We start from the raw sequence: 113,687 nt of genomic DNA, 5'->3' as shown, positions 1-113,687 counted from the left end.
GCTGGTGTCACCCAGCCAGCGGACCTCGCCGCCCATCGGGGTCAGGTCGCCCGAGAGCACCCGGAGTGTCGTGGTCTTGCCCGCGCCGTTGGGGCCGAGCAGGGCGACCACCTCGCCCGGGCGGACCTCCAGGTCGAGATCGCGTACGACGGCTTGGGTGCCATATCCGGCGGACAGGGCGCGGGCTTCGATCAGGGGTGGTCCGGTGTCATGCACGGCCGTTCTCCTTCGGTCAGCCGGCCGACTTCGCCGTCAGCACCTTGCGGACGTCGACGAAGGTCGACCCCTCCTTGGCCCACTCGATCTTCCCGTCGCGGATGGTGAGTTCGGTGGCGGTCGTGTTGTGGATGCGGTCCAGCCCCTTGATGGGCAGGGCGGTCGACGTCTTCCAGGTCAGGGGCGGAGTGAGACCACCGGTGTCGATGCCCGAGGTGGTGTTCAGCTCCTGCACCAGGGCCTTGGACGAGATCGCCGGCAGTTTCCCGGCCGCCTCGGTGAGGACCTTGAAGGCCACCCAGGTCGTTTCGTTCGCGCCGTTGCTGGTGTCGATGTCCGTGCCCTTGGCGGCCTGGACGAAGTCCTTCCACACGGCGTCGGCGGTCGGCGGGTAGTAGCCGGTGATCGCGGCGCCCTCCAGCGGGCTGCCGCTGCCGCCCGTGGACTCGGCCAGCTCCGGGGTGAGGTTGCCGACGACACTGCCGAGCTTGGTCTTGGCGCCGGACTGGACGTACGACTTCACGAAAAGGTCCGAGTGCGTGCCCAGGATGACGCTCACGCAGTCGCTGCCCTTGGTCGCGGCGGCGACCTGCGGGGCGAGGTCGGTGGCGGTGACCGGCACCTTGAGGTCCTTGGGCGCCGCCCCGCCGGCGAAGGTCACGCCGAGGGTGAGGAACTGGGAGACGATGGCGGCGGCCGCGAGGTCGTACCGTACGCCGGAGATCTCCTTGCAGCCGTCCTCCACGAGCTGCTGCCCGTGCGCAGCGAACACCGCCGGGGTGCCGCCGTTGACCGGGAACGAGAGGGGGTTGGAGAACTCGGCCGCCGAGACGCCGGTTCCGCCGATGTAGGGGATGCCGGCCTTCTGGAGGATGGGCATGTAGCGGTCGCCGGCGAGGCTGTAGGAGCCGACCACCGCGACCACCTTCTCGGCGACCGCCTGCTGGGCGCACTTCTCCGCCTCATCGGGGTCGTTCTTCTCGTTGCAGGTGATGACCTTCAGCGGGCCGCCCTTGATGCCACCGTTGGCGTTGATCCACTTCTCGTAGGCCTGGGCGGTGAGCCGGACCCCGGGCTGGGCGCTGCCCTGGGTGTCCTCCGGGTTCCACACCATCACCTTGACCGGTGTGCCCTTCAGGGAGGAGGTCTCCGTCGAACTGCCGGCCGCCTCGCCCCCGCAACCGGCGGCAAGCAGGACTGCGGTCACCGCGAGACAGCTCGCTGCGGCACTTGTGCGTCGGCGTGAGTCGTTCATGGTCCCTCCGCGGGGCTCGCGCCCGAATGGGCGACGTCGAGATGCCGAACAGCATGGGGTGCGTTTTGAGGTTAGTGAAGTACTCTCGGCACAATTATTTAAATGAATGCACTGTCTCGCCTCGTCTCTGGGAGGTTCCCCGATGGACGACGTCCTGCGTTTCGCACTGCTCGGCCTGGGGCTCGGTGCGCTCTACGCGCTCACCGCGCACGGCATCGTGCTGGTCTACCGGGGCTCCGGGGTGCTGAACCTCGCGCACGGCGCGATCGGCATGGCGGGCGCCTACGTGCAGTGGGAACTCACCGTCGAGCACGGCGTCCCGTACTGGCCCGCAACCGGGTGCGGGGTCCTCGCCTCCGCGCTGCTGGGTGTCCTCACCCATCTGCTGGCGCTTCGCCCGCTGCGCCGGGCATCCACGCTGGCCCGGCTGGTCGCCACGCTGGCGGTGTTCATCGTGCTCACCGCGATTGCCGTGAAACGCTACGGCGACAGCCTCCAGTTGGTGCCGGGCAAGCTGCCCACCCGGCTGCTGACGATCGCCGGGGCGACGGTCTCCGAGGACCGTCTCTGGCTGCTCGGCATCGCGGTCCTCGTGACCGTGATCCTCCATCTCCTCTACAAGCGCACCCTGTTCGGCCTCGGCACGACCGCGGTCGCGGAGAACGAGGGCGCCGCCGCCTCGCTCGGCTGGTCCCCGGATCTGATCGCCACCGGCAACTGGGCCCTGGGCTCGGCGCTCGCGGGACTGACCGCCATCCTGATCGTGCCGGTCATCGGCCTGTCGGTCACCGGCCTGACCACCCTCCTGCTGAGCGCGCTGGCCGCCGCCCTGGTCGGCAGGTTCTCGTCGTTCCCCGTCACGCTGGCGGGCGGGCTGGTCATCGGGATCGTCCAGTCCGAACTCACCCGCTTCGGCTCCGACGTCACCGGCCTCGCCTCCTCCGTGCCCTTCCTCTTCATCGCCCTGGTACTGGTCGCACGCGGCCGCGCACTGCCGCTGCGCGGCACGTTCCTGGACCGACTGCCCGCCCTTGGCACCGGCAGGGTGCGCCCCGTGCCGCTGGCGCTGGCCGTCGCGGTCGGGCTGCTGCTGGTGAGCCTGTCGACACCACTGTGGGCCGACGCGATCACCAACACGCTGGTGCTGTCGATGATCATCCTGTCGATCGTCGTGGTGACCGGTTACGCGGGACAGGTCTCCCTCGCGGCCTACGCCCTCGCCGGAACGGGCGCCTTCATCGCGGGGCACACGGCGGCCGACTGGGGCTGGCCGTTCGAACTCGCCCTGTTGGCGGGCGTGTTGGGGACCATCCCGATCGGCCTGCTCTTCGCGCTCCCGGCGGTCCGCACCCGTGGCGTCAACCTCGCGATCATCACCCTCGGGCTCGGCACCACACTGGAGGCGATGGTCTTCCAGAACACCGACCTGTCGACGACCCCGGGCAGCGACGGCATCGCGGTGGGCGAGCAGACCCTCTTCGGGATCAGCATCTCCGGTATCGACCATCCGCAGCGCTACGCCGCCGTCGTACTCGTGCTGTTCGTCGCGGCCGCCCTCGTGGTCGCCAACGTGCGGCGCAGCCGCACCGGCCGCCGACTGATCGCCGTACGGGCGAACGAGCGGGCCGCCGCCGCCCTCGGAATCGACGTCCGCGCGGCCAAGCTCTACGCCTTCGGCCTGTCCTCGGCCGTCGCCGCGCTCGCCGGAGTGCTCACCGGCTTCCGCTCGACCTCGGTCGTCTTCTCCGACTTCGCCTCCTTCGACTCCATCACCGCGCTCGGGCTCGCGGTCATCGGCGGCGTCGGCTTCCTCGCCGGCCCGCTCTTCGGCGCGACCTTCGCCGCCGGCACGGTGGGCGCGCGCTTCGGGGACCTGGTGCTGCCCGGGCTGAGCGACTGGATGCCGCTGATCGGCGGGACCATCCTGGTGCTGACCCTGGTGGGCAACCAGGACGGCATCGCGAAGGACGTCGGCAGACAGACGGAGGGCATCCGACGCAGGCTGTTCCCCAAGCGCGCTCACCCCGCGAGCATCCGGACGGACATCGCACGGACAGCAGCGGAGGAAACAGCCGCGCCGAACGTACCCCGCGCCGCACCGCTCCCTCTCCACGTGCGGGATCTGACCGTGCGCTACGGCGGTGTCGTCGCCGTCGACGGGCTTTCGCTGGACGTCGAGCCGGGCCGGGTCGTGGGGCTCATCGGGCCCAACGGCGCCGGCAAGACCTCCGCCATCGACGCCGTCACCGGCTTCACCGCCGCGTCCGGCGGGGTGCGCCTGGGCGACCGAGAGGTGACGCGGCTGCCGGTGCACCGGCGGGCCGCGGCGGGACTGACCCGGTCCTTCCAGTCGCTGGAACTGTTCGAGGACATGACGGTCCTGGACAACCTGTACGCGGCCTGCGACCGGCCCGGCCGATGGGCGTGGCTCACGGACCTGATCCGCCCCGGCGGCCGCCCGCTGCCCTCCCATGTGCGCGTCGCTGTACAGGAGTTCGGCCTCCAGGACAGTCTGGACCGGCCGGTGGGCGACCTGTCGTACGGGGAGCGGCGGCTGCTGGCCATCGCCCGTGCGGTGGCGGCCTCGCCGTCCGTGCTGCTCCTCGACGAACCGGCCGCGGGGCTCTCGGACGACGAGACACAGGAGCTGGCCCACCTGGTACGGAGGCTCGCCGAGGACTGGGGCATGGGAGTCCTGCTCGTCGAGCACGACGTCGACATGGTCATGAGCGTCTGCGACCAGGTCGTCGTGCTGGACTTCGGGCGCCGGATCTGCGCCGGCACACCGGAGGAGGTGCGCCGCGATCCGGCGGTGCGGGCGGCCTACCTGGGCGACCTGGAGCCGGAGACGGTGTCCTGAAACGGCCCGGAGGCGCCTCCCGTGCGGGAAGCGCCTCCGGCCCTGCTCGTGGTCTCAGGCGTCGCGCAGATCCGCGACGTACGGCTGGTGGGACAACAGTCCGCCGTCCACGCGCAGGGTGTGCCCGGTGATGAAGGCCGACTCGTCGCAGGCGAGGAAGACGACCGCCGAGGCCACGTCCTCCGGCTCCCCCAGGCGCGGCGTGAGGTGATGGCGCAGCATCGCCTCCCGGATCGCCCCGTGCGCCGAGCCGGAGCTCGCCGGGGTGACGATGAACCCCGGCGCGATGGCGTTGCAGCGGATGCCCTGCTTGCCGTACTGCGTGGCGACGTACTGCGTGAGGTTGATGAGGGCTGCCTTGGAGGCGCCGTACGCCGGGTTGCGCAGGTCGCCCGCGAGGCCGGAGCCGGACGAGGTGTTGATGACCGAGCCGCCACCGCGGGCGATCATGTGCGGGACGGCGGCCTGGATGGCGACCATGGTGCCGCGGAGGTTGATCCGCATCGTGTCGTCCCAGACCGCCGGGTCGGCCTCCACGACGGCGAGGTCCTGGCGGGCGGCCAGATGTGTGGCCGCCGCGTTGTTGTGCAGGATGTCGAGGCCGCCGTATGTGTCGACGGCGGCGGCCACCATCGCGCGTACGCTCGCCACGTCACCGAGGTCGACCGGGACCGCCGTCGCGGAGCCTCCGGCAGCGCGAATCTCCTCCGTCACCGTCTTGGCACCGTCGAGATTCAGATCGGCGACCACCGTGTGCGCGCCCTCGGCCGCCACGCGGCGTGCGGTTGCCGCGCCGATGCCGGAGGCGGCGCCGGTCACGACGGCAATCTTGTCGACGAGTCGTCCCATGGGCGAACTTCCTTTCCTAGTCGGTGAGTTCGCTGCCCACGACCGACACGAAGGAGACGCATTCGCCCGGTCCGCCGCCGAGGTTGTGGGTCAGGGCGAGTGAACGCCCCTGGGCCACGGACTTCACCGTCCGCTCGGGCGGTGCCTCGCCGCGCAGCTGCAGCCACGCCTCGAACATCATGCGCAGGCCGGAGGCCCCGATGGGGTGGCCGAAGGCCTTCAGCCCGCCGTCCGGGTTGACCGGCAGCGCGCCGTCCAGGTCGAAGGCCCCGTCGGCGACGTCCTTCCACGCCTGGCCCCGGTCGGCGAAACCGAGGTCCTCCATCAGCACCAGCTCCGTGGGGGTGAAGCAGTCGTGCACCTCGGCCAGGGCGAGTTCGACGCGCGGGTCGGTGATGCCGGCCTGCCGGTAGGCCTCCTGGGCGGAGGCGACGACCTCGGGGAAGGTGGTGAAGTCGTACTCCGGGTCGAGGAGCCCGTCCGCGGGTCCGGCGACGAAGGACAGCGCCTTCACGAAGATCGGCTTGTCGGTGTACTTGTAGGCGTCCTCGACGCGTACGACGATCGCGGCGGCCGAGCCGTCGGAGACCCCCGAGCAGTCGAACACGCCGAGCATGCCCGCGATGATCGGGGCGGACCGGATGCGCTCCAGCGGGACCTCCTTGCGGAACTGGGCGCGGGGGTTGCGGGCTCCGTTGACGTGGTTCTTCCAGGCGATGCGGGTGATGACGTCCTTCATCTCGTCGTCCGCCAGTCCGTACTTGGCCGCGTACGCGGGGGCGAGGAGGGAGAAGTTCGCCGGGGCGGTGATCTCCCCGCGGCTGTCGTCGCCTGCGCCCGGGATGGCGGTGCCGGACAGCCCGGACATGCCCGAGTCCTTGAGCTTCTCCACGCCGACGGCCATCGCCACGTCGTACGCCCCGGAGGCGACGGCGTAGCAGGCGTTGCGCAGGGCCTCGGAGCCGGTCGCGCACATGTTCTCGACGCGGGTGACCGGCTTTCCCGGCAGGTGGAGCGCCCGGCTGAGGGTGAGTCCGGACACGCCGGAGGCCTGGGTGCCGAACCAGTACGCGTCGATGTCGTCGAGGGTGATGCCGGCCGAGGTGACGGCCTCGCCGACGGCGTCGATCAGCAGGTCGTCGGTCGAGCGGGTCCAGTGCTCGCCGAAGGGCGTGCAGCCCATGCCGACGATCGCGACCCGGTCCCGGATTCCGTGCGAGCTCATCCGTGTGTCTCCTCGCTCTCGCCGCCGGTGCGCACCGGCCGGGCCTTCCAGAAGTAGTTGTGGACGCCGGCGGCGGTGACCGTGCGCCGGAACGTCATCTCGACCCGGGCGCCGATGACGGCGTCCGCCTCGGTCGCGTCGGTCAGCTGGCACCGGAACCGGCCGCCGCCGTCGTAGTCGACGACCACGACGAGCATCGGCGGACTGGGCGTGTGGGCCAGCCGGTCGACGGTGAACGTGGCGACCGTGCCGCGCACGTGCTGCATCGGTTCGTCGGTCATGGCGTCGACGCTGTGGCAGGAGGCGCACACCCGGTCCGGCGGCAGATGCCGGGTGCCGCACTTCTCGCAGCGAGCGGCGACGAAGCCGTACTTCCAGGCGGTGCGGCGGTGGGCGGGCGGGGCGTAGGGCGGCTCGGGGTCCGGGCGTCGGGGTGGCTCGCGGTCGAGGAGGCCGCGCCAGGACAGGTATGTGGCGTACGGCATCGGGGCGCTGCCGGCGGCGATCTGGTCGGCGACCGGGCGGGTGCTGCGGTGGGCCGGTAGCGCGTCGGTAGTGCGCAGCAGGAGGACTCCGGCGCCGTCGCCGAGCACCACGAGGGCGATGGTCTCGCCGGGTGCGGCACGGTCGAGGACGTCGGCGAGGAGCAGGCCGGGCTGGGCGGTGCCGGCGTTGCCGATCGCCGCGGTGAGGTCCGGGGTCACCGCTTCGGGACGGGTGCCCGCCGCCCGACGGACGGCGGCGCACGCGCGCGCGTGCAGGCCGGAGACGATGAGGTGGTCGATGGCGCCGCGATCGAGCCCGGCCTGGTCGAGGGCGGCGGTGAGCGCCTTGTCGGCGAGGGAGACGTAGATCTCCTCGGCGAAGCGTTCCTCCCAGACCCGGGAGGCGGGCGCGCCCGGCAGTCGCCAGCGGTCCAGGATCTCGTCGCTGACCGTGTCGTGGGCGAGCAGCTCGGCCAGGACGGGCGCGCCGTTGCGGTGGCCGCCGAAGACGAACGCCGCCGCGCCGTCCCCACCCGCGACCTCGTCGCTGCCGCCGGGCAGCCCGGTGCGCAGGTCCGACAGTACGGTCAGGGTCGGCACGGCGGAGCGGGCTGCGGTGACCAGGGCGCCGAGTCCGGAGCGTACGGAGCCCGCCATGTCGACGGCGAGGACGTGCTCGTCGAGGCGGAGCGCGGCGTGGACGGCGGTCGCGTTGGTCTTGTCGAGGTAGGCGGGTGCGGCGGTGGCGAGGAAGAGCTGGCCGACGCGGGGGCGCAGGCAGTCGCGGGCCAGCGCGGTGCGGGCCGCCTCGACGGCCATGGACGTGGTGTCCTCGTCATAGGCCGCGACCGCGCGGGTGCCGCGTCCGGCCGGTGTGCCCAGCGTGGCCGCGACATCGGCGCGGGCGAGGCGGTGGTACGGCACGTGGACGCCGTACGCGATCAGTCCGGGCATCAGCGTCCTCCAGGAGTGTCGTTGCCGGTCCGTTCGAAGACGGCTGCCAGGCCCTGTCCGCCGCCCAGGCACATGGTCTCCAGGCCGTAGCGGGCCTGGCGGCGGTCGAGTTCGTGCAGCAGGGTGGCGAGGATGCGGCCGCCGGTGGCGCCGACGGGGTGGCCCAGTGAGATGCCGGAGCCGTTGACGTTGAACCGCTCGAAGTCGGTCTCGGTCAGGCCCCATGCACGGGTGCAGGCCAGCACCTGGGCGGCGAAGGCCTCGTTGAGTTCGATCAGGTCGATGTCGGCGAGCTTCAGCCCCGCGCGCTCCAGGGCCTTGGCCGTGGCGGGTACGGGCCCGATGCCCATCGTCTGCGGCGGCACGCCCACGACGGCCCAGGAGAGCAGACGGCCCAGCGGGCGCAGTCCGAGTTCGGCGGCGCGTTCGGGGTGGGTGACGACGCAGAGCGAGGCGCCGTCGTTCTGCCCGCTGGCGTTGCCGGCCGTGACGGTGGCCTGCGGGTCCTGGCGTCCGAGCACCGGACGCAGCTTCGCGAGCTTGTCCAACGAGGAGTCGGGGCGCGGGTGTTCGTCGGTGTCGACGATGGTGTCGCCTTTGCGGGACCGTACGGTGACGGGCACGATCTCGTCGGCGAACCGGCCCTCCCCTTGGGCCGCGACGGCCTTCTCGTGCGAGCGCAGGGCGAGTCGGTCCTGCTCCTCGCGGGGGATGGCGTACTCGCGGCGCAGGTTCTCGGCGGTCTCCAGCATGCCCCCGGGTACCGGGTGGTTGACGCCGCCGGAGGTGACACGGCCGCGTGCCAGCCGGTCGTGCAGTGTGGTACCGGCGCCTCGTACGCCCCAGCGGACGCCGGTGGTGTAGAACTCGGCCTGGCTCATGGACTCGACGCCACCGGCCAGGACGAGGTCGCTCGCTCCGGTCTGCACCTGCATCGCCGCGGTGATGATGGCCTGGAGGCCGGAGCCGCAGCGGCGGTCGATCTGGAGTCCGGGTACCTCGACCGGGAGGCCGGCGTCCAGGGCGGCGACGCGGCCGATGGCGGGTGCCTCGCCGTTGGGGTAGCACTGGCCGAGCAGGACGTCGTCGACGGCGGCGGGCGGTATGCCGGTGCGTTCCAGCACGGCGCGGACGACCGTGGCGGCGAGTTCGGCTGCGGTGACGTCGCGGAAGACTCCGCCGTAGCCCCCGACGGGGGTACGCACGGGTTCGCAGATCACCGCGTCACGCAACAGGGCGGGCATCCGTGGTGCCTTTCGTGAGAAGGAGGGGAAGGGGGGTCACATGTACCGGCCGCCGGTCACCTCGACCACGGCTCCGGAGATGTAGCTCGCCATGTCGGAGGCGAGGAAGAGGACGACCTGGGCGACCTCGGCGGGTTCGCCCGCGCGGCCCAGGGGGATCTCGGCGAGCTTCGCGTCCCAGGCGGCCGGGGGCATCGCTTCGGTCATGGCGGTGCGGATCAGGCCGGGCTGTACGGCGTTGACGCGGACGCCCGCCTTGGCGAGTTCCTTGGCGGAGGCCTTGGTGAGGCCGACGAGTCCGGCCTTGGCGGCGCTGTAGTTCGTCTGGCCGAAGTTGCCGACCTTGCCGGCGATGGAGGAGATGTTGACGATGCTGCCGCCCTGTCCGTGCGCCCGCATCGCCTCGGCGGCGTACCGGGTGCCGTTCCAGGCGCCGGTCAGGTGGACGTCGACGACGGCACGGAAGTCGGCGAGGTGCATCTTGCGCAGGGTCGCGTCCCGGGTGATCCCGGCGTTGTTGACCATGACGCCGACCGGGCCGAAGGTGTCGGTGCAGTGGGCCACGAGGGCGGCGACCTCGTCCTCGTCGGTGACGTCGCAGCGCAGCGAGGTGGCGGCCACGCCGTTCTTGGCGAGGCGTTCGGCGGCCTCGGCCGCGGCATCCTCGTTGATGTCGCCGAGGACGACACGTGCGCCCGCGGCGCCGAGGACACCGGCGATCTCGAAGCCGATGCCCTGTGCGCCACCGGTGATCACCGCGTTCCGGCCGTCCAGCAGTCCCATGTCAGCCCGCCCCTGGCTCGACGCTATTCCTCTTAAATAGATAACCTATTATGCTGAAACAATCAATACAGCGATCGGTTGTGCGGGATCAGCTGTGCGGGCAGGCGCCGGACGAGGAGCGAACACAGGTGGACATCAGCTATCCCCCACAGACCGAGGCGTTCCGCGGCGAGGTCAGGGCGTTCCTCGCCGAGGCTCTGCCACCGGGCTGGAAGGGCATCGGGGCCCTGGACGAGGACGCGGCCTGGGCCTTCGCCCGCGACTGGCGCGGCCGGCTCGTCGAGCGCGGATACCTCTCCCTCACCTGGCCCGAGCAGTACGGCGGCCGCGGCCTGTCCAAGCTCCACCAGGTGGTCCTGATGGAGGAACTCGCCCTGGCCGGAGTGCCGTTCGGGCTGCCGCAGGACACCTTCGGCGTGAAGATGCTGGCGAACACGCTGCTGCGCTGGGGCACGGAGGAGCAGAAGAGGCGCTTCCTTCCCCGCATCCTCAGCGGCGAGGACACCTGGTGCCAGGGGTACTCGGAGCCGGACGCCGGTTCCGACCTGGCCTCCCTGAAGACCCGCGCGGTGCCGGAGGGTGAGGAGTGGGTGATCGACGGCCAGAAGGTGTGGACCTCCGGCGCCCATCACAGCGACTGGATCTTCGTCCTGGCCCGCACGAACCGGGACGCGTCCAAGCACCGCGGCATCTCCTTCCTCCTGGTCCCCCTCGACCAACCCGGCGTCGAGGTACGCCCGTTCCGCATGATGAGCGGACAGCTGCACTTCAACGAGGTGTTCTTCAGCGGCGCCCGCACCCGCGCCGATCTCGTCGTCGGCGGCGTCGACAAGGGCTGGACGGTCGCGCAGAGCCTGCTGGGCGTCGAGCGCGGGGAAGAGGCGGCGACCAACCCGATCCTGTTCCGGGCCGAGGTGGAACGACTCGTGGAACTGGCCCGGCTGTACGGCAAGGACCAGGACCCGGCCGTCCGGCAGCGGATCGCCTGGTGCTGGTCCAAGGTCGAGATCATGCGCTGTCTCGGCTACCGGATTCTCACCGGGTGGCTCAAGGGCGCCGAGCCCGGTCCCGAGTCGTCGATCGCCAAGCTGTACTGGAGCGAGTACCACACCCAGGTCACCGATCTGGCGATGGACATCATGGGCCTGCACGGCCAGGTGCCGGTCGGCCGGCCCCCCTTGCGCACCTATCGCACCGACGACCCCGGCGCCGCGAACTCCTCGGCGTCCTGGTCGACGACGTATCTGATCGCCCGCTCGGGCACGATCTACGCGGGCACCTCGCAGGTGCAGCGGAACATCCTCGCGGAGAAGGTGCTGGGGCTGCCGCGCGAACCGAGGATCACGGCCCCGTAGGCCGCTCGAAGGTGCTGAGCTCCGGGACCGGCCGCGGACCGGTACCCGGGCGCCAGCCCGCGTCGAGTTTGCGCAGGCCCGCACCGTCCGGCGCCCAGATGTGGCAGCTGTTCAGCACCGCGGCGGAGGTGCGCGGGTCGTCGCCCAGATCGCCCGCCGCCCGCTGGCGCGCGTTGACGGACATGGCCGCCTGCACCACCGCCGGGCCGAGCGCACGGGTCAGCTCGTACAGATGGGAGCAGCCCGAGACACCCCGGAACCGCTCCTGGATCGCCCGGTTGTACCCGGCGGCGACGCTCAGTCCGACCAGATCCCCGAAAGCCGGTGCGATCAACGGGCACTCGGCGTGCGGGAAGCCGCGCATCTCCGCGTCGGCGGCCACGACGACCATGTCGGCGAGGCGCACCCGCACCGCCAGCACCATCCGGTGGACGACCCCGCCCGGCGGCTCCTCCCACGGACGCTCGTCGCACAGCTCCGCCTCGACGTGGATCTCGGCGCCGTCCTCCTCGTAGGCGGTGACGGTGATCGCACGGCGGTGCAGCGCAAGCGGTGAGCGCGTCATGACGCCGCCCCCGACACCGTCTCGCCCAGCCCCGCGAACTCCGGCTCCCGGCGCTCGATGAAGCTGAGCACGCCCTCGCGGTAGTCCGGGGCGCGTTTGGCCACGGCCAAGAGCGCGGCCGCGCTGTCGCGGCTCTCCGTGAAGGACCTCGCCTGGTCGTCGGCGAGCTGCCGTTTGATGAGGGACATCGCGTACGGGCTGGCCGAGCGGGCCAGTTCGGTCGCGTAGGCGAGGGCCGCCGGGAGGAGTTCGTCCGGCTCGACAAGGCGGTTGACCAGCCCCATCGCGTGGGCCTCCGTCCCGGTGAGCCGGCGTGAGGACAGCAGCAGGTCGGCGGCGTTGCCGTGGCCGACCAGCCGGGGCAGGATCCAGGACACGCCGTCCTCGGCCACCAGTCCGCGTGCGCTGAAGGCCGCGGCGAACTTGGCGTGCGGCACGGCGAACCGGACGTCGCACATCAGGGCCTGGTTGAAGCCGATGCCCGCACAGGCGCCGTTGACGGCCGCCACGACGGGCTTGGCGGAGATCATGGGGCGGGTGCGCGGGGGCAGCCGGTCGGTGGGCCACGGGCGGGCGCCGGACGACGCCCCGTCCAGCACGCTCATGTCCATGCCGGGGCAGAAACTGCGCCCGGCGCCGGTGAGCACCATGGCCCGGACCCGTGGGTCCGCCTCCGCCCGGTCGAACAGCTCGTTGTAGAGCAGCTCCATCTCCAGCGTCCAGGCGTTGTGGCGCTCCGGCCGGTTCAGGGTGAGGAGCATGACCCCGTCGTCGGTGAGTTCGGTGAGGATCACCGGGGTCGGATTCTCGGTCATCCAGGTCACTCCCACGGGCCCGTCGGTTTTATAGCTAGATGAATCATCTATATACCAAAGACCGGTCGGGGCACCAGATCCGGCGCCGCCGAGAGAAGATCAACCAACCCTTGACCTGGTACCCTCGATGCACTAAGACGATTCATTTTGCTATATCCCGAATAAGGAGTGCCCACCGTGGCCGAGGCAGCCCGCGCAAGCGAAACGGCGACCGTGCCCGCCCCCTTCCGCAACCGCGTCGGACGCCAGGTGCGGGTCCCGAAGACCGCCGAGCTGGTCGCCGCGCACCTGCGCCGCCAGATCGTGCGGGGCGAGCTGAAGCCGGACGACGCGCTGCCGCCGGAGTCGGGCCTGATGGAGCAGTTCGGCATCTCGCGGCCGACGCTGCGCGAGGCGTTTCGCGTACTGGAGTCGGAGTCGCTGATCACGGTGCGCCGCGGCGCCCACGGCGGCGCCCGGGTGAGCGCGCCGGACTCTGACGTCGCCGCCCGCTTCGCCGGCCTGATCCTCGAGTACCGCGGGGCCACCGTGGGCGACCTCTACCGCGCGGCGGCCCTCATCGAGCCGCCCTGCGCCCGCCAGCTCGCCACCAAGCACACCGCGAGCGACATCAAGCAGCTGCGCGACGCGGTGGCGGCCGAGAAGGCCGTCCTGGACGACCCGCTGGCCCTGGTCGAGGCGCAGGACGCATTCCACGCCCTGCTGGTCGAGCTCACCGGCAACCAGACCCTGATCCTGCTGTGCGGCATGGTGCGCAACATCATCGACCGGGCCAACGCCTCGTACACCGCGGCCGCCGTCGACGCCGAGGCCCAGAAGGCACAGGCCCTCAAGGGGCACCGGGCGCACGTACGGATGGTCGGCCTGATCGAGTCCGGCAAGGCGGACGAGGCCGAGAAGCTCTGGCAGCGGCACATCTCCAGCGCCGACGACGTCGTGAACTCCGTCGCCCCCAAGACGGTGCTCGAACTCCTCGGCTGACCCCGCCCCGACCCCGCTTTCCGCCACCCCCTTGCCCCAGCAAAACAGTTAGATAATTATAGGAGGCGTACCGATTAGCTACGGGGTCCGGAGGCGACGGCCATGGCCGAACAGCGCAAGCCCATCTTCGACTGCGACCAGCACATGTACGAGGAGCGGGACTCATTCACCCGCTATCTCCCGAAGGAGTTCCTCGGCGCGGCGGTCGCACCTGTGACACTGCCGGACGGGCGGGAGGTGATTCTCGCCGGGGACCGGATCGTCGTATGTCTGGAGCCGGAGTTCGGGCAGGTCTACCGTCCCGGTTCACTGAAGGAGATGCTCAAGGCGATGGCCTCGGGCAATCCGGAGGAGACCTACCAGTTCGAGCCGATGCACGAGTCGTACCAGAACCGCGACGCCCGCCTGCGGGTCATGGACGAGCAGGGCCTCGACCAGTCGATCATGTACCCGGGCGGCTGGGCCCTGGTCGCGGAGGAGTACGTGAAGGGCGTGGAGCCGCTCTACGCCAACTACCACTCGTTCAACCGGTACATGAACGAGGTGTGGGGGTTCAACCACCAGGGCCGCATCTACGCCCCCGCCCTGCTGTCCCTGCGCGATCTGCCCAGCGCGGTCAAGGAGTTGGAGTACGTCCTGAACGAGGGCGCCCGCTTCATCCTGCTGCCCACGGGACCGGTGTACGGCCGCTCGCCGGGCGACCCGTACTTCGACCCGTTCTGGAAGCTGGTCAACGAGGCCAAGGCCAGCGTCTGCTACCACATCAGCGAGTTCTACTACAACTCGCAGGTGGCGCCCTCCTGGGGCTTCGACCCCCACCCCATCCACTTCCGGATGTCGGCCTGGCAGTGGCAGAACACCTACGGCCAGCGCCCCGTCGAGGAGACGCTGTCCGCGCTGATCTTCGACAACCTCTTCGGGCGCTTCCCCGACATCAACGTCCTGGTCTCCGAGTTCGGCTCCGAGTGGGTGCCGCATTTCGTGCGCCACATGGACAAAAGCCGGGGCATGGGCCGCAACGGCCCCTGGATCGGCGGGCAGTTGGACGAGCGTCCCAGCCAGGTCTTCCGCAAGCACGTCCGTGTGGTGCCCTATCCCGAGGACGACATCGTGGGTGTGGTCAAGCGCCTCGGCTACCACGAGTCCATCGTCATGGGCTCCGACTTCCCGCACGCAGAGGGACTGGCGCAGCCGGCCGACTTCCGCAAGCTCATCGCGGAGCTCGACGAGTCCGCGCAGGACGACATCATGTACAACAATGCTCAGCAGCTGATCAGCCGCTGAGCGTAGAGCGACCCCGCCTGGCGGCGGGCCTGGTACTAACCGACCAGGCCCGCCGCCAGGTTCGCGATGTCGGTGAGGAAGGCGGTGCCGCGCGGGGTCTGGTCATAGCCTGCGAGCGGGTAGCCGTTGCTCAGGCAGGCGAAGGACAGGCCGGACTCCGGGTCCATGAAGCCCAGTTGGTACGCCGCTCCCGCGCTGCCGAAGAGCGCGGGTGAGCCGGTCGAGGGCAGGTTGCTTCCCGCGTCCGGGCCGGCCACGGTCACGAACAGCCCCATGCTGGTACGGCGACTGCCGCCGCCCCCGTAGATCCGCTCCCCGTACGGGTGGGCGGTCAGCCTGATCCGGGTGCCCTCCGCCACCGCCTCCGGCTTCCACAGGCCGGAGTGGACCAGCGCCTGGAAGTAGAGCGCGACGTCGGCGGCGGTGGCGACCAGGGCGTGGCTGGGCTCTCCGGCCGCCAGGACCTTCGGGTCGGACAGGTACCACGGCCCCCAGGGGTCGGGTTCCTGGTCGTCGTCGGTGCGGTCGGTGGCGAGCATCGGGGCGACGCTGCCCGGCTGCCGGTCCACCGGCACCCCCAGCTCGATCGACGCGAGCCCCAGCGGCGCCACGACCCGCTCGCGCAGGTAGTCGGCGAAGGCGAGGCTCGTGCGGCGCTCGACGATCTCGGCGACGATCCAGGCCGCCGAGGTGAGGTGGAACTGGAAGCGGCTGCCCGGCGGGTAGTCCAGCCGCCAACGCCCGAAGGCGGCGAGCCGCTGCTCGCGGTCGAGCATCTTCGGGTAGCCGAGGGGCGCGAAGGGGAAGCCCGCGGTGTGCGTGAGCACCTGCTCGACCGTCACCGTCTCCTTTCCGAGGGGCGCGAACTCCGGGATGATCGCGGCGACTTGCTCGGCCACGTCCAGGAGCCCGTCACCGATCAGCTTCCACACCACGCCCGCGACGATCGACCGTCCGACGGACTGGAGGACGTACCGGGTACCGGGGTGGGCGTCGCCGTAGGTCTCGAAGGCCACCAGCCGCCCGTCGTGGGCGACGGCGACCTGCGCGGACGGCAGCGGGCCATGCTCGACCTCCCGACGGATCCGGCCCAGCAGGGTGTCGAGGCGGAGCGGGTCGACGGGGTCAGGCACGTGTTCCTCCTTCCTGCGGCTCCCGCAGCCGGCGGCGGACGACCTTGCCGTTGGCGTTGCGCGGCAGGTCGTCCACGAACCACCAGCGGACGGGGACCTTGAACCCGGACAGCCGGGCGCGGGTATGGCTTCTGAGCGCCGCCGGGTCCGGCGGGGCGCCGGGATCGGCGGGCACGACGAAGGCGACGACGGTCTGCCCGAGCCGCTCGTCGGGCACGCCCGTGACCGCGACGTCCGCCACGCCGGGATGCGTGGTCAGGACCGTCTCGACCTCCAGCGGATGGACGTTCTCGCCGCCGCGGATGATCATGTCGGTGCGTCGGCCGAGGAGGTAGAGGTAGCCGTCCTCCGCGATCCGGCCCAGGTCGCCGCTGTGCAGCCAGCCCTCGCCGTCGATCCGGAAGAGGTGATCGGCGCGGGCGTGGATCTCGCCGACGCCGTCGGGCCCGGCGTCGTCCACCCTGACCTCGACCCCGGGGGCGGGCCGGCCCACCGAGCGCAGCAGCTCGGCGCGCCCCGCGACCGCATCCCGGTGGTCCTCGGGGGTGAGCACACTGATCGGTGAGCCCTCGGTCTGGCCGAACATGTTGAGCATGCGGACGCCGGGCATCGCCTCGTACGTCCGGCGCAGGGTGCCCGGGCGGACGGGCGCTCCCCCGTACTGGAGGGTCCGCAGCGTCTCGTGCCGGGCCTCGCCGGCCGCCAGCAGGGTCTCCAGCATCGCCGGGACCATGCTGGTGTGTGTGGTGCCGAGGTGCCGCAGCAGGGCCCAGCCTTCGACGGTGAAGCGGGTCAGCCCGGTGATCAGCGCACCGGCGGCAAGGGCGACGGCGATGTTGCCGAGGCCCGCGATGTGGTGGAAGGGCGCGCTGCCGCCGTAGAAGCTGTCGGGGTCGAGGGCGCACAGGCTTCCGTTGACGCGGGCGCGGGCGGCCAGGCGTCGCTGGCTCATGGGGACGGGTTTGGGCAGGCCTGTCGTGCCGGAGGTGTGGAGGACGGCGGCGAGGCCGTCCGGCCCGGCCGTCAACTCCCGTGCTCCCCTGCGCAGTTCGGGCACAACGCTGAGACGCCGGCCCGAGAGCGCGGCCACCTCACTGCCGAGGTCCGCGAATTCGGACTGTGCCAGCAGGACGTGCGAGCTCGTCGCCTTCACCACCGTGGCGATCTCGTGCGCGGTCATGCGGACGCCGAGCGGTGCGAGCGGGTGGCCGGATCCGGCGCCGCCGATCACCAGGGCGAGGGCGTCGGCGGAGGTGGCGACCAACGCGGGGACCGGCACGCCGGGTTCGAGGCCGAGGGTGTCCAGCCAGTCGGCCGCGCCGGCCGCGCGGTCTAGGAGTTCGCGTCCGGTCCAGGTCAGTTCACCGAACCGGACGGCGGGCCGGGCGTGGTCGTAGGCGCGGCTCACCAGCCCGGTGAACGTGTCCGCCGTGCCCCGCGTGTCCCGCGTTCCCTGCGTGCCGTTCACCGGCTCAGGGCTCCAGGCGGGCCGCCGCCGTGCCGGTGACCACCTCGACACCGTCCTGGTTGACGGTACGCAGCGAGAAATGGGCGACCGGTCCGGCGCCGGTGTCCTCGACCGACTCGACGGTGGCCGTGGCCGTCAGGGTGTCGCCGGGCCAGACCTGTGCCTTGAAGCGGACGCCGTAGCGCAGCAGCGCCTCGGTGCCGACCCAGTCGGTGAGCACGCGGCCGGTCATGCCCATCGTCAGCATCCCGTGGGCGAAGACCCCGGGGTAGTCCGCGGCCTCGACGGCGAAGCGCTCGTCGGTGTGCAGCGGGTTGAAGTCGCCGGAGGCACCCGCGTACTGCACGATCCGGGTGCGCTTCAGGTCCTCGACGAGGACACCCTCGCGGGTCTCGCCCACTTTGATCTCGTCCGCGCTCAGGCTCATCGGGCATCCTTCGGAGTCGCGGGGCCCTCGGGTACGACGGCCACGGTGACGGCGCTGACGACCGGCTCGCCGTCGGCGTCCCGGTACTCGGTGATGCGCTCACTGAAGAGGAGACGGCCGCTGCGGCCCTGTTTCTCCCAGCTGCGGCCGAGGGCGTTGTGCGCGTAGAGCGTCTCGCCGGCGCGTACCGGGCGGTGGTACTCGAAGTGCTGCTCGGCGTGCAGCCCGCCGCCGCCCTCGCCCATCACGCCGGGGCCGCTGCCGGACCCGAACCACTCCTCGTCCGGCCCCGGCCGCAGGTGGTAGTCGGGGTCGTAGTGGGCACTCGCCATGGTGAAGGTGGGAGGCGCGAGGGCGCTCGCGCCCTGGAACGCCGGGTTCTCGTCGCCGATGGCGCGGGCGAACATCATGATGTGCCCGGCCTCGACGGGGAACGGTTGCCCTGTCATCGTCGTGCTCCTCGGTCGAAACAGCAGGTCAGTACGGCAGGAACGCGTCGCGGGTGGCCTCGTCCGGGTCGAAGTCCGGCGGCAGGCCCTCGAACTTCGGCTCCCGCTTCTCCATGAAGCTCGCCACGCCCTCGCGGAAGTCCGGCGAGCCGGCGAAGAACTCCATGGCGGAGTAGGAGCGGGCGAGCGAGTCGGTGAAGGTGCGGTCGAGGTCGCCGTACACCTGGTGGCGTACGACGGCCATGGCGCGCGGGGAACAGTTGCGGGCGATGTCCCAGGCGTAGGCGCGAGCGGCGTCCAGCAGGTCCTCGGGTTCGACGACGCGGCTGACGAGGCCGAGGTCCTTCGCCTCGTCGGCGTCGAAGACCCGGCCGGACAGCAGCAGGTCGAGCGCGTTCTCCAGGCCGATCACGCGCGGCAGCACGTACGGCAGGTTGTACTCGCCGGCCAAGCCGCGCCGGGTGAAGGCGGTGGTGAGCCGGGCCCCGCGGGCGGCGAAGCGGATGTCGCAGATCAGCGCCTGGACCAGGCCGATGCCCGCGCAGGCGCCGTTGATGGCGGCGATCATCGGCTTCGGCAGCGGCCGCGCGCTGTACATGGGGACGCGGGCCCGGAGGTTCAGGGACTGGCCCGGCTGGGCGTTCTGCTCCAGGCGCTGGACGTCCATGCCGGGGCAGAAGGCCCGGCCCGCGCCCGTGATGATCACGACACGGACGGCCGGGTCCTGCGCGGCCTCGTCCAGGAGCGCGAAGAAGCGGCGCTCCATGGGGATGCTCCAGGCGTTCTTGCGCTCGGGCCGGTTGAGGGTGACGGTGGCGACGCCGTCCTCGTCGACCTCGTACAGCACCAGGTCGTCGTCCTGGGCGGGCTCGTCAGTCATCACGGTCATTCCTCCGTCAGAGAGTCGATGGGTTCGACGGGGGCTACGGAGTCGGCCGGGGCTATCGGACTGCCGACGCCCGGCCGCTCCCCGGAGATGGTCACGACCACCTGCCCCCGGGCGCAGATGCGTCCGTCGGTCATCACGTCGACGTCGGCGAAGTGCAACCTGCCGCCGCGCCGCACACAGCGCGCGTAGGCGACGGCCTCCTGCCCGCGGGCGGGTGCGAGGTACTGCACCGACATCGACACGGTGCTGAGCAGGCTCCCCTTGGTGAAGTCGTGCCCTGCAATCACGGCTCCGGCGCCGGCGGTGTCGATGAGCGCCGAGATCACCCCGCCGTGGAAGACATCCTCGTGCGCGGAGAGGGACTCCGCGTAGGGCAGCACGATCTCCACGGCTTCCGGGTCCCAGCGGGTCACACGGATTCGGCAGTGGCGGTTGAAGGCGACCCCGCGCTCCCAGCGGGCCCGGAACCACGCCCGGCGTTCGCGCTGCTCCTGTTCGGTGAGGGTCCTCGCCGCGACGGTCATCAGCACGCCCTCCGGTCTCGGTCTATCGACCGATCGATATAGTTACATGAATTGAATAGTTGGGTCAATCAAGCGGGTCTTGATCCTGGCGCCAGATGTATTATTTATATAACTCATTCGCTGTCTGTGAACAGAGGGAGACCCAGATGCCGTCGACCGCCCTGGCCGGGATCCGCGTCCTCGATCTGTCCCGCATCCTCGCGGCGCCCCTGGCCACCCAGATGCTGGCCGACCTGGGGGCCGAGGTCATCAAGGTGGAACGGCCCGGGACGGGCGACGACTCACGGACGTACGGGCCGCCGTTCGCGGCCGGCACGGACACCGCCGCCTTCTACCTCTCCTGCAACCGCAACAAGCGGTCGGTCACGGTGAACCATGCCACGGCCGAGGGGCAGGAGTTGATCCGCGCGCTCGCCGCCCGCTCCGACGTGCTGGTCGAGAACTTCCGCGTGGGCACGCTGGCGAAGTACGGCCTCGACCACGAGAGCCTGCGCGAGATCAACCCCCGGCTGGTCTATCTGTCGGTCACCGGCTTCGGGCAGACCGGCCCCTACGCGCAGCGGCCCGGCTACGACGGGATCTTCCAGGCCATGTCCGGGATGATGAGCGTCTCCGGTCACCCCGCCGAGCCGATGAAGGTCGGGATCAGCATGGTCGACATCCTCACCGGGCTCTACGCCTCGACGGCGGTGCTGGCGGCCCTGCGGCACCGGGACGCCACCGGCGATGGGCAGCTCATCGACCTCTCGCTGCTGGACTGCGGGCTGGCCTCGCTCTCGCACTTCGCGATGAACTACCTGGTCTCCGGCGAGGTGCCCGAGCGGCGCGGGAACGGCGGGTACGGCGGAATCCCGTCCCAGGCGTTCATGTGCAGCGACAGACCGCTGTTCCTCGTCGCCGGCAACGACAAGCAGTTCGCCGCGTTCTGCGCGGCAGCCGACCGCACCGACCTGCTCCAGGACCCCCGGTTCGCCACGACCTCGGCCCGGATCACCCACCGCACGGAGATCCTCCCTGTGCTCCAGGACATCCTGCGCACCCGGACCCGGGACGAGTGGCTGGCCCTGCTGGACCGACACGACGTCCCCGCGGGCCCGTTCAACGAGATGCCCGAGGTCTTCGCCGACCCTCAGATCCAGCACCGGGAGATGCTGGTCGAGGTCGGCGGACTGCCCCTGCTCGCCAACCCCGTCCGGCTCTCGGCGACCCCCGTCGAGGGGTACACCCCGCCACCCGCACTCGGCGAGCACACGGCCGAAGTCCTGGGCGAGCTCGTGGGGGTGACGGAGCGTCGGCTGGCGGAACTGCGGGCACGGGGGGTCGTCTGATGTCGGCGCCCTCAGCCGATCAGTGTCCGCCCGCCCTCCAGCATCAGTGTCGCGCCGGTCAGATAGGCCATGTCGTCGCTGACGAGCGCGGCCACCGCGCGGCCGATGTCCGCCTCCGGGTCACCCATCCGCCCGAGCGGAATGGCGGACAGCACGCGCTCGGCCTTGTCCGGGTGCGCGGAGAAGAACTCCTCCGCCGCCGGGCTCAGCGCCGCGGGGCAGACCACGTTCACGCGAATCCCGTACCCGCCCCACTCCCGCGCGGCCACCCGCGTCAGCCCCCGGATCGCCTCCTTGGCCATCGCGTACGCCGCGAAGGTCGCCTCGCCCTGCACCGCGGCGGAGGAGCCGAGGTTGACCACACTGCCACGGCTCGCCTTGAGATGGGGCAGGGCGGCCTGCATGGCGTGGAAGACCGCCAACGGGCCGCTGCGGTAGGTGAGTTCGACATCCGCGTACGACGTCTGCTCCAGCGGGCGCTGCACCGAGCTCTGCGCGTTGTTGACGAGGACGTCCAGTCCGCCGAACTCCCGTACCGTCTCCGCCACCATGCGGTCGACGTCGTCCCGTTCACCGACGTCCCCGACCACGGTGAGCACCCGGCCGCCGCGCCCCGTGATCTCGGCGGCGGTGTCCTTCAGGGTGCGTTCGGTGCGGCCGGTGATCGCCACCGCCGCGCCCTGTGCCGCCAGCGCGAGCGCGATGCCCCGGCCGACTCCCTGGCCGCCGCCGGTGACCAGCGTCGTCTTCCCCGCAAGCCGTGCCATCACGTCTCCTTCCAGAAGTCCGTCCAGGTGGGAAATGCGTCGGGCAGTGCCGGCCGGCCCGCACCCTCCCAGCCCTCGAAGCCCACCGCCTGGGGACGCTCGGTCACATCCGACGCGTACCAGTGCTGCTCACGGCGCCGCGAGAAGTACCACACGCCGTCCACGCGCGCGTAGTCGTCGAGATAGCGGATGGCCATGACGATCCACCGCTCCCCCACCTCGTGCTCGGCACGGCAGTAGACGGATCCGGTGGCCGTGTCGCGGCCGGTGAACTCGATGCGGTGGCCGCAGATCTGGTGGATCGAGCGGTGGAAGCCCCGCACGAGGGGTTCGATGTGCGACCGCAGTGCCGTCCGCCCCCGGCCGTGGCGCCCCATTTCCACGTCCGGCCGGAAGCAGCCCACCCAGGCGTCGAGGTCGCGGGCGTCCACGGCGAGCGCGTAGCGGACAGGCAGCTGCTGGATCGCCAGGTGCGACTCGACGCGGTCGAGACGTTCCTCCAGTGCGGGCACGGATGTCACGGCCGGGGCTCCTTCGGCAGATCGAGCACCTGCTCGCCGATGATGTTGCGCTGGATCTCGCTGGATCCGCCGTAGATCGTCTCCGCCAGGGAGAGCAGGAAGGAGCGCTGCCGCGTGTCCAGGCCGTAGTCCTCGCCGACGATCTGCCCGGCGGCCCCGGCCAGCTCCTGGGCGAGGTGGCCGAGTTGCTGGTGGCGCGTCGAGGCGTACAGCTTGGCCGTGGTGGCCTGGGCGCCTGGGGTGCGGCCCGCGGTCAGTTCGGCGATGGTGCGCAGGTTGGTGGTGCGCATGATGCGTACGGAGATCCAGGCGTCGACGATGCGGCGGCGCAGCATCGGATCGTCGAGCGCGCCGCGTTCCCGGCCCAGGTCGATCAGTGCCTCGACCTCCCGCTCGAAGGTGAGCTGCTGGGGCAAGAGCGTGGTGCCGCGTTCGATGCCGAGCGTGGCCATCGCGGTGCGCCAGCCCTGGCCGACCTCGCCGACCACCATGTCCGCGCCGGTCCGTGCGTCGGAGAGGAACACCTCGGCGAACTCGTCCTGGCCGGCGAGGTTGCGGATGGGGCGGATCTCCACGCCCGGCTGGTCCGTGGGCAGGAGCAGCATGGTCAGGCCCTTGTGCCGCACGGAGTCCGGGTCGGTGCGGATGAGGACGTAGAGCCAGTCGGCGTGGATGCCGAAGGAGGTCCACACCTTCTGCCCGCTCACCACCCACTGGTCGCCCTCGCGTTCGGCCCGGGTGCGGACCGATGCCAGGTCGGAGCCGGCGCCGGGCTCGCTGAAGCCCTGGCCCCACAGTTCCCCGACGGTGAGAATCGGCGGCAGGAAGCGCTTCTTCTGCTCCTCGCTGCCCACTTTGAGGAGCATCGGGCCGAGCAGGTCGAGGGCGTTGACGGTCGCCCGGTAGGGGGCGTTCACGCGGGCGTACTCGTACTCGAAGACGATCTCCTCCAGCAGCCCGAGCCCGCGTCCGCCGTACTCCCGCGGCCAGCCGACGCCCAGCCAGTTACCGGCGGACAGCTCGCGGTCCCAGGCGAGGCGGACTCCCCAGGCGGCGCCGTCGGTGGGGCCGCCCACCCCGCGGTGCTCGGCGAACTCGCCCACGAGATGGTCCGCGAGCCAGTCCCGCAGTTCGTCGCGGAAGTCGCGTACCGCGGGCCCGAAGTCCAGCTCCATGCCAACGTCCTTCCCTCTGGTTCAGATGCCGAGCCGGGCGGCCAGCAGCTCCCGGTGGTACGACGGTGAGCCGAGCAGCACCTCGGAGCTCTTGGCCCGCTTGAAGTACAGGTGCGCGGGGTGCTCCCAGGTGAAGCCGATCCCGCCGTGGACCTGGATGTTGTCGCCGGCGACCCGGGTGAAGGCCTCCGAGCAGTAGGCCTGCGCCAGGGCGGCCGCGACGGCGATCTCCGTGTCGTCCCCGGCGTCCAGCGCCCACAGTCCGCCGTACGCGGCCGAGCGGGCCGACTCGATGTCCGTCAGCATGTCGGCGCACTTGTGCTTGATCCCCTGGAACGAGCCGATGGGCCGCCCGTACTGCACTCGGATCCTGGCGTAGTCCACGGCGGCGTCCAAGGCCGCGGCCGCTCCTCCGACCTGTTCGGCGGCGAGCAGGACGGAGGCGGTGGCGAGGGTGCGTTCCAGGGCGGGCCACGCCGTGCCCTCGGTGCCGAGCAGACGGGCGGGGGTGTCCGTGAACTCCAGCCGGGCCTGTTTGCGGGTCTGGTCGAGGGTGGGGAGGGGGGTGCGGGTGAGGCCCGGTGCGTGGGCGTCGACCGCGAAGAGGCTGACGCCGCCCGCGGTGCGGGCGGCGATGAGGATCAGGTCGGCGAGGTGTCCGTCGGGGACGTAGGTCTTCGCGCCGGTCAGCTGCCACCCCTCGGCGGTGTCCTGTGCGGTGAGGCGGATGCCGGGCTCGTCCCAGCGGCCGCTGTCCTCGGTGAGCGCCAGTGTGGCCACCGTCTCGCCGGACGCGATGCCGGGCAGGAGGTCGCGGCGGGCCTGCTCGTCGGCGCAGCGCACGAGGGCTTCGGCGGCCAGGGCGACGGTGGCGAAGTACGGCCCGCACAGCAGCGCGCGGCCCGCCTCCTCGAAGACGATGCCGAGGTCGACGTAGCCGAAGCCGGAGCCGCCGTACTCCTCCGGTACGGCGAGCCCCTGCAGGCCGAGCTCGCCTGCCATTCGCCGCCAGAGGAGCCGGTCGTGGCCCTGCGGGTCGGCGGCCAGGCGGCGTACGGCCGCCTCGTCGGAGTACTTGGCCAGGAACGACCGTACGACTTTGCGCAGTTCGTCCTGTTCCTGGCTGAAGGTGAGATCCATCCCGAGCTTCCCGTCCTCGGTGCGACGCGTCTGCCGATCGCTTGCCGCTCTCCGCTCGATACAGTTAGATAATTATAGTATCCGCACTGATTGCACCAGGAGCGCGACGTGACCGATCTCTACGCCCCGTTCACGAGCCTGACCTTCGAGCGGCCCGCGCCCGGCGTGCTGCGTGTCGTGCTCGACGCCCCGAACCTCAACGCCGTGGATCCGCGGATGCACGGGGAGCTGGCCGACATCTGGCCGGTGATCGACCGGGACGAGCAGACCCGGGCGGTGCTGGTCCAGGGGGCGGGCCGGGCGTTCTCGGCGGGCGGGACCTTCGACTCCATCGAGGCCATGACCGGGGACCACACGGTGCGGGCCCGGGTGATGCGCGAGGCGCGGGACATGGTCTACGGAGTGATCAACTGCTCCAAGCCGGTGGTCTCGGCGATCCACGGCCCGGCGGTCGGCGCGGGGCTGGTCATCGGCATGCTCGCGGACATCTCCGTCGCCGCACGCACGGCGAAGATCGTCGACGGACACACGCGGCTGGGGGTCGCGGCCGGCGACCACGCGGCCATCTGCTGGCCGCTGCTGTGCGGTATGGCCAAGGCCAAGTACTACCTGCTGACCTGCGAGGCGCTCACCGGCGAGGAGGCCGAGCGGATCGGGCTGGTGTCGAAGTGCGTGGACGACGAGGAGGTGCACGCGGAGGCGCTGCGTGTGACGACCGTCCTGGCCGCCGGCCCTGCCAGCGCGATCAGCTGGACCAAGCGGTCCCTCAACCACTGGTACCGCACCGCACAGCCGATCTTCGAGGCCTCCCTCGGGCTGGAGTTCTTCGGGTTCGCGGGACACGAGGTCGTCGAGGGCCTGGCCGCCCACCGCGACAAGCGCGCCCCCGACTTCGAGGCTGTGGGCGACAAGCACCCGATCGATCTCTGACCACCGCACGAGAGGAACCGATCATGACGTCGGAGAAGCTCACCACCGAAGTCCCGCCGCTGGTCAAGGGGTTGACCTACGAGGAGATGCCGGTCGGGCAGGTCTTCCGGACCGCCCGCCGGACCGTCACCGAGACCGACCTGGTCAACTTCGTCACCTGGGGCGGCTTCACCGAACCGCTCTTCTGGGACGCCACGCACGCGGCGGAGGGCGGGTACACCGGTCGGCTGGTCCCGGGCGGCCTGACGTACTGCCTGGCCGAGGGACTCGTCCTCCAGACGAACGTGCTGCACGGCACGGGCCTCGCCTTCCTGCACATGGAACTGACCGTGCACGGGCCGGTGTACGTCGGGGACACGCTGTACGCCGTCGTGGAGACGACCGGCTGCCGCCCCTCCAGCAGGCCCGGCCGGGGCGTGGTCACCAGCCGGATCACCGTACGCAACCAGCGGGACGAGGACGTCCTGGTCTACTGCCCGGTGCGACTGATCCGCGGCCGGGACTACGAAGCGCCGACGCCCTGAGCCGGAGTCCGCGGCACGAGCGTCAGACCGCTCTGCGGCCGGGCGGCGGGCTCCTCGGCGAAGGCTCCCAGGTGCAGCCAGTCGGACGGCATGGTGGGCCGTGGCGCGAGCTCGTGATCCGGGACCGCCATCGCGTACAGGCGCGTGTAGCGGAACTTGGCCTCCAGGTTGTCCAGGACCGACCAGTACTCGTAGCCGCACACCTCCACTCCGGCGGCGACGAGCCCCGCCAGCCAGCAGAGCCGGGCGCGCAGCAGGGCGCAGCGCCGGGTGTCGTCGCTGTGTCCCGTGTCGTCGACCAGGTCCAGGTCGCCCATGCCGTTGTCGACCACGGACAGCGGGGGCAGCAGGTCCCCGTACAGGTCGCACAGGCCGGCCACGGCGTCGGCGAGCCCTTCGGGGATGATGGGCCAGCCGTAGGCGGTCGTCTCGACGTCGTCGAAGGGGACGATCGCGAAGCCGAGGCCCACGAGCAGACGGTTGACCTCGTTGAGGGCGCTGCGGCACTTCATGGTCGGCAGCACGCGGGGCAGGTTCTCCGGTGCGGTGACCCGGAACGGGGTGTGCCAGGACAGGCCCAGCAGGTCCTGGGCGGTGGCGATGACCTCCAGGTCGCCGGGGCGTACGCAGCCGGTGGCCGCCACGGGGGCGATGTCGTCCTCGGTCACCATGTGCTCGCCGAGCAGCAGGGGGTCGAGGAAGATCCGGTTGGTCCAGCTCTCCAGGCGCTCCACGGCGAGGCGGTCGTAGGGGTCGTCGGTGGCCGCGTAGCCGCCGACGAGGGTGACTGTGGTGCCGATGCGGCCGCTCACGCCGCTGGCTCTGAGGGCCTGGGTGGCGAGCCCGTTGGCGAGCAGGATGTGGTGCACGGCGGGCAGCCCGGCGCGGCCCGCGCCCCGGCCCGGTGAGTACATTCCGGCCACGTGGTCCGCGAGCGTGGGTCCTGCCAGGTCGGTGGAGGTGATCCAGCGCTCCACCCGGTCGCCGAAACGGCTGCCCAACTCGGCGGCGTACATGGCGAAGTGCTCGGCGGTGTCGCGGGCGACCCAGCCGCCGGCCTCGTCCAGCCACGGCGGCAGCGTGCGGTCGAACAGGGTGAGCGCGGGCCGCGTCCCCTGTGCGAGCAGGGCGTCGAGGGCGCGCTCGCAGCGGTCCAGTGCCGCCCGGTCCCAGCTGCCGGGGCCGTCGGGCTGGAGCTGCGGCCATCCGGCGACCATGCGGTGCGTGTCCGGGGTGACGCCGAGCAGCTGCCCGATGTCGTCGGTCCACTGCCGGAAGTGTCCACCGCGCTCCGGCAGAGGTGGCGGCGGGGCCGCGAGAGTGTCCGCGGTGGCGACCCCCCAGTCGACGCCACGAAGGGATTCATGCAGGAAACCATCGCTCATGGTTACCGTCCAGGCGGTCAATGGTTCAGCGCATTCAACTGAATGCCCGCCGTCGGGACGCTAACACTTCGAGCAAACTACGACAATATTTCGGCCAGATCTCGTCATCGTGTAAAGCGCAGGCCGCTCAGCCCCGGCCGAGGACCAGGTCGGCCGCCCGCCAGGCCATTGCCATGATCGGCGCGTTCAGGTTGCCGGACACCATGGTCGGCATGACCGAGCAGTCGACGACCCTGAGGCCCTCGACACCGCGCACGCGCAGCTGGGAGTCGACGACGTCGTCCTCGGTCGGGCCCATGGCGCAGGTGCCGACGGCGTGGTAGCCGCAGCGCCCGTGATCGAGGCCCGCGTCGATGATCTCCTGGTCGTCCTGGACCGCCGGGCCCGGCAGCGTCTCGGAGGTGATCCGGTCGGCGATCGGCGCGGTCTCGAAGAGCTCCCGCATACGACGGAAGAGAGCGGTTCCCACGGTGCGGTCGTGAGCGGAGCCGTAGTAGTTCGGCGTGATCGTGAGGGCGGCTTCGGGATCGGCGGACGTGATGTGCAGGCTTCCCTCGGCGGTCGGGCGCAGGACATAGCCGAGGCCCATCACGCCGGGCTCGCGCTCCACGCCGGTCTCCTTGCCCGGGACGTCCGGCAGCAGGGACACCGGCGCGATGAGCAACTGTGCGTCGGGGCGGGCGAGTTCGGGACAGGTCTTGAAGAAGGCGACGACGTCGAAGGCGGGTGCGGCCAGCGGCCCGCGGCGGGTCGCCAGGTACTTCGCCCCGGTCATGGCCTGCCGGAGCGGAGTACTCAACGCCTTGTTGTAGCCGAGGTCGTCCTTCAGCCGGTACTGGACGACGAAGCAGCGGTGTTCGCACATCCTGCCGCCCACGTGGGGGCTGTCGACCAGAATGTCGACGCCCGCCGACTTCAGCGTCTCGGCCGGGCCGATGCCCGACAGCTGGAGGATCTTGGGCGTGGCGATGCTTCCGGCGCAGAGGATCACCTCGTGCCGGGCCCTCGCGTCGGCTTCCCGACCTGCGCTGCGGGTGCGTACGCCCACGGCCCTGCCCTTGTCGGTCAGGACGCTCGTCACGAGGGTGTCCACCCGCACGGTGAGGTTCGGCCGGTCCGCGACCGGGTGCAGGAAGGCGCGGGCGGCGCTGAACCGCTGCCCCTTCTTGATGGTGGCCATGGCGTAGCCGATGCGTTCGTCGTCGCCCGCGTTGAGGTCGTCTGTACGGCGCCAGCCGAGTCCGGTGCCGGCGGCGATCGCCTCCTCGCACAGCGGCTCGGGGATCGGCGCAGTCGACACGTGCAACGGCCCGCCCGCGCCCCGGACTTCGGAGGCGCCGAGCGCGTTGTCCTCGATCCGGCGGAAGACCGGCAGCATCGTGTCCCAGCCCCAGCCGGGGTTGCCGAGCCGCTCCAGCTCGTCGTAGTCGGCGCGATCCCCGCGGTTGTAGACCATGCCGTTGACCGAGCTCGAGCCACCGAGTGTCCGGCCCCGCACCCAGTGCTCGACCCGCCCGGTCGGGCCCACCGGCTCGACCGGGTGATGCCAGGCGAACCGCGGATCGCCCAGCAGCTTGCCGAACCCCTTGGGCATCCTGATCAGCGGCGTGCTGTCCCTGCCGCCCGCCTCCAGCAGCAACACGGTGGTCCCGGGGTCTTCGGAGAGGCGGTTGGCCGGCACGCACCCCGCCGAACCGGCGCCAACCACGATGTAGTCGAACGTGCTCATCACGTCTCCTGACGCTCAGGTGGCTACTCCCCGAGGGGACGGAACTCCTCCTCCTGCCACCAGGGGTAAACGGGCGGCATGTCCTTGCTGACCCGCCCCGGGAACTCGGGTGGCCGCTTGGCGAGGAACGACTCGACTCCCTCGACGGGGTCCGGGCCGCCGCCGATCTGGCTCATGATCCGCGAGTCGAGCCGGTGCGCGGCCATCGGGTGGGGCTCGCCGAGCATCCGCCACATCATCTGGCGCGACAGGGCGACCGAGATCGCCGAGGTGTTCTCGGCGATCTCCCGGGCGAGTGCGTACGCCGCCGGCAGCAGCTCCTCCGGCGGGTGAACCGAGCGGACAAGACCGGCGGCCAGTGCCTCGTCCGGGCCGAAGACGCGGCCGGTCGCCACCCACTCCATGGCCCGCTGCATGCCGACCGCCCGCGGCAGGAACCAGCTCGCGGCCGACTCCGGCACGATGCCGCGGCGCGCGAAGACGAAGCCGAACTTCGCCGAGGTCGACGCCAGCCGGATGTCCATGGGCAGGGTCATACTGGCCCCGACGCCCGCCGCCGGGCCGTTGATCGCCGCGATGACCGGCTTGGTGCTGGAGAAGATCCGCAGCGCGACCCGGCCGCCGGTGTCCCGGTGCCAGGCGCCCGCCTTGCGGTGGTCGAAGGACGAGCCGCCGGAACTGACGTCGGCGCCCGCGCAGAAGCCTCGTCCTGCGCCCGTCACGACGATCACCCGTATCTCGTCGTCCTCGTCGGCCGCGTCCAGGACATCGAGCAGGTCCTGCATCATCCGCGGGTTGAAGGCGTTGAGTTTCTCGGGCCGGTCGAGCGTGACGGTGAGGATCCGGTCCGCCACCTCGGCCCGCACGGTCTCGTACTCCTGCTCCGCCATGCGCGTCCTCCGTCACTCCACGGGCCGGTTTCCAGAAAGCTTAATTAGTTATAGCATTCAACTCTACTAACTCGTTCGTGAACGCTGGCGATGATGGCGGTGGAGATGACGGATCTGGAGACGACCGATCTGGTGGTGACGGCCGTCGGGCCGGTCCGGATGGTCGAGTTGAACCGGCCGGAGCAGCTGAACGCGATGAGCGAGGAGCTGCACACCGGACTCGCGTCCGTGTGGGACGAGATCGCAGCCGACCCCGAGGCACGGGCGATCGTGCTCACCGGGCGCGGCCGCGCGTTCAGCGCCGGCGGCAACTTCGACATCATGACCCGCGTCCAGCGCGACCGCGCCTTCCGGGAGCAGAACGTCGAGGAGGCCCGGCGGATCATCACCGGCCTGGTCCGCTGCCCGCTCCCGGTGATCGCGGCCGTCAACGGCCCCGCCGTCGGCCTCGGTTGCAGCCTGGCCCTGCTGAGCGACCTCGTCCTGATCGCCGACGACACCTACGTCGCCGACCCGCACGTCCAGGTCGGACTCGTCGCGGGCGACGGCGGCGCCTACGTCCTGCCGCTGCTCGTGGGGCTGACCCGGGCGAAGGAGCTGCTGTTCCTGGGCGACCGGGTGAGCGCGGAGGACGCGGTCCGGCTGGGCATCGCCAACCGCGCCGTACCCAGGGACAAGCTCCTGGACGAGGCGATGGACCTGGCCGGACGGCTGGCCGCGCTGCCCGCGCAGGCGCTGCGCGAGACCAAGCGCGCGGTCAACCGGCACCTGGAGCAGGCCCTGGACACCGTGATGGAACCGGCCCTGCTCGCCGAGCGGGACACCATGCACGGACCGGACCACATAGCCGCGGTAGAGAAGATCATCGCGTCGCGGAGTCGTCGCTGAACCGGAGAGGAGCACCGAGGCATGGACTTCGCCTTCAGCGACGAGCAGGAGGAACTGGGGGGCACGGTCAGGGCGTTCCTCGCGGACACCTCGCCCGAGACCGAGGTGCGGCGCCTGATGGAGACCCCGGAGGGCTTCGACCGGGCGCTGTGGCGCCGGATGGGATCGGAGCTGGGGCTTCAGGGGCTGGCCGTACCCGAGGAGTACGGCGGCGCCGGGTGCGGGCCGGTCGAAGTGGGCGTCGTCATGGAGGAAATGGGCCGAGCGCTGCTGTGCGCGCCCTTCCTGTCCTCGGCCGTGCTCGCGACGACCGCGCTGCTGCGCTCGGCCGACGAGGAGGCCCGTAAGCGCCTGCTGCCGGGGCTGGTCTCCGGCGAGCTCGTCGCGACGCTGGCCCTGACCGAGGACTCCGCCCGGTGGGACGAGCCCGGAGTGCGGCTCACCGCCCGTGAATCGGCCGGGAGTTGGCTGCTGGACGGACACAAGATGTTCGTCCTCGACGGTGCCAGCGCCGATGTCGTTCTGACCGTGGCCCGGACCGACGACGGGATCGGCGTCTTCTGGGTGGACGGCGACGCACCCGGGCTGACGCGTGAGCCGCTGCCCACGATGGACCCGACCCGCCGACAGGCGCGCCTCGGCTACGACAACGTACCGGCGACCCGGCTGCGGACGCACGGCGACGGCTGGGATCTGGTCCGGGAGGTCCTGGACCGGGCCGCGGTGGCGCTGGCCGCCGAGCAGGTCGGGGTGGCCTCCCGCACGCTCGACATGGCGGTGGAATACGCCAAGGTACGCAACCAGTTCGGGCGGCCCATCGGCTCCTTCCAGGCCGTCAAGCATCTGCTGGCCGACGTGCTGCTGGAGGTGGAGTCGGCGCGTGCCGCGGCGCACTATGCCCTGCTCGCCGCCGAGAGCGAGGCCCCTGAGCTGCCCGCGGTGGCGAGCCTGGCCAAGGCGTTCTGCTCCGACGCCTGCCTCAAAGCGACGACGGAGAACATCCAGGTCCACGGCGGGATCGGCTTCACCTGGGAGCACCCGGCCCATCTGTATCTCAAGCGGGCCAAGACGTCACAACTGCTGTTCGGCGACCCGGCGTACCACCGGGAACTGCTCGCCCAGCGCATCGGATTGGACGCGGTCACAGCGACCGCAGTCGAGGGAGCGGTATGAAGGTCGACGGCAAGCTCAGCGTGTGGGGTACCGCGGAGGTCGTGGAGGAGGCCCGCCATCACGAGAAGGCGGGCTACGACGGCCTGTGGGCGTCCGAGTCCAAGCACGACCCGTTCCTGCCGCTGCTGCTCGCGGCCGAACACACCGACCGTCTCGAGGTCGGCACCGCCATCGCGGTCGCCTTCGCCCGCTCCCCGATGCAACTCGCCTACACCGCACACGACTTGCAGACGCACTCCGGCGGCCGTTTCGTCCTCGGTCTCGGCAGCCAGATCAAGCCGCACATCGAGCGGCGGTTCTCGATGCCGTGGAGCCGGCCCGCGGCCCGGATGCGGGAGTACGTGAGCGCGCTGCACGCCATCTGGGCCGCGTGGAACGAGGGCGAGAAGCTCGACTTCCGCGGCGACTTCTACACACACACGCTCATGGCTCCCTTCTTCTCTCCCCCGCCCGCTCCCGGCGGCGCGCCGGAGGTGTTCGTGGCCGCCGTCGGGGAGGCGATGACCCGGGTGGCGGGCGAGGTCGCCGACGGGCTCCTCGCGCACGGCTTCACCACCGAGCGCTATCTGCGGGAGGTCACGCTGCCGACCGTGGCGGCGGGCCTCGCGGCCACCGGCCGTACCCGCGACGCCTTCTCGGTCTCCCATCTGCTGCTGACCGCGACCGGCCGCACCGAGGAGGAGATGGCCCGCGCGGTGGACGGCACCCGCCGGCAGATCGCCTTCTACGGCAGCACACCCGCCTATCGCGGGGTCCTCGAACTGCACGGCTGGGGCGAACTCGGCGACGAGCTCAACGCGCTCTCGAAGTCGGCCCGCGAGGACAAGTGGGAGGCGATGGGCCGGCTCGTCGACGACGACGTGCTGCACACCTTCGCGGTGGTGGCGGAGCCGGAACAGGTGGCGGGCGAGATCCGGCGCCGGTACGGGGAGCTCGTCGACCGGGTCTCCTTCTACACCGCGTACGACATCGACGCCGAGGTTTGGGAGCCCATCGTGCAGGAGCTGCACACTGCTTGACGATGTGTCAGCCGAGCAGGTCCAGGACCGTCGTCATGGACCTGTTCTGCAGCAGGTAGTCCTCCGCCTCCTGGAGATGGACCCGCCACAGCTCCTCGGCGGCCTCGCCCCTGCGCGCCGCGATCAGGTCCACGAGCGCGCCGTGGGCGCGGAAGCCCCGCCGGTTGGCCCGGATGTTCTCGGGACTGCCGGCGTCGAGGTCGACGTGGGACCAGTTCGCCTGGTCGATGATGTGGCGGACCATGCCGTTGAGGACGCTGAGCGTCTCGTTGCCGGCCAGTTCGACGACGAGGGCGTGGAACTCCATGTGGGCGCGGATGAACGCCGACGGGTCGTCCATCAGTCCCTCGGCCTCGGCGACGGCGGCCCGCAGCCGCTCAAGGTCCTCGTCCGTGCGCCGCTCGGCCAGCAGCCCGGCGCACGGCGCCTCGATCACCGTACGGGCGTCGTACACGTCCTTGAGGGTCGTCCCCCGGTACTCCAACACCACCCCGGCATAGCGGGCCGCCACCGTTCCCTCCGGCACCTGCACCCGCGCCCCGCCCCGGGCACCCCGGCGCACGTTGATCAGCGACTCCGACTCCAGCACCCGGAACGCCTCGCGCAGCGTCGGCCGGGAGACGGCGAACTCCTCCATGAGCGCCGTCTCGGACGGCAGCGCGTCGCCCTCGACCAGTTCGCCGCGCACGATCATCCGGCGCAACCGTGCCGCCACCAGCTCGGCCATCTTGGGGACCCGTACCGGCGTGTTCGCCACCGCGTCCACCTCCGCCCTCAGTGAGTGTTCTCCGGTACGAAGTACGGCAGTGCGATCTCGTCGGTGAGGGCGCGGAAGTCCACGTGTACGCGCTGCCCGATGACGGCGTCATCCGGGTCTCCGGCGTCCACGTGCGAGAGCAAGGTGCCCCCGTCGTCGAGGTCGATCACGGCCAGCGCGAAGGGTGTGTCGAAGCCGGGGCCCGGCGCCCGGTGCACGACGGTCACCGAGTAGACGGTCCCCCGGCCCGCGCTGGGCGCGTACCGCCAGTCCCGTGCCATGCAGCCGGGACAGGCCGGTTCGGGGACGAAGAAGCGCAGGTCACAGGTCGGGCAGTGCGGGACGACCAGCTCGCCGCGCCGGGCCGCGTCCCAGAACGGCCGGGACAGCTCGGTGGGGACGGGTACGGGCCGGCTCATCGCGTCCTCCCCAGCACGCTCATCTCGTAGTGCTGCGCTCCCGAGCCAGCGTTGCCGACGACCGCGAGTTCCGCGCCGTCGACCTGGTGCACCGCCGTGCCGCGCAACTGCCGTACGGCTTCCACGACTTTGAGGGTCATCTGCTGTGTTCCGTTCCAGGCGTACGCCAGACAGCCGCCGTCCGGGTTGACGGGATGCTTGCCGCCGACGGCGATGGCACCGCTCGCGGCCAGCGGTCCGCCCTCCCCTTCCCCGCACAGTCCGAGGATCTCCAACTGCCGGATGATCTCGAAGGAGTTGGGGTCGTAGAGGGAGAAGACGTCCACGTCGTGCGGGCTCACTCCGGCCATCGCGTAGGCGCGCGTCGCGGCGTCGCGGCCGAGCTGGCCGACCTCCCGGTGCAGCGCGGGGTTGGCGTAGGCGGCCTGGTGGTACTCCATGCCGCCGCCGAGTACGGCGACGGGCGGATGCGGCAGGTCCCGGGCCCGCTCGGCCGTGGTCACGACGAGCGCCGCGCCACCCTCTCCGACGATGCAGCAGTCCAGCAGGTGGAAGGGGGTGGCCACCATGCGGGAGGCAAGCACGTCGTCGGCGGTGTACGGGCCACGGCCGTACATCATCGCCTCGGGGTTGGTCGTGCCGTTGTTGCGGACCGTGGCGGCGACCTCCGCGAGCTGGCGGGAGGTCGTGCCGTACTCGTGCATGTGCCGGGCGGCCACCAGCGCGAACTGGGCGACGACATAGCTGCCCCACACATCGGCGAACTCCAGCGGCACCCCGGCCCCGACCGGGCCCGCGCCGCGCGAGACCAGTTTGCAGCCGCCGACCACGACGGTGTCCGCGAACCCGGCCCGGACCGCTGCCGCCGCCTTCAGCAGGCCTCGCGAGCCGGCGTTGTCGAGCATCGAGTCGCTGGTCCAGCGCAGGTCCCTGCCGAGCATGCGCGCCCAGGAGCTGCCCTCGCCGGGCACGCCGCCCGGCCCGGGCCAGTCGACCTGAGCACCGTCGACGTCCGCGGGCGTCAGCCCGGCGTCCTGGACGGCGCCCCGCACGGCTTCGAGGGCGAGATCCATGGCGTCGCGGTGCGGCAACGAGAGTGCCTGCTCAGTGGCGTGCACGCCGACGACGACGGGCTGTCGTCCGTCCATCACGGCCTCACCGTCCCGCGCCGAGCGTGTCGCCGCCGGGATAACCGCCCCCGCCGAAGCGCTCGTCGAGCGCCTCGTAGTCCTTCGTGAAGTCCTTCGTACGCGGCAGCGCGTCGATGAACTCCACCGTCTTGGGCTTCTTGTACGAGGCGATCCGCGCCCGGCAGTGCTCGATGACGTCCGCCGCCGTGACCGGCTCGGCGCCCTGGTGGAGCACGACGACCGCCTTGACGTCCTGCGCCCAGCGCTCGTTGGGCACGCCGATCACGGCTGCCTCCTTGACGGCCGGGTGCGCTTCGATGCAGTTCTCGACCTCGGCGGGGAAGATGTTCTCGGCGGCCGACTTGAGCATGCGGGTCGTCGTCCCGAGGAAGCTGATCGTGCCGTCGCTCTCGCGCCGGCCGAGGTCGGTGGTGTGCCACCAGCCGAAGCGGAAGCGCTCCTCGTTGATCTCCGGCCGGTTCCAGTAGCCAAGGTGCACGAGGTCGCCGCGGACGCAGATCTCGCCGGCCGTCCCGATCGCGCACTCCTGTCCGGTGCTGTCGAGGATGCGTACGGCGGTGAAGGGGCCCGGGCGTCCCGCGTTGCCGGTGCCCGTCCCGCCGTAGGCGCCGGTCACGGCGAAGCCGGTCACCTCGGTCTGTCCGTATCCGCGGCCCTCGCCGCCGCCGTTGCGGGTGAAGCGGCTGGTGTCGGTGGGCACGGTGCCCTGCCACAGGGGTGCGGCGACGCTCGCCCGCAGATGGGAGAGGTCGTGTCCGGCATCGCGGTTCAGCGCGACGAGCTGCGCGATGGTCGGTGGCATCAGATAGGCGTGGGTGCACTGCTCCGTCGCCAGGAGCGGGAGCAGTTCCTCGGCGACCACGCGGCGCACGATCACGTTCTTGCCGCCGTGGACGAAGGCCGGGACGCCCCAGAACTGGTAGTTGCCGATGTGGAACATCGGCCCGGCGCCGAGGAAGGCGGTCTCGGTGCCGATGTCTCCCATCCAGGCGCCGCTCGCTCCCATGGCGAGGAGGTTGCGGTGCGAGAGCGTCGAGCCGGACTGCCGTCCGGAGATCGCCGCGGTGTAGATGACCAGGAGTGCGGAGTCGGGGTCGACGTCGGCGGACGGGTCCTCGGGGGAGCCGGCGGCCAGGAAGGACTCGTAGGAGTCGGGGCGCTCAGCGCTCCCAGCGCTCGCAGCGCTTTCGACGTCATGCCGCAGCCACAACGCCCGTTGTTCGGTGCCCAGTTCGGCCCGTGCCTTGCGGACGGTGTCGCCGATCTCCTCGTCCTGCCAGACCACGACCCGGGGGTCGAAGTCCTCGACCGCGAACGCCATTTCGGGGGCCGCCCAGCGCCAGTAGCCGGGGCAGACCATCGCGCCGATCTTCGCGGCGGCGCCGAGCAGCTCCCAGATCCGGAAGGAGTTCTGGCCCAGCCACAGGATCCGGTCGCCGGAGCCGACGCCCGCGTCGGTGAGGGCGTGGGCGAGTCGGTTGGTGCGCTCGTCGAGCTGTGGCCAGGTCAGCCGGATGTCGCCGTCGACGAGGGCGACGCCGTCGGGGTGGGACCTGCGGTGCTCGCGGATGATGTCGCCGAACGTCAGGCGGCGGGCGGGATGCATGCTGTTGGCTCCAGGGACTTCGGAAGGTGTCAGACGCGGCCGACGCCGACGCCCTTGACGTGGATGAACTCGTCGAGCCCGGCCCTGCCGCCCTCGCGTCCGAACCCGCTGATGCCGACGCCTCCGAAGGGCGTGGCGGGTGAAGTGATCGGGTTCGGGCCGGGGTTGACGTAGACCGTCCCGGCCTTCAGGCGCGGCACCAGACGGTTGACGCGCGCGATGTCGCGGGACTGGATGTAGGCGGACAGTCCGTACTCGGTGTCGTTGGCGAGGGCGACGGCCTCGTCCTCCGTGTCGAACGGGGTGATGGCGAGGACCGGCCCGAAGATCTCCTGCTGGGCGAGGTCGCTGCGATTGTCGACGTCGGCGAAGACGGTCGGGGTGACGAACCAGCCGTCGGATTCGATGCGTTCGCCGCCGTATACGAGTCGGCCCGCGCCGGCCTCGATCGCCCGGTCGATCGCGCCCTGCACCCGGTCGCGGGCGGCTTCGTCGATCAGCGGCCCGACGTAGGTCGTCGGGTCGAGCGGGTCGCCCAAGGGCAGGTGGGCGACGACTGCGGTGACGCGCGCGACGACCTCGTCGTAGATCGAACGCTCGACGAGCAGACGGGTGGGCAGCGCGCAGCCCTGGCCGGTGTTGCTCATGGCGAAGGCCGCGCAGTACGGCACGACGGTGTCCAGGTCGGTGTCGGCGAAGAGCAGGTTGGCGGACTTGCCGCCCAGCTCAAACAGGACGGGCTTGAGGCTCTGGGCGGCGGTCGCCATGATGCGGCGCGCGGTGGCAGGCCCGCCCGTGAAGGAGATCTTGTCGATGCCGGGGTGTGCCACCAGTGCCTCGCCCGCGTCGCCGAGTCCGGTGACGACGTTGATCACGCCGTCGGGGATGCCCGCCTCGCGGGCCAGGTCGGCGAAGAGCAGGGCGGAGAACGGGGTGGACTCGGCCGGCTTGATGACGACCGTGTTCCCGGCGGCGAGCGAGGGCGGGACCTTCATCGCCAGGGACAGCGCGGGCGAGTTCCAGGTGATGATGTGGCCGATGACGCCGTAGGGCTCGGCGATCGTGTACTCGACGTTCTCGTGCGGGCTGTAGGCCGCGCCGACCATGCCCTCGACCTTGTCCGCCCAGCCGGCGTAGTACTCGGTCCACTCGGCGACGTGCGGTCCGACGTTCTCGGCCCAGCCGCCGATGCAGACGCCGTTCTCCAGGGGGCAGATCGCCGCGAAGTCGGGGATGTGGTCGCGCAGCAGCCCGGCGAAGCGGGTGAGCAGACGGCGGCGTTCGGCGGGGCGCATGGTTCCCCACACCTCGAAGGCCCGGCGGGCGGCGGCCACGGCCCGGTCCACCTCGGCGGGCCCCGCGAGCGGGATACGGGCCTGGACGAGCCCGGTCGCGGGGTTGATGTGCTCGTACAGGCCACCGCTGGTGTCGTGCAGATCCTTGCCGCCGATGACGAGCCGCGGTCGCGGCAGGTCCTTCTCGGCCCGCTCCTGGTGCAGCTTCACATCGACCGTGACCACAGTGCCTCCTGGAGCCCGCCACCACCACATCCGTACAGCTTAAATAGATAACCTATTTAGCCGAACCAATCAATGCTCTGCACCGGGTCGGCCGCTCACTTCACAGCCCCAGCGACCGTCCGACGATCTCCTGCATGATCTCCGAGGTGCCGCCGAACACCCGCTGCACCCGGCTGTCCCGCCAGATGCGGGCGATCTCGTACTCGTTGACATAGCCGTAGCCGCCGAAGAGCTGCATGCAGCGGTCGATGACCTCCCAGCCGGTCTCCGTGGTCCAGTACTTGGCCGCGGCGGCCTCCTCGGCCGTCAGCTCCCCCTCGACCAGGGCCATGATGCAGCCGTCCAGATAGACCCGGGCGACCCCCAGCTTCGCCTTGATGTCGGCGAGGGCGAACCTGTTGGCCTGGAACTCGCCGATGGGCCGGCCGAAGGCGGTGCGCTCCTTGGCGTATCCGAGCGCGACCCCGAAGGCCCGCTCGGCGGAGGCGAGCGCGGCGACGGCTATGGCGAGCCGCTCGGTCGGGAGGTTGCCCATCATGTGGTAGAAACCGCGCCCCTCCTGACCGATGAGGTTCCCGGCGGGGACGCGGACCTCGCGGAAGAAGAGTTCGGCGGTGTCCTGGGCCTTCATCCCGACCTTGTCGAGTTTGCGTCCGCGCTCGAAGCCCTCGGTGCCGCGCTCGACGACGATCAGGCTGATGCCCTTGTGCCCGGCGTCCGGATCGGTCTTGCAGGCGACGATGACCAGGTCGGCCAGGATGCCGTTGGTGATGAAGGTCTTGGAGCCGTCGATCACCCACTCGTCGCCCTCCCTGCGGGCGGTGGTGCGGATGCCCTTGAGGTCGGATCCGGCGGCCGGTTCGGACAGCGCGAGCGCGCAGATCGTCTCACCGCTGATCACGCCCGGGAGCCAACGGGCCTTCTGCTCCGAGGTGGTGAGGTTCATCAGATAGGGCGGGATGACGTCGTTCTGCAGGCCGAGGCCGATGCCGACCGCGCCCGTGGCCGCCATCTCCTCCGCCATGATCGCGTTGTAGCGGAAGTCCGAGATCCCCTGGCCGCCGTACTCCTCGGTGAACTGCCAGCCGATGAGTCCGGCCTTGCCCGCGGCCGCCCACGCGGCCCGGTCGACCTGCCCCTCGCGCTCCCACTCCTCGGTGTGCGGGACGCATTCCCGCAGGTAGTAGGAGCGGGCGGTCTCCCGGAACAGCTCGTGCTCCTCGGTGAAGATCGTACGGCGCATGCTCGACTCCGCTCCTGCATCTCACGTGCTCTGCATCTCGCTTATTTAGCTGAAGTAGTTATACGATAGCGCTGTTTTTGGATCTGGGCGAGGGAGGACGCGTGAGCGTACGGGACAAGATGGCGCTCGTCACCGGGGCGGGACGGGGCATCGGCGAGGCGATCGCCGACGCGCTGGCCGCCCAGGGGGCCTCGGTCGCGGTCTGTGACGTGGACGCGGAGGCCGCCGGGAAGGTCGCGGCCGGGCTCACCGAGCGGTACGGGGTGCGCGCGGCCTCGGTCGGCGCGGACATCTCCGACAGTGCGGCCGTGCGTGCGGCCGTGGAGCGGGTGAGCGCCGAGCTCGGCCCGGTGGACGTGCTGGTCAACAACGCGGCCGTGGACGTCATCGGCCGGTTCGTCGACAGCGACGAGGAGACCTGGGACCGGATCATCGCCGTCAACCTGCGCGGGACGATCACGATGACGCGGGCGGTGCTCGACCCGATGATCGAGCGCGGCGGCGGCCGGATCGTCCACATCGCCTCCGACGCCGGGCGGGTCGGCTCGTCCGGCGAGGTCGTGTACTCCGCGACGAAGGGTGGTGTCATCGCCTTCGGCAAGGCCCTCGCCCGCGAGGTCGCCCGGTACGGCATCACCGTGAACTGCGTCTGTCCCGGGCCGACCGAGACCGCGCTGCTCGGGCAGGTCGCCGAGTACAGCCAGAAGATGTACGACGCGACGGTGCGGGCGATCCCGCTGCGCCGCGTCGCCCAGCCCGCCGAGATCGCCGGTGTGGTGGCCTTCCTCGCGTCCGACGACGCCGCCTACATGACCGGGCAGACGCTCTCGGTCAGTGGCGGCCTGACGATGGTCTGAGGGGGTGACCATCGTGTTGCGCGTCGAACTCCGCGACCAAATCGCCGTGTTGACGCTCGACCGTCCGGGACAGCTCAACGCCGTCGGCTCCGAGACCGTGAAGCAGCTGACCCAGGCGCTCAACGACGTCCGCGACAACGACGACGTCCGCGCCCTGGTCGTGACCGGCGCGGGCCGGGCCTTCTCGGCCGGCGCCGACATCGGCGAGATCGAGTCGTTCACGGCACCCGGGCAGTTCCGTGCGTTCGTGGGACGTCTGACCGAGGCGTACGCGCTCCTGGAGGACTTCCCCAAGCCCTCGGTCGCGGCCGTCCACGGATTCGCCTTCGGCGGGGGCCTGGAGCTCGCGCTCGCCTGCGACCTGCGCGTGGTGGAGCGGGGTGCGAGGCTCGGCCTGCCCGAGATGAAGCTGGGCGTCCTGCCGGGTGCGGGCGGTACGCAGCGGCTGCCGCGCCTGGTGGCGCCGGCGATCGCCAAGCAGATGATCCTCACCGGCGAACCGATCGACGCGGAGCGCGCCTGGCAGCTCGGACTGGTCAACGAACTGGCCGAACCCGGTGGAGCGTTGGCCGCCGCCGAGAAACTGGCCGGTGCCCTGACGGCCGGGGCGCCGCTCGCACTCGCGGCGGGCAAGCGGCTGATCGACCACGGGCTCGGCATGGGCCTGGAGACCGCGATCGCGTACGAGCGCGAGACCGTCTCGGTGCTGTTCTCCACCGAGGACCGGGAGGAAGGTCTCAAGGCCTTCCGTGAGCGCCGCCCGGGCGAGTTCCGCGGCGTGTAGCAGGCGTCCCGACGTATCTGGAGGTGGGCCGTGCGGCCACTGGAAGGCATTTCTGTCGTCGAGCTGGGCATGTGGGTGGCGGCACCGGCCGCGGCCACCATGCTCGCCGACTGGGGTGCGGACGTGATCAAGGTGGAGGCACCGACCGGGGACCCGAATCGGTACACGCTCCGGCACGTCGGCCAGGATGTCGACAGCGCACCCCCGTTCGAGACCGACAACCGTGGCAAGCGCGGGATCGTGCTCGATCTGCGCTCGCCGGACGGCAAGGACGTTCTGGAACGGCTGCTGGAGCGCGCCGACGTTTTCGTCACCAACCTCCGCCCGGGTGCGCTGGAGCGGCTGGGGCTGGCCCCGGACGAGTTGCGCGCCCGCCATCCCCGCCTGGTCGTCGGCACGTTGACCGGCTACGGCTGGACGGGAGAGGAACGCGACCGGGCCGGGTACGACGTCTCCGCATTCTGGGCCCGGCCCGGCATCGCCGGCATGCTCAACCCGGCCGGTGAGCCACCGCCCGGTATCCGCCCCGGACTTGGCGACCGCACCGCCGCCGCCAACCTGGTGGCGGGCATGCTGGCCGCGCTGCTGCGTCGCGAACGCACCGACGAGGGCGGCGTGGTGGACGTGTCGCTGCTCCGGTCCGGGACATACGCGAACGGCAACGACCTCGCCCTGCAGAACTTCTTCGGCAAGCGCGGCCGTACCCGCCACCGCAGCGAGCACGAGTCCCCGCTCTACAACTGCTACCGGGCCGCCGACGACCGCTGGTTCTGGCTCGTCGGTCTGGAGGGCAACCGGCACTGGCCGGGAGTCGTCAAGGCGCTCGGGCGCCCCGACCTGGAGAGCGACGAGCGGTTCGCGACCGGCAAGGCCCGGCGCGGCCACGTACGTGAGCTGATCGCCATTTTCGACGAGGAGTTCACCAAGCAGCCGCTGGCCCGGTGGGCGGCACGGTTCGACGCCGAGGGCGTGTGGTGGGCGCCCGTGCAGACGCTGGCGGAGGTGTCCGCCGATCCGCAGGCGGAGGCCGTGGGGGCGTTCGTCGAGCAGCCCGGGATGGGCGACGGGCCGCCGCTGCGGACGGTGGCCACTCCGGTGAGCTTCTGGGGCGTGGACGACAAGCCGCGCTCCGGCGCGCCGACGCTCGGCGAGCACACCGACGACGTACTGCGCGAACTCGACCGACCCGACACATCTTCCTAGGAGGTACGGCGTGGGCATCCTCGACGACAAGGTCGCCATCGTCACCGGCGGTGGCCGAGGCCTGGGCCGGGCGCACTGTCTGGCGCTCGCCGAGGCCGGCGCGACCGTGGTCGTGAACGATCCCGGCGCGGGCGTGCACGGCGAGCGGACCGGGGACTCCCCCGCCGACGACGTGGCCGCGGAGATCACCAAGCTCGGCGGCCGGGCGGTCGCCAACCACGCGTCGGTCACCGACTGGGCGGCCACGGAGGCGATGGTGGCGGACACGGTCGCTGAGTTCGGCCGGCTGGACGTCATCGTCAACAACGCGGGCATCGTGCGCGACCGCATGCTGTTCTCGATGACCGAGGCCGAGTTCGACGCCGTGATCGCGGTCCATCTCAAGGGCACCTTCGCGCTCACCCGGCACGCGTGCGCGTACTGGCGCGAGGCGTCGAAGCGGGGGGAGCGCGTCGCCGGCCGCGTCATCAACACGACGTCCGGGACGGGTCTGTTCGGCAACCAGGGCCAGTCCAACTACGGTGCCGCGAAGGCCGGGACGGCCGGGCTCACCGTCCTCACCGCGCTGGAAATGCGCAAGTACGGCGTCACCGCGAACGCCATCTCGCCGATCGCGGCCACCCGGATGACGGACGGGCTGTCCGTCGGCGAGACCCTTCAGGCCACCGACGGCTTCGATCCCCGCGATCCCGCCAACGCCTCCGGTGTCGTCGTCTACCTGGCCTCCGACAGCTCGGCCTGGCTGACCGGCCAGGTCCTGCGCATCGAGGGCAACAGGCTCAACCGCCTCCAGGGCTGGACCGTCGCCGCGGTCCACCCCAGCGAGTCCGGCAAGGCGCTCACCTACGAGGAACTCGTCGACGCCGTACCGCGGTTGTACGGCGTCGCTCCTGCGGGCCGGGCCACGGGAGTGGGCCAGTGAAGGGGCGGGGACACGACGTCGCCGCCCTTGTCCTGCGCGCGACGCTCGGGCCGATGCTCTTCGCCCACGGCTGGAACAAGGTCGCCGGGCCGGGCGGACTCAAGGGCACCACGGGCTGGTTCGAGGCGCTCGGTCTCAAGCCTGCCGAGGTGCACGCCCGTATGGCGGCCGGAACCGAGATGGCGGCGGGCGTCGGCATCGCCCTGGGAGCGGCGGGCCCCCTCCCGGCGGCGGCCGCCGTCGGCCTCATGACCGTGGCTGCCCGGACCGACCACCGGGGCAAGGGCTTCTTCGTCTTCAAGGGCGGCTGGGAGTACGCCGGTGTCGTGGGCGGAGCCGCCGTCGCCCTGGCGGCGCTTGGTAACGGCCGTTACTCGCTCGACGGGTTGCTGCGACGCCAACGTGCGGGCGCGGGGCCCGCGTTGCTGGCCGCGGGAGTCGGCACGGCGACCGCGGCGGCGCTGCTGGCCGTGTGCTACAGGCCCGCGAATCGGCCGGATGAGACAGATACAGATCAGTGAAGGTAAGAGGGAGTCGACATGGACGCGGCTGACTTCAGCGCGGTGCTGTCCGAGGTCCGGCGTTTCGTCCGGGAGCGTGTCGTGCCGCTCGAGGCGGAGATCGACGAGAAGGACGAGATGCCTGCGGACATCCGCGAGGCGGCCAAGAAAATGGGGCTGTTCGGCTTCGCGCTGCCCGAGGAGTACGGCGGGCTGGGTCTGTCGATGTACGAAGAGGCCCAGTTGATGTTCGAGCTCGGGTACACGACCCCGTCTCTGCGCTCCATGTTCGGGACGAACAACGGCATCGCCGGGCACGTCCTGATGGTCGGCGGCACTCAGGAGCAGAAGGCCGAGTGGCTGCCGAGGATCGCCTCGGGTGAAGTCCTGGCGTCGTTCGCGCTCACCGAGCCCGACGCCGGGTCCGATCCCTCGACGCTCACCACGCGCGCCCACCTGGAAGACGACGCGTGGGTGATCAACGGGGCCAAGCGGTACATCACCAACGCGCCGCTCGCCGACGTCTTCATGGTCTTCGCGCGCACCGACCCCGACGCCCCGCGTACCCGCGGCATCTCAACCTTCCTGGTCCCGGCCGGCACCCCGGGCCTGACCGTGGCTCCCCAGGACCACAAGATGGGCCAGTTCGGCGCCTGGACGGCGGACGTGTACTTCGACGACGTACGCGTACCGGCCGGCGCGCTGGTCGGCGGCGAAGCCGGGCTCAACCGGGGCTTCTCCACGGCGATGGGCTGCATCGCGCACGGACGGGTCCATATCTCAGCGCTGATGGTCGGCATGGCCGAGCGCCTCGTCGACGAGTCGGTCGCGTACGCGAGCACCCGCAAGCAGTCCGGAAAGCTGATCGGCTCCTTCCAGCTCGTCCAGGGCCTCATCGCCGACTCGCAGACCGACTACTACGCCGGCCGCGCCACGGTCCTGGAGGCCGCGCGCGCCTTCGACGCCGGTACCGACACCAAGATCGGCCCGTCCTGCACGAAGTACTTCGCCAGCGAGATGGTCTGGCGGGTCGCGGACCGCGCGGTGCAGGTCCACGGCGGGGCGGGCTATATGCGCGGGGTCGCCGTCGAGCGCTTCTACCGTGACGCCCGCCTGTTCCGCATCTACGAGGGCACCAGCCAGATCCAGCAGGTCATCATCGCGAAGGCACTGCTGGGCGAGGTGGCGCGCAGCTGACCGTCACAGACACGGGAGAAGGCCCCGGGGGAGCCGGGGCCTTCTCGTTCGTTTCGCGGCCGTCAGATCCCGAGCCGGTCCAGCAACCGCTCGTGATAGACGGCCGGCCCCCCGAACAGCAGCTGTGAGGACTTGGCCCGCCGGAAGTACAGGTGGGCCGGGTGCTCCCAGGTGAAGCCGATGCCGCCGTGGACCTGGATGTTCTCCATCGCCGCGAACATGTACGCCCGTGAGCAGCACGCGTGGGCCACGGCTGCGGCGACCGGGAAGTCCGCGGCCCCCTCGGCGGCCAGCCGTGCCGCCTCCCGGGCGGACGCCTCCGCCAGCTCCACCTGGACGAGCATGTCGGCGCACTTGTGCTTGACGGCCTGGAAGGAGCCGATCGGCCGGCCGAACTGGTGCCGGGTACGGGCGTACTCCGCGCTCATCTCCAGGCACCTGCGCGCCCCGCCCGCCTGTTCGGCGGCCAGCCCCACCGAGGCCATGTCCAGGACCTTGGCCATGATGCGCCCGCCCGCCCCGTCCGCGCCCACGGGCGTCGCGGGCACTGCGTCGAAGGTCAGCCGGGCCATCGCCCGGGTGGCGTCCAGGGTCTCCATCGCCACGGCCGTCACCCCTCGGGCTGTCCGGTCCACCGCGAAGAACGAGGGACCGGCCACGGTGCGGGCGACGACGAGGATCAGGTCGGCCGTCGTACCGTCGATGACGAAGCACTTGCGGCCGCTCAGCTGCCAGCCTCCGTCCCCGTCCGGCACGGCACGCGCGGAGATCAGGGCGGGGTCCCAGGAGCCGCCTTCCTCGGCGACGGCGAGGGTCGCCGTGGTCCGTCCGGCCGCGATGCCGGGCAGGTGGCGTGCGCAGGCCGCGCCGTCCCCCGAGGCCAGCAGGGCCTGGGCGGCGAGGACGACGGTGGCAAAGAAGGGGGCGCAGAACAGAGCGCGGCCCATCTCCTCCAGTACAACGCCCAGTTCGACAGGTCCGAAGCCGTCCCCGCCGTACTCCTCCGGGATCGCCAGGCCCGGCAGCCTCAGTTGGTCGGCGGCCTGCGCCCACACGTCGAGGTCGAAGCGCGGCTCGCTCTCCATGACCTTGCGTACGGCTTCCTCCGGGGACTTGACCTCCAGGAACTCTCGTACGGATGCCCGGAGTTCCCTCAGCTCGTTCTCGTCGGCGTTCATGCGCGTGCCTCCTTGGGCAGGCCGAGGACGCGTTCCGCGAGGATGTTCTTCATGATCTCCTCGGTGCCGCCGAGGATGCGCAACGCCGGTGTGGCCAGGAGGAGTTCGGACCAGGCGTAGGTGCCCCACTGCCCGGTGTCCGCGATGAGACGCGGGCCGAGACAGTCCGAGACGAAGTGGGCAGCCCTGGTGAGGTTCTGACCGTACATCAGCTTGGCGACGGACCTCTCCGGGCCGGGGGCGATCCCCGCCCGCAGGGTGCGCTGGGCGCGGTCGTTGAGATATCCGGTGGCCATGGCGTCCACCAGGAGTTCGGCGAGGCGTCCGCGCAGGGCTCGGTCGTCCCAGGTCCAGGTGGCGCGCATGAGCGCCGAGAGGTGCTCCGGGGACAGGGCGGCGGCCACCGGGCCGGCGCCCTCGCTGCCGACCGTGTTGCGCTCGTTCATCAGCGTGGTCAGGGCGACCGTCCAGCCGCCGTCGACCTCGCCGAGGCGGTGGTCGTCGGGGATGCGGACGTCGGTGAGGAAGACCTCGTTGAAGTCCACGCCGCCCGTCATCTGCCGCAGCGGCCGGACCTCGACGCCGGGCGCGTCCAGGGGGACCAGGAAGGCGGTGATCCCACGGTGTTTGGGCGCGTCGGGGTCCGTGCGGGTCAGCGCGAGGCCGATCTCGCTGTGCTGGGCGACCGAGGTCCACACCTTCTGCCCGTTGAGCACCCAGTCCTCGCCCTCGCGGACGGCCCGGGTCGCCACGCTCGCCAGGTCGGATCCGGCGCCGGGCTCGCTGAACAGCTGGCAGGCGATGGCGTCCCCGCGGTACATCGCGGGCAACCAGCGTTCCTTGATGTGGGGTTGGGCGTGGGCGAGGATCGACGGTCCGATCATGCCGAGGCCGACGACACCGAGCACGCCGGTGTCGGGGACGGCGTACTCGGACTCGATGGCGTCGTAGAGCAGGTCGTGGACGGGGGTCAGGCCCCGGCCGCCGTACTCGGGCGGGCCGGTGATCCAACCGAAGCCGTTCTCGTGGCGGGTCCGCTGCCACTCGCGTGCCCGTCGCACCTCCTCCGCCTCCTCCTCGGGCGGGAGACTGCTGAAGTACGCCATTGAATCGTCGCCCTCACCCCAGGTGACGGCGGCACGGTCGGGGGCCTTCCTCGCGTGCGCGTCGAGGAAGCGGCGCGCTTCGGCGGCGAAGTCCTGCATGTCGTCGGGTGTCATCGCGTTCGCTCCGCTGTCAGGTGGAGAGGATCGTCACCGCCGACACGCCCGGCGCGCCGTACAGGTGGGTGTAGCCGACACGGGGTGTACCGGGGATCTGCCTGGCCCCGGCCGTCCCGCGCAATTGGAGGACGATCTCGTGGATCTGGCGCAGCCCGGACGCGCCGATCGGCTCCCCGTTTCCGAGCAGTCCGCCGTCGGTGTTGACCGGGAGACGGCCGCCGATCTCGGTGGCGCCCTCGGCGATGAGGCGCTCCTGTTCGCCGTCCTTGCAGAGGCCGTTCTCCGCCATGTGGATCACCTCGGATCCGGCGTCGGTGTCCTGGAGCTGGGCGACGTCGACGTCCTCGGGTCCGATGCCCGCCAGCTCGTACGCGGCCCGGGAGGCGTCCACGGTCGGGCTCTCGACGACCTCGCCGACCGGGAACGACGGGCTCTGCACCTCGAAGGCGCCGAGCCTGCGGCTGCGCAGGGCGGTGGAGCGGACGCGTACGGGCGTCGAGGTGTACTTGTGGGCCTGATCGGCACGGCACAGCACGAGGGCGGCGGCGCCCTCGTCCGGACCGCAGTACATGTACTGCCGCAAGGGGTAGTTGAGGACCGGAGAGGCGAGGATCTCCTCCGGTGTGAGCGGGGTGCGGCGCCAGGCCTTCTCATTCGCGGCCGCGTTGCCGAAGTTCTTCGAGGCCACGCGGGCGAGCGTCTCGTGGGAGATGCCGTGCTCGTGCATATAGCGGTTGATCTTCATGCCGAAGAAGTGGGTGGTGAGGAAGAGCCCGGTCTGCCCGTACCAGGAGGGGATGCCGGCGACGGACGGGTCGGCGGCGAAGGCTCCGCGCGGGTGTTTGTCCAGGCCGATCGCGATGGTGAGGTCGTGCTCGCCGGTCTCGATGGCTCGGGCGGCCAGCGCGATCGCCGTACCGGCTGTGGCGCAGCCGTTGAAGACCCCGCGCAGCGGGACTCCGGTCAGACCGAGCCGGCCCACGATCGCGTCCGGGTTGGCGACCTCATAGCTGCCGATGTAACCGCCTTGGATCTGCGGCCAGTTCACGCCCGCGTCGGTGAGTGCGAGGCGCACCGCGTCCGCGCCCATGTCCAGTGCCGGCTTGCCGGGGAACCGCCCGAAGGGGTGGAGCCCCACGCCGATGATGACGGCCTCGGTCATGCTGTCTCCTCCTCGGCCGGGGTGAACGCGAACGTGAGGACCTCGGTGCCGTCGTCCCGCACGGTGTAGGGCACGAGCGTCAGCCGCATGGGCTGGCCGATGCGCAGTCTGCGCGGGTCCGGTTCGGTGAGGCGGGCCTCGACCAGCAGCTCGCCGGGGAGTTCGATGTACCCGACCGAGTAGGGCTCGAAGTCCTCGGGGCCGTCGTACGGCGGGGACGGCGGGCGGAAGTTCTGGGTCGTGTACGTCCACAGCGTCCCGCGGTCCGCGAGCAGCCGTTGCTTCGACTCCGTGCTCGCACACCTGACGCAGTCCGGGGCGGCCGGGAAACTCACCAGGCCGCAGGCCGTGCACTCGGAGCCGATGAGCCGGGTGGGTGCGGCCGCGGAGGGCGGCCAGGTGAACAGGCCCTCGGCGACGGGCCGCCCGGTGGATGTCACGTCCGTGGTCATCTCACGCCCCGTTCCGGTTGCCGAGAGCGTCCGCGTTCGGCGCCGCCTTGGCCACCAGGTTCGGGACGACGGAGGTCAGCTCCTGAGGCGTCCACCGGGTCTCGGCACTCGCGCCGGGGCCGTTGACCCAGCCTTCCAGGACAGTGATCCGGTTGCCGACGACGCCGAAGACCCGACCGGTGACCTCCCGCGACGCCGCCGAGCCCAGCCACACCACGAGCGGCGAGATGGCCTCCGGGGTGAGGTCCTGGCTCTCCGCGGCCCGCCGCATCATCTCGATGTCCTCGGTGAGCCTGGTGAGCGCGGTGGGCGCGATGGCGTTCACCGTCACGCCGTAGCGGGCGAGTTCGGCCGCCGCGATGACGGTGAGGCTCGCGATTCCGGCCTTGGCGGAGCCGTAGTTGGACTGCCCCGGGTTGCCGAAGATGCCGGACGGCGAGGTCGTGTTGATCACCCGGGCATCGTTGGCGTGACCGGCCTTGGCCCGCTCGCGCCAGTACGCGGCCGCGTGGTGCAGGGTGGCGAAGCTGCCCTTGAGGTGGACGGCGAGCACACTGTCCCAGTCCCGCTCGGTCATCGACACGATCATCCGATCGCGCAGGATGCCGGCGTTGTTGACCAGCACGTCCAGGCCGCCATAGGTGTCCACGGACTGCTTGATGAGACTGCCGGCGCCCTCCCAGGTGGAGATGTCGTCCGTGTTGGCCACGGCCTCGCCTCCGGCCGCGACGATCTCGTCCACCACGGCCTGGGCGGGCCCGGCCGAGCCGCCCCCGCCGTCGCGTGCGCCGCCCAGGTCGTTGACCACGACCTTCGCCCCGTGCGCCGCGAAGGCCAGGGCGTGTGCCCGGCCGATGCCGTTGCCTGCACCGGTGACGACCACGACGCGGCCGTCGACCACTCCTTCGGACATCCTCAACTCCTCGTTGATGAAAGCTGGTCGGCCTCGCCGAACAGGACCCGTGGGTCCTCGCTTCCGCAGGCGCACCGGCCGGTGACGACACGCCCGGCGATGCCGAGCGGTGTCTCGGCGAGCGGCGAGGCGCGCCCCTCCCCCGCAGCGACGGACAGCTCCCCGTCCCGCTCCCCGACCCGCCACTCGACGGCGTTGACGTGCGCGCCGCTCCGCTCGGGACACTCCACGGCGAGCGCCGGTCCGACGGGCGAGAGCACGCAGGCGGGCACGCCCACCGCGCGGAGCATCGGTACGGCGGCGGGCCGGGCCAGGACGACGGACATCGGCCGGAGCATCTCGCCGATGTCGGCGGCTCCGGAGAGTCCTTCCAGGGTCTCGGCGGAGAGGCCGATCACGGCGTGCGGGCGCAGTTCGCGGTGGAAGACCGAGGTACGGCGGTGGTCCCAGCCCATTGCTTCCGCGATGCCGTATGTCACCTTCAGCGCGCGCAGGGCGCCGATCGCCGCGTGTCCCCAGAAGCCCTCGAAGCCGGACATGGTCAGCAGCGCCCGCTGCCCGGCGGTGAGGCCGTGCTCGCGCAGGCGCGCGGTGACCCAGTCGGTGTCTTGGTCGAGTTCGGCCCAGGTCAGTTCGGTCTCCCCCATGCCGTCGGCGGTGGGAAAGCGCACGAGGTAGGCGAGTTCGGGGCGGTCGAGGGTCCTGGCCCTGGCCAGGGTGTCGGCGCGGGCCATCAGCTCTTCACCACCCGGGGGAACTTGGCGACGCTGGTCATGGTCTTCAACAGGTCCTCCTCGGTGCGCAGGTCGAGCACCGGCTGGACTCCGGTCCGTGTCCGCACGGCTTCGCCCAGCCGGCCGGCCAGGGCGTCGACGTCGCCGGTGAGTGCGGGGTCGTAGCCGACGCGCAGCCGCAGTTCGTCGACCTCGCGGCGGTCCCGGACGATCTGGAACACTCCGGCCACCGTCTCCGGCTGGTCCTCCACCGCCTGCCAGATGTCCCGCAGCACCACGGAACGCCCCTGGACCAGCGTCTCGTCGCCGCGTCGTCCGGCCACCCACATCCGGGCGTGGGTACGGCCGCAGCCGCATGTCTCGCCGGACAGGCGGACCAGGTCCTCGCTGCGGTAACGGATCAGCGGTGCGGCCCGGTTGTCCAGGTCGGTGGCGACCAGTTCGCCGAGGTCACCATCGGGGACATCACGCCAGCCGTCCTCGTCGACCTCCACGCACTCCGCGAAGACGGTGTCCTCCCAGAGGTGGAAGCCGTCGTGCTCACTGCACTCCCAGGCGGTGCCGGTGTCGGCGGCGCTGGTGTACTCGTAGACGTCGATGCCCCAGTCGTCACGGATCCGCTCGCGCATCTTCCGGCTGAGGGGCTGCCCGGCGCAGGAGGCACCCTTGAGAGAGGAGAACGCCTCTCTCAGGTCCGTCTTCTCCGCCAGGTGCTCGAGCTCCACCATCTGCGGATACATCATCTGCAGATAGGCCGGCCGGTAGGTGCGCAGCGCCTCGACGACCTCGTGCATCTTCCCCATCCAGGTGTCGACCTCGATCACCACGGCGCCCAGCGCCTGGTATCCGGGGTCCATGAGGTTGCGGAAGGTACCGGGCGGACTCAGCACGCGGTCGCCGGGCCGCAGGCCCAGCTCCCACAGGTCACGCACCTGCGCGGTCACCAGCGGCGGAGCGTCCTGCCAGATCTCGGCGAAGAACTCCGGGTCGCCGGTCGTGCCCGAGCTGGAGGAGACCGAGGTCAGCTCCTCGACCGGGACGCACAGCAGGCCGCCGAAGGGGTCGCCGGTGCGGCTTCGGTGGGCGCGCACCATGTCCTTGGTGATGAACGGCACGCGCGTCCGGAAGTCCTCAAGAGACCGGATGTCGCGCGGATGGACCCCGTGCTCGTCCCAGAGCTCCCGGTAGAAGGCCGAGTTCATGTAGGCGTGCTCGACGAGCTCCAGGACCTGTTTCTCCTGCCCCGCCCGCAGCTGCTCGCGGGGCATGGTCTCCACCTGAGGCTCGAAATACCTGTCAGTGGTGTCCCTGTCAGCGACCATGGCGCCTCCTCGCGGCTCAGTGCCCAGATCTTCCAGCTATCAGCGCAATCAGTCAACCAATTCGACGGATTCAAGGTCAGGCCTCGCGCCGCGCTCGCCGATATAGTTAACTATTATCACTCATTCAACCTACTGGAGGGCGCCGTGAAGATCGTTGTCTGCGTGAAGCACGTGCCCGACGCCGCGGCGGACCGCACCTTCACCGAGGACGGCACCACCGATCGCGCGTCGGTCGACTCGCTCCTGTCCGAACTCGACGAGTACGCGGTCGAGCAGGCCCTGCGGCTCGCCGAGTCGGACGACGTCGACGCCGAGATCAGCTACCTGACGGTCGGTCCCGACGACGCGCGCGACGCGCTGCGCAAGGCGCTGGCCATGGGCGGTGACTCGGCGATCCATGTCAGCGACGACGACATCGAGGGCAGCGACGCGTTCGGTACGTCGCTCGTCCTGGCCAAAGCCATCGAGCGGCACGGCTTCGATCTCGTGCTGTGCGGGATGGCCTCGACGGACGGCACCATGGGCGTCCTACCGGCGCTGCTTGCCGAGCGGCTCGGCGTCCCGGCCGTCACCCACGTCGAGGAGCTGACGGTCGAGGACGGTGCGGTGACCGGTCGCCGCGAGAGCGACGGGGCGACCGTGCGCGTCCGGGGCGCACTGCCGGCCGTGGTGTCGGTGACCGACCGTTCCGGGGACGCCCGCTATCCCTCCTTCAAGGGGATCATGGCCGCGAAGAAGAAGCCGCTGGAGACCCTCGACCTCGCCGACCTCGGGCTGGACGCGGAGCAGGTCGGGCGCGGTGCCGCCCGCTCGGCCGTCGACACCGCGACCAGGCGTCCGCCGCGCACGAAGGGCGAGATCGCCGTCGACGAAGGAACGGGCGGCACCGGACTGGCCGCGTTCCTGACCGCCAAGAAGTTCATCTGACCCACCCCCCTGACTCTTCCCCGACCTCACTTCGGAAAGGAGTGCGGCACCATGGCCGAGATCCTCGTCCTCGTCGACCACAGCGACGGCGCCGTACGCAAGCCGACCCTCGAACTCCTCACGCTGGCCCGCCGGTTGGGCGAACCTTCGGCCGTCTTCCTGGGGGCTGGGGCGGGCACCGCGACCGAGGTGCTCGGCCGGTACGGCGCCCACAAGGTCTACATCGTGGCCGCCCCCGAGGTCGACGAGTACCTCGTCACCCCGGCCGTCGACGCCCTCACCCAGATCGCGGAGCGCACCGGCCCGGCGGCGATCCTGCTGCCGTCCGGCCCGGACGGCAAGGAGACCGCCGCGCGGGTCGCGCTCCGACTCGGCTCCGGGCTCATCACCGACGCCGTCGACGTCAACCCCGGCCCAGACGGCCCGGTCACCGAGCAGTCGGTGTTCGCGGCGACGTACCAGGTCACGGCCCACGTCACTCAAGGCGTCCCGGTCGTCACGGTCAAGCCGAACGCCACCGCCCCAGAGCCCGCCCCCATCACCCCGGTCGTCGAGAAGCAGGACATCACCTTCGGCCCGGCCTCCGCCGCGGTCCAGGTCCTGTCCCGCACACCGCGGGAGCGCGGCGACCGCCCCGAGCTGACCGAGGCCGACATCGTGGTCTCCGGCGGTCGGGGCGTGAACGGCGACTTCGCCGTGATCGAGCGGGTCGCCGACGCCCTGGGCGCGGCCGTCGGGGCGTCCCGGGCCGCCGTGGACGCGGGCTGGTACCCGCACAGCCACCAGGTCGGCCAGACCGGCACCCAGGTCTCCCCGCAGCTCTACCTGGCCGCCGGCATCTCCGGCGCGATCCAGCACCGGGCCGGCATGCAAACGTCCAAGACCATCGTCGTCGTCAACAAGGACGCCGACGCCCCCCTCTTCGAGCTCGCCGATCACGGCGTCGTCGGGGACCTCTTCCAGGTGCTGCCGCAGCTGGTGGAGGAGATCGAGCGGCGCCGCAGCTGATCCGCCGCCCGCACGGCCTTCCCTTTCCACCGTCCATACAACTAAAATCGCTAACTAATTGCATCCATTGACCCCGAAGGAGCGTCATGTCGTCGAAGATCTGGGTCAACTCGGGGGACTCCCATGTGATGGAACCCGCCGACGTGTGGACCGAGAGGCTGCCGGCCCGCCTCGGCGCCCGCGCCCCGCGCAGCGAGCGCGGCGAGAAGTACGAGCTGCTCTACATCGACGGCGAGCGCATCGACCGCCAGCTCGGTGACTTCATGGACGCCATGCGTCCGCCTGGTGCCTGGGATCTGAAGGTCCGCCTCAAGGACCTCGACCAGGAGGGCGTCTGGGGCCAACTGGCCTTCCCCTCCATGGGGTTCTGGCTCGTGTCGATCACCGACCGGGAGCTGGCCCGGGAGACCGTACGGGCGTGGAACGACTGGGCGTACGACGAGATCCTGAGCAGGAACAAGCGCGTCATCACCACCGCATGCGTCTCGACCGCCGACATCGACGACGCGGTGGCCGAGGTCGAGCGGGTCGCGGAGATGGGCTTCCAGGCGATCTTCATGCCGTGTGCGACCCGACCCGGCGAGGAGTACGCGCTCGACCGCTGGGAGCCGCTGTGGACCGCGGTCGAGCGGGCCGGTCTCGTACTCGGCTTCCACATCGGCACAGGCGGCGAGAACGTCGTCTTCCGCGGTCCCGGCGGCGCGGTCGTCAACTACATGGAGACGACCTATCCGGGCATGAGGGTGGTGTCCCACATGGTCGCGGGCGGCGCCCTCGACCGCCACCCGGACCTGAAGATCCTCATCGCGGAGGGCGGCGCGGGCTGGGTGCCGGCCATCGGCGACCGGATGGACGAGGCGTACCGCCAGCACGGCATGTTCGTCCGCCCGAAGCTGAGCCGGCTGCCCAGCGAGATCATCCGGCAGCAGGTGTACGCGTCCTTCCAGCACGACAAGAGCTCGGTGGAGATCGTCGAGTCGACCGGCTACCGCAATGTGATGTGGGGCGACGACTACCCCCACCTGGAAGGCACTTACGGCCACACCCAGTCCACGCTGCACGACCTGTTCGACAGCGTGCCGGACGACATCCGCGAGCGCGTCACACGCGGCACCTTCAACGAGTTGTTCAAGCTGCCCGAGCAGACTCCCCAGGAGGCGGCCGTCTGAACGGCGGCGGAACACCGTGACCACTCCTCCCTACCCCGAGGACCTGGAGCGGCCCGGGCTCGTCAGGAGCGGGCGGTCGACCTTCCTCAGGCCCATCCGGCCGGAGGACGCCGACCGCCTGGTCGACTTCGTCGGCAGCCTGTCACGAGCCACCCTGGCCTACCGCTCCCTCGGACCGGTGACCCGGCTGCGTGACGACGTCATCCGACGCGGCGCGCACGTGGACTACCTCAATGAGCTGGCACTCGTCGCTCTGGCTGGCGAGGAGATCGCGGGCGTGGTCCGCTATGTCCGTGACCCGGCCGAACCGGAGCACGCCGAGGTCACCTTCACCATCCGGGACGACCACCAGAGCGAGGGCTTCGGCCGACTGCTCCTGGAGCACATCGCCGCCGCCGCCCGCGCGCGGGGCATCCGGGTGCTGGAGGCCGATGTCCTCGCCGACAACACCCGGATGATCAGCGTGTTCCTCGGCTCCGGCTTCCGGATCGAGACCGGCCCGCCGGGCCAGATCATCCGCTTCGAGATCGCCATCGACCCACAGGCCCTGGCCGTCGCCCGGGCCGAGCGCCGCGAGCACACAGCCGTACGGCGCTCCCTGAGACCCCTGCTCGAACCGCGGTCGGTCGCCGTGATCGGCGCCAACCGCAGCCCCCTCACGATCGGACACGAGATCGTGGCCAACCTGCTGCGGGGCGGCTTCGGCGGCAGCGTGTTCCCGGTCAACCCGCAGGCCGAGCAGATCGCCGGGGTTCGCGCGTACGCCGACGTCCGAGAGCTTCCCGAGCCGCCGGATCTGGCGCTCGTGGCCGTGCACGCCGACGCCGTACCCGATGCCGTACGCGAGTGCGCCGAGGCCGGTGTCAAGGCGGTGGTCGTCGTCTCCACGGGCTTCGGGGAAACCGGAGTCGAGGGCCGGGCGTCCGAGCTGGAGCTGGCCCGTTTCGCCCGTGCCTCCGGCATGCGGCTGGTGGGCCCGAACTGCATGGGCGTCGTCAACACGACTCCCGAGGCGCGGCTGGCCGCGACCTTCTCGCCCGCCCTGCCGACGCCCGGCCGGGTCGCGATGTCCAGTCAGTCGGGGCCGCTCGGGCTCGCCGTGCTCGACTACGCCCGGCGCCTACGGCTCGGCTTCTCCGGCTTCGTGTCCGTGGGGCACGCCGTGGACGTGTCCACCAACGACCTGCTGCAGTGGTGGGAGGAGGATCCGGGGACCTCGTTGATCCTGCTGCACGTCGAGACCTTCGGCAATCCGCGCCGGTTCGCCCGCGTCGCCCGCCGGATCGCGCCGCGCAAGCCGATCGTCGCGGTCCACCCGGGCCATGCCGACTCGGCGGTGAGTTCGCTGTTCGCCCAGTCCGGCGTGATCCGCACCCGCAGCCTGCAGGAACTGTTCGACGTGGCCCTGCTGCTCGCCCACCAGCCTCCCCCACCCGGCAACCGGGTCGCCGTGATCACCAACGCGGGCGGGCCCGCGGCACTGACGGTCGGGGCCTGCGCGGCGAGCGGTCTGCGCGTACCCGCACTCGGCGAGCACACCCGCCAGGCACTCCGCTCGGCCCTCGCGCCGCGGGCTGAGGTCTCCAACCCGATCGACCTGACCCCCACGGCCACCGCCGCCCACTACCGGCAGGCACTGGACACGGCCCTGGCAGACGACGGCATCGACACGGTCATCGTCCTGTTCATGCCGCCGCTGGCGGACAAGGCCGACGAGGTGGCGTCGGCGATCCTCGACGCGGCCGCGGCCCGGCCCGAGAAACCGGTGGTGGCCAGCTTCCTGGGCGGCGCGGGCGTCGCCGACCTCCTGCACCGGGGCGACCTGGTCGTGCCGACGTACACGTTCCCGGAGGCGGCGGCCGGCTCGCTCGGACACGCGGCTGCCTACCAAACCTGGCGCAGCACCCCGGCGGGTGTCGTGCCCGATCTCCCAGGAGTCGACGTCGAGCGCGCCCGCTCGCTGCTGGCCGGATGCCCTCCCGGCCCGGTCTCCACACGGATCGCCGCCGAGTTGCTCGCCTCGTACGGAATCGCCGTACGGGACACGGAACACGGTCCCGGCCCGGACGCGTTCCTCTCCGTCAGCGCCGACCCGGTCTTCGGGCCGGTGGTCGCCTTCGGTCTGACCGGGGACTACGCCGATCTCATGGCGGACATCGCGTACCGGGTCACCCCGCTCACCGACCGCGACGCCCGGGAGATGGTCCGCTCGCTGCGGGCGACTCCCCTGCTGGAGAGCCGGGGTGTGGAGTTCGCGGCTCTCGAGGAGACCGTCGTGCGGATCTCGGCGATGGTGGAGGACCTCCCCGAGATCGAGGCACTGGAACTGCGGCCGGTACGGCTGCTGCCGCCCGGGAAGGGGGTGGCCATCGCGCACGCGACGATCCGGCTCACGGCCGACGAAACAGGAGGAGGCCTCTCATGAAGGTGGGCATCTACTTCGACATGCGCAACCCGCCGCCGTGGCGGCAGCGTTGGTCGCGGGTGTACGGCTTCGCCCTGGAGATGTGCGAGGAGGCGGACCGGCTGGGCCTCGACTCGGTCTGGTTCTCCGAACACCACGGCTTCGAGGACGGGTACCTCCCCCAGCCGCTCACCATGGCGGCCGCGGCGGCGGCCCGCACCCGCCGGGTGCGCCTGGGCACGGCGGTCATCCCGGCCCCGCTGCACGCGGCCCCCGAACTCGCCGAACAGGCCGCGCTCGTGGACATCATCAGCGACGGCCGCCTCGACCTCGGGCTGGGCACCGGCTATCGCGTGCCCGAGTACCGGCTCTTCGGAGCCGACCTCGCCAAGCGCTACACCACGACCGATCAGCGCGTACGGGAGATCCGCGGGCTGTGGGCCGAGTCCCTGGTCACCCCCGGTCCGCTCCAGGATCCCCTGCCGATCTGGCTCGGCTACCAGGGCCCGCAGGGCGCCCGGCGGGCCGGCCGGCTCGGCACCGGGCTGCTGTCGCTCAACCCGGCACTGCTGACGCCGTACCGGGACGGGCTCGTCGAAGGCGGGTACGACGTGTCGGCGGCCCGCATGCAGGGCTCGTTCACGACGTTCGTCACCGAGGACCCCGAGGGCGACTGGCCGGTCGTGCGCAAGCATCTGCGGTACCAGTGGGACAGCTACCGCCGCTACATGGTCGAGGGCACCGACCAGCCACTCCCCCGCCCCATCGACCCCGAGAAGTGGCGGGAGACGGGGCTCAACGCGACCGGCGTCGGTCAGTTCCTGTACGGCACACCACAGGAGACGGCCGAGGCCGTCAAGGCGTACGTGGCAGGGTTGCCGGTGGAAGGTGTGTTCCTGTGGGCCTCGCTGGCCGGGATGCCCGAGGAAATGGTCGCCCGCCAGGTCCAGCTCATCGCCGGGAAGCTGCGCCCGTTGCTTGCCGATGTCTGAGTTTGCAGATGTCTGACACGAGGAGTTCCAGCATGTCGAGGACGACGCACGGGACCAAACAATGGACCGGGGCGAACTTCCAAGAGCCGCCCCGCACTCCCGGCGGGGTGGCTCTGTGCGGCGCGTGCCGCGCCGCCGGTTCCTGCCGGCTCGGTGTGGAACGCGAGCGGCTCGACGAGGACGGTGTGGCACGGTTCGAGCTCGCCTGCCCGCGGGACCAGGAGGGCGGGCCCGACGTGGCGCACGGCGGCTGGACGGCGGCCGTCCTGGACGACTGCCTCGGGCATCTCCCGCTGCTGCACAGGGTGTTGAGCGTGACGGCGGAACTGAGCGTGAGCTTCGTCAAGCCGGTGCCGGTGGAGCGCCCGCTGGAGGTCCGGGCCTGGGTCGAACGACGCGAGGGCTCCCGCTGGTACATCGCGGGCGAGATGGTGCTGCTGCCGACGCGCGCCGTGCTGGCCCGGGCCTCCGGGATCTGGGTGACCCGTGACCCGGGCCATTTCGCCCGGCACGAGGAGTGGCTCGCCGGTCAACGCGCCGACGCCGAGGGTCAGTAGGAGCGCAGCCCCATGCTGCGGGCGATGCCGTTGCGCTGGATCTGACTCGTGCCCCCGGAGATGGTGGCCACGATCGACTCCCGGTACCGGAAGCTCATCACGCTCTCCGTCGAGAAGCCGTGCCCCGCGAGGACCTGCATCCCGAGCCGGGCGGCCGCCACATAGGTCTCCGACCCCTTCAGCTTCGCCATCGATCCTTCCCGCGTGCACGGCTTGCCCTGTGCGAGCAGCCAGGCGGCGCGGTGGGCGAGCAGCCGGGCGCAGTCGATCTCGGTCTGCAGGTCGGCCATGGCGTGGGCGAGCGACTGGAAGTTGCCGATCGGGCGGCCGAAGGCGTGCCGGGTGCGGGCGTACTCCAGCATCTCGTCCAGGGTGGACTGGGCGGCCCCCAGGTAGCCGCCGCTGATGACCACCTTCTCCAGCTCGATGTTGGAGAGCATGACCTTCCAGCCTTCGTCGCGCGGGCCGACGAGGTTCTCCTTGGGGACCAAGGCGTCGTTGAAGAAGACCTCGTTGGTGCCCAGGATGTGCCGGGCCAGCGTCGGCGTCCGGCGCACCTCGACACCCTGCGTCGAGGGGTCGACGAGCAGGAGGCTGATGCCTGCGTGCTTGGGCTCGCGGGGCCCGGTGCGCACGTAAGTGGCGATGGTGGTGTCGGGCAGGCCGCCGCCCGTGCACCACGCCTTCTGACCTCGCACGAGGAAGTGGTCCCCGTGGTCCTCGGCGGTGGTGCGCAGTGCGGCGGCGTCGGACCCGCTGTCCGGCTCGCTGAGGCCGACGGCGAGCCGGTGGCGCCCCGTCATCACCTGCTCGCGGATGAAGTCGCGCTGCGCTTCGCTGCCCCACCGGAACACCGTGATCCCGGGGATGAGCACCCCGATGTAGCACATGGCGACGTCGAAACTGGCCCGGCCCAGTTCCTCGGCGATCAGGATGAGTTCGAGTGGTCCGCCGCCATCGCCGCCCTCCTCCTCGCCGAACGGGAGGGCGAACCAGCCCAGCTCGGCCATACCGCTGAACAGTTCGGGCGGTACGACGCCGTCCTCGTCCCACTGCTTGGCCTTCTCGGCCGGACACACGTCGGCGACGAACTGCCGTGCCGTCGCGCGCAACAGGTCCTGCTCGTCGGTCAGCCCGAAATCCACGGCCACTCCTCACCACACCACTGGGCCATTCATCTACCTAATTATTCTATGTTAGCGGATGCCCCTCCGTGAGTCGTGTCCATGACCGTAGCAATCGGCACCCCGCCCCCAGCGCTGCCACCCGAACACCCGGGCAGGATCCGGACCAGCCACGGGCCATGGCGCCGCGGTACACCCGTCACGTGCACCTCCGGCGCAGGTCAGAGATGGGCGAGGACGTGTACCACAAGCAGACGAAGAACCTGCTGGGCCTGCGCCCGCAGCGGCATCCCTGGCAACCATCTCGCTACCGCATCACCTTGCGGCAACCACCCGAGCGGCGCCTCATTGCATCCGCCGCCAGCCCCCGGGACCCGAAGTTGCCGTAACCACCGCGCCCAGCGATCTGAACGCGTCCAATCCACGAACACCACCCGAAGATCCGGGCCGAGTCCGGAACGTGTGGAGCGACAAGCAGCGTCTGAAAACGGTCAGTGGGTCTTCGGCCAACGCCATCAAGCCATTGGGGGCGGCTGCGGGCAAGTCTCACCACCGCGCTCATCTGCAACAACACTCCATCGGGGCGAAAACCGGGCCCATTCGACCCGGATTCGACCCGAGGCTCATATTTCCCCGGACCGAACGCAGCAAGTAGCCCTTCTGAGCAGGCAACTTCGAAGTGCGCTTCCGTGAGGCGGAAGCGGTATTGCGGCCTTGCGAAGCCCTTGCAGACGATGACGCCACGCCACAGAGACGGGAGCCAGACGCCATGCCGCACATGACCGCCTTCGCCAGGAACCAGTGGTACGTCGCCGCCTACACGCACGAGGTCGGGCGGGAGCTGCTCGGGCGGACGATCCTCGGTGAACCGCTCGTCTTCTACCGGACGGAGGACGAGGGGACGGCCGTCGCGCTGGCGGACCGGTGTGTGCACCGCCGCTTCCCGCTCTCGGAGAGCCGGCTCGACGGCGACAGGATCGTGTGCGGCTACCACGGCTTCACGTACGACACGACCGGCAGCTGTGTGTACGTGCCGGGGCAAAAACGCATACCGCGCACGGCCCGGGTCGCCTCGTACCCCGTCGTCGAGCAGGACTCGTTCGTCTGGGTCTGGATCGGCGACCCGGCGCTCGCCGACCCGGACGGCATCCCCCGCGCCCGGCACATGGACTCGCCGGACTGGACCACCGTCTGCGGCATGGAGCCCATCGACGCCGACTACGGGCTGCTGGTCGACAATCTGCTCGACCTCTCGCACGAGACGTATCTGCACGGCGGTTACATCGGCACCCCCGAGGTCGCCGAGACGCCGATCACCACCGAGGTCGACGAGGGCGCGGGCATCGTGCGGGTCAGCCGGCACATGGACGACGCCGAGTGTCCCCCGTTCTACGCCCGCTCGACCGGAATCGAGGGCCGGATCACCCGCTGGCAGGACATCGAGTACCACGCGCCGTGCCTGTATCTGCTGCACAGCCGGATCGCCCCGGTCGGGGTGCTGCCGGAGACGAACGGCGGCGACCCGAACGGCTTCCACACCGAGATCACCTACGCGATCACTCCGTCGAGCGACGGCCATGTCTACGACTTCTGGGCGGTCTCCCGGGACTTCGCCAGGGACGACGAGGAAGTCACCACGTTCCTGCGGGACTTCAACCACACCGTGGTGATGCAGGACGTCGACGCGCTCAACCTGCTGCAGAAGACCCTCGGCACCGAGCGGAGGGGCTACCAGGAGCTGAGCATCAACATCGACACCGGCGGTCTCGCGGCCCGCCGCATCCTCGCCCGCCTGGTCGAGGAGGGCGACAAGCCGATGGAGACGGTGCTGTGACCACGCCTCCCCGCTTCGCGACCCGCGAGATCTACCGCATCGACTGGATCCCGGGCACCGATGTGCTGCACGGGACCTGTCACTGCGGTGCCGAGCACAGCGCCCAGGACCCGATCGAGATGTGGGAGTGGATGCTCGGCCACCCCGAAGGACATCGGCCACAGGAGTCACGGGGGCTTGGATCATGAACTCCTACGAAGTCGAACTCGTCGTGCGGGAGAGGGAGTTCGTCGCCGATGGCGTGCTCTCCCTCACTCTGCGCCACCCGCTCGGCGAGGAACTCCCCGCCTGGGAGCCCGGCGCCCACGTCGACGTGGTGCTCGGGGCCGGCCTCGAGCGGCAGTACTCACTGTGCGGGGATCCCGCGGACCGTCGGGCGTGGCGGATCGCGGTGCTGCGGGAACCGGACGGACGCGGCGGATCCTCGTATGTGCACGAGCAGTTGGGCCCGGGCGACAAGGTCCGGGTCCGCGGCCCCCGCAACCACTTCGCGCTCGCGCCCGCCGCCCGCTACCGCTTCGTCGCGGGCGGCATCGGCATCACCCCGATCCTGCCGATGCTCGCCGCGGCGCAGGCGGCGGGCGCCGAGTGGACGCTGCTGTACGGCGGGCGGACACGCGACTCCATGGCGTTCACCGGGGAGCTGGAGCGGTACGGAGACCGGGTGACCGTCGCTCCGCAGGACGAGTGCGGACTGCTGGACCTCGACTCCGTCCTGACCGGGGTCCCCGAGGGCACGCTCGTCTACTGCTGCGGTCCCGGCCCCCTGCTGGACGCGGTGGAGGCGCGCTGTCCCGCCGGGCTGCTGCGCGTCGAGCGTTTCCGGCCGAAGGTTCAAGAGACGGGCGGGGGCGGCGAGTTCGAGGTGGAGCTCGCGCGCAGCGGTCGTACGCTGACCGTCCCCGCGCATGTCTCCGTGCTCGACACCGTGCGCGGCGCGGGCGTCGAGGTGCTCTTCTCCTGCACCGAGGGCACCTGCGGGACCTGCGAGACGGATGTCCTCGAAGGGGCCCCGGACCACCGGGACTCGGTGCTCACGGACGACGAGCGGGAGGCGGGCGAGACCATGCTGATCTGCGTCTCCCGGTGCCTCGGGAAGCGGCTCGTGCTGGACTTGTGAGCCGCGGGGCCCTGGAGGCCCGCCTCGGCGCAGACCCGTCTCGGCCGGGCCCGACCCACCAACTGTCAACAATATTGTTGGCCAAGGCCATTGACCCCGCCGTACGAGGGCTCTACCTTCCCGCTGAGCACCCCTTGCGGTGCGCGCACAGCCTGTCGGAACCATGTCGTCTGCACAGGAGGAGCCATGCGTCGTCTGCTCGCCGGTCTCGCGGTCGGATCCTTTCTGGTCGCCGCGTCGGCCTGCGGTTCGTCCGGCGGCGGTGGCGCCTCGGACAAGAACGCGTCGTCCGGCGGTACCACCACGGTCAAGGTCGGGGTCATCCCCATCGTCGATGTCGCGCCGCTCTACCTGGGCCAGCAGAAGGGCTTCTACAGCGAACGCGGTCTGAAGCTGTCCATGACGACCGCGCAGGGCGGCGCGGCGATCGTGCCGGGAGTGGTCAGCGGCCAGTTCCAGTTCGGGTTCAGCAACATGACCTCGCTGATGATCGCCCAGAGCCAGAACGTGCCCGTGAAGGCCGTCGTCAACGGGGTCGCCTCGACGGGCGTGGCGGGCAAGGACTTCGGCGCCATCACCGTGAAGAAGGGCAGCCCGATCACGTCCGCGAAGGAACTGGAGGGGAAGAAGGTCGCGGTCAACACGCTGAAGAACATCAACGAGACGGCGGTGCGCGAGTCGGTGCGCAAGGCGGGCGGTGACCCGTCCAAGGTGAACTTCGTCGAGCTGGCCTTCGACCAGATGCCCGCCGCCCTCGACAGCGGTCGGATCGACGCCGCGATGGTGGTCGAGCCCGCTCTCGCCACCGTCAAGAGCCAGGGCGCCACGGAGATCGCCTCGTCCCTCGTCGACGTCGCCAAGGACCTCACCGTGGCGATGTACTTCACCTCGACGCAGTACGAGCAGAAGAACCCCGACGTGGTGAAGAAGTTCCAGGAGGCGACCGCGGAGTCCCTCGCCTACGCCGATGCCCACCCGGACGAGGTCCGCCAGGCCGTCACCACGTACACGAAGATCCCGGCGGCGACACTGGCCCAGGTCACCCTTCCGAAGTGGCCGGCCGAGCCGAACCGTGCGTCGATCGAGGCGCTGGAGAAACTGGGCGAGCAGGACGGGCTGTTCAAGTCGACGCCCGACCTCGACAAGCTGCTGCCGTGAGGGGTGCGAACGCCGCGCTGGGCGCTGCCGGGCTCGCGGCCTTCCTCGCGCTGGGCGAGGCGGTGCCGCGGCTCGGTCTCGTCGAGGAGGCGTACTTCCCGCCGACCAGCCGCATCGCCGACGCGCTCGGCCAGGAGGTCACCGACCACGCCTTCTGGACGGCGCTCGGCGACACCCTGACCGGCTGGGCGCTGGGCCTGGCGATCGCGATCGGCGCGGGTGTCGTCGTGGGGCTGCTCGTGTCGGTCGTGCCGTATCTGCGCGAGGCCACCGCCTCGACGATCGAGTTCCTGCGCCCGATCCCCTCCGTCGCCCTGATCCCCCTCGCCGTCCTGCTCTACGGCACCGAGCTGCGCTCCGTCCTCCTCCTCGTCGTGTACGCCTCGTTCTGGCAGGTCCTCGTCCAGGTCCTGTACGGCGTCCAGGACGTCGACCCGGTAGCCGAGGAGACGGCCCGCTCGTACGGCCTCGGCCCGTGGGCACGGGTCCGGCACGTCCTGTGGCCCACGGCCCTCCCGTACGTCATGACGGGCGTCCGGCTCGCCGCCGCGGTGGCCCTCATCCTCGCCGTGACCGCCGAACTCGTCATCGGAGCACCGGGGCTGGGCGCGCGCATCGCGGTCGCCCAGTCCTCGCAGGCGGTCCCCGACATGTACGCGCTGGTGGTGGTCACGGGTCTGCTCGGGCTGCTCATCAACGTGGGCGCCCGTACGGTGGAGCGCCGGGCGCTGGCCTGGCACCAGTCGGTGCGCGGGGAGGTGGCGGTGTGAGGCACTTCCTGATGCGGCTGCTCTTCGTCGTCGCGCTGCCCGCGCTGCTCGTCGCGGTCTGGTGGCTGGCGTCCGACGGCAGTACGAACGTCTACTGGCCACCGCTGCGCACGATCCTCAAGACCTTCCCGGACGTCTGGACGAGCGAGCGGCTGCGCTCCGACCTCGTGCCCAGCGTGCTGCGGCTGCTGGCCGGGTACGCGGCGGCGGCCGTCGTGGGCGTGGCGCTGGGCACGGTCATCGGCTCGTACCGGCGGGTGCGGGCCGTGTGCGAGCCGGTCCTGGAGTTTCTGCGCGCGGTACCGCCTCCGGTCCTGGTCCCCGTCATCATGCTGTTCGCCGGTATCGGCGACACGATGAAGATCGCCGTGATCGCGAGCGGCTGTGTCTGGCCGATCCTGCTCAACACGGTCGAGGGCGTGCGGGCGGTCGACTCGGTGATGGCGCAGACGGCGCGTTCGTACGGCATCACGGGCGTGGCCCGGCTGCGCAGCGTGGTCCTGCGCGCGGCGAGCCCGCAGATCTTCGCGGGCCTGCGCCAGGCCCTGTCCATCGGGATCATCCTGATGGTCATCAGCGAGATGTTCGCGGCCAGCAACGGCCTCGGCTTCACCATCGTCCAGTTCCAGCGGAGCTTCGCGATCCCCGACATGTGGAGCGGAATCCTCGTTCTGGGCCTGCTCGGTTTCCTTCTCTCGGTCGTCTTCCACCTGGTCGAGCGCCGGGTGCTCGGCTGGTACCACGGTCAGCGCGCGGTGTCCCGGCGGTCTCCGTGAAGCTCGCGAAAGGGCGGTCCATGCACACGTCTCTTGTCGTATCCGGCCTGAACAAGGTCTACGAGGGTTCCGGCCGCCGGGTGGAGGCGGTACGGGACCTCACCTTCACCGTCGAGGCGGGCGAACTCGTCTGTCTGGTCGGCCCGTCGGGATGCGGCAAGACCACGCTCCTGAAGTGCATGGGCGGGCTGCTGACGCCGACGGCGGGCGAGGTACGCCTGAACGACCGCCCGGTGAGCGGTCCGCCGCCGGGGATGGCGTTCGTGTTCCAGGAGTACGGACGCAGCCTGTTCCCCTGGATGCGGGTCCGGGAGAACGTCGAACTGCCCCTGAAACAGAAACCGTTGAGCAAGGCGCGGCGCCGGGAGCTGGTCACGGACGCGTTGGAGTCGGTCGGGCTCACGGATGCCGCCGGGGCCTACCCGTGGCAGCTGTCCGGCGGGATGCAGCAGCGCGTCGCGATCGCCCGCGCGCTCGCCTACGAGCCCGACGTCCTGCTGATGGACGAGCCGTTCGCGGCGGTCGACGCGCAGACCCGGGCCGATCTGGAGGACCTGGTGCGGGGTCTGTGGCGGGAACGCGGCATCACGATCCTCTTCGTCACGCACGACATCGACGAGGCCGTCTACCTCGGCGAACGGGTTCTGATCCTCTCCGCCTCACCCACCGTCGTACAGGAGCAGCTGAAGGTCGATCTCCCGGACGAGCGGGACCAGTTGCACACCCGGGTCGCCCCGCGCTTCGCCGAACTGCGGACCCATGTGTACGAGCAGATCCAGGCGGCGAAGCGCGGGGCGGCCTTCGGTCTCAGGACAGATATGCCTCCACCTCGCTGAACTGGGCCGCGGGCCAGCCGGTGTTGGCGGTGACATTGAGCCGGAGATAGCGCAGGTTCGTGCCGCTGGGCAGGGTGACCGTCACCGTGTTCCCGGTGGCCGGGTCGAAGCGGTAGTCCTTGGAGGCGACGACCGTCGAGTACGCCGAGCCGTCCGTGCTGCCCAGCACCGACAGGGTCTGCGTGCGCGCCTGCCAGACCGCGGCGGGCGGCAGCTTCAGCACGAGGCGGCGGGCGGGCTGGTTCGAGCCGAGGTCCACCGTCCAGGCCTGCGGGAAGGCGTTGTTGGTGGACTCCCAGTAGCTGTTCGCGTCGCCGTCGACCGCCTTGCCTGGGGTGTAGACGTCCTGCGATCCGGTGGCGGTGGCCGGGCGGCCCTTGGCGAGGTTGCGGGCCGGGTCGGGGTCCGGGTTCCCGGCGCCGGGCTGGGGCCAGGTGGAGCAGTCCGCCCAGGTGGTGTCCCAGCCGGAGTTGCCGCCGCCGTTGGTGAGCGTGAAGGCGCCGGAACCGTTCGGGTAGGGGCAGTTGTAGATGCCCGCCGCGCCGACCCCCGTGGCCTGCACATTGCTGAACCTGGCCGCGCCCTGCGACTCGGCCTGGACGACGACCGTGCCGGTGTTCCTGACCGTCGCGCCGTCCACCGTGATGTTCTTGGTCGCGTAGCCGTGGCCGCCGCCCGACACGAACTCGAAGGCGCTGTAGGGACTGTCGGTGATCGTCGTACCGGTGATGTTGACGGTCGCCTCGATGGCGCTGTCGTAGGAGTCGACGCGCAGCGCGCCCATCGGGTGACTCCAGTTGGGGTTCATCGCCCCCGCGCGCACGAGGGTGTTCCCGGAGACCGTGATCGTGCCGGCGAGCGGGGAGAAGGGGTCGAGGAACTTCTGGTTGGAGATCGCGATGCCGCTGCCGAGGGCGTTGGTGTCGGCGACCAGGTTGTTCGTCACCGCGAGGTCGGTGCCGCCGTAGATCGCGATGCCGTTGGCGAGGTTCGGCTGCGAGATGGTGTTGTTCTCGAAGCTGCTGTTGGTGTCGGCCGAGTACAGCGACCACATGGCGAGGGCGTCGTCACCGTTGTTGCGCAGGAAGTTGCCCCGCACCCGGACCCCGCGCGCGTTGCCGTTCAGGTTGAGGCCGTCGGCGGTGGTGTCGAGGATGCGGTTGTTCTCGACGACGAGGTTGTCGTTGTTGCCGGTCAGCCAGAGGCCGACCTTGAGGTGCTGGAGCCACATTCCGGAGACGCTGGAGTTCGGGCCCAGTGAGCCGTTGACGAAGTTGTCCGGGTTGGAGTCGACGCGCTCGGTGACCTCGCCGATGACGGCGAAGTCCTTGAGGTGGACGCCTCCGGACGAGCCGGTCTGGTCGATGAAGCGCGAGGTGTGGACGACGGAGTACCAGCTGCCGGCGCCCTGGAGGGTGACGTTCTGGACGCCGTTCAGCGAGGAGGTGACGCGGTAGTCGCCTGGCGGGATCCACACCACCCCCCCTTGCGCGGCCGAGATCGCGTCCCGGAACGCCTGGGTCGAGTCGCCCTGGCCGCTGGGGTCCGCGCCCTTGTCGGTGACGGACACCGATCCGGCGGGGCGCGTCGCGGCGGCGGCCACCTGTTCGAAGTCGGCCACGTCCACGGTGACCTGGGTGGACGTCGCCTGGAAGGCCACCTTGTCGCCCGGCTGCACGTTCTGCCCGAGCAGCAGGCGGGCGTTGTCGAAGAAGTGGTGGGTCTTCGCGCCGGCGATCCAACTCGTGTCGACGTAGGAGTACTTGGAGGTGACGGCGAGTGTCCTGGCGAGCTTCTGGCCGTTGACGTAGACGTCGAGGGTGCCGGACTGCCCGTCGGGAACGCTGTAGGACACGTTCACCGCGTTGGCCGCGCGCGGCACGGTGAACTCGACACGCTGGCCCGCGGTCAGCCGTACTGCCTGCCGTCCGGACGCCTCCGAGGCGAGGGTGCCCTGGGTGTAGTCGGGCCCGATCTTCGCGCCGGTGCTCGTGGCGGACTCCGCCTCGACCGAGGTGAAGGGCAGGTCGGCACCGACAGCCGCGTGTGCGGCGGGTGCGGTCATCACCAGCATGCCGGCCGCCAGGGCGACGGTGGTGGCGGTGACGGTGGCGAACGTTGGCATGCGCCTGACAGATCTGAAGCTGTTGTGCATGTGCTGATCCCTTCGTGGTGGGGGTGCGGGGATAGCGGTATGCGGTCGGCGCTGTCGACGCGGTCTCAGCCGCGCAGCCAGACCGCCGTGTCCTTCGGCAGTCGCCCCTGTGGGTCCAGGGGACCGCTGCCGAGCAGGAGCCGGGAGTGGGCGGGGAGGTCGGCGGGGGCGTCGGCGAGGTTCACGACGCACAGCAGCCGCCCCTCCTGCCCGATCCGGGCGAAGGCGAGTACGCCTTCGGGCGTGGGCAGCCAGGTGAGCGGGCCGTCGCCGAACTCCGGCCTGATCGTCAGGGCCGCGCGGTAGAGGGAGAGCATCGAGCCGGGATCGGCGGCCTGGAGATCGGCGGCGTACGCGGACCAGCCGCTCGGCTGGGGCAGCCAGGGCTCGCCGCCGAAACCCGCGTACGGCGCGTCGGCCGTCCACGGGAGCGGGACCCGGCAGCCGTCCCGGCCCGGGTCGGTGCCGCCGGAGCGGAAGTGCATCGGGTCCTGGATGCGGTCGCGGGGTATGTCGGCCTCGGGCAGGCCCAGCTCCTCGCCCTGGTAGAGGTAGACGGCGCCGGGCAGGGCGAGGGAGAGCAGGGCCCCGGCGCGGGCCCGGCGGGTGCCGAGAGCGAGGTCGGTCGGGGTACCGAAGGCCTTCGTGGCGAAGTCGAAGCCGGTGTCGGCGCAGCCGTAGCGGGTGACCGTGCGGGTCACGTCGTGGTTGCACAGCACCCAGGTGGCGGGCGCGCCGACCGGGGCGTGTTCGGCGAGGGTCTCGTCGATGGACGTCCGCAGGCGTCTTGCGTCCCAGGGGCAGGACAGGAAGGAGAAGTTGAAGGCGGTGTGCAGCTCGTCGGGGCGCAGATAGCGGGCGAAGCGCTCGGTGTCGGGGAGCCAGACCTCGCCGACGAAGATGCCGTCGTAGGCGTCGGCGACGGTGCGCCAGGAGCGGTAGATGTCGTGGAGCTCGTCGCGGTCGACGTAGGGATGCGGGTCGCGGCCCTCGACGAAGTCGGGGAGGTCCGGGTCCTTGGCGAGCAGGGCGGCCGAGTCGATGCGGACGCCCGCCACGCCACGCTCGAACCAGAACCGCAGGATCTCCTCGTGTTCCTGGCGGACGGCGGGGTGCGCCCAGTTGAGGTCGGGCTGCTCGGGGGTGAACAGGTGGAGATACCAGGTGCCGTCGGGCAGCCGGGTCCAGACGGGCTCGGCGGAGCCTGCGAACTGGGACGGCCAGTCGTTGGGCGGGAGTTCACCCTGTTCGCCGCCTCCGGGACGGAAGTGGAAGAGCTCGCGTTCGGGTCCTCCGGCCAAGGCGGCCCGGAACCAGGGGTGTTGGTCGGAGACGTGGTTGGGCACGATGTCGACGAGGGTGCGGATGCCCAGTTCCTTCGCCTCGGCGATGAGTTTCTCCGCCTCGGCGAGCGTCCCGAAGGCCGGGTCGACGACCCGGTAGTCGGCGACGTCGTAGCCGCCGTCCTTCATCGGGGACAGGTACCAGGGGTTGAACCACAGGGCGTCCACGCCGAGTTCGGCGAGATACGGGAGTTTGGCGCGGACGCCCGCGAGGTCGCCGGTGCCGTCGCCGTCGCCGTCCGCGAAGCTGCGGACGTACACCTGGTAGATGACGGCGGAGCGCCACCAGTTCTGGGCATGGGTGGGCTGTCCCACGGTGCCTGCCTTTCTGTTGCGGGGGCGGTGTCAGCCCTTCGTGCTGCCCGCGCTGATCCCGGCGATGATGTGCCGCTGGAACACCAGGAACATCAGGACCATGGGGATACTGGCGATCACCATCGCGGCGATGAGCACGGTCAGCTGGATGTTCTGCGACAGCTGGACGAGGGCCACGCTGATCGGCTGCTTGTCGGTGTCGGAGAAGACCATCAGCGGCCAGAGGAAGTCCTGCCAGACGGCGACCAGGGCGAAGATCGACACGACGCCCAGGACGGGGCGGGACATGGGCAGCACGATGGACCAGAGGGTGCGCAGCCGTCCGGCACCGTCGATCTCGGCGGCCTCCAGGACATCGCGCGGGATCTGGTCGAAGAAGCGCTTGAGGAGATAGAGGTTGAAGGCGTTGGCCACGGCGGGCAGCCAGATGCCGAGCGGGTCGTTGAGCAGGCTGGTGTGGATCAGCGGGAGGTCGGCGACGGTCAGGTACTTCGGCACGACCAGCGCCTGCGCCGGGACCATCAGGGTGGCGAGGATGCCGCCGAGAATCACCTTGCCGAACGCCGGCTTCAGCTTGGAGAGGGCGTACGCGGCGGCCGTGCAGAAGACGAGCTGGAGCAGCCAGGCGCCGGCGGCCTGCACCACCGTGTTCCACAGGTGGGTGGGCAGGTCCATCAGGTCCCAGGCGTCGGTGTAGCCGCTGAGGTGCCATGCCTTGGGCACGAGGGTCGGCGGGGTCCGCGTCACTTCGTCCGGGGACTTCATCGCGCCGGTCACCATCCAGTAGACCGGGAAGAGGAAGGCGAGCGCGAAGAGCAGGACGACGGCCGTGAAGACGGTCCAGTAGAGGGCCTTGCCGCGGGGGCGGGCGAGGGTGAGCGGGGAGACCAGGGTGCGGGTGCCGCTGCTCATGAGTACTCCTCCCCCGACGAGCGGGTCAGCCGCAGATAGACAGCGGAGAACAGGCCGAGCAGCACCAGGAGCATGACGCTCAGCGCGCACGCGCCGCCGAAGTCGTTGTAGAGGAACGCGTACTTGTAGATGAGGTAGAGGACGGTGACCGTGGCGTTCTCGGGGCCGCCGCCGGTGATGACGAAGGGCTCGGTGAAGACCTGCATCGTGGCGATGATCTGAAGCAGCATCAGCATGAGGACGATGAACCGGGTCTGCGGGATCGTCACGTGCCGGAGGCGCTGGAGGATGTTCGCGCCGTCCAGTTCCGCCGCCTCGTACAGCTCCCCCGGGATGCCCTGGAGCGCGGCCAGGTAGATCAGGACCGTGCCGCCCATGTTGGCCCAGGTCGCCACGACGACCAGGGAGACGAGCGCGGTGTCAGCGCCGTTGGACCAGTTCGAGGTGGGCAGGTGCAGAAAGCGCAGCGCCTCGTTGGCGAGGCCCGCTCCGGGATCGTAGAACCACTTCCACAGCAGGGCGCTGACCACCGGCGGGATCATCACCGGCAGGTACACCACGACCCTGAAGAAGGCCTTCGCGTGCCGGAGTTCGTTGAGGACCAGGGCCATCACGAACGGGACGGCGAAGCCGATGAGCAGGGCGAGGAGCGTGAAGGTGAACGTGTTGCGCCAGGCCGCGGTGAACTCCGGGTCGTGGAAGACACGGGTGAAGTTGGCGGTGCCGACCCACTGGGGCGATGAGCCCGGCGTGTACTTCTGGAAGGCGATCACGACCGCGCGGATCGCGGGGTACCAGGAGAACAGCGCGAAGCAGAGCAGGCCGCCGACGAGGAAGGCGTACGCGCGGGACTGGTCGGCCAGGCGCCGGCGCCACGGGCCCCCCGCCCGGCGCCCGGCCGACCGCGGTGCCTCCGGCGCGCCGACGGCGGCCGGAGGGAGCACCACGGGCTTCGATGCGGTCTTCATACGCCTGGTCAGCCCCGGGCCAGGATGGAGTCGATCTTCCCGGAGGCGTCCTTCAGGAGCTGGTCGATGTTCGCGTCCTTCTTGGTGAGGACCGCGGAGACGGCTCCGTCGAGAACCGAGTAGATCTGCTGGGCCTGGGGCGGCTCGATCTTCATCTGCAGGTTCTGGTTGCCGTCCAGGAAGGCCTGGTAGTTCTCCACGGGCACATTGGCGTTGGCCTTCTTGACCTGCTGGTCCTTCGCGTCGGCGGCGCCGGTGAAGAGCCGGGGCTCGGGGAGGCCGACGGGGGCGTTGTTCTGCTTGGCGCGGGCGTAGTCGCCGAGGAAGCCCTTTCCGGGGGTGAGGAACATGTGGTCGAGCCACTTCAGGCCGGCCTTGATCTGCTCGGGGCTGTCCTTCTTGTTGAACATGTAGCCGTCGCCGCCGATGAGCGTGCCCTTGCCGCCGGGCATGGGCGCGAGGGCGAGGTCGTCGTAGTTGCCGCCCTTCTCCTTGACGAGGATCGGGATGTTGTCGGGCGCGGAGAGGTACATGCCGAGCTTGCCGGAGCCCATCAGCTGCTGGACGTCGTTGATGACGAGGAGCTGCTTGCTGCCCATGGAGTTGTCGCTCCAGCGCATGTCGTGCAGGTTCTGCAGGACGGCCTTGCCCTCCGGGGTGTCGACACTGGCCTTCTTGCCGTCCGGCGTGACGACGTCGCCGCCCTGCGAGTACATCTCGGCGGTGAAGTGCCAGCCGCCCTGGTTCTGGGCGCTGTAGTCGGCGTAGCCGACGGTGCCGCCGCCGAGCGCGGCTGTCTTCTTGGCGTCCGCGCGCACTTCTTCCCAGGTCGCCGGGGGCTTGTCGGGGTCGAGACCGGCCTTCTGGAAGAGCTTGCGGTTGTAGATGAGTCCCATCGAGTAGCCGGTGCGCGGCACTCCGTAGATCTTGCCGTCGACGGTGTAGATGTCGCGCAGCTGCTGCTGGATGGTGCCGTAGCTCTTGAGGTCCTTGACGTACGACGTGATGTCGGCGGCCTGGTTGACGTCGACGACGTGCTTGGAATCGGTGAAGTACGTGTAGAAGACGTCCTCCATCTGGCCGCCGGCGAGCTTGGCGTCGAACGTTTTGGGGTCCTGGCAGGGGAACGCGTCGTGCGCGACGACGTCGATGTCCGGGTTCTGCTTCTCGAACGCCTTGATGTCGGCCTCGAAGAACGAGCGGTCGACCTTGGCGCTCTTCGGAGGCATGCAGTTGACCGTGATGCGGGTCTTGCCACCCGCGGAGCCGTCGTCGCTGCCACCGCAGGCGGTGGCGGTGAGCGCGAGGGCGGACGCCGTGAGCACGACGAAGGTACGGCGGAACCCGGTACTTCTCATCGGTGGACCCCTTTGGGCAGGAGCGAGGAAGGCCCACGGGGGCGCACCACCTTGAGCTGGCGCACCGCCGTGTGCTGGCGCCGCACACTCAAGCACCGCCGACAAGGGTCCGCAAGATGTCGCGCAGAATCTGGAATTATTTGACAGTGGAGTGGATCTCAGGGGCGGGGCGCTTGCGCGGTGGACCCCCGGACCACCAACTCCGGTTCGAACAAGAGCTCTTCGGCGGTGACGCTGCTCCCGCCGATCTGGGCGTTGAGCAGCTCGACAGCCGCCCGGCCCATCGACTCGATGGGCTGGCGGACGGTGGTCAGGGGCGGCTCGGTGCAGTTCATCAGCGCGGAGTCGTCGTAGCCGACGACGGACACCTGTGCGGGCACGCCGAGTCCCTTGCGACGGGCGGCGCGTACGACACCGAGGGCGAGCGGGTCGCTGGCGCAGATGAAACCGGTGACCCCGCGGTCGATGAGCCGGGCGGCCGCCGCGTGGCCGCCCTCGATCGAGAACATGGCCCGCGCGATGTGCGCGTCGGGCAGCTCGGGGGCGAGTGCGCGGGCCGCCGCCAGCTTCCGCGCCGAGGGCATGTGGTCGGCGGGCCCGAGCACCAGACCGATGCGCTCGTGACCGAGCGAGACGAGGTGGCGCCAGGCCTGCTCGACCGCCACGGCGTCGTCGCAGGAGACGCCCGGGAAGCCGAGGTGCTCGATGGCCGCGTTGACCAGCACCACCGGGATGTTGCGATCCGCGAGCTGCCGGTAGTGCTCGTGCGGGGCGTCGGCCTGCGCGTACAGTCCGCCCGCGAACACCACGCCGGAGACCTGCTGTTGGAGCAGCAGCTCCACATAGTCCGCCTCGGAGACACCGCCCTTGGTCTGGGTGCAGAGCACCGGCGTCAGCCCGAGCTGTGCGAGCGCCCCGCCGATCACTTCGGCGAACGCCGGGAAGATCGGGTTCTGCAGCTCGGGCAGGACGAGCCCCACGAGCCGCGCGCGTTCACCGCGCAGCTGGGTGGGCCGCTCGTAGCCGAGCACGTCCAGCGCCGAGAGCACCGCCTGCCGGGTGGAGTCGGAGACGCCGGGCTTCCCGTTGAGCACCCGGCTGACCGTGGCCTCGCTGACCCCGACCTTTTTCGCCACCTGAGCAAGTCGTCGCGTCATGAGCGCAAGAATAGCGCAAGAAATGCAAGCCGCTTGCGTAACTCTCACTCGTTTCCGGTGGGCCCTAATGGGCCGCCCACAGGCCACGGACATGGCCCAGGTGCCGGGTCATGACCCTCCGTACGGCCTCGGGGTCGCGGTCCACGAGGGCGTCGAGGAGTTCGAGGTGCTCCTCGGCGGAGTCCTGGAGACGGCCCGCCTCGACCAGGGCGTTGAGGCCGTACAGGCGCGAGCGCTTGCGGAGGTCGCCGACGACCTCGACCAGGTGGGCGTTGCCCGCGAGGGCGAGCAGACCGAGATGGAAGCGGATGTCCGCCTCGACGTAGGCGATGAGGTCACCGGCCGCCGCCGCGGTCACGATCTCCCGGGCGGCCGGGCGCAGCGCCTCCAGGGAGACCGCGTCCGCGGTGGTGGCCAGCTGTACGGTGGTGGGGATCTCGATCAGCGAGCGGATGTGGGTGTACTCGTCGAGCTGCTGCTCGGAGACCGCGGTGACCCGGAAGCCCTTGTTGGGCACCGTGTCGACGAGGCCCTCCTTGGCGAGGTCGAGCATGGCCTCGCGCACCGGTGTCGCCGAGACGCCGAAGCGGGCTGCGAGCGTCGGCGCGGAGTACACCTCGCCCGCCCGCAGTTCCCCCGCGATCAGCGCGGCCCGCAGGGCGTCGGCGACGCGCTCGCGGTAGCTGCTCTTCTTGCCGCCGAGGACGGGCAGGGCGGCGGGAGCGGCAGAGGGTGCGCTGCTGCGGGTGGCGGGCATGGGTCGACTCCTCGTACGGCAGGGCGGGATGGTGCAATGTCACGTGACATCAGTGTCACGTGACATCAGTATCGCTAGAGCACGAAACCCGCCGGGAAGGGGTCGGTCGGGTCCAGGAGGTACTGGGCGGTGCCGGTGACCCAGGCGCGGCCGGTGAAGCTGGGCAGCACCGCCGGGATTCCGGCGACCTCGGTCGTGCCGAGCAGTCGTCCCGTGAACTGCGTCCCGATGAAGGACTCGTTCACGAACTCCGTGTGCAGGGGGAGTTCACCTCGGGTGTGCAGTTGCGCCATGCGCGCGCTGGTGCCCGTACCGCAGGGCGAGCGGTCGAACCAGCCGGGGTGGATCGCCATGGCGTGGCGCGAGTGACGGGCGGTGGCGCCGGGCGCGTACAGGTGGACGTGGTGGCAGCCGCGGATGGACGGGTCCTCGGGGTGGACCGGCTCGTCCTCGGCGTTGACGGCCGCCATCAGCGACAGTCCGGCGGCGAGGATCTCCTCCTTTCGCGACCGGTCGAAGGGCAGGCCGAACCGCTCCAGCGGCAGAATGGCGTAGAAGTTGCCGCCGTACGCGAGGTCGTACGTCACCGTCCGGCCGTCGGGCAGGGTGGCCTTGCGGTCGAGGCCCGCCGAGAAGGACGGCACGTTCTGGAGCGTGACCGCGCGGGCGGCGCCGTCCTCGACCTCGACCTCGGCGACGACGAGGCCCGCCGGGGTGTCGAGCCGGATCGTGGTGACCGGCTCGACGACCTCGACCATGCCCGTCTCCACCAGGACGGTCGCCACGCCGATGGTGCCGTGCCCGCACATCGGGAGGTAGCCCGACACCTCGATGTAGAGGACGCCGTAGTCGCAGTCCGGGCGGGTGGGCGGCTGGAGGATGGCGCCGCTCATCGCGGAGTGGCCGCGCGGCTCGTTCATCAGAAGCTGCTTGATGTCGTCGCGGTGCTCGCGGAAGTACAGCCGCCGCTCGTTCATGGTCGCGCCGGGGATGGTCCCGATGCCGCCGGTGATCACCCGGGTGGGCATGCCCTCGGTGTGCGAGTCGACGGCGTGCAGGACGAGTTTGCTGCGCATGGGATCTCCGTAACTCCTGCTGTTCGCGGTGGACTTGGCCCGATCAAGGAGCGGCGCTCAGGCGAGACCGGCGGCGAGGGCCTTCTCGGTGGCGGCGCGGACCGTGGCCTCCTGCTCGGGCAGCAGCGGGACGCGCGGTGGACGCACCCGCCCGCCGTGTCGGCCCACGACGTCCATGGACAGCTTGATGGCCTGGACGAACTCGACCTGGGAGTCCCAGCGCAGCAGCGGGTGCAGCCGGCGGTAGAGCAGCCGTGCCGTGTCGAGGTCGCCCCCGACGGCCGCGTGGTACAGCTCGACGCTCGCGGCGGGCAGCGCGTTCGGGTAGCCGGCCACCCAGCCCTTGGCACCCGCGACGGCCAGCTCCAGCAGAACGTCGTCGGCGCCGATCAACAGGTCCAGCTCGGGGGCGAGTTCGGCGATCCGGTAGGCGCGGCGGACATCGCCGGAGAACTCCTTGACGCCGTGGATGTACCCCTCCGCGTGCAGCTTCGCGAGCAGCTCGGGCACCAGGTCGACCTTGGTGTCGATGGGGTTGTTGTACGCGACGACCGGGACGCCCGCCTCGGCGACCGCCTCGTAGTGGGCGAGGACGGAACGCTCGTCCGCGCGGTAGACGTTCGGCGGCAGCAGCATCACCGACCGGCAGCCCGCGTCGCGGGCCTGCTCGGCCCAGCGGCGGGCCTCGGCGGAGCCGTAGGCGGCGACGCCGGGCATCACCCGGGAGCCGCCGATCGCCGACACCGCCGTCTCGACGACCTTCGCGCGCTCCTCGGGCGTGAGCACCTGGTACTCGCCGAGCGAGCCGTTCGGTACGACCCCGTCGCAGCCGTTCTCGACAAGCCAGGCGCAGTGCTGCGCGTAGCGGTCGTAGTCGACGGAGAGGTCGTCGTTCAGCGGGAGCGCGGTGGCTACGAGGACGCCGCGCCAGGGACGGTTCTCGGTGGTGGTCATGAGCGGTTCCCTCTCCGTGGTGTGAGATCCGTGGTGTGAGATCTGTGGTGCGCGATCCGTGGTGTGAGATCCGTGGTGCGCGATCCGTGGTGCGCGATCCGTGGTGCGCGATCCGTGGTGTGTGACATTTCACTGACGATCGGTCGCGGTGGGGCGAGGCGGTACGAAGGCGGTCAGTCGTCCTCGGGATCCCCGGCCCTCGCCAGCACCCCGAGCGGTACCGGGCGCGCCAACAACCGCCGCGCGGGCGTCTGTTCGCATCCGGCGAGTCCGGCGACGGCGGGCTCGCACATCCGGCCCTGGCACCAGCCCATCCCCGCGCGGGTGAGCAGCTTCACGGTCCGTACGTCGCCCGCGCCGAGTTCGTCGACGGCGTTCCTGACCGCACCGGCGGTGACCTCCTCGCAGCGGCACACGACGGTGTCGTCGGTGACCTGCTCCGTCCAGTGCGCGGGCAGCGCGTAGACGCTGTCGAGCGCGGCGAAGAACTCCCGCGCTCTCCTGCGGGACCTGGCGGCGCGCGCCCACGTGTGCGGGTCGGGCCGCGTCCCCGTCAGCCGGGCCGCGGCCGAGCGCCCCGCGATGTGCCCCTCGGCGAGCGACAGCGCCGCGCCACCGATGCCGGTGGTCTCGCCCGCGGCCCATACTCCGGGCACGTCGGTGCGCTGCTCCCCGTCCACGGCGACGTTCAGGCCGTCGATACGGCAGCCGAGCGACTCGGCGAGGTCGAGGTGCGCCAGCATGCCGTGACCGACGGCGAGCGTGTCGCACGCGATGCGCCGTTCGGTGCCGGGCCCGACCCGTCCGTGGGTGTCGAGCGCGGCGACGGTCACGGCGTCGAGCCGCTGCTCGCCGTGTGCCGCGACGACGGTGTGCCGAGGGAGCAACTTGACGTGGTGCCGCAGGAGTCGGGCGCCGTACCGCACCCCCTCGGCGACCTTCCCGGGCTGTGCGGCCAGTGCCACGGTCCGCCGCAGGAACGCCTTCGGGTCGGCGGACTCGACGAGGGCGGCGACCTCGACCCCCGCCGCGGCGAGCCCGGTCGCCACGGGCAGCAGCAGGGGCCCGGTCCCCGCCACGACCGCCCGCTGCCCGGAGACGACGAGCCCGCCCTTCAGCATGGCCTGCGCACCACCGGCGGTGACGACCCCGGGGAGGGTCCAGCCCGGGAACGGCAGCACCTTCTCGTATCCACCGGTGGCGAGAAGCACGGCGTCGGCGCGGACGGTGACGGGCTCCTCCTGGAGGGGGCCGAGCAGCGCGTGCACGACAAGTTCCACACGTTCCGCAGGTTCCATGGGTTCCACGGGTTCGACGGGTTCGACGGGTTCAACGCACCACACGTGATGGTCCGCCAGATGCCTGATCGTGCCCTCCTCGACCCGCGCGGCCAGTGCGTCCCCGAGGCGCCGCCAGGTCCGCCACCGGTGGTGCAGCGCCGCCGGGCGCCGGGCCCCGAGTTCCGCCGGGGGCCGCCGGTAGAACTGGCCGCCCGCTCCGGCCGCCGAGTCGATCAGCGTGACCCGGACACCGTGCGCCGCGGCGGCCAGGGACGCGGCCAGCCCCGCCGGTCCCGCGCCGATCACCGCGAGGTGCGGTCGCTCAGTCGCCATGGCCGGTCCCCTCCTGCGTACGGATCGTGTCGCCCGCTCGGACCGGCACCAGGCAGGCCCGCTGGTTGGGGCGGTCGTTGACGGTCACCAGGCAGTCGAAGCAGATCCCGATGCCGCAGAAGACGCCGCGCGGGCGGCCCGCGCCGCGGGTGGCGCGCCAGGAGGTGACGCCCGCCGCCCACAGTGCGGCGGCGACGGTCTGCCCGGGCAGGGCCGTGATCTCGCGGCCGTCCAGGGTGACGGTGAACGCGGGGCCCGGCTCGGCCCCGACCAGCTCCAGAGGATTCACCCGGCCTCCTTCGGGAAGCGGTCGGGCCGGAACGGCGTGAGGTCCAGGTCGGGCGTCCCGCCCGCGACGGCCTGCGCGATCAGCCGCCCGGTGCCGGTGGCGAGGCCGATTCCCGCGCCCTCGTGCCCGCAGGCGTGGAAGAGCCCCGGCACCCGTGGATCAGGGCCGATCGCGGGCAGGTGGTCGGGCATGTACGGCCGGAAACCCAGGTACGTCCGCAGGGCCCGTACGTCGGCGAGGAACGGGAACAGCCTCGTCGCCCCGGCCGCCAGCGCCCGTACGGCCGGCAGCGAGAACGACCGGTCGAAGCCGACCCGTTCACGACTCGCGCCGATCAGGACCGGCCCCGCCGCGGTGCCCTCCACGACGGGTGAGGTCCCCAGCGCGGCCGAGTCGCTGGCCACGTCGGCGACGTAGTCCGCGGCGTACACCTTGTGCCGCACCCGGCGCGGCAGTGGTTCGGTCACCAGCACGAAGCCGCGTCGGGGCAGAACGGGCAGGAAGACGCCCGCGAGCGCGGCCACTTCGGCGCCCCAGGTGCCGGCCGCGTTGACGACCACCGGGGTGTGGAGGTCACCACGGTCGGTCCGCACGCCGCGTACCGCTCCGTCCGCCGTGCGCAGCACCTCGGTCACGGTCCGCCCCGTCAGCAGCCGCGCCCCCGAGGTCCGGACGAGGTGCGCCGCGGCGAGTGCCGGCATCACCTGAGTGTCCTGCGGATAGTGCACGGCACCCGCGAGGCCGGGTGCCAAGTAGGGTTCCAGGGTGCGGAGTTGGTCGGCGGCTACCGGCACCGCCTCGACCCCGGCGGCTCGTTGCCCCGCCGCGAAGGTCTCCAGCGCGGTGAGCCCCTCGGGTGTGGCGGCCACGACGACGCCCCCTTTGGCCTCGTACTCGAAAGCCTCGCCCAGCTCCTCCGCGAGGTCGGCCCACAGACGCCCCGACAGCAGGGCGAGGTCGAGTTCGGGCCCGGGTTCCTTGTCGGAGACGAGCAGATTGCCCTCACCCGCGCCGGTGGTCCCGCCGGCCACCGGGCCGCGGTCCACCAGAGCGACGTCGAGGCCCGCCCGGGCCGCGTACAGCGCGCAGGCCGCGCCGACCATTCCGGCTCCGACGACCGCGACATCACAGGTCAGTCGCTCGCTCACGCCAGTACTATGTCACATACCTCATGGCCTGGGAACAGCGCGAAACGCCGCCGGACATCGTTGTCCGACGGCGTCACGACATGCTGTGGACGCTGCGCTTCAGACGACTCTGAGATGGCCGGCGCCGCGCCCCGCCCGGACGGTGCGGCCCGGCGTGGCCGGAGTGCGGCGCGCCTCGCGCAGGACCAGGGTCATCCGCGTGTATCCCATGTCCTGAAGGGCCTTGGGGGTCTCGCCGACGATCCGGCAGTCGGTGCGGCCCCAGCGGGGATCGGGGTGCACCAGCGGCCGTACAGCGCCGTCGTGCTCGACGGCGTCCGGGCCGACGGCGCGGATCCAGTGCGGCAGGCCCTGCCGGTAGGCGGCCTCCATGATCGGGTCCTGGGCGATGTCCCGGCGGATCGACTGGAGTCCGCGGTCCTGACCGTGGCGCTCCACCGCCGCGGCGAAGTGCGCCAGCATCGGCAGGCACCAGCTCGACTCGTGCTCGCCGAGGACCGTGGCCGCGTCCGGGTGAAACAGGACGAACCGGAGGAAGTTGTCACCCGGCATGGCGGTCGGGTGGGGGCCCACGCCGCGGAAAAGTGTCTCGAACGCGGCGTTGGACAACACGACGTCCCAGCGGTGGTCGAAGACGACGGACGGGAACGCGACAGCCTCCAGAAGAGCGGCGTAGTCCTGGAGATACGCCTGAGCCTCGAGACTCTCGGGGACAGGTCGCGGCTGGGACCGCTGCCATCCTGCCTGGTACGCCATCGGGAGGTCACCCCTCTTGCCTCTGCGGCCTTCACGCGGCGCCCCGATCCTGCTGCCCGGAGCTCAGCCATGTCAACTATCGTGGCATTTGGCGCTTGTTGACGGCTGATTCGCGCCACAGTTGTGGCGACAGCTGGATGTGAGTTCGAGTGAACGGCTAGTCTCCCGTTGGTCCCTGACCCGTGTGAGAGAGACCCGAGAGACCTGAGCGAGACTGAGAGAGACGTAGGAGATCAGTCGGTGACGGATGGCTTCGAAGTTCCGGGCGCCACGGCGACGGTTCTGCTGCCGGCCGTCGTGGCCCGGGTCACCGCACTCGCCGACCGGCTCGATGTGCAGCAATCCGAGGTTTTCGACGTCCAGCGCCTGTCGGCCGAGTCCGGCGTGCCCCAACCCGTGGTGCGGGCCCTGCTGGGCGGTCGCCCCGCCGGGGAACCCGATCTCCAGGCCCGCTTCCTCCAGCGCCTGGACCTGTTGCGCCGCACCCGGCTCAAGTCCAATGGGCGCAAATACACCCAACAGGAGATCGCCGACGGCGCCGGAATGTCGCGTCAACAGGCGGGCGCCCTCATCAACGGCGACCGGCGCCCCACCATGGAGCACTGCGACGCCATCCAGCGCTTCTTCCGGGTGCACGCGGGGTTCCTGACGGCCGAGGACTCCGAGGCGCTCGTGGGCACCCTCCAGCGCTCGGAGCAGGAGCTGCTGCAGCAGCTCGCCGACCGCGAGCGCGAGGCGGCCGCGGCCGCCGACGACCCGCTGGAGCGGCTGCTCCAGGACCACGGCGTCCGCGGAATCGCCTGGCGGGCCGCGCAGTTGCCCACCGACCAGCACCGCGACAAGGTCGCCGAATGGCTGGACATGCTCTTGGAGAGCGTCAAGCGGCCCGAGTCGTGATCCGGGGGAGAACTGTGGGCATCGGAAGGGACATGCGCCGCCTGTGCGGCGAGCTGGTCGCGGAGCTCTCGCTCCCGGCCCCGGCGGAACCCGGCGACCTGTACGCCGCCCTGTGCGACGCCATGAGCAGGCGCCGCGGACGTCCCGTCCAGTTCCGTACGGCCGCGTTCCCGCCCGGCACCGCCAGCGGACTGTGGCTCGACATGGCCGACCAGGACCTCGTCGTCATCGAGGAACGCACCGCCCCCGACCACCAGTTGGTGATCCTCGGCCACGAACTGTGGCACATGAAGGCCGGGCACTGCAGTCACCACGTCGAGGGCGCCGCCGTCGCGGCCCGCTTACTGAGCGACACCGCCGATCTGCAGGCGACCGTCCTGAGCGTCGCCGCGCGCACCCGCTTCGACCTCGCGGACGAGAAGGAGGCCGAGAGCTTCGGTCTGCTGCTCGCCAGCAAGTGCCGTACCTGGCTGGCCGGTTCGCCACTGCGCGGGCCGGTGAGCCGGGACGGTCTGGCCGGTCGCATCGAGGCGTCCCTGGGGTACCGCGGACCGCAGGGCTGAGGCGCCTTCCCGGACATGGACGGATCCAGCTACTACGTCCCGGCCGTCGCCATGGGCGCCGCCCTCGCCGTCAAGGCGCCCACCCTGATCCGCGGCTGGCGCGACCCGCTGCTGCGGTCGGTGGGCGTCCTGCTGGCGCTGGCCTGCCTGGTGTTCCTCTTCGCGGCCCCGCCGACCATCGCCGAGGTCAATGACCTCACCGGTATCCCCAACGTCTCGGCGCCCCTGGTCTACTGCCTGCTGAGCGTGTTCAGCGCGTCCTGTCTGGTGCTGATCATCCACTGGCGCGGCGGACCCCCCGAGGTCACCCGCCGGCTCTCCCGCCGCTGGATCACCGGGTACGGCGTCGTCAGCGTGGCGCTGGTCGTGCTCTACCTGCTCGGGGACTGCCCCGAGGAGCGCCTGCGGGACCTCGACACCTACTACGCGAACACCCCGTTCATCCGCGAGATGATCGTCCTCTACCTCGTGGCGCTGACCGTCGCGGGCGTCGCGATGAACGTCATGTGCTGGCGCTGGGCCCTTCAGGTGGACGGCTGGCTGCGCGCCGGGCTGCTGACGATCGCGGTCGGCTTCCTCTTCAACGTCCCCTACTCGGTGACCAAGTTCATCGCCGTCGTGGCCCGCTGGAACGGCGCGAACCTGGACGGTCTGAGCACCGACGTGGCCCCTGTACTGGCCTCCGTCGGAGCCCAGGTCAGCGCGGTCGGCTTCCTGCTCCCGCTGGCCTGCCAGCGCATCGGGGACAGCTGGACCACCTGGTCGACGTACCGCCGGCTCGGGCCGCTGTGGCGCGAGCTGAGCACGGTCTCGGCGCACGCGGACCACGCGGTGCGGATCTCCTGGTGGTCCTCCGCCGAACTCCAGGTCACCCAGCGGGAGTCCGACATCCACGACGGCATGCTCAGCCTGTACCCCTACTTCGACTCCGAGGTACGCTCCCTCGCCTACGACGCGGCCGTGACGGCGGGCTCCGAGCCCGCCCAGGCCCAGGCCGAGGCCGACGCGGCGATGGTGACGGCGGCGGTGCGGGCCAGGGCGGCCGACCCGGAGGGCAGGGTCATCAGCGCGGCGGAGGCCGCCACCGCCCCCGCCGCTTCCGCCGAGGGTCCACGCGACCTCGTACGGATGTCGATGGCCCTGCGTCAGTCACCCGTCGTCGCGGCCGTCCGAGGACGGGCCGCTACCAGGTCAGAGAGCGACTTCCATGAGCAATCCCGCTAGCGCGGCAGCAGGCGACAGAGGTACGGCCCCCCGTCGGGCCGTCATCATCGGGGCGGGGACGGCCGGTCTGCTGGCCGCCGCCGCCCTGGAACCGTACGCCGAGGTCACCGTCGTCGAGCGCGACGTCCTGCCGGACGGGCCCGCGCCGCGCAAGGGCCTCCCGCAGGCCCGGCACGCCCATCTGCTGTTGTCGGGCGGCGCCCGCGCGATGGAGGAGCTGCTGCCGGGGGTGACCGCCGCCTGGCTCGCCGCGGGCGCCCGCCGGATCCCGATGCCCACCGGATTCGTCTCGCTGACGGCGCAGGGCTGGCTGCGGCGCTGGCCCGAGATGGAGTTCATGATCTCGTGCACCCGTGATCTGCTCGACTCGGTACTGCGCGACCAGGTCGCCACGAAGGACCGGGTGACCATCGTGGACGGCACGGAGCTGCTCGCTCTGGAGGGCGACGCCTCCCGGGTGACGGGCGTGCGCGTACGGATGCGGGACGGCGGGCAACGGGTGCTGCCGGCCGACCTGGTGGTGGACGCCTCGGGACGCGGCTCGCGCTCCTCCCTCTGGCTCGACGCGCTGGGTGTCGCACCGGCGCCGCTGGACGAGGTCGACTCCGGACTCACCTACGCCAGCCGGATCTTCCGGGCACCGGCGGGCACCGAGGACTACCCCGTGGTCGGTGTACAGCCCGACCCGGCACAGCCCGTGCCGGGCCGCTCCGCGACGATCGTGCCCGTCGAGGGCGGGCGCTGGCTGGTGACGCTGTCGGGCACCCGCGACGGACAGCCGACGGACTCCGTCGAGGAGTTCGAGCCGTTCGCGCGCGGCCTGCGGCACCCCCTGGTGGGCGAACTGATCGCGCACGCGCAGCCGCTGACGGACGTCGCCGTCAGCCGCAGCACGATCAACCGGCGGCGCTTCTTCGAGAAGGTCAAGGGCTGGCCGGAGGGATTCGTCGCGCTCGGCGACGCCGTCGCCACGTACAACCCGGTCTACGGGCACGGCATGACGGTGGCCGCCCAGGGCGCGCTGGCGCTGCGCGGCCGGCTCGCCGAGCACGGGATCGCGGCGCCGGGGCTCGCGCGGCGGGTGCAGCGGGCGGTGGCCCTTCCGGTGACGATCGCCTGGGAGCTGGCCACGGGCACGGACATCCGCTACCCGGGCGCGATCGGTGAGGAGCCCGGGGTCACGCGGAAGTTGCTGGGGCGCTATGTCGACCGGCTCCTGCGCACGGCGGCAGGACGCCCCCTGGCGGCCCGGGCGCTCCTGGCCGTGATCACCCTCTCCGCTCCCCTGTCCACGCTGGTCGGACCGAAGGTCGCCGTCGCCGTACTGCGCGGCCCGCGCCGCCCTCCCCTGACCGCCCCACCCCTCACGGCCGAGGAGCGGGAAGCGGTGCTGAGCGTCCCGGAGCCGTCGGGAACGCCGGCAGCGCGCTGAGCGGAGAGCGAGCGTCCAGCGGCACCGTCGGCGGTGGGGCGTCGCCGGCGGTGGGTGTCAGGTCGCGCTGCGTTCGCTCGCCTCGCGCAGGTCACGCTCCACCGCCCGGTTGTGGGCGGTGTCGGGCCGGCCGGCCGTGGTGCCGGGGCGGCCCGCGCGCAGCAGTTCGCGCCAGTGTTCGCGGCTCCAGTCGGCCGGGCTGGTGGTACTGGTGAACTCCTCGACAAGGTCGAGGAAACGGGCCGGGTCGCTGTGGAAGGGGAAGTGGCCCGCGCCCTCGAAGATCTCCAGCCGGCTGCCCGGCATGGCCTGGTGCGCGCCGTACGCGTGCCGCACCGGCACCACGCTGTCCCGGTCGCCCCAGAGCAGCATCGTGGGCATGCCCTCGGTCAGATAGCAGCGGTCGAGCATGGTCACCGCCTGCCCGCGCCAGTCGACGACCGCCCGCAGGGTGCGGATGAACGCGCTGCGGGAGGTCGCGTCGGGCAGCGCGTCGACGAGGTTGAGCAACTCCGGTGCGTCCTGGCCCAGATCGGTGTCCAGGAGCCTCATCAGACGCAGGAAGATGCCGACTTGCAGGCGCATGCCGGGCAGTCGCAGCGCGGAGAGCATGAGGTGGGCGCCCGGCAGCGAGACGGCCCGCAGTACGGGGTTGACCTCGCCGCCGACGCCGCCCGCGCTGACCAGGATCAGCCGTTCGGTGCGCTCCGGGAACTGGTAGGCGAACTGCATGGCGACACCGCCGCCCAGCGAGTGCCCGACCAGGGTGGCGGACTCGATGTCGAGCGTGGTGAGCAGATCGCGGACCCCGTTGGCGTACGCGGCCACCGAGTAGTCGGCGCGCGGCTTGTCGGAGGAGCCGTGGCCGAGCAGGTCGGGCGCGATCACCGTGTGGGAGCGTGCGAGGTCGGGGATCAGGTCCGCCCAGGTCGCCGAGGAGTCGCCGATGCCGTGGATCAGGACGAGCGCGGGGCCCTCACCGGCCACGCGGTAGGCACGACGGTAACCGTGCACGACGCGGTGCCGCAGACGCAGCTCCGCGTCGCCCACGGAGCGCAGCCGCGGGTTGCGCCGCGGACGCCGAGGCGGTACGTCGACCACGGGCTCACCTCCTGTTCCGGGCCGCCGTAAAGGCGGCTTCCCCGCCGCCGAGAAGGCGCTTCCCGGCTCTTCTCACCACCCTAGGGCCCCCGTCCCACAGGGGATTTCCGTGATGTTTCACCTCCGCTAAGCGGGCGAACCCGCACGCATCGAAACCGGATTGTCAGTGGCGGTTGGCAAGCTGGAGGCACGTACCGCCATGTACCGCTTCGACCAGCCGACCCGGGGAGAGCCGTCCGATGCCGACCGCCGTACTGACCGACCACGAACGCGCCGCCGTGCAGGCCTATCTGCGTCTCCTCCAGACCGTACGAGCGGCGTTCGACGGTCCGCCGGACGGGTGTCGACCACCCGTGGTGCCGCCCGCCGCGCTCGCCGAGGCGGAGCAGGCGCTGGCGGCGGCCGGACTCGCGGGCAACGAGGAGGAGTTCTTCCGGCTGCTGCACAGCTGGTGCCCGGAGCCCGGAGGCCGCCTTGCCTAGGGCCTGGTGTGCGGGACGGTGACGGCCGTGGCCAGCAGGCCCCGGCGCACGGTCCAGCGTCCTTCGAAGGACTGTATGCGTCGCCCGTTCACCAGCGGTCCCGGCACGAGGAGTTCGGCGCGCAGGCCGCCGGAGCGTGCGGGGCCGTCGTCCGCGAACAGTTCGATGTCCGCCTCGAAGAAGTCCAGCCACTTTCCGGTGAGGGGGTACCACGCCTTGTAGACGGACTCCTTGGCGCTGAACAGCAGCCGGTCCCAGTGCACGGAGGCCTCCCGCCGCGCCAGCTCGCGCAGCCGGTCGTTCTCCGCGGGCAGGGCCACGGAGGCGATGACGTCGTCGGGGAGTTCCTCGTGGGGTTCGGCGTCGATGCCCAGCGAGGCCAGGTCGGTGGCGCGGACGAGGGAGGCCGCGCAGTAGCCCTCGCAGTGCGTCATGCTGCCGATCAGCCCGGCGGGCCAGAGGGGCGCCCCGTGCTCGCCGCGCAGGACGGCCTGCGCGGGCACGCCGAGCTTCTCCATGGCCCGGCGGGCACAGGCACGCACGGCGGCGAACTCACGGCGTCGCTTCTCCACGGACCGCGCCACGAGCTCCTGCTCCCCGGGGTACAGCGGCGCGCCCCAGTCCTGGTCGTCACCCTGTGTCTCCACGGTCACGACCGACTCCGGGAGCAGCTCCTCGATCACCGGCTCCGACCTCCATCGGCAGTACATGGCGCAGGGTGTCCGGCGGGCCGGGGCGGGGCCGCCACTCCCGGGGGTATCCCACCGAGACCTCTTCGAAGCGGACGCCCTCATGGTGGGTGGTCCGCGGGATGTGCAGATGGCCGTAGACCATGACCTGGGCGCGGAAGCGGCGGTGCCAGTCGGCGGTCAGCCGGGTACCGCACCACATGGCGAACTCGGGGTAGCGCAGGATGTCGGTCGGGTGACGGTCCAGCGGGTAGTGGTTGACCAGGACGGTGGGCAGGTCCTCGGGCAGCTCGGCGAGCCTGCGCTCGGTCTCGGCGACCCGGGCCCGGCACCAGGCCTCGCGGCTCGGGTAGGGGTCGGGGTGCAGGACGTGCTCGTCGGTGCAGATCACCCCGGTCCCCTCGGCGTACGCCATGCCCTCGTCCTTGGTCGCGCAACCCGGCGGCAGGAACGAGTAGTCGTAGAGCAGGAAGAGCGGTGCGACGACCGCGGGGCCGCCCGGCCCGTCCCAGACGGGGTAGGGGTCTTCGGGGGTCGTGACACCCAACTCCCGGCACATGGCGACGAGATGCTCGTAGCGGGCGACACCGCGCAGTTGCACGGTGTCCTTGGGGTGGGTCCACAGCTCGTGATTGCCGGGCACCCAGACGACCTTGCGGAAGCGTCCGCTGAGGGTTTCGAGGGCCCAGTGGATGTCGGCCACGATCTCCGAGACGTCACCGGCCACGAGGAGCCAGTCGTCGTCGGTGTGCGGGCGCATCTTCTCGACCAGGGCGCGGTTCTCCGCGTACCCGATGTGCAGGTCGCTGATGGCCAGCAGGTTTCCGTGTCCGCCGGCCGTCGACCGCACCCTTGCCACCTCCGAGAAAAGGACTGGAAACACAAGAACACATTCGTCCCCCCGGGACAAGGACGGCCCGCGCGCCGGGCCTCGCGCCCCGGCGCGTCGCGCCAGATTCCGGGGTCTCGGGAAATCCGTAACACGCCCGTAGCGTCACACCGGGCTCGCGCCCCTTATGATCGCCCCAACACAACCGCCACGAACCCTTCTCGGCGTATGGCGGTTTGCTGTTCCTCCCTCTCCCCTGGCCGGGCACGGCCTGCTCCGCCGTGCCCGGAACCCTGAAAGGCGGCCTGCATGGGTTCTCGCGTACGCGTCTGGCTCAACCGCACGTACGCGGAGAACGTGTTCTTCATGGACCAGCTGCGAAGTAATCCGCAGCTCCGCCCGGTCGAGATCCATGCCACCCACGGCGATCCCGACTCCCCCGTGCTCGCCGCCGCCGACACCGCCGCCATGGAGCCGGAGGGCCTCTCCCCCGCCGCCTACGTCGAGTACGCCCTCGACCAGTGCGCGCGCCACTCCATCGACGTGTTCGTGCCGGTGCTGCACCAGGCGGCGATCGTGGCGCACCGCGCCGAGTTCGCGGCGCTCGGTACGGCCCTGCTGGCACCGCCTTCCGAGGCCGTGGCCGTCTTCCTGGACAAGGCCACCGCGTATCAGGCGGTGCAGGCGGTGGGCGTGCCGGTGCCGCCGTGGTGGCGGGTGCGCACCGAGGAGGAGCTCGTCGCCGCGGTCGAGACCCTGGAAGCCGCGGGTCACAAGGCCTGCTTCAAGCCGGCGGCGGGGGCGGGCGGAGTGGGCTTCCGCGTCATCACGCGCGCCCCCTTCTCACTCGCGCACCTCAATGGATTTCCGAGCCCGTACGTGCCGCTCGACCTGGTCGTGGAGGCAGTGCGGTCGGCGGACGAGCCCGTCGACTGGCTGGTCATGCCGCTTCTGGGGCAGCCCGAGGTGTCCGTCGACTGTCTCACGGCCCCGGACGGCCGGGTCCGTATGGCGGTGGGCCGCACGAAGAACGGACGGCGTCGCGGTTTCACGCTGCACCCTTCGTTCATCGAGCCCGCGCGGCTGCTCGCGGAGGCGTTCGGACTGCACTATCTGACGAACATTCAGTTCCGGATGCTCGGTGACGAGCCGGTTCTCATGGACGTCAACACCCGCCCGGCGGGCGGTCTGCACCAGCTCTCGCAGTGCGGCATCAACGCCCCTTGGGCCGCGGTGCGGTTGGCGCTCGGCGAGGAGCCCGGCGAGATGGTGCCACCGCTGCTCGGGCAGGACTACACCGTGCTCGCGGGTCCCCGTCCGGTGCGTCCGGTCTCGCTGCCGCAGCAGCGCACCGACGCGCCCACCCTGCCCGCCGTGCCCGCCCCGGCCCCGGCCACGGAGGCCGCTCCGGTACCGGAGGCGCCCGCCCATGCGTCCAAGGCCTCCAGCGCGACCACGGCAGCCATCGCCCCCGCCTGAGCCTTACGCCCCCTGCCCCCACTCACCGGTCTGGACCAATTCCGCGCAACGCCTTGACAGCGGGATTGGTCCATACCAACTTGGTTGCGCACCTCTCAGCACTCCCGAAGCACTCCCGAACACCCCCATGCCTCAAGGGAGATCGCGTGCACATCAACCTCAGAACAGACCTCAGGCGCTCCAGACATCGCGTCCTCGCGCTGCTCGGCACCGCCGCCCTGGCGCTCGCCGGAGCGGTCGCACTGCCCACCACGGCCCAGGCTGCCAACATCCTGTCCAACCCCGGCTTCGAGTCGGGCAGCCTCTCCCCCTGGTCGTGCACCGGGAACCTCGGCTCGGTCGTCTCCAGCCCCGTGCACGGTGGCTCCAAGGCCCTGGCCGGGGCGGCGAGTTCGAGCGACAACGCCCAGTGCAGCCAGACCGTCTCGGTCCAGCCGAACACCACGTACAGCCTCTCGGGCTGGGTGCGCGGCAGTTACGTCTACCTGGGCGTGGACGGCGGTGCCTCGACGTGGACGACGTCCCCGTCGGCGTACAGCCAACTCAGCGTCTCCTTCACGACCGGCGCCTCGCAGACCAGCGCCAAGATCTACGTCCACGGCTGGTACGCGCAGGGTACCTACTACGCCGACGACATCAGCCTGGACGGTCCGGGCGGCGGAGGCGGCTCCGACACCCAGGCGCCGACCGCGCCGACGAACCTGACCTCCACCGGCAAGACCTCCTCCAGCGTGTCCCTGTCGTGGGGCGCGTCGAGCGACAACGTGGGCGTCACCGCGTACGACATCTACAGCGGCTCGAACCAGGTGCTGAGCGTCTCGGGGACGAGCGCGACGGTCAGCGGTCTTTCGTCGAGCACCGCCTACACGTTCACGGTGAAGGCGCGGGACGCTGCCGGGAACACCTCCGGGGCCTCCAACTCCGTGTCCGTGACCACGGACGCGGGCGGTGGCGGCGGCACCGGCTTCAAGCAGGCGGCACCGTACCTCTACCTCGGCTGGGGCGACCCGCCGAGCGCGACCTCGGTGATGAGCTCGACCGGCGTCAAGTGGTTCACGATGGCGTTCATGCTGGACTCGGGCGGCTGCAATCCCGCCTGGGACGGCAGCAGGGCGCTCACCGGCGGCACCGACCAGACCGTCATCAACCAGATCCGCTCCGCCGGCGGTGACGTCGTCCCGTCGTTCGGCGGCTGGCAGGGCAGCAAGCTCGGGGCCAACTGCTCCTCGGCGAGCGCGCTCGCCGGTGCGCTCCAGAAGGTCATCGACGCCTACGGTCTCAAGGCGATCGACATGGACATCGAGAACACGGACGAGTTCGAGAACGAGGCCGTCCAGGCCAAGATCCTGACCGCGCTGAAGACCGTCAAGGCCAACAACCCGGGCCTCAGGACGATCGTCACCTTCGGCACCTCGACGACCGGACCGACCTACTACGGCAACCGGCTCATCGAACAGGCGCAGTCGCTGAACGCGGGCATCGACGTCTTCACGATCATGCCGTTCGACTTCGGCGGCGGCTCCGACATGTACGGCAACACCGTGGGCGCCGCCGAGGGGCTGAAGGCCAAGCTGAAGTCCACCTTCGGCTGGGACGACGCCACGGCCTACTCCCACATCGGCATCTCCGGCATGAACGGTCTGTCCGACCAGCAGGAGAACACCACCCCGGCGATCTGGTCCCAGATCCGCGACTGGGCGAACTCGCACCACATCGCCCGCCTCGCCTACTGGGCGGTCAACCGTGACCGGCCCTGCCCCGGCGGCGGCGTGGTGAGCAACTGCTCCGGCATCAGCCAGAACAACTGGCAGTTCACCTCCATCACGGCCGGGTTCACCGGCTGAGGCTCCCGGCGTGGGGGTATCCGGCCGTCAGGCGGTCGGGTACCCCCATGCCCGCGCCAACTCGGCGAGCCTGGGCGGGAGTTCGACGGTCGCCTCGGCTGCCTTGGCGGGCTGGATCCGGCCCGACCTGATGGTGTCGCTCCAGTCGCCGAGCTGGGGACGGAAGGCACCATGGTCCTGGCTGCCGTAGTCGAGCATGCCGCTCTCCCAGGGGACACCGAGGTAGTCGCACAGGCCCCGGGTGGTCCGCTCGGGGTCGGCGGTGAGTTCCTCGTACGTGATCACGTGCGCGTCGAGGTTCTGCCGGGCCTCCTCCAGCTTCTCGCTGTAGCCGAGCACCTCCTCGTGGATGGCCTCGTGGTCGGGGTCCGAGCGGCGGTTCGTCAGCGAGGTGATGACCGCGCCGGGATGGCGCAGCAGCACGATGTAGCGGGCGCTGGGCCAACATCGGTGCAGACGGGGCCAGACGAGGGTGTTCGGCGGGGTCTTGTCGACGATGATCCGCTTGCCGCTGCGGGTGAGTTCGAGGTGCAGCAGCCGGTCCCACAGGGCGTGCTCCAGCTCGTCCTTGTCGAGTTCGAGGGCGCGCATGGCCTCCGCGGTGAAGTCCCGGGACAAGTGGACGTGGACGGTGCGCAGATGCATCTCGTGCGGGGCACGGATCTGGCTGTGGCTGTTGAGCAGGACCCGCAGCAGGGTCGAGCCGGAGCGCACGGACGAGAGCACGAAGACGGGCGAGTCCACCAGCCGCGGGGCGGGCGGGGCGACGTACGGCAGGCCGTCGGCGCCCTCGGGGCTCCGGGGCGACGGCACCCCGTCGAGGGTTCGCCGCGGCGGGCGCACCGCCTCCGCCATCAGCCTCCCCCGGCGCTTCAGTCCCTTGCCGATCGCGGACATACGCGGGTCTCGCACCGTGACACCTCTTTCTCGCTGGTCCCCGCATCACAAGGGGGAAGGGCGAACTCCAGGTGTCGCGCAGAAGAAGCGCCGTGGTCACGGCGGGCGCGGAGCCCGCCGTGACCTGGCCTTTTACCCTTTCCTTAATTCTTCATGGGAAGTACCGTCACTTCCCCCGGGACAACGGACTCACGCCTTCGCCACGGCCAGCCGCAGCGTCTGCACCTCGAAGGGGCGCAGCGCGACCGCGACCGCGTTCCCGTCCGTGTCGGCCGTGGTCAGCGGGCGCTCCAGGAGGTCGGTCACCTGGGCCCCCGCCAGCGGGAAGCCGGTGCGCAGGGTGCCGGTGCCGCGACCGCCGCGGGACTCGTAGAGGCGTACGACGACATCGCCCGAGGCGTCGTCGGCGAGCTTGACCGCCTCGATGGTCACGCCCTCCCCGTCCACGGAGACGACGGGCTCGGCCGGACCGGCCGAATCCGCCACCCGCAGCGGCAGGTTGAGCGCGTAGCCCTCCGCGATCGCGTCCTCGATGCTCGCGCCCGGCAGCAGCGCGTAGGTGAAGCGGTGCTTGCCCTGGTCGGCCTCGGGGTCCGGCACGCGCGGGGCGCGCACGAGGGACAGGCGTACGGTCGTGGTCGTACCGCCGTCCTCGCGGACCGTGCGGGAGACGTCGTGGCCGTACGTCGAGTCGTTGATGACCGCGACGCCGTAGCCGGGCTCGGCGATGTGCACCCAGCGGTGGCCGTAGACCTCGAAGCGGGCCGACTCCCAGCTGGTGTTGGTGTGCGTGGGCCGCTGGACATGGCCGAACTGGATCTCCGCGGAGGAGTGCGGGGCCCGGATGTCCACCGGGAAGGCCGCCTTGAGGATCTTCTCCGCCTCGTGCCAGTCGATCTCGGTCTCGACGTCGATCCGGCGGCTGCCGGCCCGCACGGTGATCGTCTGGACGATCCGGGAGCCCTTGCCGAAGGCGCGCTCCACCTTCAGCGCGCCGAGCAGCGGGCCGTCCTCGACGACCGCGACGGACTCGGCGTCGAGCAGGTCCGTGTAGCGGTTCTTGTAGTGCTTGTCGATGTCCCAGGCGTCCCAGTAGTTCGGGAGGTCGCTGTGCAGACGGAGCAGGTTGCCCTTGTCCGCGAGGACCTCGCGGTCGGCCGTCAGGTCGCGTACGGAGGCCAGCGTGCCGTCCTCGGCCAGCTCGACGCGGACCAGGCCGTTGTCGAGGACGCGGCCGTCCACGGTCACCGGCCGCGGGGGCTCCTCCGCGCCCAGCAACGCGCTTCCGCCCGCGGGGACTTCGGCGTACATCGGGATACCGACGGAGGTGCGGACCACCTCGGCGCGGTCGACCGGGCTGGTGTTGAACACCCGGGTCTCGCCCGTGCCCAGCGCGGCAACGGCCTCGGCCGTGATCGCCTCGACCTCCTTCGCCACCCGCGCGTACTCCGCCTCGGCCTCCCGGTGCACCCAGGCGATGGACGAGCCGGGCAGGATGTCGTGGAACTGGTGGAGCAGGACCGTCTTCCAGAGCCGGTCGAGCTTCTCGTACGGGTAGGAGTAGCGCGGCGCGTTCAGTGCGGCGGTGGTCGCCCACAACTCGGCCTCGCGCATGCGGTGTTCGCTGCGCCGGTTGCCCTGCTTGGTGCGGGCCTGCGAGGTGTAGGTGGCGCGGTGCAGCTCCAAGTACAGCTCACCGGACCAGACCTGGTCCGCCGGGATCTCCTCGCGGGCGGTGGCGAAGAAGGCGTCCGGGTGCTCGACCCGGACCTTCGCCGAGCCCTCCAGGCTCGCCAGCCGCCGGGCGCGTTCCATCATCTCGCGGGTGGGGCCGCCACCGCCGTCCCCGTGTCCGAAGGGGGCCAGGGACGTCGTACCTCGGCCCTTGTCCTGGTAGTTGCGGACGGCGTGCGCCATCTCCTTGCCGGAGAACTCGACGTTGTAGGTGTCGACGGGCGGGAAGTGCGTGAAGATGCGGGTGCCGTCGAGGCCCTCCCACCAGAAGCTGTGGTGGGGCAGCTTGTTGGTCTGGTTCCAGGAGAGCTTCTGGGTCAGGAACCAGTCGTTGCCTGCGAGCTTGGCGAGCTGCGGGTAGGCCGCGTTGTAGCCGAAGGAGTCCGGCAGCCAGACGCCCTTGGTCTCGATGCCGAAGTGCTCGATGAAGAACCGCTTGCCGTGGATGAGCTGGCGGGCCAGCGCCTCGCCGCCGGGCAGGTTGCCGTCGGCCTCCACCCACATGCCGCCGACCGGCGCCCAGTTCCCGTCGGCGACGGCCTTCTTGATGCGCTCCCACACGTGCGGGTAGTTGTCGCGCACCCACTCGTACTGCTGGGCCTGCGAGCAGGCGAAGACCAGCTCCTCGTACTCCTCGGCGAGCGCGGTGACGTTCGAGAAGGTGCGGGAGGTCTTGCGCTTGGTCTCGCGGATCGGCCACAGCCAGGCGGAGTCGATGTGCGCGTGACCGGCGGCGGAGAGGGTGTGGGCGCTGGCATGCGCGGGCTTGGCCAGGGTGGGGGCCAGCACCGCGCGGGCGGCGGCGGCCGTCCCGGAGATGTCGTCCAGGTCGAGGGCGTCCATCGCCTGGTCCAGCGCGATCATGATCTCGTGCCGGCGCGGATCGAGCTCGCCCAGCTCCAGCATCAGTTCGCGCAGCACCTGGACGTCGAGGTCGAGGTGCCAGACGTTCTCGTCGAGGACGGCGATGTCAGCGCGCTTGAAGGTGTAGATCGGTTTGTCACCGGCCGTGAGGCGGTCGCCGAGCGGGGTCGGGCCCGCGAAGTCGTTCGCCAGGATGTCGGGGTTGGAGGCCGCCTCGACCAGGTAGTGGATCTCCTCGCCGCCCGTGGCCGGGTGGGCGATCGGCACATACTGGTTCTGCGGGTTGACCGCCTTCAGCGGGACCCCGTCCGGCAGGTGGACGAGCGCCTCGGCCTGGTTGCCGGGCCAGTCGCCCACGAAGCCGAGGTCGAAGACGGCCTCGACGCGCTTGCCCGTCCAGTCCGCGGGAACCGAGCCGCGCATCCGGAACCAGGTGGTGCCCCACGGCGGACCCCAGGGGGTGTCCATCGCGAAGGGCTTGTACGGCGCCGCGGCGGCCTCCGCGAAGGGGACCGGCTCACCGGGCGCCTGCCAGGCCTCGACCTCGAAGGGAACCGAAGCGGCATAGATCGCGGGCTTGATGCGCTGGTCGTGGACGCGTGCGACGCGCTCCTCGATCCGGCGGCGTTCGTCGTGCATGTGAGGTCTCCAGGAGCCAGGAAGCCAAGAAGGGGGTAAGCGCTTACTTAAGGTACGCCAGGCCCGGGTGGACCGAGGTGTACCCCTCGACCAGACGGCGGGCCACGTTCACGGAGTCGACGAGCGGGTGCAGGGCGAAGGCCTTGACGGCGGTCGTGCGCGAGCCGGACTCGGCGGCGGACAGGACCTCGCGCTCCACCGCCTTGACCGAGCAGACCAGTCCGCTGGCGTGGTCGGGCAGCGGGTCGACGGCGACCGGGTGGGCGCCGTTGGCGTCGACTAGGCAGGGCACCTCGATGACGGCCTCCGTGTCGAGCACGCCCAGCGTGCCGCGGTTGCGGACGTTGAGGATGAGCGTGGTGCGCTCGTCGCGGGCGATGGCCCTCATCAGGGCGAGCGCCACCTTCTCGTAGCCGCCGGAGAGGTCGTCGGCGTCGCGTTCGCCCGCGCCCGCCGCGTCCCGGTTCTCCGCCATGTAGGTGGCCTCGCGCTCGGCCCGCGTACGGTCCCAGGCGCCGAGCGCGGCGGTGTCCGGGCGCTTCATCTCGGCGTAGAACTGTTCCTGCTGGTCACGCAGGAACGCGCCGCGGGTCTTCTCCGCCTGCTGGTAGGCCCGGACGGCCTCCCGGTTGAAGTAGTAGTAGTGCAGGTACTCGTTCGGGACGGCGCCCAGGGACTGCAGCCACTCCACGCCGAAGAGCTTGCCTTCCTCGAAGGAGCCGAGCAGCTCGGGGTCGGCGAGCAGCCGCGGCAGCTCGTCGCGGCCCGCGACGCGCAGCCCGCGCACCCAGCCGAGGTGGTTGAGGCCGACGTAGTCGATCCAGGCCTCGCGGGGGTTGGCGCCCAGGACGGTGGCGATGCGGCGGCCGAGGCCGACCGGCGAGTCGCAGATGCCGATGACGCGGTCGCCGAGGTGACGGGACATGGCCTCGGTGACCAGTCCGGCCGGGTTGGTGAAGTTGATGACCCAGGCGTCGGGGGCGAGCCGGGCCACCCGCCGGGCGATGTCCACGGCCACGGGGACCGTGCGCAGGCCGTACGCGATACCGCCGGCGCCGACCGTCTCCTGGCCGAGGACGCCCTCCGCGAGCGCCACCCGCTCGTCCTCGGCACGTCCCTCCAGGCCGCCGACGCGGATCGCGGAGAAGATGAAGTCGGCGCCGCGCAGGGCGTCGTCGAGGTCGGTGGTGAAGGACACCTCGGGGGCGTCCGGCAGGCCCTTCGCCTGCTCGGCCAGCACCCGGGCCACGGCCGTGAGCCGTCCGGCGTCCACGTCGTGCAGCACGACATGGGTGACGCGGCCCTCGGCGCGGTCCCCGAGGAGTGCCCCGTACACGAGCGGCACCCGGAATCCGCCGCCACCCAGAATCGTCAGCTTCACGCCGTTTCCGCCTTTCCTGTCACGACCACTTGCACGCCCGCCTCTTCCAACGACGACCGCGTCGCCGGGTCCAGCGGGCCGTTCGTCACCACCACGTCCAGCTCCTCGGGGCCGCAGACCCGCGCCATCCCCGTACCCGGGAACTTCGCGCGGTCGGCGAGCAGGACGACCTTGTCGCCCGCCTCGATCATGGCCCGCTTGACCGGCACCTCGACGACGGTGGTGTCCATCACCTGCCCGCCGGGCCGTACCCCGCTGGTACCGAGGAACAGCCAGTCGGCGTGCAGTTGTCGCAGGTTGTCCTCGGTGAGGAAGCCGACCAGGGAGCGGTACTCACGGCGGACCATGCCGCCGAGCAGCACCAGCTCTATGCCCTCGTCGTCCACCAGCTCCTCGTAGACCACCAGGTTGCTGGTGATCACGGTGATCCGGCGGCCGTGCAGCTGCCGGGCCAGCCGGTAGGCGGTGGTGCCGATGTCCAGCAGGACGGACTGGCCGTCCTCGACCATCGAGGCGGCGCGCTCCGCGATGGCGTCCTTCTCGGCCACGCGGACCTCGGCGACCTCGGCGAAGGGCTGGTCGCCCTCCTCCACGACCGCCCCGCCGTGCACCCGCGTGAGCAGGCCTTCCTCCTCCAGTCTCAGCAGGTCACGGCGGACCGTGGCGGGGCTCACGCCCAGCTGTTCGGAGAGATCGGTCACGGCTGCGGGCCCGCCGGAGCGCAGGGCCCGCAGGATGAGTTGATGTCGTCGCTCTGCCAGCACCCTGTGAACAGTACTCGTCATTCCCAATCATTTCTATGCTCAGTTCTGCTCGACTCTTGCCAAATTGGCCAGAGACGCGCACGATCCTGTGCACCGCTTGCAGACTTTTGACGAGAGGATGTGCTCGTGGGTGACGAACGGCCCGATGTGATGCTGACCGGGCTGCTCTTCTACGACCTCGTTCTCACCGGACTGGGGAAGCCGCCGACGGCCGGCGAGGAGATCTGGACCGAGGGAATGGGCGTGAGCCCCGGCGGCATCGCCAACCTGGCGGTCGCGGCCTCCCGGTTCGGCCTGCGCACCTCCCTGGCCACGGTCTTCGGCGACGACTACTACGGCGCGTACTGCCGTGAGGTCCTCGCCGGCCAGGAGGGCATCGACCTCTCCCTGTCCCGCACCGCGGACGGCTGGCACACTCCCGTCACCGTCTCGCTGGCCCACGGCAACGACCGGGCCCTGGTCACCCACGGCCAGGAACCGCCGTACTCGCAGGACGAGCTGATGGGCGACCCGCCCGAGGCGCGCACCGCCCTCGTGCACATCGAGGCCGAACCGCGCGCCTGGCTCGCCAAGGCCGCCGCGGCCGGCACGCAGATCTACGCGGATGTCGGCTGGGACCCCACACAACAGTGGTCACGGGACCTCCTCGACCAGCTCTCCCTGTGCCACGCCTTCCTCCCGAACGAGACGGAGGCGATGGCGTACACGCGCACCGAGAGCGCGGTCGCGGCCCTGGGCACGCTGACCGAGCTGGTGCCGGTCGCCGTGGTCACCCGGGGCGGCGACGGCGCGGTCGCGGTGGACCAGACGACGGGCGAGTACGCGGAGGTGCCCGCCCTCCCCGTCGACGTCCTGGACGCGACCGGTGCCGGAGACGTCTTCGGCGCGAGCTTCGTCGCCGCCTCGCTCGGCGGCTGGCCGCTGGAGGAACGGCTGCGCTTCGCGGTGCTGGCCGCGGGCCTGTCCGTACAGCGGCACGGCGGTGCGCTGGCCGCGCCCGGCTGGTACGGCGTCCACCGCTGGTGGCAGACGCTCGAAGACCGTGAGCTGCGGCGTGCGTACGGCTTCCTGGCCGACCGCGTCCCGGCGGACCCGGGCCCGCCCGTCCGTCCCGCCCCCGTGACCCCGCCCGACGCCACGCGTCGGCCGGGCGCACCCCGATGACCCCACACGCAACACCCCGTAAGACCCCCCGCATGACACGCACGACGCGCATGACCCCACGCATCGCAACGCGAAACACCCCACGCACGACCCCCTGCAAGACCCCACGTACGCGAAGACCGAAAAGATCCGAAAGGCGGTGGGAGCTGTGCGGCTCTCACGAAGGGGCCTGCTGCGCGCCGGCCTGGCCGGTACGGCCGCCACGGCGCTGGGCGGCCTGGCGACCGGCTGCGGCGTTCCGACCGGCTCGACCGGCCGCAACATGGTCCTGTGGTACTGGAGCGGCGGGCTGAGCCCGAAGGTCGTCCAGGACGCCAAGGCCCGCTACGACAGCGCGGTGAATCTGCAGGCCATCCAGATCGGCGGCTACTACCGCTCGAAGCTGATGACCACGATGACCGGACGCGCCCACATCCCGGACATCGCCGGGCTCAAGGGCGAGGACATGGCCTCGTATCTGCCCAACTCCGACCAGTTCGTGGACCTGCGCACGCTCGGTGCCGAGAAACTGAAGGACCAGTACCTGCCCTGGAAGTGGGATCAGGGCATCGCCCCGGACGGTTCGATGGTGGGCTTCCCGATCGACTGCGGTCCGGTCGCGCACTACTACCAGCCCGCCGTCTTCCAGAAGGCCGGACTGGCCTACGAGCCCGAGGACGTCTCCAAGGAGCTGGCCACCTGGGACCAGTTCTTCGCGGCCGGCGAACAGCTGAAGAAGCGCCTCCCGGGCACGTTCATCCTGACCGACGCGCTCAGCGTCTTCGGCATCTCGGTCAACCAGACGACGAAGCGGTTCGTCGACAAGGACCGGCACTTCATCGGGGACCAGGAGCATGTGCGCACCGCCTGGGACCGTTCCGTCGAGGCCACCCGTCGCGGACTGGTCTCGAAGATCATCAACGGTACGGCCGACAACACCTCGGCCACCGAGCGGGGTCTGCTGCCCAGCCAGCTGAACGCCTCCTGGGCGGCCGGCGACATCAAGCTCAACGTGCCGAAGACCAAGGGCAAGTGGCGGGTGGCCGCGTGTCCGGGCGGTCCCTCGAACATCGGCGGCTCGTTCCTCGCGATCACCAAGGCGTGCCGGGAATCCGAGAAGGCCTTCGAGATGATCACCTGGATGCTCGACGCGAGCAACCAGGCCCAGGGCTTCGTCGACTCGGTGCTCTTCCCCTCGACCCCGGCGTCCTACGCGATGAAGAAGCTGCGCGAACCCGACGCCTTCTTCGGCGACCAGATCACCATGGACGTCTTCGGTCCGGCGGCGCAGAACATCCCGGTCGCCTTCAACAGCCCGTACGACGTCGCGCTGAGCACCCCGATCAACGACGAGCTGCGGAACTTCTCGGTCCTCGGCAAGGACCCGGACAAGGCCTGGAGGGACGCCATGAGCAAGTGCCGGCGCATCGCGGACCACCTGGGGGTGAGTTACTGATGGCTACCGCACCCGTGGTCGACACGCCCCCCGCGGCCCTCGCCGAGCCCCCCGTCACCCACCCCAAGAAGGGCATCCTCAGCTACTGGCGGCTGTACGCCGCGATCTCCCCCTTCTATCTGCTGTTCCTCGCCTTCGGTCTGATCCCGGTCGGCTTCTCGCTCTATCTGTCGTTCCACCGCTGGGACGGCCTCGGCTCGATGGAGTTCGCGGGGCTCTCGCAGTACCGCTATCTGCTGTCGGACACCCAGTTCTGGACCTCGATCGGGAACACGATCATCATCTGGGCGCTGGCCACCTTCCCGATGATCTTCCTGGCGATGGTCACGGCCGTGATGCTCAACTCGGCCGTCCGCTTCAAGAACCTCTACCGGTTCGCCTACTTCCTGCCGAACGTCACCTCGATCGTCGCGGTCGCGATCATCTTCGGCTCGGTCTTCTCCACCAACTTCGGTCTGGCCAACGCCTTGCTCCAGGCGGTCGGCCTCGACCAGGTGGCGTGGCTGAACACTCCCTGGGGCATCAAGGTCGCCATCGCCACGCTGATGACCTGGCAGTGGACCGGCTACAACGCGATCATCTTCCTCGCGGGGCTCCAGACGATCCCGGGCGAGCTGTACGAGGCGGCGCGGGTGGACGGCGCCGGACCCATCCAGACCTTCTTCCGGATCACGCTGCCGCTAATGCGTCCGGTGCTGCTGTTCGTGCTCATCATCTCGACGGTCACGGGCCTGCAGACCTTCTCCGAACCGCAGGTGCTGCTGCAGACCACGGACAACAACTCGTCGTTCGCGGGCGGCCCCGGCCACTCCGGCCAGACCATGGTCCTCTACTTCTTCCAGCAGACCTTCGACAACAACGACTTCGGTTACGGCGCCGCCGTGGCCTGGGGCATCTTCCTCGTCGTCATCATCTTCTCGATCATCAACTGGCGCCTGGTGCAGCGCCGGGGCGAAGACTAGGGAGGCCCCACCATGGCAATCCTCAAGGGTTCATCGGCCTCCGTGAAGGGGGCGGGGCGCATGTCGACCATCAAGGGGTCACGGCGCCGGGGCATCGGCCTCCACCTCTCCCTGATCTTCGGTCTGCTGCTCTCGGTCTTCCCGTTCTACTGGGCCGTGATCATGTCGACGCACTCGTCGACGGAGATCTTCTCCTACCCGCCGAAGCTGCTGCCCGGCTCGCACTTCCTCGAGAACGTCCGCAACCTCTTCGACAACGTCGACTTCTTCGGGTCGATGTTCAACTCGCTGCTGGTCGCGTGCTCGGTGACCGTCCTGGTCCTGTTCTTCGACTCGCTGGCCGCGTTCGTGTTCGCCAAGTTCCAGTTCCCGGGCCGCCGGGTGCTGTTCGCGCTGATGATGGTCATCTTCATGGTCCCGGCGCAGCTCCAGGCGATCCCCCAGTTCGTGATCATGGCGAAGCTGGGCTGGATCGGCTCGATGACCGCGCTGATCGTCCCGGCGGCGGCCAACGCCTTCGGCATCTTCTGGATGCGCCAGTACATGAAGAGCGCGATCCACGACGAGCTGATCGACGCCTCCAAGCTGGACGGGGCGGGCTTCCTGCGCCAGTACTGGCACGTGGCGCTCCCGGTGGTCCGGCCGGGCCTCGCCTTCCTCGGCATCTTCACCTTCATGGGCCAGTGGAACGACTACGCCTGGCCGCTGATCGCCCTCACCAACCCGGACAACGTGACCCTCCAGGTCGCGCTCTCCCAGCTGAACGGTGTCCACGGCACCACCGACTACGGAATGGTCATGACCGGCGCGCTTCTCGCCCTCGTCCCCCTGCTGATCGTCTTCGCGATCGGCGCCAAGCAGATCATCGCGGACCTCGGCAAGGGGGCCATCCGCTGATGAAGGACCCGCTGCTCGCGCTCCGCCCCTGGGAGTCACCTGAGGTGACCTCCTGGGGGCGGTTGCCCATGAACGCCGTCGACCGCCGGGCCGGTGCCCTGTCACTGGACGGCGCCTGGCGCTTCCAACTGCTTCCCACGCCCACCTCGGACCCGGGTCCCGCCTGGTCCTCGCTCCAGGTGCCCGGCACCTGGACCACCCAGGACACCGACGACCTGCCGCAGTACACCAACTTCCGGATGCCTTGGGGCGAGTTCCCGCCCACCTCGCCGGACGCGAATCCGACGGGCGTGTACGAGCGTGAGGTGGACGTCCCCGCCGCGTGGGCCGGCCGCCGGATCGTGCTCCAGGTCGGCGCCGCCGAGAGCGTGCTGCTGGTCCATGTGAACGGGCGGCCCGTCGGCGTGTCCAAGGACGCGCACCTCGCGGCCGAGTTCGACCTCTCCGACGTCGTACGACCCGCGGAGCGCGCCTCGCTGCGGCTCACCGTCGTCAAGTGGTCGGACGCCTCGCACCTCGAGGACCAGGACCAGTGGTGGCACGCCGGGATCACCCGCTCGGTGCTGCTGTACGCGACCGATCCGCTGCGACTGGCCGACGTGACCGTACGGACGCGGTGCGACGGCGGCCTGCGGGTCGACTGCCAGGTGCGGGACGCCGGGGGCGCGCTGCCGGAGGGCTGGTACGTCACCGGGGAGCTGGACGGCCAGCTGCTCACCCAGGACGCCGAGTACGAGCGGTTCAAGGAGGAGGACGGCCGGGTCTCCGACTTCCTCGGCGAGGCCCGTCTCACCACGGTCGTCCAGGGCATCCGCGCCTGGACCGCCGAGACGCCCGAGCTGTACGACCTGACCGTACGGCTGCACCGCGCCGACGGCTCGGTCGCCGACACCTCGCACCACCGCGTGGGCTTCCGCGAGGTCGAGATCCGCGGCCGGGACCTGCTCCTCAACGGCGAGCGGGTCTACATCCGGGGCGTCAACCGGCACGACTTCCACCCGCTGACGGGCCGGACGGTGTCGTACGACGACATGCGCGCCGATCTGGTGACGCTGAAGCGCTTCGGCTTCAACGCGATCCGCACCGCCCACTATCCGAACGACCCGACCCTGCTCGACCTCGCGGACGAGCTCGGCTTCTACGTCGTGGACGAGGCGAACATCGAGGCGCACGACCACGCGCACGAGATCGCCGACGACCCCCGCTACCTCGGCGCCTTCGTGGACCGCGTCTCCCGTATGGTCCTGCGCGACAAGAACCACCCTTCGGTGATCATCTGGTCACTCGGCAACGAGTCCGACTACGGCGCCAACCACGACGCCGCCGCGGGCTGGCTGCGCCGCCACGACCCGTCCCGGCCCCTCCAGTACGAGGGCGCGGCGAAGCTCGGCTGGGCCGACCCGAAGGTCGCCTCCGACATCGCCTGCCCCATGTACGCCTCGCTCGAGGATTGTGTCGCGCACGCCCTCTCCGGGGAGCAGACCAAGCCGCTCATCCAGTGCGAGTACTCGCACGCCATGGGCAACAGCAACGGCACGCTGGCCGACCACTGGGCCGCCATCGAGTCAACCCCAGGGCTTCAGGGCGGTTTCATCTGGGAGTTCTGGGACCACGGCATTCTTCAACGCGTGAACGACGGAAGACCGGCCGGGCGCGGTGGCGCCGGGCTGTATGACAACGGTGTCGCCGCGCCGGGCCACCGCTGGGCCTACGGCGGCGACTTCGGCGAGACGATCCACGACGGCGCCTTCGTGGCCGACGGGGTCGTCTTCCCCGACCGCACGCCCAAGCCGGTGATGTACGAGCACCGGGAGATCGCGGCGCCGGTGCGCCTCGCGTACGTCGGGGGCGAGCTGCGGCTCACCAACCACCAGCACTTCCGGGGCCTCGAGTGGCTGACCGCCGAGTGGGAGCTGTCCCTCGCGGAGGGCGGCATGCTGACGGCTCCGGCCGAACTGCCCGGCGTAGGGGCGGGCGAATCGGTGGCCGTGCCGATGCCGTTCACGCTGCCGGAGGACGGCGGCGAGGCCTGGCTGACGCTGCGGGTGACCACGGCGGACGACGAGGCGTGGGCACCGCGCGGCACGGAGGTGTGTGTGCCTCAGGTGCGGCTCAGGGCGGCCACCCCCGTGGGCTCTGCCGCCACTGCGGACTCCCCTGTCGAGGTCGACGAGGACGGGCTGCTCGTCCATCCGCTGCTCACCGCGGCCCCCGTGCTGTCGCTGTGGCGGACACCGACCGACAACGACGAGCTCGGCGGCATGGCGGTGCGCTGGCGGGCCTGGGGGCTCGACGCGCTGGAGCGCAAGCTCGTCGACGTACGCCGCGAGGACGCGAGCGTCACCGTGGTCGCCGAGTACGCGACCCCGGCGGGCGCCGTACGTCACGAGCAGGTGTTCACCCGTGTCGAGGGCGGGGTGCGGATCGAGGAGACCGCACAGTTGCCGGCCGCGCTCGACGACGTACCGCGGGTGGGCTCGGTCTTCGAGACGGTCGCCGGGCTCGACGTCCTGGAGTGGTTCGGGCAGGGCCCCTGGGAGTCCTACCCGGACCGGAGCACCGGCGCGCCGGTGGGCCACCACTCCCTCCCCGTGGACGAGTTGTTCACCCCCTATCTGCGTCCGCAGGAGAGCGGCGGGCGGCACGGTGTACGCCGCTTCACGCTCTCGGCGCCGGACGCCACGGGCTTCGCGGTCGCGCTCGACGAGCCGCGCCAGGTGACCGTGACCCGCTACCGGGCCGCGGATCTGGCGGCCGCCACCCATCACGACGAGCTGGTGGCGCGGCCCGGCTGCGTAGTGCACCTCGACGCCGTGCACCGCGGGGTGGGCACGGCCTCGTGCGGACCCGACACCTCGCCCGGCTACCTCGGCCCGGCCGGCACCCACCGCTGGTCCTGGACGCTGCGCGTGCTCTGACGCGCGCGGCGCCGCCCCTCCCACCGGCTCGACCCGTTTCGACTGACTCGACGCTCGACCTGACTCGAACTCCTCACTGACCTTTTCGCACCTTCATGGAGCAGACGTGTGTACTTCGCATGACCAGGCGACGGAGGCCGAGCAGGCCGGCGCCGGCAGACGCAACTTCCTGCGGGCCACGGCCCTGATCGGCGCGGCGGCCACCACCTCGGTCGCCCTGCCCGCGGTGACGGCACAGGCGGCGACGCGTGAGGCGAACTGGCGGCCCGACGCCGACAGCCGCCGCTTCACGCTCGCCGTCATGCCCGACACGCAGTACCTCTTCGACGGGCCGAGCATCAACCCCGCGCCGATCGAGGCCTCGCTACGCTATCTCCTGGAGCACGGCAAGGACGAGAACATCGTCTTCCTCTCGCACCTGGGCGACCTCACCCAGAACGGGGCGCAGCCCGAATTCGCCGCCGCGGGCAAGGCGTTCGAGCTGCTGGACCGGCGCGGCGTCGGCTACAGCGTGCTCGCGGGCAACCACGACATCAGGTCGTCCACGGACGACCAGCGGGGCTCGACCCCCTACCTGGACATCTTCGGCCCGCAGCGCTTCCGGAACAAGCGCACCTTCGGCGGCGCCTCGCCGGACGGCTACAACACCTTCCACCTGTTCAGGGCGGCGGGCATGGAGTGGCTCGTCCTCGCCCTGGACTGGCGGCTGTCGGCGCAGGGCTACGCGTGGGCGAAGGACGTCATCGCCCGGCACCCCAGGACGCCGGTCATCCTCACCACGCACGAGCTGGTCGTGGACGACGACACCCTGTCCTCGTACGGGCAGCAGCTCTGGGACCAGCTGATCCACGACCACGACCAGATCTTCCTGACCCTGAACGGGCACTACTGGCCCGCCGCCCGCGCCACCCGCACCAACGCGGCCGGACACGACGTCCACCTGCACCTGACGAACTACCAGAACCGCTACTACGGCGGCGCGGCGATGATCCGCCTCTACCGCTTCGACCTCGACCGCAACACCATCGACGTCGAGACCATCTCGCCGTGGATCCTGGGCCGGGCGGCCAAGGGCCTCAACGAGCTGGAGCGGCAGGAGATCGAACTCAGCGGTGACGCGGACCGGTTCTCGGTCGCCGTCGACTTCGAGGACCGCTTCGCGGGATTCGCGCCGGTGCCCGCCCGCCCGGCGCGCCCGGTGTCCGAGATGCTGGTCCGGGGCACTCTCGCGTACTGGCGCTTCGACGGGCACGCGGACGGTACGGCGGCCGAGGGCACGGTGCGCGACCGGTCCGGGCACGGCAACGATCTGACCGTGGTCAAGGTCGGCGACAGCGCCCTCACCTGGTCCTCCGCCCACCACCCCGACCAGCCGGGTCACGGCAGCCTCTTCTTCCAGGGCGGCAAGCCCCCGCTGAAGGGCGCGTATCTGCGCACGGTCGACGGGGCGCCCCTCAACTCGGCCACCTTCAAGCGTGGTTACACCATCGAGGCCTTCTACCAGCTCCCCGCCGACTGGGACGCCTCGCACCACGCCTGGGCCTCGCTGGTCAGCCGTACCGGCACGGGCGGTGGCGCGGGCAAGACCGCCGACGACCCGGACGAGCCGCTCGTCACGCTCTCCCTCTCCGACGGGCCCGGCCCGCAGTGGGCCGTCCGGCCGCTCAACCAGCAGGGCATCGTCACCAACTGGGGCGACGAGACGGCCCGCGAGCAGTGGTGGCACGTCGCCGTCGTCAACGACGGCTCGCACACCACGATGTACGTCCAGGGCTGCCCGGTCGCCCGCAACCCGCACACCGTCGCGGTCGGTCTCACCTCGCTCGGGCTGCCCTGGCTGCTCGGCGGCTACGAGTACGCGGGCAAGATCGACCAGATCCTGCACGGACGGCTCGGCGACGTACGGATCGTCGAACGGGCGCTGTCCGTCGCGCAGTTCATGAACCACTGAGCCGTCTCGGCCACCGGTGACCCGAAGATCTTCCGACTCCCCGAGGGAGAAGTTCCGCATGTCCGAGCAGCAACTGCCCGCCTGGGCCGATCCATCCGTCTCCCCCGCCGCACTGGACCCGCAGGGCGTGTCACGGCGCGGGCTGCTGCGCAGCGCCGGCCTGTTCGGGGCTGCCTTCGCGGTGGGCTCGCTCGCCACCCCCGCGGCGGCCGACTCCCGGCGCCTCGGCGGCGACGACCCGCGCCTCGCCTATCTCGTCGGCGACCACCACATCCACTCCGTGTACAGCCACGACGCGAAGTACACGTTCTCCCAGCTCGCCCAGGCGAGCGCCAAGTACGGCCTGGACTGGATGGTCTTCAACGAGCACGCCAACTTCGGGCACGCCGACCACGGCGCCCAGCTGGAGCACCAGGAGATCCTGAAGGCGCGCGCCGAGAACCCGCGTCAGCTGATCTTCCAGGGTCTGGAGTGGTACATACCGGGCGCCGAGCACGCCACGGTCTTCGCGGCGCCCGGCCGGCACGAGGTGGATCTGCTCACGAAGTTCGAACTCGCCTACGACGGCAAGCTGCTGGGCTACACGGCGGGCTCGCCGACCAGCCCCGACACGGCCCGCAACGAGGCCCACGCGGTCAAGGCCATCAAGTGGCTCGCGGAGCAGCGCCGCACCGGTTACGTCGACGACGTGCTCGTCCTCGCCAACCACCCCACGCGCCTGGGCATCGACTCCCCGCACGAGATGCGGAACTGGCGGGACGCGGCGCCCGAGATCATGATCGGCATGGAGGGAGCGCCCGGTGCCCAGGGCGGCGGCATCCCCGGCTGGGTCGGCTCGGGCCAGCAGCGCGGCGAGTACACCAACAAGCCGTCCGCGGACTCCTTCGCCGGGTACCCGGAGAACGCGTACGTGCTGTACGGCGGCTTCGACTGGATGACGGCGACCGTCGGCGGCATGTGGGACGCGATGCTCGCCGAGGGCAGGCTGTTCACCATCACCACCAACTCCGACGTACACCGCGTCGTCTTCGACACCTGGAAGAACGGCGACTGGGCACCGGGGCAGAACTTCGACAACACCGGGCACGTTCCCGACCCGGTGAACACCGACTCGCCCCAGCCGGGCGGCGACTTCTGGCCCGGCCAGTTCAGCCGCACCCACGTGGGCGTGACCCGCTACGGCTACCGCGCCGTGATGGCGGGCCTGCGCGCGGGCCGCGTCTGGCTCGACCACGGGCACCTGCTCGACGGGCTCGACGTCCGGGTGAAGCGGGACTGCGACCACGGTCCGGGTGTGACCATGGGCGGCCGGATCCGCGTCCGCAAGGGCGAGAAGCTCACCCTGTCGGTCACCGTGACGACCGCCTCGCGCGCCAACCCCCACGGAATCCTGCCGGAGTTGGCGCACGTCGACGTGATCCGTGGCGCGGTGCGCGGCCCGGCCGCCGACCGCGACGACTGGCGCGCGCCCGACACCAGGGTCGTCCGCACGGTGGACGTGAGTGGCCGCAAGGGCACGTACACCCTGCGCATCCCGCTGGTCGCCGGCGACGAGTCCTTCTACGTCCGGCTGCGCGGCAGCGACGGCAACCGCAACGGTACGGGCTACCTGGGCGCCTCGATCGACCCGCACGGCCCGATTCCGCACGTGCCCGGAAACGGTGACCCGTGGGTCGACACGTGGTTCTACGCGAACCCCGTGTTCGTCGACGTGGTGGGCGGCCGGTAGGGAGAGCAGCCGTCAGGCGTAGAAGCGCGACAGGCTCTGGAGGACGGCGGCGGGCTTCTGGCCGCCGTCGATCTCTATCGTCCCGTCGACGGCGATCTGCACCCCGCCCGGCACGTCCTCGACCGAGGCGAGCCTCGCGACCAGCCGGATGCGCGAGCCGGCCTTCACCGGCGCGGGGAAACGCACCTTGTTCAGACCGTAGTTGACCTTCGTCGACACGCCTTCGACCTCCAGCAGCCCGGTGACGAGCGGGATGAAGAGGGAGAGGGTCAGATAGCCGTGCGCGATGGGAGCGCCGAAGGGGCCCTCGGCCGCCTTCTGCGGGTCGGTGTGGATCCACTGGTGGTCGCCGGTGGCGTCGGCGAAGGTGTTGATCCGCTCCTGGGTGACTTCGATCCACTCGCTGGTGCCGAGGTCGCCGCCGGCGAGCTTCTTGAGTTCGTCGAGACCGTTCACGGTGATGCTCATGTGCACTTCCTTGCTGACGAGTCGGTGGTGCCGTACCGCGTGCGGACACGGGCTTTGAGGAGCTTTCCGGAGGCGGTGCGCGGGAGTTCGTCCACGACGACCACCGACTTCGGGATCTTGTACTTGGCGAGGTGTCCGGCGAGCGAGGCGAGGACCTCGTCCGGGTCGAGTTCGACGCCCTCGCGGGGGACGACGACCGCGCGCGGCACCTCGCCCCACTTGTCGTCGGCGACTCCGATGACGGCGCACTCGACGATGCCGGGGTGGCCGAGGAGCAGGTCCTCGATCTCGGCGGGGTAGATGTTCTCGCCACCCGAGATGATCATGTCCTTGATGCGGTCGACGATGAAGACATAGCCGTCCTCGTCGACCCGGGCGGCGTCCCCGCTGCGGAACCAGCCGTCGGCGAACACCGCGGCCGTCTCGTCGGGCAGCCCCCAGTAGCCGGGCATGACGTGCGGCCCGCGGACGACCACCTCACCCGTCTCCCCGATGCCGACCGGCGTGAAGTCAGGCCGTACGACCCGGACATCGCTGAAGAAGTGCGGCACTCCCGCCGAGCCCGCCTTGCCGACGGCGTGTTCCGCGTCCAGGAAGAGGGTGCCGGGCGAGGCCTCGGTCATGCCGTAGCCCTGGAGGAAAGTGAGCCCGCGCTCCTGGTAGGCGGCGATGAGCGGGGTCGGTACGGGTGAGCCGCCGCAGGTGAGGATGCGCAACGAGGACAGGTCGGCCTCGGCCCACCGGGGATGCCGGGCCACCTGGTCGAACATCGTCGGCACCCCGAACATGAAGGTGATCCGGTGCCGTTCGATCAGGTCGAGGGTGGCCGCCGGGTCGAAGGACTCGGCCAGGACGCAGGTGCCGCCCTTGAGCAGCACCGGCAGGGTCAGCATGTTCAACCCTGCCGTGTGGAACAACGGGGCCGAGACCAGGGCGCGGTCGTCGGCGATCAGGTCGTGGTCGACGAGGACGTTGACCGCGTTCCAGGTCAGATTGCCGTGGGTGAGCATCGCGCCCTTGGGGCGGCCCGTCGTGCCCGAGGTGTACATGATGATGCACATGTCCTCGGCGGTGACGGGCTGGTCGATCGGTTCCTCGGCGGCCTGGTCGATCAACTCCTCGTACTGGGAGCCGACTTCGACGAACGTCCGGACGTGCGCGTTGCCCGGCAGCCCCGCGACGAGTCCGGCCAGCGAGGGCGCGTACACAAGGGCCTTGGCGCCCGAGTCACTGAGCTGGTAGGCGATCTCTGGTCCGGCGAGGCGGGGGTTGAGCGGCACGAAGACCGCGCCGAGCGTGCCCGCCGCGAAGAGGGTTTCGAGGTAGGAGGGGTGGTTGGGGCCGAGATAGGCGATGCGGTCGCCGCGGCGCAGGCCGAGCGCGCGCAGCGCGTGGGCGAGACGGGTGGTGCGGGCGTACAGCTCGGCATAGCTGACGGTGGTGTCGCCGTGGATCAGGGCGGTGCGGTGCGGGGTCTTGCGGGCCCGGCGTGCGGGCCACGACCCCAGTCCCTCATTGCGCATCTGTGGCCCCTTACGGTGTCAGCCCGAGCAGCCGGGCGGCGTTCTCCTTGAGGATCTTCGGCTTGACCTCGTCCTTGATCGTCAGCTTGTCGAAGTCGGCGAGCCAGCGGTCGGGGGTGAGGACGGGGTAGTCGGAGCCGAAGAGCACCTTGTCCTTGAGCAGTGTGTTGGCGTACTGCACGAGCTGCGGCGGGAAGTACTTGGGCGACCAGCCGGACAGGTCGATGTGCACACCCGGCTTGTGGGTGGCGACGGCCAGCGCCTCGTCCTGCCAGGGGAAGGAGGGGTGCGCCAGGATGATCTTGAGGTGCGGGAAGTCGGCGGCCACGTCGTCCACGTGCAGGGGGTTGGAGTACTTCAGCCGGATGCCGCCGCCTCCCGGTACCCCGGCCCCGATCCCCGTCTGCCCGGTGTGGAAGAGGGCGATGGTGCCGGTCTCCTCGATCACCTCGTACAGGTCGTACGCCACCGACCTGTCGTTGGGGAAGAAGCCCTGGATGCTGGGGTGGAACTTGAAGCCCTTGACCCCGTACTCCTCGACGAGCCGGCGGGCCTGCTTGACGCCCGCCCTGCCGCGGAAGGGGTCGATGGAGGCGAAGGGGATCAGCACGTCAGGATGCGCGGCGGCGGCCTCGGCGACCTCCTCGTTCGGGACGGGCGCGGTGCCGGTGGCGGACTCGGCGTCCACCGTGAAGATCACGGCGGCCATCTTCCGTTCGCGGTAGTAGGCGGCCGTCTCCTCCAGGGTGGGCTTCCGCTTGCCCTCGACCTTGAAGTAGGCGCTGGAGGCTTCGTGCAGATCGTCGTCGAGCGAGGCGTGGCCCTTCGAGGACACCTCCGCGTGGGTGTGGACGTCGATCGCGACGAGTTCGTTCAGGTCCATCACGCCTCCAAAAGCTTCGGCGCGGGGATCCCGACGGTCTGCGGCTCGGCGCCGACCGACGTGGCCCAGGCGTCGGCCAGGGTGTCGGGGGTCCAGCCGCCGTCCGCGTACGCCGCCCTGACCTCCTGCGGGTGCGACCAGAGTGCCACCTTGTCACCGCCGATGCCGATGGCCTGGCCGGTGACACCGCGGGCGGCGTCGGAGGCGAGGAACGGGACGAGGGCGGCGCAGTCCTCGGGGGTGCCGAAGCCCTCGCCCTTGCGGAGGAAGTCGGGCAGCGGCTCGCCGTTCCTCATGGCCTCGACGTACGGGGCGAACGCGGGGATGGTCTCGGTCATGGCGGTGGCGGCGACCGGCACGATCGCGTTGACGGTGATGCCCGCGCGGCCCAGCTCCATCGACCAGGTACGGGCCATGGCGGCGATGCCCGCCTTCGCGGCGGCGTAGTTCGTCTGACCGAAGTTCCCGCGCTGCCCGGCCGGCGAGCCGACCAGGATCAGCGAGCCGCCCTCGCCCTGCTCGCGCATGCGCACGGCGGCGGCGCGGGCGCAGGTGAAGGTGCCCTTCAGATGCGTGGTGATCACCGCGTCGAAGTCCTCGTCGGTCATCTTCCACAGCACCTTGTCGCGCAGGATGCCCGCGTTGGTGACCAGGACGTCGAGCCGTCCGAACTCCTGCACCGCACGGGCGACGAGCCGGTCGGCCGCCTCGGTGGTGCCGACCGGGACCACCTCGGCCACGGCCTTGCCGCCCGCGACGGTGATGGACTTCACGGCCTGCTCGGCCACGGCCTCGTCGACGTCGTTGACGACCACGCTGGCGCCGACGGCCGCCAGGGCGTGTGCGTAGGCCAGGCCCAGGCCACGGCCGCTGCCGGTGACGACGGCCACCTTGCCGGTGAGATCGATGCTGGGCACGAGGGAGTCCCTTCGACGCTGAGGGTCCAGAGCGCGGCGTTGCGATGCCGAGCTGCGGCTACGAGATCGAAGCTAAGGACAATAATTGTTGACGTCAATAGTTGTTGCCGACCCATCCGTGCGGCATGCTGTGCGGAGTAGGGCGCGATGCTGTACGCAGTACGGCATGCCG

Annotated in this window: 103 protein-coding genes (1 of these 103 only partly in view); 43 read left to right on the top strand and 60 right to left on the bottom strand. The window is 70.8% G+C overall.

All coding sequences use genetic code 11. The annotated features are described in order from the left end of the window. Together ACIRA5_RS16560 and ACIRA5_RS16555 are read right to left on the bottom strand one after the other, a co-directional pair. Positions 1–216, bottom strand: partial view of an ABC transporter ATP-binding protein gene (locus ACIRA5_RS16560; protein ID WP_403691310.1) — the 5' portion only. Its footprint begins 543 nt before the window's first position; only the first 216 of its 759 coding nucleotides appear in the window; it begins with the start codon at positions 214–216; its stop codon lies off the left edge, out of view. A gap of 16 nt (positions 217–232) precedes the next feature. Next, positions 233–1,471 carry an ABC transporter substrate-binding protein gene (locus tag ACIRA5_RS16555; protein WP_403691309.1) on the bottom strand — a complete coding sequence of 413 codons (1,239 nt, stop codon included), beginning with the start codon at positions 1,469–1,471 and terminating at the stop codon, positions 233–235. Positions 1,472–1,613: 142 nt separating this feature from the next. Between ACIRA5_RS16555 and ACIRA5_RS16550 the strand changes: the two genes are divergently transcribed. Beyond that, complete coding sequence (locus ACIRA5_RS16550; protein ID WP_403691308.1) at positions 1,614–4,331, top strand: ATP-binding cassette domain-containing protein; 2,718 nt, start codon at positions 1,614–1,616, stop codon at positions 4,329–4,331. Between the two features lie 54 nt (positions 4,332–4,385). Here ACIRA5_RS16550 and ACIRA5_RS16545 read toward each other — a convergent pair whose 3' ends face one another. From ACIRA5_RS16545 to fabG, 5 genes are read right to left on the bottom strand one after another with little or no spacing between them, the layout of a single operon-like run. Next, a complete protein-coding gene (locus ACIRA5_RS16545) occupies positions 4,386–5,180 on the bottom strand; it encodes an SDR family NAD(P)-dependent oxidoreductase (RefSeq protein WP_403691306.1) in 795 nt (264 codons plus the stop codon). Positions 5,181–5,196: 16 nt separating this feature from the next. Continuing rightward, positions 5,197–6,405 carry an acetyl-CoA acetyltransferase gene (locus tag ACIRA5_RS16540; protein ID WP_403691304.1) on the bottom strand — a complete coding sequence of 403 codons (1,209 nt, stop codon included), beginning with the start codon at positions 6,403–6,405 and terminating at the stop codon, positions 5,197–5,199. After that, entirely contained in the window at positions 6,402–7,844 is a 1,443-nt protein-coding gene (locus ACIRA5_RS16535; RefSeq protein ID WP_403691303.1) for an OB-fold domain-containing protein, read from the bottom strand. Before ACIRA5_RS16535 ends, ACIRA5_RS16540 begins: the two co-directional genes overlap by 4 nt. After that, complete coding sequence (locus tag ACIRA5_RS16530) at positions 7,844–9,088, bottom strand: acetyl-CoA C-acetyltransferase (protein WP_403691301.1); 1,245 nt, start codon at positions 9,086–9,088, stop codon at positions 7,844–7,846. The genes ACIRA5_RS16535 and ACIRA5_RS16530 overlap by 1 nt, the downstream gene beginning before the upstream one ends. Positions 9,089–9,124: 36 nt before the next feature. After that, positions 9,125–9,871 (bottom strand): 3-oxoacyl-ACP reductase FabG, encoded by a 747-nt coding sequence (fabG, locus tag ACIRA5_RS16525; protein ID WP_403691300.1) that lies wholly within the window; start codon positions 9,869–9,871, stop codon positions 9,125–9,127. A gap of 128 nt (positions 9,872–9,999) precedes the next feature. On the opposite strand from fabG, the gene ACIRA5_RS16520 reads away from it, so the two are divergent. Further along, on the top strand, positions 10,000–11,226 hold the full coding sequence (locus ACIRA5_RS16520) for an acyl-CoA dehydrogenase family protein (RefSeq protein ID WP_403691299.1): 1,227 nt from the start codon (positions 10,000–10,002) through the stop codon (positions 11,224–11,226). On the opposite strand, the gene ACIRA5_RS16515 is transcribed toward ACIRA5_RS16520, so the two are convergent. Together ACIRA5_RS16515 and ACIRA5_RS16510 are read right to left on the bottom strand one after the other, a co-directional pair. Then, positions 11,213–11,791 (bottom strand): DUF2889 domain-containing protein, encoded by a 579-nt coding sequence (locus tag ACIRA5_RS16515; RefSeq protein WP_403691298.1) that lies wholly within the window; start codon positions 11,789–11,791, stop codon positions 11,213–11,215. The genes ACIRA5_RS16520 and ACIRA5_RS16515 overlap by 14 nt on opposite strands. Then, on the bottom strand, positions 11,788–12,606 hold the full coding sequence (locus ACIRA5_RS16510; protein WP_403691296.1) for an enoyl-CoA hydratase-related protein: 819 nt from the start codon (positions 12,604–12,606) through the stop codon (positions 11,788–11,790). The genes ACIRA5_RS16515 and ACIRA5_RS16510 overlap by 4 nt, the downstream gene beginning before the upstream one ends. 177 nt (positions 12,607–12,783) lie before the next feature. Between ACIRA5_RS16510 and ACIRA5_RS16505 the strand changes: the two genes are divergently transcribed. Both ACIRA5_RS16505 and ACIRA5_RS16500 read left to right on the top strand, forming a co-directional pair. Further along, positions 12,784–13,587, top strand: a complete 804-nt coding sequence (locus ACIRA5_RS16505; protein ID WP_403691294.1) for a FadR/GntR family transcriptional regulator — start codon at positions 12,784–12,786, stop codon at positions 13,585–13,587. Between the two features lie 102 nt (positions 13,588–13,689). Continuing rightward, positions 13,690–14,871, top strand: a complete 1,182-nt coding sequence (locus ACIRA5_RS16500; RefSeq protein WP_403691293.1) for an amidohydrolase family protein — start codon at positions 13,690–13,692, stop codon at positions 14,869–14,871. A 35-nt stretch (positions 14,872–14,906) separates the two neighbouring features. Here the strand turns inward: ACIRA5_RS16500 and ACIRA5_RS16495 are convergent, their stop codons facing one another. From ACIRA5_RS16495 to ACIRA5_RS16470, 6 genes are read right to left on the bottom strand one after another with little or no spacing between them, the layout of a single operon-like run. Beyond that, on the bottom strand, positions 14,907–16,004 hold the full coding sequence (locus tag ACIRA5_RS16495; protein WP_403691291.1) for a serine hydrolase domain-containing protein: 1,098 nt from the start codon (positions 16,002–16,004) through the stop codon (positions 14,907–14,909). Further along, entirely contained in the window at positions 15,997–17,472 is a 1,476-nt protein-coding gene (locus ACIRA5_RS16490; RefSeq protein WP_403691290.1) for a class I adenylate-forming enzyme family protein, read from the bottom strand. Before ACIRA5_RS16490 ends, ACIRA5_RS16495 begins: the two co-directional genes overlap by 8 nt. Positions 17,473–17,476: 4 nt before the next feature. Further along, a complete protein-coding gene (locus ACIRA5_RS16485) occupies positions 17,477–17,899 on the bottom strand; it encodes a MaoC family dehydratase (protein ID WP_403691288.1) in 423 nt (140 codons plus the stop codon). Further along, positions 17,896–18,348: a MaoC family dehydratase N-terminal domain-containing protein gene (locus tag ACIRA5_RS16480; protein ID WP_403691287.1), complete on the bottom strand. Its 453-nt coding sequence runs from the start codon at positions 18,346–18,348 to the stop codon at positions 17,896–17,898. The genes ACIRA5_RS16485 and ACIRA5_RS16480 overlap by 4 nt, the downstream gene beginning before the upstream one ends. Positions 18,349–18,376: 28 nt before the next feature. Beyond that, positions 18,377–19,228, bottom strand: coding sequence for an enoyl-CoA hydratase-related protein (locus tag ACIRA5_RS16475; protein ID WP_403691286.1), 852 nt, complete (start codon positions 19,226–19,228; stop codon positions 18,377–18,379). A 5-nt stretch (positions 19,229–19,233) separates the two neighbouring features. Continuing rightward, a complete protein-coding gene (locus tag ACIRA5_RS16470) occupies positions 19,234–19,761 on the bottom strand; it encodes a PaaI family thioesterase (RefSeq protein WP_403691284.1) in 528 nt (175 codons plus the stop codon). A 146-nt stretch (positions 19,762–19,907) separates the two neighbouring features. Between ACIRA5_RS16470 and ACIRA5_RS16465 the strand changes: the two genes are divergently transcribed. Continuing rightward, complete coding sequence (locus tag ACIRA5_RS16465) at positions 19,908–21,089, top strand: CaiB/BaiF CoA transferase family protein (RefSeq protein ID WP_403691282.1); 1,182 nt, start codon at positions 19,908–19,910, stop codon at positions 21,087–21,089. 11 nt (positions 21,090–21,100) lie between these two features. On the opposite strand, the gene ACIRA5_RS16460 is transcribed toward ACIRA5_RS16465, so the two are convergent. From ACIRA5_RS16460 to ACIRA5_RS16445, 4 genes are read right to left on the bottom strand one after another with little or no spacing between them, the layout of a single operon-like run. Then, positions 21,101–21,856 (bottom strand): SDR family NAD(P)-dependent oxidoreductase, encoded by a 756-nt coding sequence (locus ACIRA5_RS16460; RefSeq protein ID WP_403691280.1) that lies wholly within the window; start codon positions 21,854–21,856, stop codon positions 21,101–21,103. Then, entirely contained in the window at positions 21,856–22,377 is a 522-nt protein-coding gene (locus tag ACIRA5_RS16455) for a nuclear transport factor 2 family protein (RefSeq protein ID WP_403691278.1), read from the bottom strand. Before ACIRA5_RS16455 ends, ACIRA5_RS16460 begins: the two co-directional genes overlap by 1 nt. Further along, positions 22,374–23,552, bottom strand: a complete 1,179-nt coding sequence (locus tag ACIRA5_RS16450; protein WP_403691276.1) for an acyl-CoA dehydrogenase family protein — start codon at positions 23,550–23,552, stop codon at positions 22,374–22,376. The genes ACIRA5_RS16455 and ACIRA5_RS16450 overlap by 4 nt, the downstream gene beginning before the upstream one ends. Positions 23,553–23,573: 21 nt before the next feature. Then, on the bottom strand, positions 23,574–24,692 hold the full coding sequence (locus ACIRA5_RS16445) for an acyl-CoA dehydrogenase family protein (protein WP_403691275.1): 1,119 nt from the start codon (positions 24,690–24,692) through the stop codon (positions 23,574–23,576). A gap of 108 nt (positions 24,693–24,800) precedes the next feature. Between ACIRA5_RS16445 and ACIRA5_RS16440 the strand changes: the two genes are divergently transcribed. Beyond that, positions 24,801–25,622 carry an enoyl-CoA hydratase/isomerase family protein gene (locus ACIRA5_RS16440; RefSeq protein WP_403691273.1) on the top strand — a complete coding sequence of 274 codons (822 nt, stop codon included), beginning with the start codon at positions 24,801–24,803 and terminating at the stop codon, positions 25,620–25,622. Between the two features lie 23 nt (positions 25,623–25,645). Beyond that, positions 25,646–26,146 carry a MaoC family dehydratase gene (locus ACIRA5_RS16435; protein ID WP_403691271.1) on the top strand — a complete coding sequence of 167 codons (501 nt, stop codon included), beginning with the start codon at positions 25,646–25,648 and terminating at the stop codon, positions 26,144–26,146. Here ACIRA5_RS16435 and ACIRA5_RS16430 read toward each other — a convergent pair. The 3 genes from ACIRA5_RS16430 to ACIRA5_RS16420 all read right to left on the bottom strand — a co-directional run bounded on the left by ACIRA5_RS16430 (position 26,125) and on the right by ACIRA5_RS16420 (position 30,150). Then, positions 26,125–27,531, bottom strand: coding sequence for a glycoside hydrolase family 1 protein (locus ACIRA5_RS16430; RefSeq protein ID WP_403691270.1), 1,407 nt, complete (start codon positions 27,529–27,531; stop codon positions 26,125–26,127). The genes ACIRA5_RS16435 and ACIRA5_RS16430 overlap by 22 nt on opposite strands. Positions 27,532–27,658: 127 nt before the next feature. Further along, a complete protein-coding gene (locus ACIRA5_RS16425; RefSeq protein WP_403691268.1) occupies positions 27,659–29,260 on the bottom strand; it encodes a GMC family oxidoreductase in 1,602 nt (533 codons plus the stop codon). A 23-nt stretch (positions 29,261–29,283) separates the two neighbouring features. After that, a complete protein-coding gene (locus ACIRA5_RS16420; RefSeq protein WP_403691266.1) occupies positions 29,284–30,150 on the bottom strand; it encodes a crotonase/enoyl-CoA hydratase family protein in 867 nt (288 codons plus the stop codon). Between the two features lie 105 nt (positions 30,151–30,255). Between ACIRA5_RS16420 and ACIRA5_RS16415 the strand changes: the two genes are divergently transcribed. From ACIRA5_RS16415 to ACIRA5_RS16405, 3 genes are read left to right on the top strand one after another with little or no spacing between them, the layout of a single operon-like run. Next, entirely contained in the window at positions 30,256–31,038 is a 783-nt protein-coding gene (locus ACIRA5_RS16415; RefSeq protein ID WP_403691265.1) for an enoyl-CoA hydratase/isomerase family protein, read from the top strand. Positions 31,039–31,059: 21 nt separating this feature from the next. Beyond that, positions 31,060–32,211, top strand: a complete 1,152-nt coding sequence (locus ACIRA5_RS16410) for an acyl-CoA dehydrogenase family protein (protein ID WP_403691264.1) — start codon at positions 31,060–31,062, stop codon at positions 32,209–32,211. Further along, positions 32,208–33,230, top strand: a complete 1,023-nt coding sequence (locus ACIRA5_RS16405) for a TIGR03617 family F420-dependent LLM class oxidoreductase (RefSeq protein ID WP_403691263.1) — start codon at positions 32,208–32,210, stop codon at positions 33,228–33,230. Before ACIRA5_RS16410 ends, ACIRA5_RS16405 begins: the two co-directional genes overlap by 4 nt. 7 nt (positions 33,231–33,237) lie before the next feature. Here ACIRA5_RS16405 and ACIRA5_RS16400 read toward each other — a convergent pair whose 3' ends face one another. From ACIRA5_RS16400 to ACIRA5_RS16375, 6 genes are all read right to left on the bottom strand, one after another. Beyond that, entirely contained in the window at positions 33,238–33,987 is a 750-nt protein-coding gene (locus ACIRA5_RS16400) for a FadR/GntR family transcriptional regulator (RefSeq protein WP_403691261.1), read from the bottom strand. A gap of 17 nt (positions 33,988–34,004) precedes the next feature. Further along, positions 34,005–34,406, bottom strand: coding sequence for a Zn-ribbon domain-containing OB-fold protein (locus ACIRA5_RS16395; RefSeq protein WP_403691259.1), 402 nt, complete (start codon positions 34,404–34,406; stop codon positions 34,005–34,007). After that, positions 34,403–35,554: a thiolase family protein gene (locus ACIRA5_RS16390; protein ID WP_403691258.1), complete on the bottom strand. Its 1,152-nt coding sequence runs from the start codon at positions 35,552–35,554 to the stop codon at positions 34,403–34,405. Before ACIRA5_RS16390 ends, ACIRA5_RS16395 begins: the two co-directional genes overlap by 4 nt. A gap of 7 nt (positions 35,555–35,561) precedes the next feature. Then, positions 35,562–37,163, bottom strand: coding sequence for an AMP-binding protein (locus ACIRA5_RS16385; protein ID WP_403691257.1), 1,602 nt, complete (start codon positions 37,161–37,163; stop codon positions 35,562–35,564). Between the two features lie 29 nt (positions 37,164–37,192). Continuing rightward, positions 37,193–38,683 (bottom strand): aldehyde dehydrogenase family protein, encoded by a 1,491-nt coding sequence (locus tag ACIRA5_RS16380; protein ID WP_403691255.1) that lies wholly within the window; start codon positions 38,681–38,683, stop codon positions 37,193–37,195. A 100-nt stretch (positions 38,684–38,783) separates the two neighbouring features. After that, positions 38,784–39,926: an acyl-CoA dehydrogenase family protein gene (locus ACIRA5_RS16375; protein ID WP_403691254.1), complete on the bottom strand. Its 1,143-nt coding sequence runs from the start codon at positions 39,924–39,926 to the stop codon at positions 38,784–38,786. Between the two features lie 101 nt (positions 39,927–40,027). On the opposite strand from ACIRA5_RS16375, the gene ACIRA5_RS16370 reads away from it, so the two are divergent. From ACIRA5_RS16370 to ACIRA5_RS16345, 6 genes are read left to right on the top strand one after another with little or no spacing between them, the layout of a single operon-like run. Further along, a complete protein-coding gene (locus tag ACIRA5_RS16370) occupies positions 40,028–40,783 on the top strand; it encodes an SDR family NAD(P)-dependent oxidoreductase (protein ID WP_403691253.1) in 756 nt (251 codons plus the stop codon). A 4-nt stretch (positions 40,784–40,787) separates the two neighbouring features. Next, complete coding sequence (locus ACIRA5_RS16365; RefSeq protein ID WP_403691252.1) at positions 40,788–41,567, top strand: enoyl-CoA hydratase/isomerase family protein; 780 nt, start codon at positions 40,788–40,790, stop codon at positions 41,565–41,567. Positions 41,568–41,597: 30 nt separating this feature from the next. Continuing rightward, positions 41,598–42,770: a CaiB/BaiF CoA transferase family protein gene (locus tag ACIRA5_RS16360; RefSeq protein WP_403691251.1), complete on the top strand. Its 1,173-nt coding sequence runs from the start codon at positions 41,598–41,600 to the stop codon at positions 42,768–42,770. 10 nt (positions 42,771–42,780) lie between these two features. Further along, on the top strand, positions 42,781–43,692 hold the full coding sequence (locus ACIRA5_RS16355; protein WP_403691249.1) for an SDR family NAD(P)-dependent oxidoreductase: 912 nt from the start codon (positions 42,781–42,783) through the stop codon (positions 43,690–43,692). Next, positions 43,689–44,213 (top strand): DoxX family protein, encoded by a 525-nt coding sequence (locus tag ACIRA5_RS16350; RefSeq protein ID WP_403691248.1) that lies wholly within the window; start codon positions 43,689–43,691, stop codon positions 44,211–44,213. Before ACIRA5_RS16355 ends, ACIRA5_RS16350 begins: the two co-directional genes overlap by 4 nt. Before the next feature lie 18 nt (positions 44,214–44,231). Then, positions 44,232–45,389 carry an acyl-CoA dehydrogenase family protein gene (locus ACIRA5_RS16345; RefSeq protein ID WP_403691246.1) on the top strand — a complete coding sequence of 386 codons (1,158 nt, stop codon included), beginning with the start codon at positions 44,232–44,234 and terminating at the stop codon, positions 45,387–45,389. Positions 45,390–45,451: 62 nt separating this feature from the next. Here the strand turns inward: ACIRA5_RS16345 and ACIRA5_RS16340 are convergent, their stop codons facing one another. The 7 genes from ACIRA5_RS16340 to ACIRA5_RS16310 are packed head-to-tail and all read right to left on the bottom strand — an operon-like array spanning position 45,452 to position 52,373. Next, positions 45,452–46,567 carry an acyl-CoA dehydrogenase family protein gene (locus tag ACIRA5_RS16340; protein WP_403691244.1) on the bottom strand — a complete coding sequence of 372 codons (1,116 nt, stop codon included), beginning with the start codon at positions 46,565–46,567 and terminating at the stop codon, positions 45,452–45,454. Continuing rightward, positions 46,564–47,787 (bottom strand): acyl-CoA dehydrogenase family protein, encoded by a 1,224-nt coding sequence (locus ACIRA5_RS16335; RefSeq protein WP_403691243.1) that lies wholly within the window; start codon positions 47,785–47,787, stop codon positions 46,564–46,566. The genes ACIRA5_RS16340 and ACIRA5_RS16335 overlap by 4 nt, the downstream gene beginning before the upstream one ends. Before the next feature lie 16 nt (positions 47,788–47,803). Next, on the bottom strand, positions 47,804–48,952 hold the full coding sequence (locus ACIRA5_RS16330) for a thiolase family protein (protein WP_403691242.1): 1,149 nt from the start codon (positions 48,950–48,952) through the stop codon (positions 47,804–47,806). Continuing rightward, positions 48,949–49,404: a Zn-ribbon domain-containing OB-fold protein gene (locus ACIRA5_RS16325; protein ID WP_403691240.1), complete on the bottom strand. Its 456-nt coding sequence runs from the start codon at positions 49,402–49,404 to the stop codon at positions 48,949–48,951. Before ACIRA5_RS16325 ends, ACIRA5_RS16330 begins: the two co-directional genes overlap by 4 nt. Before the next feature lies 1 nt (position 49,405). Then, positions 49,406–50,317, bottom strand: a complete 912-nt coding sequence (locus tag ACIRA5_RS16320; RefSeq protein ID WP_403691238.1) for an SDR family oxidoreductase — start codon at positions 50,315–50,317, stop codon at positions 49,406–49,408. A gap of 2 nt (positions 50,318–50,319) precedes the next feature. Further along, on the bottom strand, positions 50,320–51,051 hold the full coding sequence (locus ACIRA5_RS16315; protein ID WP_403691237.1) for a hypothetical protein: 732 nt from the start codon (positions 51,049–51,051) through the stop codon (positions 50,320–50,322). Then, complete coding sequence (locus ACIRA5_RS16310) at positions 51,051–52,373, bottom strand: phenylacetate--CoA ligase family protein (protein WP_403691235.1); 1,323 nt, start codon at positions 52,371–52,373, stop codon at positions 51,051–51,053. The genes ACIRA5_RS16315 and ACIRA5_RS16310 overlap by 1 nt, the downstream gene beginning before the upstream one ends. A gap of 162 nt (positions 52,374–52,535) precedes the next feature. Here ACIRA5_RS16310 and ACIRA5_RS16305 point away from each other — a divergent pair, with 162 nt between their 5' ends. The 6 genes from ACIRA5_RS16305 to ACIRA5_RS16280 all read left to right on the top strand — a co-directional run bounded on the left by ACIRA5_RS16305 (position 52,536) and on the right by ACIRA5_RS16280 (position 59,430). Next, positions 52,536–53,300 (top strand): electron transfer flavoprotein subunit beta/FixA family protein, encoded by a 765-nt coding sequence (locus ACIRA5_RS16305; protein ID WP_403691346.1) that lies wholly within the window; start codon positions 52,536–52,538, stop codon positions 53,298–53,300. Between the two features lie 51 nt (positions 53,301–53,351). Further along, complete coding sequence (locus ACIRA5_RS16300; protein WP_403691233.1) at positions 53,352–54,308, top strand: electron transfer flavoprotein subunit alpha/FixB family protein; 957 nt, start codon at positions 53,352–53,354, stop codon at positions 54,306–54,308. A gap of 86 nt (positions 54,309–54,394) precedes the next feature. Continuing rightward, positions 54,395–55,477, top strand: a complete 1,083-nt coding sequence (locus ACIRA5_RS16295; protein ID WP_403691232.1) for an amidohydrolase family protein — start codon at positions 54,395–54,397, stop codon at positions 55,475–55,477. Between the two features lie 16 nt (positions 55,478–55,493). Beyond that, positions 55,494–57,902, top strand: a complete 2,409-nt coding sequence (locus tag ACIRA5_RS16290) for a GNAT family N-acetyltransferase (RefSeq protein ID WP_403691230.1) — start codon at positions 55,494–55,496, stop codon at positions 57,900–57,902. Beyond that, positions 57,899–58,873, top strand: a complete 975-nt coding sequence (locus ACIRA5_RS16285) for an LLM class flavin-dependent oxidoreductase (protein ID WP_403691228.1) — start codon at positions 57,899–57,901, stop codon at positions 58,871–58,873. Before ACIRA5_RS16290 ends, ACIRA5_RS16285 begins: the two co-directional genes overlap by 4 nt. A 32-nt stretch (positions 58,874–58,905) precedes the next feature. Then, on the top strand, positions 58,906–59,430 hold the full coding sequence (locus ACIRA5_RS16280) for a PaaI family thioesterase (RefSeq protein WP_403691226.1): 525 nt from the start codon (positions 58,906–58,908) through the stop codon (positions 59,428–59,430). Here the strand turns inward: ACIRA5_RS16280 and ACIRA5_RS16275 are convergent. Continuing rightward, positions 59,424–60,575 (bottom strand): acyl-CoA dehydrogenase family protein, encoded by a 1,152-nt coding sequence (locus ACIRA5_RS16275; protein ID WP_403691224.1) that lies wholly within the window; start codon positions 60,573–60,575, stop codon positions 59,424–59,426. The two genes, ACIRA5_RS16280 and ACIRA5_RS16275, sit on opposite strands and share 7 nt — an antisense overlap. Before the next feature lie 748 nt (positions 60,576–61,323). Between ACIRA5_RS16275 and ACIRA5_RS16270 the strand changes: the two genes are divergently transcribed. The 7 genes from ACIRA5_RS16270 (at position 61,324) to ACIRA5_RS16240 (ending at position 67,048) form a co-directional block, all read left to right on the top strand. Beyond that, complete coding sequence (locus ACIRA5_RS16270; protein WP_403691222.1) at positions 61,324–62,388, top strand: Rieske 2Fe-2S domain-containing protein; 1,065 nt, start codon at positions 61,324–61,326, stop codon at positions 62,386–62,388. After that, positions 62,385–62,576, top strand: a complete 192-nt coding sequence (locus ACIRA5_RS16265; RefSeq protein WP_075030435.1) for a hypothetical protein — start codon at positions 62,385–62,387, stop codon at positions 62,574–62,576. Before ACIRA5_RS16270 ends, ACIRA5_RS16265 begins: the two co-directional genes overlap by 4 nt. Next, entirely contained in the window at positions 62,573–63,508 is a 936-nt protein-coding gene (locus ACIRA5_RS16260; RefSeq protein WP_403691220.1) for a PDR/VanB family oxidoreductase, read from the top strand. The genes ACIRA5_RS16265 and ACIRA5_RS16260 overlap by 4 nt, the downstream gene beginning before the upstream one ends. A gap of 186 nt (positions 63,509–63,694) precedes the next feature. Continuing rightward, a complete protein-coding gene (locus ACIRA5_RS16255; RefSeq protein ID WP_403691218.1) occupies positions 63,695–64,666 on the top strand; it encodes an ABC transporter substrate-binding protein in 972 nt (323 codons plus the stop codon). Next, positions 64,663–65,436, top strand: coding sequence for an ABC transporter permease (locus tag ACIRA5_RS16250; protein WP_403691216.1), 774 nt, complete (start codon positions 64,663–64,665; stop codon positions 65,434–65,436). Before ACIRA5_RS16255 ends, ACIRA5_RS16250 begins: the two co-directional genes overlap by 4 nt. Before the next feature lie 11 nt (positions 65,437–65,447). Then, the gene (locus ACIRA5_RS16245; RefSeq protein WP_403691345.1) at positions 65,448–66,212 is read left to right on the top strand and encodes an ABC transporter permease; all 765 of its coding nucleotides are present in this window, start codon (positions 65,448–65,450) and stop codon (positions 66,210–66,212) included. 20 nt (positions 66,213–66,232) lie between these two features. Further along, positions 66,233–67,048, top strand: coding sequence for an ABC transporter ATP-binding protein (locus ACIRA5_RS16240; protein ID WP_403691215.1), 816 nt, complete (start codon positions 66,233–66,235; stop codon positions 67,046–67,048). Here the strand turns inward: ACIRA5_RS16240 and ACIRA5_RS16235 are convergent. The 13 genes from ACIRA5_RS16235 to ACIRA5_RS16175 form a co-directional block, all read right to left on the bottom strand. Further along, the gene (locus tag ACIRA5_RS16235; RefSeq protein ID WP_403691213.1) at positions 67,020–69,173 is read right to left on the bottom strand and encodes a discoidin domain-containing protein; all 2,154 of its coding nucleotides are present in this window, start codon (positions 69,171–69,173) and stop codon (positions 67,020–67,022) included. The genes ACIRA5_RS16240 and ACIRA5_RS16235 overlap by 29 nt on opposite strands. A gap of 95 nt (positions 69,174–69,268) precedes the next feature. Then, complete coding sequence (locus ACIRA5_RS16230) at positions 69,269–70,861, bottom strand: glycoside hydrolase family 13 protein (RefSeq protein WP_403691212.1); 1,593 nt, start codon at positions 70,859–70,861, stop codon at positions 69,269–69,271. A 30-nt stretch (positions 70,862–70,891) separates the two neighbouring features. Beyond that, positions 70,892–71,773: a carbohydrate ABC transporter permease gene (locus ACIRA5_RS16225; protein ID WP_067361564.1), complete on the bottom strand. Its 882-nt coding sequence runs from the start codon at positions 71,771–71,773 to the stop codon at positions 70,892–70,894. After that, complete coding sequence (locus ACIRA5_RS16220; RefSeq protein ID WP_403691211.1) at positions 71,770–72,741, bottom strand: carbohydrate ABC transporter permease; 972 nt, start codon at positions 72,739–72,741, stop codon at positions 71,770–71,772. The genes ACIRA5_RS16225 and ACIRA5_RS16220 overlap by 4 nt, the downstream gene beginning before the upstream one ends. 8 nt (positions 72,742–72,749) lie before the next feature. Next, positions 72,750–74,099: an extracellular solute-binding protein gene (locus ACIRA5_RS16215; RefSeq protein WP_403691209.1), complete on the bottom strand. Its 1,350-nt coding sequence runs from the start codon at positions 74,097–74,099 to the stop codon at positions 72,750–72,752. A gap of 158 nt (positions 74,100–74,257) precedes the next feature. Continuing rightward, positions 74,258–75,256, bottom strand: coding sequence for a LacI family DNA-binding transcriptional regulator (locus tag ACIRA5_RS16210; RefSeq protein WP_352047660.1), 999 nt, complete (start codon positions 75,254–75,256; stop codon positions 74,258–74,260). Between the two features lie 64 nt (positions 75,257–75,320). Continuing rightward, the gene (locus tag ACIRA5_RS16205) at positions 75,321–76,013 is read right to left on the bottom strand and encodes a GntR family transcriptional regulator (RefSeq protein ID WP_403691208.1); all 693 of its coding nucleotides are present in this window, start codon (positions 76,011–76,013) and stop codon (positions 75,321–75,323) included. A gap of 74 nt (positions 76,014–76,087) precedes the next feature. After that, on the bottom strand, positions 76,088–77,089 hold the full coding sequence (locus ACIRA5_RS16200; protein WP_403691207.1) for a proline racemase family protein: 1,002 nt from the start codon (positions 77,087–77,089) through the stop codon (positions 76,088–76,090). A gap of 57 nt (positions 77,090–77,146) precedes the next feature. Beyond that, entirely contained in the window at positions 77,147–78,043 is an 897-nt protein-coding gene (locus ACIRA5_RS16195) for a dihydrodipicolinate synthase family protein (RefSeq protein WP_403691205.1), read from the bottom strand. A gap of 173 nt (positions 78,044–78,216) precedes the next feature. Next, a complete protein-coding gene (locus ACIRA5_RS16190) occupies positions 78,217–79,656 on the bottom strand; it encodes an FAD-dependent oxidoreductase (RefSeq protein ID WP_403691204.1) in 1,440 nt (479 codons plus the stop codon). After that, the gene (locus tag ACIRA5_RS16185) at positions 79,646–79,945 is read right to left on the bottom strand and encodes a (2Fe-2S)-binding protein (protein ID WP_403691202.1); all 300 of its coding nucleotides are present in this window, start codon (positions 79,943–79,945) and stop codon (positions 79,646–79,648) included. The genes ACIRA5_RS16190 and ACIRA5_RS16185 overlap by 11 nt, the downstream gene beginning before the upstream one ends. Beyond that, entirely contained in the window at positions 79,942–81,093 is a 1,152-nt protein-coding gene (locus tag ACIRA5_RS16180; RefSeq protein WP_403691201.1) for an NAD(P)/FAD-dependent oxidoreductase, read from the bottom strand. The genes ACIRA5_RS16185 and ACIRA5_RS16180 overlap by 4 nt, the downstream gene beginning before the upstream one ends. A 99-nt stretch (positions 81,094–81,192) precedes the next feature. Next, a complete protein-coding gene (locus ACIRA5_RS16175; RefSeq protein WP_403691199.1) occupies positions 81,193–81,849 on the bottom strand; it encodes a hypothetical protein in 657 nt (218 codons plus the stop codon). A 240-nt stretch (positions 81,850–82,089) separates the two neighbouring features. Here ACIRA5_RS16175 and ACIRA5_RS16170 point away from each other — a divergent pair, with 240 nt between their 5' ends. Genes ACIRA5_RS16170 through ACIRA5_RS16155 form a run of 4 tightly spaced genes read left to right on the top strand, consistent with a single transcriptional unit; the run spans position 82,090 to position 85,965 of the window. Then, entirely contained in the window at positions 82,090–82,746 is a 657-nt protein-coding gene (locus tag ACIRA5_RS16170) for a helix-turn-helix domain-containing protein (RefSeq protein WP_403691198.1), read from the top strand. A 32-nt stretch (positions 82,747–82,778) separates the two neighbouring features. Continuing rightward, entirely contained in the window at positions 82,779–83,309 is a 531-nt protein-coding gene (locus tag ACIRA5_RS16165) for a toxin-antitoxin system, toxin component (protein ID WP_403691343.1), read from the top strand. A gap of 15 nt (positions 83,310–83,324) precedes the next feature. Next, on the top strand, positions 83,325–84,533 hold the full coding sequence (locus ACIRA5_RS16160; RefSeq protein WP_403691197.1) for an MAB_1171c family putative transporter: 1,209 nt from the start codon (positions 83,325–83,327) through the stop codon (positions 84,531–84,533). Next, positions 84,517–85,965, top strand: coding sequence for an NAD(P)/FAD-dependent oxidoreductase (locus ACIRA5_RS16155; RefSeq protein ID WP_403691195.1), 1,449 nt, complete (start codon positions 84,517–84,519; stop codon positions 85,963–85,965). Before ACIRA5_RS16160 ends, ACIRA5_RS16155 begins: the two co-directional genes overlap by 17 nt. Before the next feature lie 57 nt (positions 85,966–86,022). Here the strand turns inward: ACIRA5_RS16155 and ACIRA5_RS16150 are convergent, their stop codons facing one another. After that, a complete protein-coding gene (locus ACIRA5_RS16150; RefSeq protein WP_403691194.1) occupies positions 86,023–87,066 on the bottom strand; it encodes an alpha/beta fold hydrolase in 1,044 nt (347 codons plus the stop codon). Between the two features lie 239 nt (positions 87,067–87,305). On the opposite strand from ACIRA5_RS16150, the gene ACIRA5_RS16145 reads away from it, so the two are divergent. After that, positions 87,306–87,548 carry a hypothetical protein gene (locus tag ACIRA5_RS16145; RefSeq protein ID WP_168497945.1) on the top strand — a complete coding sequence of 81 codons (243 nt, stop codon included), beginning with the start codon at positions 87,306–87,308 and terminating at the stop codon, positions 87,546–87,548. Here ACIRA5_RS16145 and ACIRA5_RS16140 read toward each other — a convergent pair. Beyond that, entirely contained in the window at positions 87,545–88,231 is a 687-nt protein-coding gene (locus ACIRA5_RS16140; protein WP_403691192.1) for a 4'-phosphopantetheinyl transferase, read from the bottom strand. The two genes, ACIRA5_RS16145 and ACIRA5_RS16140, sit on opposite strands and share 4 nt — an antisense overlap. Continuing rightward, complete coding sequence (locus tag ACIRA5_RS16135; RefSeq protein ID WP_403691190.1) at positions 88,179–89,087, bottom strand: metallophosphoesterase family protein; 909 nt, start codon at positions 89,085–89,087, stop codon at positions 88,179–88,181. Before ACIRA5_RS16135 ends, ACIRA5_RS16140 begins: the two co-directional genes overlap by 53 nt. Positions 89,088–89,375: 288 nt before the next feature. Here ACIRA5_RS16135 and ACIRA5_RS16130 point away from each other — a divergent pair, with 288 nt between their 5' ends. Further along, positions 89,376–90,545 carry an ATP-grasp domain-containing protein gene (locus ACIRA5_RS16130; protein WP_403691189.1) on the top strand — a complete coding sequence of 390 codons (1,170 nt, stop codon included), beginning with the start codon at positions 89,376–89,378 and terminating at the stop codon, positions 90,543–90,545. A 146-nt stretch (positions 90,546–90,691) separates the two neighbouring features. Then, a complete protein-coding gene (locus ACIRA5_RS16125) occupies positions 90,692–92,389 on the top strand; it encodes a carbohydrate binding domain-containing protein (protein WP_403691188.1) in 1,698 nt (565 codons plus the stop codon). A 27-nt stretch (positions 92,390–92,416) separates the two neighbouring features. On the opposite strand, the gene ACIRA5_RS16120 is transcribed toward ACIRA5_RS16125, so the two are convergent. From ACIRA5_RS16120 to ACIRA5_RS16105, 4 genes are all read right to left on the bottom strand, one after another. After that, entirely contained in the window at positions 92,417–93,301 is an 885-nt protein-coding gene (locus ACIRA5_RS16120; RefSeq protein ID WP_403691186.1) for a sulfotransferase family protein, read from the bottom strand. Between the two features lie 174 nt (positions 93,302–93,475). Beyond that, the gene (locus tag ACIRA5_RS16115; RefSeq protein WP_403691184.1) at positions 93,476–96,523 is read right to left on the bottom strand and encodes an alpha-mannosidase; all 3,048 of its coding nucleotides are present in this window, start codon (positions 96,521–96,523) and stop codon (positions 93,476–93,478) included. 43 nt (positions 96,524–96,566) lie between these two features. After that, positions 96,567–97,904, bottom strand: coding sequence for a 6-phospho-beta-glucosidase (locus ACIRA5_RS16110; protein ID WP_403691182.1), 1,338 nt, complete (start codon positions 97,902–97,904; stop codon positions 96,567–96,569). Then, positions 97,901–98,668 carry a DeoR/GlpR family DNA-binding transcription regulator gene (locus ACIRA5_RS16105; RefSeq protein ID WP_403691181.1) on the bottom strand — a complete coding sequence of 256 codons (768 nt, stop codon included), beginning with the start codon at positions 98,666–98,668 and terminating at the stop codon, positions 97,901–97,903. The genes ACIRA5_RS16110 and ACIRA5_RS16105 overlap by 4 nt, the downstream gene beginning before the upstream one ends. 126 nt (positions 98,669–98,794) lie before the next feature. On the opposite strand from ACIRA5_RS16105, the gene ACIRA5_RS16100 reads away from it, so the two are divergent. The 7 genes from ACIRA5_RS16100 (at position 98,795) to ACIRA5_RS16070 (ending at position 109,724) form a co-directional block, all read left to right on the top strand. Next, positions 98,795–99,832, top strand: coding sequence for a carbohydrate kinase family protein (locus tag ACIRA5_RS16100; RefSeq protein ID WP_403691179.1), 1,038 nt, complete (start codon positions 98,795–98,797; stop codon positions 99,830–99,832). Between the two features lie 148 nt (positions 99,833–99,980). After that, positions 99,981–101,267 carry an ABC transporter substrate-binding protein gene (locus ACIRA5_RS16095; protein WP_403691177.1) on the top strand — a complete coding sequence of 429 codons (1,287 nt, stop codon included), beginning with the start codon at positions 99,981–99,983 and terminating at the stop codon, positions 101,265–101,267. Further along, entirely contained in the window at positions 101,267–102,229 is a 963-nt protein-coding gene (locus tag ACIRA5_RS16090; RefSeq protein WP_403691175.1) for a carbohydrate ABC transporter permease, read from the top strand. Before ACIRA5_RS16095 ends, ACIRA5_RS16090 begins: the two co-directional genes overlap by 1 nt. A gap of 60 nt (positions 102,230–102,289) precedes the next feature. Further along, on the top strand, positions 102,290–103,126 hold the full coding sequence (locus tag ACIRA5_RS16085) for a carbohydrate ABC transporter permease (protein WP_403691341.1): 837 nt from the start codon (positions 102,290–102,292) through the stop codon (positions 103,124–103,126). Then, positions 103,126–106,044: a glycoside hydrolase family 2 TIM barrel-domain containing protein gene (locus tag ACIRA5_RS16080; RefSeq protein WP_403691174.1), complete on the top strand. Its 2,919-nt coding sequence runs from the start codon at positions 103,126–103,128 to the stop codon at positions 106,042–106,044. Before ACIRA5_RS16085 ends, ACIRA5_RS16080 begins: the two co-directional genes overlap by 1 nt. Before the next feature lie 106 nt (positions 106,045–106,150). Further along, the gene (locus ACIRA5_RS16075) at positions 106,151–107,995 is read left to right on the top strand and encodes a LamG-like jellyroll fold domain-containing protein (RefSeq protein ID WP_403691173.1); all 1,845 of its coding nucleotides are present in this window, start codon (positions 106,151–106,153) and stop codon (positions 107,993–107,995) included. A 58-nt stretch (positions 107,996–108,053) separates the two neighbouring features. Further along, positions 108,054–109,724, top strand: coding sequence for a histidinol-phosphatase (locus tag ACIRA5_RS16070; protein WP_403691172.1), 1,671 nt, complete (start codon positions 108,054–108,056; stop codon positions 109,722–109,724). Positions 109,725–109,736: 12 nt separating this feature from the next. Here ACIRA5_RS16070 and ACIRA5_RS16065 read toward each other — a convergent pair whose 3' ends face one another. From ACIRA5_RS16065 to ACIRA5_RS16050, 4 genes are read right to left on the bottom strand one after another with little or no spacing between them, the layout of a single operon-like run. Continuing rightward, positions 109,737–110,192, bottom strand: coding sequence for a MaoC family dehydratase (locus ACIRA5_RS16065; RefSeq protein WP_403691171.1), 456 nt, complete (start codon positions 110,190–110,192; stop codon positions 109,737–109,739). After that, positions 110,189–111,715, bottom strand: a complete 1,527-nt coding sequence (gene menE, locus ACIRA5_RS16060; protein WP_403691169.1) for an o-succinylbenzoate--CoA ligase — start codon at positions 111,713–111,715, stop codon at positions 110,189–110,191. The genes ACIRA5_RS16065 and menE overlap by 4 nt, the downstream gene beginning before the upstream one ends. A gap of 10 nt (positions 111,716–111,725) precedes the next feature. Further along, positions 111,726–112,598, bottom strand: coding sequence for an amidohydrolase family protein (locus ACIRA5_RS16055; RefSeq protein WP_403691168.1), 873 nt, complete (start codon positions 112,596–112,598; stop codon positions 111,726–111,728). Next, positions 112,598–113,515: an SDR family NAD(P)-dependent oxidoreductase gene (locus tag ACIRA5_RS16050; protein ID WP_403691166.1), complete on the bottom strand. Its 918-nt coding sequence runs from the start codon at positions 113,513–113,515 to the stop codon at positions 112,598–112,600. The genes ACIRA5_RS16055 and ACIRA5_RS16050 overlap by 1 nt, the downstream gene beginning before the upstream one ends. Between the last annotated feature and the right edge of the window lie 172 nt (positions 113,516–113,687).

It is taken from the genome of Streptomyces sp. NPDC096311, from assembly GCF_044763085.1.
In the GTDB taxonomy this organism is placed as follows: Bacteria; Actinomycetota; Actinomycetes; order Streptomycetales; family Streptomycetaceae; genus Streptomyces.
The sequence above is the reverse complement of the archived record's forward strand: the minus strand, read 5'-3'. Positions and strand labels throughout refer to the sequence as shown.

Excerpts from the sequence above, each read along its gene's own strand:
- ACIRA5_RS16555 (WP_403691309.1), bottom strand. The coding sequence starts at position 1,471 with ATGAACGACTCACGCCGACGCACAAGTGCCGCAGCGAGCTGTCTCGCG.
- ACIRA5_RS16550 (WP_403691308.1), top strand. The coding sequence starts at position 1,614 with ATGGACGACGTCCTGCGTTTCGCACTGCTCGGCCTGGGGCTCGGTGCG.
- ACIRA5_RS16545 (WP_403691306.1), bottom strand. The coding sequence starts at position 5,180 with ATGGGACGACTCGTCGACAAGATTGCCGTCGTGACCGGCGCCGCCTCC.
- ACIRA5_RS16540 (WP_403691304.1), bottom strand. The coding sequence starts at position 6,405 with ATGAGCTCGCACGGAATCCGGGACCGGGTCGCGATCGTCGGCATGGGC.
- ACIRA5_RS16535 (WP_403691303.1), bottom strand. The coding sequence starts at position 7,844 with ATGCCCGGACTGATCGCGTACGGCGTCCACGTGCCGTACCACCGCCTC.
- ACIRA5_RS16530 (WP_403691301.1), bottom strand. The coding sequence starts at position 9,088 with ATGCCCGCCCTGTTGCGTGACGCGGTGATCTGCGAACCCGTGCGTACC.
- fabG (WP_403691300.1), bottom strand. The coding sequence starts at position 9,871 with ATGGGACTGCTGGACGGCCGGAACGCGGTGATCACCGGTGGCGCACAG.
- ACIRA5_RS16515 (WP_403691298.1), bottom strand. The coding sequence starts at position 11,791 with ATGACGCGCTCACCGCTTGCGCTGCACCGCCGTGCGATCACCGTCACC.
- ACIRA5_RS16510 (WP_403691296.1), bottom strand. The coding sequence starts at position 12,606 with ATGACCGAGAATCCGACCCCGGTGATCCTCACCGAACTCACCGACGAC.
- ACIRA5_RS16500 (WP_403691293.1), top strand. The coding sequence starts at position 13,690 with ATGGCCGAACAGCGCAAGCCCATCTTCGACTGCGACCAGCACATGTAC.
- ACIRA5_RS16485 (WP_403691288.1), bottom strand. The coding sequence starts at position 17,899 with ATGAGCCTGAGCGCGGACGAGATCAAAGTGGGCGAGACCCGCGAGGGT.
- ACIRA5_RS16480 (WP_403691287.1), bottom strand. The coding sequence starts at position 18,348 with ATGACAGGGCAACCGTTCCCCGTCGAGGCCGGGCACATCATGATGTTC.
- ACIRA5_RS16475 (WP_403691286.1), bottom strand. The coding sequence starts at position 19,228 with ATGACTGACGAGCCCGCCCAGGACGACGACCTGGTGCTGTACGAGGTC.
- ACIRA5_RS16470 (WP_403691284.1), bottom strand. The coding sequence starts at position 19,761 with ATGACCGTCGCGGCGAGGACCCTCACCGAACAGGAGCAGCGCGAACGC.
- ACIRA5_RS16465 (WP_403691282.1), top strand. The coding sequence starts at position 19,908 with ATGCCGTCGACCGCCCTGGCCGGGATCCGCGTCCTCGATCTGTCCCGC.
- ACIRA5_RS16460 (WP_403691280.1), bottom strand. The coding sequence starts at position 21,856 with ATGGCACGGCTTGCGGGGAAGACGACGCTGGTCACCGGCGGCGGCCAG.
- ACIRA5_RS16450 (WP_403691276.1), bottom strand. The coding sequence starts at position 23,552 with ATGGAGCTGGACTTCGGGCCCGCGGTACGCGACTTCCGCGACGAACTG.
- ACIRA5_RS16445 (WP_403691275.1), bottom strand. The coding sequence starts at position 24,692 with ATGGATCTCACCTTCAGCCAGGAACAGGACGAACTGCGCAAAGTCGTA.
- ACIRA5_RS16435 (WP_403691271.1), top strand. The coding sequence starts at position 25,646 with ATGACGTCGGAGAAGCTCACCACCGAAGTCCCGCCGCTGGTCAAGGGG.
- ACIRA5_RS16430 (WP_403691270.1), bottom strand. The coding sequence starts at position 27,531 with ATGAGCGATGGTTTCCTGCATGAATCCCTTCGTGGCGTCGACTGGGGG.
- ACIRA5_RS16425 (WP_403691268.1), bottom strand. The coding sequence starts at position 29,260 with ATGAGCACGTTCGACTACATCGTGGTTGGCGCCGGTTCGGCGGGGTGC.
- ACIRA5_RS16420 (WP_403691266.1), bottom strand. The coding sequence starts at position 30,150 with ATGGCGGAGCAGGAGTACGAGACCGTGCGGGCCGAGGTGGCGGACCGG.
- ACIRA5_RS16415 (WP_403691265.1), top strand. The coding sequence starts at position 30,256 with ATGACGGATCTGGAGACGACCGATCTGGTGGTGACGGCCGTCGGGCCG.
- ACIRA5_RS16410 (WP_403691264.1), top strand. The coding sequence starts at position 31,060 with ATGGACTTCGCCTTCAGCGACGAGCAGGAGGAACTGGGGGGCACGGTC.
- ACIRA5_RS16405 (WP_403691263.1), top strand. The coding sequence starts at position 32,208 with ATGAAGGTCGACGGCAAGCTCAGCGTGTGGGGTACCGCGGAGGTCGTG.
- ACIRA5_RS16395 (WP_403691259.1), bottom strand. The coding sequence starts at position 34,406 with ATGAGCCGGCCCGTACCCGTCCCCACCGAGCTGTCCCGGCCGTTCTGG.
- ACIRA5_RS16390 (WP_403691258.1), bottom strand. The coding sequence starts at position 35,554 with ATGGACGGACGACAGCCCGTCGTCGTCGGCGTGCACGCCACTGAGCAG.
- ACIRA5_RS16385 (WP_403691257.1), bottom strand. The coding sequence starts at position 37,163 with ATGCATCCCGCCCGCCGCCTGACGTTCGGCGACATCATCCGCGAGCAC.
- ACIRA5_RS16375 (WP_403691254.1), bottom strand. The coding sequence starts at position 39,926 with ATGCGCCGTACGATCTTCACCGAGGAGCACGAGCTGTTCCGGGAGACC.
- ACIRA5_RS16345 (WP_403691246.1), top strand. The coding sequence starts at position 44,232 with ATGGACGCGGCTGACTTCAGCGCGGTGCTGTCCGAGGTCCGGCGTTTC.
- ACIRA5_RS16340 (WP_403691244.1), bottom strand. The coding sequence starts at position 46,567 with ATGAACGCCGACGAGAACGAGCTGAGGGAACTCCGGGCATCCGTACGA.
- ACIRA5_RS16335 (WP_403691243.1), bottom strand. The coding sequence starts at position 47,787 with ATGACACCCGACGACATGCAGGACTTCGCCGCCGAAGCGCGCCGCTTC.
- ACIRA5_RS16330 (WP_403691242.1), bottom strand. The coding sequence starts at position 48,952 with ATGACCGAGGCCGTCATCATCGGCGTGGGGCTCCACCCCTTCGGGCGG.
- ACIRA5_RS16325 (WP_403691240.1), bottom strand. The coding sequence starts at position 49,404 with ATGACCACGGACGTGACATCCACCGGGCGGCCCGTCGCCGAGGGCCTG.
- ACIRA5_RS16320 (WP_403691238.1), bottom strand. The coding sequence starts at position 50,317 with ATGTCCGAAGGAGTGGTCGACGGCCGCGTCGTGGTCGTCACCGGTGCA.
- ACIRA5_RS16315 (WP_403691237.1), bottom strand. The coding sequence starts at position 51,051 with ATGGCCCGCGCCGACACCCTGGCCAGGGCCAGGACCCTCGACCGCCCC.
- ACIRA5_RS16310 (WP_403691235.1), bottom strand. The coding sequence starts at position 52,373 with ATGGTCGCTGACAGGGACACCACTGACAGGTATTTCGAGCCTCAGGTG.
- ACIRA5_RS16300 (WP_403691233.1), top strand. The coding sequence starts at position 53,352 with ATGGCCGAGATCCTCGTCCTCGTCGACCACAGCGACGGCGCCGTACGC.
- ACIRA5_RS16295 (WP_403691232.1), top strand. The coding sequence starts at position 54,395 with ATGTCGTCGAAGATCTGGGTCAACTCGGGGGACTCCCATGTGATGGAA.
- ACIRA5_RS16285 (WP_403691228.1), top strand. The coding sequence starts at position 57,899 with ATGAAGGTGGGCATCTACTTCGACATGCGCAACCCGCCGCCGTGGCGG.
- ACIRA5_RS16280 (WP_403691226.1), top strand. The coding sequence starts at position 58,906 with ATGTCGAGGACGACGCACGGGACCAAACAATGGACCGGGGCGAACTTC.
- ACIRA5_RS16270 (WP_403691222.1), top strand. The coding sequence starts at position 61,324 with ATGCCGCACATGACCGCCTTCGCCAGGAACCAGTGGTACGTCGCCGCC.
- ACIRA5_RS16260 (WP_403691220.1), top strand. The coding sequence starts at position 62,573 with ATGAACTCCTACGAAGTCGAACTCGTCGTGCGGGAGAGGGAGTTCGTC.
- ACIRA5_RS16255 (WP_403691218.1), top strand. The coding sequence starts at position 63,695 with ATGCGTCGTCTGCTCGCCGGTCTCGCGGTCGGATCCTTTCTGGTCGCC.
- ACIRA5_RS16245 (WP_403691345.1), top strand. The coding sequence starts at position 65,448 with ATGCGGCTGCTCTTCGTCGTCGCGCTGCCCGCGCTGCTCGTCGCGGTC.
- ACIRA5_RS16240 (WP_403691215.1), top strand. The coding sequence starts at position 66,233 with ATGCACACGTCTCTTGTCGTATCCGGCCTGAACAAGGTCTACGAGGGT.
- ACIRA5_RS16235 (WP_403691213.1), bottom strand. The coding sequence starts at position 69,173 with ATGCCAACGTTCGCCACCGTCACCGCCACCACCGTCGCCCTGGCGGCC.
- ACIRA5_RS16225 (WP_067361564.1), bottom strand. The coding sequence starts at position 71,773 with ATGAGCAGCGGCACCCGCACCCTGGTCTCCCCGCTCACCCTCGCCCGC.
- ACIRA5_RS16220 (WP_403691211.1), bottom strand. The coding sequence starts at position 72,741 with ATGAAGACCGCATCGAAGCCCGTGGTGCTCCCTCCGGCCGCCGTCGGC.
- ACIRA5_RS16215 (WP_403691209.1), bottom strand. The coding sequence starts at position 74,099 with ATGAGAAGTACCGGGTTCCGCCGTACCTTCGTCGTGCTCACGGCGTCC.
- ACIRA5_RS16210 (WP_352047660.1), bottom strand. The coding sequence starts at position 75,256 with ATGACGCGACGACTTGCTCAGGTGGCGAAAAAGGTCGGGGTCAGCGAG.
- ACIRA5_RS16205 (WP_403691208.1), bottom strand. The coding sequence starts at position 76,013 with ATGCCCGCCACCCGCAGCAGCGCACCCTCTGCCGCTCCCGCCGCCCTG.
- ACIRA5_RS16200 (WP_403691207.1), bottom strand. The coding sequence starts at position 77,089 with ATGCGCAGCAAACTCGTCCTGCACGCCGTCGACTCGCACACCGAGGGC.
- ACIRA5_RS16195 (WP_403691205.1), bottom strand. The coding sequence starts at position 78,043 with ATGACCACCACCGAGAACCGTCCCTGGCGCGGCGTCCTCGTAGCCACC.
- ACIRA5_RS16190 (WP_403691204.1), bottom strand. The coding sequence starts at position 79,656 with ATGGCGACTGAGCGACCGCACCTCGCGGTGATCGGCGCGGGACCGGCG.
- ACIRA5_RS16175 (WP_403691199.1), bottom strand. The coding sequence starts at position 81,849 with ATGGCGTACCAGGCAGGATGGCAGCGGTCCCAGCCGCGACCTGTCCCC.
- ACIRA5_RS16165 (WP_403691343.1), top strand. The coding sequence starts at position 82,779 with ATGCGCCGCCTGTGCGGCGAGCTGGTCGCGGAGCTCTCGCTCCCGGCC.
- ACIRA5_RS16160 (WP_403691197.1), top strand. The coding sequence starts at position 83,325 with ATGGACGGATCCAGCTACTACGTCCCGGCCGTCGCCATGGGCGCCGCC.
- ACIRA5_RS16155 (WP_403691195.1), top strand. The coding sequence starts at position 84,517 with ATGAGCAATCCCGCTAGCGCGGCAGCAGGCGACAGAGGTACGGCCCCC.
- ACIRA5_RS16145 (WP_168497945.1), top strand. The coding sequence starts at position 87,306 with ATGCCGACCGCCGTACTGACCGACCACGAACGCGCCGCCGTGCAGGCC.
- ACIRA5_RS16130 (WP_403691189.1), top strand. The coding sequence starts at position 89,376 with ATGGGTTCTCGCGTACGCGTCTGGCTCAACCGCACGTACGCGGAGAAC.
- ACIRA5_RS16115 (WP_403691184.1), bottom strand. The coding sequence starts at position 96,523 with ATGCACGACGAACGCCGCCGGATCGAGGAGCGCGTCGCACGCGTCCAC.
- ACIRA5_RS16090 (WP_403691175.1), top strand. The coding sequence starts at position 101,267 with ATGGCTACCGCACCCGTGGTCGACACGCCCCCCGCGGCCCTCGCCGAG.
- ACIRA5_RS16085 (WP_403691341.1), top strand. The coding sequence starts at position 102,290 with ATGTCGACCATCAAGGGGTCACGGCGCCGGGGCATCGGCCTCCACCTC.
- ACIRA5_RS16080 (WP_403691174.1), top strand. The coding sequence starts at position 103,126 with ATGAAGGACCCGCTGCTCGCGCTCCGCCCCTGGGAGTCACCTGAGGTG.
- ACIRA5_RS16070 (WP_403691172.1), top strand. The coding sequence starts at position 108,054 with ATGTCCGAGCAGCAACTGCCCGCCTGGGCCGATCCATCCGTCTCCCCC.
- ACIRA5_RS16065 (WP_403691171.1), bottom strand. The coding sequence starts at position 110,192 with ATGAGCATCACCGTGAACGGTCTCGACGAACTCAAGAAGCTCGCCGGC.
- menE (WP_403691169.1), bottom strand. The coding sequence starts at position 111,715 with ATGCGCAATGAGGGACTGGGGTCGTGGCCCGCACGCCGGGCCCGCAAG.
- ACIRA5_RS16055 (WP_403691168.1), bottom strand. The coding sequence starts at position 112,598 with ATGGACCTGAACGAACTCGTCGCGATCGACGTCCACACCCACGCGGAG.